The following is a 115,343-nucleotide window of genomic DNA, read 5'->3' as shown; positions in this document are numbered from 1 at the left end:
GGGCCGTTCGTCAAGAACGGGCAGTCCGTCGACGTCTGGAACGAGGACGGCGGCACGTCCAGCGAGCAGGCGTACAAGAACGTGCCGCTCTACCTGACCAGCAAGGGGTACGGCGTCTTCGTGGCGCACCCGGAGCGGGTGTCGCTCGAGGTCGCGTCCGAGGTGAACACGCGCGTCCAGTTCTCGGTGGAGGGCCAGTCGCTCGAGTACTACGTCATCGCCGGCCCGACGCCGAAGGACGTGCTGCGCCGCTACACCGCGCTCACCGGGCGGCCGGCGCGCGTGCCGGCCTGGTCGTACGGCACGTGGCTCTCGACGTCGTTCACCACCGACTACGACGAGGCCACGGTCACGAGCTTCGTGGACGGGATGGCCGAGCGCGGTCTCCCGCTCAGCGTGTTCCACTTCGACTGCTTCTGGATGCGCGAGTACCAGTGGTGCGACTTCGAGTGGGACCCGCGCGTCTTCCCCGACCCGGAGGGCATGCTCGCCCGCCTGCACGACCGGGGCCTGAAGGTGAGCGTCTGGATCAACCCCTACATCGGGCAGCGCTCGCCGCTGTTCGAGGAGGGCCGCGCCAAGGGCTACCTGCTGCGCACCACGGACGGCGGGGTGTGGCAGTGGGACCTGTGGCAGGCGGGCATGGCGCTGGTCGACTTCACCAACCCCGAGGCCGCGGACTGGTACCTCGGCCACCTGGAGCGCCTGCTCGACCAGGGCGTGGACGCGTTCAAGACCGACTTCGGCGAGCGGGTGCCCACCGAGGACGTGGTCTGGCACGACGGCTCGGACCCGCGCAAGATGCACAACTACTACGCCGAGCTGTACAACGAGCTGGTCTTCCGCCTGCTCGAGCGGCGCCGGGGGCGCGGCGACGCCGTCGTCTTCGCGCGGTCGGCCACGGCGGGCGGCCAGCAGTTCCCGGTGCACTGGGGCGGCGACTGCGACTCGACCTACGCGTCGATGGGGGAGTCCCTGCGGGGCGGGCTGTCGCTCGCGCTGTCGGGCTTCGGCTACTGGAGCCACGACATCGGCGGCTTCGAGGGCACCCCCGACGCCGGGGTGTTCAAGCGCTGGCTCGCGTTCGGCCTGCTGTCGAGCCACTCGCGCTTCCACGGCTCGTCGTCGTACCGCGTGCCGTGGGCCTTCGACGAGGAGGCGGTCGACGTCGCGCGCCGCTTCGCGCACCTGAAGATGTCGCTCATGCCCTACCTCGCGCAGGCCGGGGAGGAGGCGCACGCCGCGGGCACGCCGATCATGCGGCCGATGGTGCTGGAGTTCCCCCGCGACCGGGCCACGTTCGGCGTCGACATGCAGTACATGCTGGGTGGGTCGCTGCTCGTGGCCCCGGTCTTCCGGGCCGACGGCACGGTCGAGTACTACGTGCCCGAGGGCACGTGGACGCGGCTGCTCGACGGCGCGGACGGCGGGCACGCCGAGACGGTCACGGGCCCGCGGTGGGTCACCGAGACCCACGGCTTCGACTCCCTGCCGGTGCTGGTGCGCCCGGGCACCGTGCTGCCCGTGGGGGCGCGGACCGACCGGCCCGACTACGCGTGGGCCGACGGCGTGGAGCTGCGCTGCGTCGAGCTCCCGGACGGCTACGACGCCGTCACCCCCGTGCCGATGGGCGGGCCCGGCGGAGAGACGGCGCACTTCCACGTCCGCCGCGCGGGCGACGAGGTCGCCGTCACGAGCGACGACGCCCCCGGCGCCTGGACCGTCCGGGCGGGCACCCGCACGGCCACGGGCGACGGCCCCGGGACCGTCACCCTGACCGTCTGAGCCGCTCTCGAGCACGCGGCCCGTCGCGCCACCCAGTGGCATGACGCGACGGGCCGCACGCTCGACCGCGACGCCCTTCGGGTCCGGCCCGTTCCCGTGACCTACACTGACAGGAGTGTGGAAGCGCTCCCACACTCCTCTGCCACCCGCCATGACCTCCAGGATCGAGGACCGAGAACCATGACCAGCACGTCCACGGCCACCGCGACCGAGACGGTCGGCGAGGCGACCGCCGCCCGCACGTTCCCCGCCGACTTCCTGTGGGGCACCGCGACCGCGGCGTACCAGATCGAGGGCGCCGCCTCCGAGGGCGGTCGCGGGCCCTCCATCTGGGACACGTACTCCCACACCCCCGGGCGCACCCGCGACGGCGACACCGGCGACGTCGCGTGCGACCACTACCACCGCTGGGCCGAGGACGTGGACCACCTCGACCGGCTCGGCGTCGGCGCCTACCGCCTGTCGATCTCGTGGTCGCGCGTGCAGCCCGGCGGGAGCGGCCCCTTCAACCCCGAGGGCGTCGCGTTCTACCGCGACCTGCTGGACGCGCTGCGCGAGCGCGGCATCCGGCCGTTCGTCACCCTCTACCACTGGGACCTGCCGCAGGAGCTCGAGGACGCCGGCGGCTGGGCGAACCGGGACACGTCGTACGCCTTCGCCGAGTACGCCCGGCACATGGCCGCCGAGCTCGGCGACCGCGTCGAGGCCTGGACCACCCTCAACGAGCCGTGGTGCTCCGCCTACCTGGGGTACGGCTCCGGCGTCCACGCGCCCGGCCGTACCGAGCCCGCCGCGGCGCTCGCGGCCGTCCACCACCTCAACCTGGCGCACGGGCTCGCCGCGCAGGCGATCCGCGAGGTGCTGCCGGGCGCGCAGGTGTCGATCACCCTGAACCTGCACGCCATCCGGCCGGCGGACGCGACGTCCGGGGGCGACGCCGACGCCGTCCGGAAGATCGATGCGCTCGCCAACCGCGCGTTCCTCGGTCCGATCCTCGACGGCGCGTACCCCGACGACCTGCTCGCCGACACCGCCCACGTCTCCGACTGGTCCTTCGTGCACGACGGCGACCTGGAGCAGATCCGCCAGCCCCTGGACGTCCTCGGCGTCAACTACTACTCCACCGTCACCGTGCGGAAGTTCGCGGGCGACGGCGAGCGGTCGGAGAACGACGGGCACGGCGCGTCCAGCCACAGCCCGTGGATCGGCGTCACCGACGTCGAGTTCGCCGAGCAGCCGGGCCCGTACACCGCGATGGGATGGAACATCGAGCCCTCGGGGCTCACCGACCTGCTGCTGCGGCTGCACCGGACGTACCCCGGCCTGCCGCTGGCCGTCACCGAGAACGGGGCCGCCTTCGACGACGAGCTCGTGGTGGACGACGGGGAGCGCCGCGTGCACGACGACCGCCGCGTGGCCTACCTGCACGACCACGTCGAGGCCGTGGCCGCCGCCCGCGACGCGGGCGCGGACGTGCGCGGGTACTTCGCCTGGTCGCTCATGGACAACTTCGAGTGGGGCTACGGCTACTCCAAGCGCTTCGGCATCCTGCACGTCGACTATCCGACGGGCGAGCGCACCTGGAAGGACTCCGCCCACTGGTACCGCCGGCTGGTCACCTCAGGCGAGGTGCCGCCCGTCACCGCCGCCGCCCCCTGACGGGCACCCGGCCCCGCCTGTTCGGCACTACCGTGCGGGCATGACCGCCGCGCGTCCCGACCTGCCGCCCACCACCACGCCGGACGAGGCCGCCCGGTTCGACGCCGCGCTCCGTACGCGGTGCCGGGAGCGGCGGGTGCCGGCCCTGTCCGCCGCGGTGGGGCGCGCCGGCGAGGTGGCGTGGACCGGCACGGCCGGCTGGGCGCCGTCCGGCCCGGGCACGGCGTTCCGGATCGGGTCGATCTCCAAGCCCATGACGGCCGTGGCCGTGCTGCGGCTGGTGGCCGCCGGGCGGCTCGGCCTGAACGACCCCGTGGGCCGGCGTCTCGCGGACGCCCCCGCCCCGGACGCCACGGTCGCCCAGCTGCTCACGCACACCGCGGGCCTGCCGGCCGAGCCGCCGGGGCCGTGGTGGGAGCGGCACGGCGCGGGGTCGTGGGACGGCCTCGTCGCGTCCGGCGTCGAGCCGCTGTGGGAGCCGGGGGAGCGGCACCACTACTCGAACGTGGGCTTCGCGGTGCTGGGGCGGCTTCTCGAGGAGGCGCACGGCCGGTCGTGGGACGCCGTCCTGCGCGACGAGGTCTGGACGCCGCTGGGGATGACGAGCACCGGGCGGACACCGTCCGGGGACCCCGCCGTCGGATACGCCGTGCACCCCGACGCCGACGCCGTCCTCGTCGAGCCCGTGGCCGCCTACGGCGCGATGGGGCCGGCGGGGGAGGTGTGGTCGACCCCGTCGGACCTGGTGCGGTTCGGGTCGTGGCTGGTGGACGCGGGCGGCGCCGCCGGTGACGAGGTGCTCCCGCTCGCGTGGCGGCGCCGGATGGCGGTGCCACGGGCGGTGGTCGACGACGACGTGCCGTTCACGTCCGCGTGGGGGCTGGGCGTGTCCGTGCACCACGCGCCGGGCGACCTGGGACGCCCCGACCGGCGCACGGTGGGCCACGGCGGCTCGGTGCCGGGGTTCACCGCGACACTGCGCGCGGACCCCGCGACGGGCGACGTCGTCGCCGTCTGCGGCAGCTCGACCGCCGGGTTCGGCGACGCGTCCTTCCTGCTCGACCTCCTGGACGGGCCGGCTCCCGTCCCTGTCCCCGCCCCTGCCGGCGCCGACGCCGCCGACCCCCGCGCCCTGGCGCTGGCCGGGACCTGGTACTGGGGCCCGATGGCGTACACGCTGTCCGTGCGCCCCGACGGCTGCCTTGACCTGAGCGCGTCGGACGGCCGGAGCACGGTGTTCGGGCCCGCGCCCGACGGCGGCTGGGTCGGCGTGGCGGGCGGCTACTGGCGGGGGGAGCGGCTGCGGCCCGTCGCGACCGGCACGCCCGCGGAGGCCCTCGACGTCGGCACCTTCCACTTCACCCGCACGCCGTACGACCCGGCGACGGCGGTGCCGGGCGGCGTCGACCCCGCGGGGTGGCGCGCCGTCGACTGACGGGTCGCGCGCGGGTGTGCGACACACCACCGCGCGCGACACGCCGATGACGTCGACGAGTTTTCGGCCGGTTCCGCGCCGGGAATGTCCGATCTGCCGGGCGCTGCCCGGACGGGAGCTCGAGGGCCGGCCGGACCGCGGCCCCGCCGCGCGGGGGCGCGTCGTCGCGCACACGCTGTGGACGCCCGTCGCCCACCGCCTGTGGACATCTGGTCGAGATCCGCACGGTGCTGCGGAAGGTCGACCCGAGGCGGTGTTGACGGCGCCCCGTACGCCCTGTGGACGAGGACTGTCGGACCCCCGTGGGACGCTGTGAGAGAGGGTGCGAGGCGAGGGGTGTTCGACGAATGACAGTCGTGTCAACCACAAGATGTCGGCCCCGCGCGCGCCCCGACCACTAGGTGTAGTGTTTGGAGCACGCGGGGCGCACAGCCCTTCGAACAAAGCACACCGGCGTAGTTCCACGGGCGTCATCCCTGGTCCGGGCCCTTTCGAGGCCCGTCGAGGGGACCGGCTCGCAGGGTCGCGACACCGGTCGGACGAAGCCCCCCGGCGGGGAGCGCAGAGAGGGAGAGACACATGAGCATCACGGTCTACAGCAAGCCGGCCTGCGTGCAGTGCGATGCGACCTACCGCGCCCTCGACCGGAAGGGTGTCGAGTACTCGGTGGTCGACATCACCCAGGACGCCGAGGCGCTCGAGATGGTCCGCGGGCTCGGCTACCTGCAGGCCCCCGTCGTCGTCGCCGGTGACACCCACTGGTCGGGCTTCCGCCCGGACCAGATCGCCGCGGTCGCGGCGCAGCAGGCCGTCTCGGCCTGACGCGCACCTCCGCACAGACTCGACAGGACGCGGGGCGCGCAGGCCGCGGCCCCGCACCCCACGAACGGCCGGCGCCCCGGGCTTCGACACCCGACCCGGGGCGCCGTGCGTGTTCCTCGACGCAGCGCGTCGGCCTGGTAGCAGCATCCGGGGGGAGGCTGAGCATGAGTTCTCTCGTCTACTTCTCCAGCGTGTCGGAGAACACCCACCGGTTCGTCGAGCGTCTCGGGCTCGAGGAGCTCGGCATGTCCGTGCACCGGATCCCGGTGCGCAAGCATGACGGCTTCCTCACGGTGACCGAGCCCTACGTGCTCATGGTCCCGACCTACGGCGGGGGCAACGAGGGCGGCGCGGTGCCACGGCGCGTGCGCGAGTTCCTCAACGACCCGCACAACCGGTCGCTCGCCCGCGGCGTCATCGCCGCGGGGAACACCAACTTCGGCGCTGCCTACTGCATCGCCGGCGACATCATCTCCGCGAAGTGCCAGGTGCCCTACCTGTACGCCTTCGAACTCCTGGGGACGGCTGAGGACGCCACGCGCGTCCGTGACGGATTGGGACGATTTTGGCAACGACAGTCACTGATCTCGGCGTGAGCTCGACGACGGACCCGGAGCTCGCGGGGGCCACCCCCGTGCCGCTGCAGGGCGTGCAGCTCGACTACCACGCGCTGAACGCGATGCTGAACCTGTACGGCGACGACGGCAGGATCCAGTTCGACAAGGACCGCGAGGCCACCACGGCCTACTTCGAGCAGCACGTGGTGCCGAACACCATCCAGTTCGAGACGCTCGACGCGAAGCTCGACCACCTCCTCGAGAACAAGTACTACGACCCGGCGGTCCTCGAGAAGTACTCGCGCACCTTCGTCAAGGAGCTGTTCCGGCTCGCGTACTCGAAGGACTTCCAGTTCGAGTCGTTCCTCGGCGCGTTCAAGTACTACACGTCGTACACGCTGAAGACGTTCGACGGGAAGAAGTACCTCGAGCGCTTCGAGGACCGCGTCTCGATGGTCGCCCTCGGCCTGGCCGACGGGGACGAGCAGGTCGCGCGCGACATCGTCGAGGAGGTCGTCTCGGGCCGGTTCCAGCCGGCGACGCCGACGTTCCTCAACGTGGGCAAGGCGCAGCGGGGCGAGCCCGTGTCCTGCTTCCTGCTGCGCATCGAGGACAACATGGAGTCCATCGCGCGCGGCATCAACTCCGCCCTGCAGCTCTCCAAGCGCGGCGGCGGCGTGGCGTTGCTGCTCAGCAACGTCCGGGAGCACGGCGCGCCGATCAAGCACATCCAGAACCAGTCGTCCGGCGTCATCCCCGTGATGAAGCTGCTCGAGGACTCCTTCTCGTACGCCAACCAGCTCGGGGCGCGCCAGGGCGCCGGCGCGGTGTACCTGCACGCGCACCACCCCGACATCATGCGGTTCCTCGACACCAAGCGGGAGAACGCGGACGAGAAGATCCGCATCAAGACGCTCTCCCTCGGCGTCGTCATCCCCGACGTCACGTTCGAGCTGGCGAAGACGAACGCGGACATGCACCTGTTCAGCCCGTACGACGTCGAGCGCGTCTACGGCAAGCCGTTCGCCGACATCTCGATCTCGGAGAAGTACGACGAGCTCGTCGCCGACGACCGCATCACGAAGACGACGATCAAGGCGCGCGACTTCTTCCAGACGATCGCGGAGCTGCAGTTCGAGTCCGGCTACCCGTACGTGATGTTCGAGGACACCGTGAACGCGGCGAACCCGATCAAGGGCCGCATCACCCACTCGAACCTGTGCTCGGAGATCCTGCAGGTGTCGACGCCGTCGACGTTCCACGAGGACCTCTCCTACGACCACGTGGGCCGGGACATCTCCTGCAACCTCGGCTCGCTGAACATCGCGAAGACGATGGACTCGCCGGACTTCGCGAAGACGATCGACACCGCGATCCGCGCGCTCACGGCCGTCTCCGACCAGACGAGCATCGAGTCGGTCCCGTCGATCCGCCGCGCCAACGAGCTCGGCCACGCCATCGGCCTCGGGCAGATGAACCTGCACGGCTACCTCGCCCGCGAGCGGATCTACTACGGCTCCGACGAGGGCGTCGACTTCACGAACCTCTACTTCTACACGGTCGCGTATCACGCGATCGCCGCGTCGAACCGCCTCGCGATCGAGCGCGGCAAGGCGTTCGGCGGGTTCGAGGACTCCAAGTACGCCACCGGCGAGTACTTCGACAAGTACACCGACGGCGAGTGGAAGCCGGCGACCGAGCGCGTCGCGCGGCTCTTCGCGGAGGCCGGCGTCGCCATCCCGACGCAGGACGACTGGCGCGCGCTCAAGGCCTCGGTCATGGTGCACGGCATCTACAACCAGAACCTGCAGGCGGTGCCGCCCACCGGGTCGATCAGCTACATCAACAACTCGACGTCGTCGATCCACCCGGTGCCCGCCAAGATCGAGATCCGCAAGGAGGGCAAGCTCGGTCGCGTGTACTACCCGGCGCCGTACATGACGAACGACAACCTGGACTACTACCAGGACGCGTACGAGATCGGCTACGAGAAGATCATCGACACCTACGCCGCCGCGACGCAGCACGTGGACCAGGGTCTGTCGTTGACGCTGTTCTTCCCCGACACGGTGACGACGCGCGACGTCAACCGCGCGCAGATCTACGCCTGGCGCAAGGGGATCAAGACGCTGTACTACATCCGTCTCCGTCAGATGGCCCTCGAGGGGACGGAGATCGAGGGCTGCGTCAGCTGCATGCTGTAATTGCGTCGGGCAACTATCGAGAATTCGGGGAAGAGAAGACAATGGCGCCCACGGGGAAGCTCAAGCTCATCGATCGCGTGAGTGCGATCAACTGGAACCGGCTGCAGGACGAGAAGGACCTCGAGGTCTGGGACCGCCTGGTCGGCAACTTCTGGCTGCCGGAGAAGGTACCGGTGTCCAACGACATCCAGTCGTGGCACACGCTCAGCGACGCGGAGCGGCTCATGACGACCCGCGTGTTCACCGGCCTCACGCTGCTGGACACGATCCAGGGCACGGTCGGCGCGGTGTCGCTCATCCCCGACGCGCTGACCCCGCACGAGGAGGCGGTGTACACCAACATCGCGTTCATGGAGTCGGTGCACGCCAAGAGCTACTCGTCGATCTTCTCGACGCTGATCTCGACGCGGGAGATCGACGAGGCGTTCGCCTGGTCGGAGCAGAACCCGCACCTGCAGCGCAAGGCCGAGATCGTGCTCGACTACTACCGGGGCGACGACCCGCTGAAGCGCAAGGTCGCCTCGACGATGCTCGAGTCGTTCCTGTTCTACTCCGGCTTCTACGCGCCGATGTACTGGTCCAGCCGCGCCAAGCTCACGAACACGGCCGACCTCATTCGCCTCATCATCCGCGACGAGGCCGTGCACGGGTACTACATCGGCTACAAGTACCAGAAGGGGCTGGCGCAGGTCAGCCAGACCGAGCAGGACGAGCTCAAGGCCTACACCTTCGAGCTGCTCTTCGAGCTGTACGAGAACGAGGTCGAGTACACCGACGCGCTGTACGGCGAGCTCGGCCTCACCGAGGACGTCAAGGCGTTCCTGCGGTACAACGCCAACAAGGCCCTCATGAACCTGGGCTACGAGGCGCTGTTCCCCAAGGAGGACACGGCCGTGAACCCGGCCATCCTCGCCGCGCTGTCGCCGAACGCCGACGAGAACCACGACTTCTTCTCCGGGTCGGGCTCGTCGTACGTCATCGGCAAGGCCGTGGCCACCGAGGACGACGACTGGGACTTCTGACCCCTGCCGAGGGAGGACGAGAGGGCGGACCGCATCACGTGCGGTCCGTCCTCTCGTACTACCTCGGCAGATCTCGTACTACCTCGGCAGATCTCGTACTACCTCGGCGGTCGAGGGCGGCGTCGACGACGAGGGTGAGGGTGGGGCGCGGGTCGGTCGGGTCGTGGCGGGCGATCGCGTGCAGCAGCAGGCCCTCGTAGGCGCCGGAGACGGCGATCATCGCCGCGCGCGGGTCGGCCGCGCCGAGCCGGCCGACCATCCGCTCGCCCCAGTCGAGGAGCGCCTCGCGACCGCGGTTGACGCGCCCGCGCAGGTCGGGGTCGTGGCTCGCCTCGAGGAAGAGGACCAGGCGGGCGGTCGTGGTGGCGCGGTCGGGGCCGGTCGCCTGCGCGAAGCCGGCGCACAGCATGTCGACGAAGTCGGCCGCCGACCGGGGCTCCGGCGCGGCGGACAGGCCCGCCAGGTCGCGGGCGGCGAGCTCGTCGGAGACACCTGCCAGTAGGGCGGCGCGGGTGCGGAAGTAGTTCGACGTCGAGCCGCGGGGGAGCCCGGCGCGCTCGTCGACGCGGCCGTGGGTGAGGGCGCGGAGCCCCTCGGTGCCGAGCAGGTCCACGGCCGCGTCGAGCGCGCGGCGTCGGGGCGGGAGTGCGGTGGTCACGACGGCACCCTAACCCGGGTACTACGTCCATAGTGACACGACACTATGAACGTAGTAACGTCGAGGGATGGACGAGAACAAGGTGGGCGAGGGGCGGGCCGTCTCGGCGCGGCCCGAGGCGACGGTCGACGTGCCGATGCCGGAGCTCGCCGGGGTCACCCACCGATGGGTCGACGTCGACGGGCTCGCGATGCACGTCGTCGAGCAGGGGACCGGTGACCCGGTGCTGCTGCTCCACGGGTTCCCGGAGCACTGGTGGGAATGGCGCGGGACGATCGGCCCGTTCGCCGCCGACCACCACGTCGTGTGCCCCGACCTGCGCGGGTTCGGCTGGACCGACGCTCCGCCGGACGGCTACACGCGCGACCGCCTCCTGGCCGACGTCGTCGGCCTGCTCGACGCGCTGGGCCTCGACCGGGTGCACGTCGTCGCCCACGACTGGGGCGCGCTGGTCGGATTCCACCTCTGCCTCGGGCACCCCGACCGCGCTGCCTCGCTGCTGAGCATGGGCGTGCCCCACCTGTGGCTGCGGTTCGACCCGCGGCTGCTGCTGATGCTGCGGCACACGTGGTTCCAGGTGGTCATCGCCTCGCGGCTGACCGGCCCGCGCGCGCTGGCGCGGGGCCGGCAACGGCTGCCGCGCCACCTGCTCCAGGAGTACGGCAGCGACGCGCCCGTGATGACGGACGCCGACGTCGAGGCCTACCTCGCGCCGCTGCGGCAGCCCGCGGGCGCGCGCGCCGGGTCTGCGCTCTGCCGCGACTTCGTCCGTCGCGAGCTGTGGGCGGTGCTGCGCGGTGCCTACAGCGACCAGCACCTGACGACGCCGACCGTCGCGCTCCTGGGCGAGAACGACATCCTCAGCGACCCCGCGCTGCTCGGCGGGCACGAGGAGCACGCCGACGACCTCGCCGTCGACGTGCTCCCCGGGGTCTCGCACTTCATGGTCGACGAGCGTCCGGACCTCGTCGTCGAACGCGCGCGCGAGCTGTTCGCCCGCGCGGCGTGACGGAGCTCAGACGTCGGCCGAGTGCGCGCCCGTCACCGGGGGCTCGGCCGACCACGGGAACGTGATCCACAGGTCGGTGTCCCGCCAGGAGTAGTCGGGCCGGATGATCGTGCGGGGCTTGGTGTAGAGCACCACCGACCGGGCCTCGGCGCCCTGCTTCGCGAGCATGTCCATGACGAGCGCGAGCGTGCGGCCGGAGTCGGCGACGTCGTCCACCACGAGCACCTTGGAGCCCGGCAGCTCGGACGTGTCCATGAGCGGAGGGAGCACGCGCGGGTCGTCCAGCGTCTTGCCGATGTCGGTGTAGAACTCGACGTTCATCGTGCCCACGCCCTTGGTGCCCAGGGCGTACGCCATCGCGCCGCCGGGCACGAGGCCGCCGCGCGCGACGGCGATCACGACGTCGGGCAGGAAGCCGCTGTCGACGACCTGCTGCGCGAGCTCGCGGATCGCGACGGGGAGCAGGGTCCAGGTGAGGACCTCGCGCTCGGGGACGGCGCCGGCGTCGGCGGGCACGGGCGGCTCGGCGGGGGTGGGCTCTGCGCTCATGGCACCCGAGACTACGCGCGACGGCGGGCCCCCGGTGAACGGGAGCCCGCCGTCGTGGTGGGGCTGACGTGCTGCTGACCTGCGGCCGGCCAGCACGGCCGTCGTCGTGACGTGCGGGACGTCACGACGACGAGGGATCACTGCGCGTCGAGGATGTCCACGACGAAGACGAGCGGCTGCCCGGCGAGCTCGTTGTCGTCGCTCTTCTCGGCGCCGTACGCCTGGTCGGCGGGGATGACGAGCAGCACCTGGCTGCCGACGGTCTGGCCGGCGAGGCCGTCCGTCCAGCCCGGGATGACCTGCTGGAGCGAGAACGAGCTCGGCGTGCCGCGGTCCCACGAGGAGTCGAACGACTTGCCGTCGAGCGTCCACCCCGTGTACTGCGCGGTGACGGTCTGGTCCTTCTTGACCTTGGCGCCGTCGCCCTTGATGAGGGTCTGCGCGACGAGGTCCTTGGGCGCCTCGTAGCCGTCGGGGATCTTCACCGAGGGCTTGCCGGAGTCGTCCAGCGTGACCGTCGGCAGGCCCTTCTCGGGCTCGACGGCCGTGCCCTCGGCGCGCGTCGGGATCTTCGTCGCGTCGGTGATCTCGACGAGGTTGACCATCGTGGCCGTCGAGCCGTCCTGGCCCTGCACGGGGTTGGCCACGAGGAGGCGCGTCCCGACCTTCTGCCCGGTCAGCGGCTCGGTGAGCACGCCGTAGTTCGCGTCGCCGAGGATGAAGCTCTGCGGGGTCTTCTGCTCCCAGGTCGACCCCTGGGTGGAGCCGTCGGTGCCGAGGAAGGCGACGGTGTCCATGGTGATCTTCATGCCCTCGGCGAGGTCGGCGCCGTCGCCCTCGTCGATCACGCGCGACGTGGGCACCGAGACCTCGAGCGGCGTCTTGAACGTCACCTTGGGCTCTGCACCGGCCTTGCCCTCGACCTTCACGGACTCGAGCGCGGCGACGTCCTCCTTCGTCGGCTCGGGAGCCTCGGTGGCCGGTGACGACGACGCGGAGGCCGACGGCGTGGCGCCGTCGCCGGTGGAGTCGTCTGCGCAGGCGGTCAGGGTCAGGGCCGCGGCCAGCGCCAGCGTTGCAGCGGCGGCGGACGTGCGGAGCTTCACGGGGAGTCCTTCGGTCGGCGGGGACGAACCGGGCCACTGTAACGGCCCGACCTGACCGCGCCGTCCATGGTCCGCCGGGGCACCCGGGCGGGCGGACCGGTCCGGCCCGCGTCGCGCGACAATGGGTGCCATGCCGTCCCGCCGACCCTCCCGCAAGCGCCCCTGGGGGGCGGAACCCCCGCCCCTCGACCTCGACCGCGCCCTCGGCGGCGTCCGGCGGGAGAGCGCGGCGGACGGCGAGTGGACGGTGCGCCGGTTGCGCGGCGGCGACAAGGCGTACCGCTGCCCCGCCTGCCGCCAGGAGATCCCGGCCGGCACGCCGCACGTCGTCGCCTGGCAGCGCGACGTCGTCGGCGGCGAGGTCGCGGGCCTCGAGGACCGTCGGCACTGGCACTCGTCGTGCTGGGAGCGCCGGGCCCGGCTGCGCTGAACGGCGCCGCAGGACCGGCCAGGAGCGCCCGGCCGAACTACGCTGGACGCGATGAACGACGACACCATGGACGACGCAGCGGGCCGTGACGCCGGACAGGACACCGGCCACCAGATCCGCTCCCTCACGATGCTCCCCGCCCGCCGTGAGGACGTCGAGCTGCACACCGCGGACGGGCTCACGCTCGTCGGCGAGCTCGCCCTCCCGGCCGACCGGGACCCGGTCGCGACCCTCCTCACGTTCCACCCGCTGCCCACGCACGGCGGTTACATGGACTCGCACGTCTACCGGAAGGCGGCCTGGCGCCTCCCCGCGCTCGCGGACCTCGCCGTCCTGCGCTTCAACACCCGCGGCACGTCGTCGCCGCGCGGCACGTCGGACGGCGCGTTCGACGGCGGCGAGGCGGAGCGGTACGACGTGGCCGCCGCGATCGAGCTCGCCGAGTTCCGCGAGCTGCCGCGCCCGTGGCTCGTCGGGTGGTCGTTCGGCACCGAGCTGGTGCTCAAGCACGGCACCGACCCGGCCGTCGAGGGCGCGATCCTGCTCTCCCCGCCGCTGCACCGCGCCACGGACGCCGACCTGGACGCCTGGGCCGCCTTCGGCCGCCCGCTGGTGGTCCTCGTGCCGGAGCACGACGACTACCTGCAGCCGGAGGAGGCGCGGCGCCGGTTCGCGCGGGTGCCGCAGGCCGAGGTGATCGGCGTCGACGGCGCGAAGCACCTGTGGGTCGGGGAGCCGGCGGTGCGCCGGGTCCTCGACGAGATCGTCGGGCACGTGCTGCCCGGCCACGCCTCTCTGCCCACGCACTACGACGGCGAGGTGCGGACGGCCGAGACGGTGCCGCGATGAGGTTGTCCTGATGACAAGGCGATGACGAGGAGTCGACGATGACCACCACCTCTGCGCTCCTGGCGACCTACCCGCTCCACGACGGGGCGGGCACGCCGGTCGTGCTGCTGCACGGTTTCCCGCTGGACCACCGCATGTGGGCGGCCGCGGCGCAGGCCCTGCCCGAAGGGGTGCGCGCCATCGGCGTGGACCTGCCCGGCCAGGGGCACTCCGACCTCGGCGGCATCCCGCCGCGGCTCGAGGACGTCGCCGACGCCGTGCACCACACCATGCGGGAGCAGGGCGAGGGCAACGCGGTCGTGGTCGGCCTGTCGATGGGCGGCTACGTGGCGCTCGCCCTGGCGGAGCGGCACCCGGGGTTCGTCGTCGGTCTCGGGCTCGTCGACACCAAGTCGACCGCCGACCTCGACGCCGCGCGCGCCAACCGGCTGCGGATCGCGGCCGCCGTCACGGAGGGCCAGACGCTCGACCCGGTCCTCAGCATGCCCGGCACGCTGCTCGGGCCGACGAGCGTGGAGAAGCGGCGGAACCTCTTCCCCCTGCTCGAGTCATGGATCCGCGCGCAGTCGCCCTCGGGCGTCGCCTGGGCGCAGCGCGCGATGGCGGCCCGCCCGGACCGTACCGACGTGCTGCGGACCTTCGACGGCCCCGTCTCCGTGGTGGTCGGGGCGGAGGACCAGGTGACCCCGCTGGTCGAGGCCGAGCACATGGTGCACGCCGCGAGGGACGGCGCGCTGACCGTCGTCCCCGCGGCCGGCCACATGAGCGCCGTCGAGGACCCGGCGACCGTCGCCGCCGCCATCGGGCTGCTGCACCGGCGCGTCGCCGAGCGCACCAACCCGCCCCGCTGGCCCTGGCAGTACCGCCCGGCCCCGACCAGCTGACGCAGCCGACCGACGAGACGCCGCGGGCCCGCCACCGGACGGTGGCGGGCCCGCGGCGTCAGCGCGCGTCGCTCAGGCCTTGGCCTTGGCCTTGGCCTTGGGCGGGGCCGGGGTCTCGTTCTCGGCGTCCGCCTCCACGGGCTCGTCCGCGGCGTCCTCGGGCTCGGCGACCTCCCCGGAGTCCTGGTCGGAGGAGGCGTCCTCGGGCTGCCCGGCGGCGTCCGGCTGCTCGTCGGCCTCGGGCTCGACGTCGGTGTGCTCGGCGACCTTCTCCGCCTGCGGCGCCGGGGGAGCCGGGACGGGCGCCTGCAGGACGGTGACGGGCTGGCCCTGGCCGGCCGGGGTCTCGGCCTTCTCGGCACCGAGCAGGCCGCGCAGCTCCTCGAGGTAGGAGTTGATCGAGTCGTGCCGGCGGGTGAGGTCCTCGAGCTGGCGGGCGGCCGTGGATCGGTGGTTCTCCGCCTCGACGCGCGCGTCGTTGACCATCGTCTCGGTGAACTCCCGCGCCTCGGCGACGATCCCGTCCGCGGTGCGGCGGGCGTCCGCGACGAGGGCCTTCACGTAGGTGTCCGACTCCGCGCGGACCTTCTCCGCCTGCTGCAGGGCCATGGCGACCCGCTGCTCCGCCTCCGCCGCGTGCTCCTCGGCGGCCCGGACGAGCAGGTCCGTCTCCTGGCGGGCGGTCTCGTGCCGCGCGGCGGCCTCGTGCTCCACCTGCTCGCGGCGCTGCGCGATCTCCAGCTCGGCGTCGGCCAGCGCGGCACGAGCCTGCTCGCGCAGCTGCTCGAGCTCGGTCGTCACGGCGTCGGACGCCTCGGCCGCCTGGTGCTTGGCCTCGGCGATGATGCGGGCGGCCTCCCGGCGGGTGCGCTCCAGGAGGTCGGTCGACTCGCGGTCCGCCTCCTCCCGCTGCGCGGCGGCCTCGGCGGCCGCCTGCGCCCGCTGCTGCGCGGTGTCGCGCTCGGCGGCGACGCGCAGCTCGGTGGTCTCGCGCTCCGCGGTGGAGCGCTGGACGCCGATCTCGCGCTCGAGGGTGGCGCGGCGCTCGCTCTCCTCCGCGGACAGCGTGCTGGTGATGAGGGCGGCCTCGCGCTCGGCGGAGCCGACGAGCTCCTCGGCGCGGCGCTGGGCGGCGAGCAGCGTGCCCTCCGCCTCGGCGGCCGTGGTGGACCGGATCTCCTCGGCCTCGCGGCGCGCGCTGCCGAGCAGCTCGGAGGCCTCGGACTCCGCGCGGGCGCGGACCTGGCCCGCGGACAGCTTGGCCCGCGCCATGATGTCGGCGGCCTGCTGGTTCGCCTGCGTGAGCACCTCGGTGGACTGCTCCTCCGCGGACCGCAGGAGCCGCTCGACGCGCGAGCCGAGCCCGGCGTACGAGGGCTTCTCGTTCTCCCGGAGCTGGCGCTGCACCAGCGCGAGCTCCGAGGAGATCTGCATGGCGCGCGCGTCGGTGCTCTCGACGTTCCGGCGGGCCTCCTCGAGCGCCTGCTCGAGTCGGGCGATGTGACCGTCCACCTGCGCGCGGTCGTAACCGCGCATGGTGATCGGGAAGAGCGTGCGCTCGTCGGACACGTGCAGACCTCCGTACATGGTGGGTGCCCCGGCGTCGCCAGGATAGTGGCGGGGGCAGGGCGCCGATACTCGGGACATTCTTGCCCTCGCGGGACGAGTCGGACATCCTCCCACGCCGGGTCGGTGCGGCGCGACGGCGTCGCCCCGGCAGTGTTCCACGGGTCGTGACGACGCGCAGGAGCCAGGGCGCGGCCGTCGTACGCGAGTCGTGAAGGGTTCGTGAACCGCACCCTGCCAGGGCGGTCACGTGGACGGAGCCCTCCGCGCCGTCCCTATGCTGGACTGTCCACGTCGAAGGGAAAGCTCGGTGCTGCAACGCATTCTGGGCGGTGTCCTGGTCCTGGTCGGACTGGCTGCCGCCGCGCTCGGTGTCGCCTCGGCCACGGTCTGGCGCGACACCGACACGGTGGTCGCCACGGCCAAGCCGACCGGTGACGGCACGTTCGTCGTCACCGACCCCGGTGTCCTCGGGCTCGTCGGTGGCGACGTCACCGTGAGCGCGTCCGTCCCCGAGGGGCAGAAGGTCACCCTCGCCGTCGGTCGGGACGTCGACGTCGCGGGGTGGGTCGGCAACGACCCGTACTCGCGCGTGACGGGCCTGAGCGACTGGGAGAACCTCTCCGTCGCGGCGGGCGAGCCCGCCGACCCCGACGCCGAGACCGAGGAGGCGCCGAAGTCCGGCTCCGACCCGGCCGGGTCGGACATGTGGGTGGCAGAGGCCTCCGACGAGAACAGCGTCACGCTGCGCTGGAGCGACCGCCCCGGCCGCTGGACGCTCCTCGCCGCCGGTGTCGGCGAGGGCGCGCAGGCGCCGACCCTGGAGCTCAGCTGGCCGCGCGCCGTCACCACGCCCTACCTGTGGCCCGGCGTCGGGGTGGGCGTCGTGCTGGTGCTCGGCGGGGTCCTGCTGCTCGTGCTGGGCGGGCGCCGTGCCCGCGCCCACCGGGCCGACCTCGCCGAGCAGGGGGCGGGCGACGAGACCGCCACCGACCTCCACGACGACGGCCCGCCGGCCGGCGGCCTCGGGGCCCCGTTCGCCCCGGTGCGCCCGACGACCGCGACCGCGGGCCCCTGGGCGCCGTCGACGCTCGCCGAGCCTGCGGCGGACGACGCCCAGGCCGCCCCCGCCGAGCCGGCGACGGGTACCGAGGGCGAGGACGACTCCCCGGAGGACGGCACCGCGCGCGACTCGGCCGCCGGCACCGCCGAGGTGCCGCTCGCCGGCAGGCTCCTGCGCCGGTCGCGCCGCCGCCAGCGCGACGAGGCCGCCGACGCGCCGGCCGTGCCGTCGGCCGACCCGGCGCCGACCGCCGCCGACACGGCCGCCCCTGGGCCGTTCGGCAGCCTGCCCGTCCCCGGCCCCGCGGTGCCGGCCGAGCCGACCGTGCACGAGCCCGTGCCGGCCGAGCCGACCACCGCCACCGGTGCCCTGCGCATGACACGGCGGGAGCTGCGCGCCCAGGAGGAGGCCCGGCGGGCGGCGGAGCAGGGCGGGATGACCCGCATGCTGCGCGCCATCACCGGCTCGATCCCCGCGGTGCGCCCCGCACAGCCCGACGGGGCGTCCGAGGAGGGCGCCACCCGACCCGACACCTCCACGCCCGCGGGCCGCGCCGCCGCCTGGCGCGCGACCTGGGGCTTCGGCGACACCTCCCGGACCGGGCAGCCCGCCGACCCCACGACCGACAACGACGGGGAGAACCGATGAACCGCCGTACCACCCGCGGCCTGGCCGTGGCGAGCGCCCTCGTCGTGTCGTCGACGCTGCTCGCCGGCTGCGCCGACGAGCTGCCCCAGCCCCAGGCCGGCGAGGCGTTCAGCGGGCCCGTGCTGACCGAGGAGCAGGACACCCAGGTGTTCACCGCGGTCGCCGACACCGTGGCGAAGGCCGACAAGGCGCTCAAGAGCGACGCGCTCAAGCCGCGCGTGAGCGGGCCTGCGTACGAGGTGCGCAAGAGCCAGCTCGCCGTCGCCAAGAAGCGGGACAACGCGGAGTTCGTGACGGACATCCCGAGCGAGTCCCAGCAGATGATCATCCCGACCACCGAGGGATGGCCGCGCACCAGCTTCTCCATCACGTCCAGCACCGAGGACCTCGAGACGCCGCGCCTCGTGGCGTTCGAGCAGGCGTCCGCACGCTCGGACTACAAGATGTGGGCGTGGGTGCAGCTCATCCCCGGGCAGAGCATGCCGTACTTCGCCGACTCGGCCGTGGGATCGGACGCCGTCGCGGGGGACGACGACTCCCTGGCGGCCTCACCCGTCGACGCCCTCGCGCAGTACGCGGACATCGTCACCCTCGGTGCCAAGAAGTCGTCCTTCACGAAGGGCTTCGAGCTGCCCGAGGGCGACCTGGTCGCGGCCGTCGCGGCCGACGCGGCGGCGTGGAAGGAGGTCGAGGGCTTCGAGGAGTCCGGGACCAAGTACACGCAGAAGTACCAGGCGCGCAAGGACGAGGTCCGCGCGGTCCGCACGGCCGACGGCGGGGCGCTCGTCATGGGCGTCCTCGACGGCAAGACCACGGTCGAGGCGGAGGAGGACGCCAAGGTGCCGGCCCTCTCCGAGACGCAGAAGGCGCTCCTCGGTGACGCCGCGCAGACGAACGTGCTGAACACCCGGTACACGGACATGGTCGCGCTGTACGTCCCGGCGAAGGGCTCCGACGAGAAGATCCGGCCGCTCGGCTACTCGCACGTGGCGACGGCGGCCTCGAACTGACGCTCCGCTCGTAGGATGGCGCCCATGACCAACCCCACGCCCGACCCGACCTTCAGCACGCGTGGCGCCGTCGACCTGTCGGCGCTGAACCGCCCGCAGTCGCCGCCCCCGGGGGAGCCCGGCGGCGCGCCGTCGGCGGGCGGCTACGTGCTGGACGTCACGGACGCGAACTTCCAGCAGGTGGTGCAGGACTCGACCACGTACCCCGTGGTCATGCTGCTGTGGATCCCCACCGACAAGGCCAACGCCGATCTCGGCGAGCTGCTGGGCCGGCTCGCGGAGGAGTACGCCGGCCGGTTCCTGCTCGGCCGCCTCGACGCGCAGGCCTACCCGCAGGTGGCGGCCGCCTTCCAGGTGCAGGGCGTGCCGACCGTCGTCGCGGTGCTGCAGGGCCAGCCCCTCCCGCTGTTCCAGGGGGCGGCGCCCGAGGAGCAGGTGCGCGGCGTGCTCGACCAGGTGCTGGCCGCGGCCGAGCAGAACGGTGTCACGGGACGCGCCCCCGCCCAGGGCGCCGAGGGCGAGGAGCCCGCGGAGGCCGTCGACCAGGAGCCGGTCGAGGAGCCGCTGCCGCCGCTGCACCAGGAGGCGTACGACGCCATCGAGCGCGACGACCTCGACACCGCCGTCGCGGCCTACGAGAAGGCGATCAAGCAGGACCCGAAGGACGCCCTCGCGGTGGCCGGCCTGGCGCAGGTGCGCCTGCTGCAGCGCACCCGCGGCGCCGACCTGCAGGCGGCCCGGACCGCGGCGGCCGACGCCCCGGCGGACGTCGAGGCGCAGCTCGCCGTGGCCGACATGGACATGCTCGGCGGCAAGGTGGACGACGCCTTCGCCCGCCTGCTCGAGCTGCTCCCCGGCGCCGACGCGGACGCGAAGGAGAAGCTCCGCGTGCGGCTCGTCGAGTACTTCGAGATCGTCGGGCCCACCGACCCGCGCGTGATCAAGGCCCGCCAGCGCCTGGCGATCAGCCTGTACTGACGCCCACGCCCGATGCGTCCCCGGGTCAGTCCGCGGGGCGCAGCACCAGCACGCCGAGCGGCGGCACCCGCAGTGTGGCGGAGTGCCGCCGCCCCTTCCAGGGCACGTCCTGGGCGTGCACGCGCCCGAGGTTGCCGACGCCGGAGCCGCCGTAGACCTCGGCGTCCGTGTTGAGGACCTCGTCCCAGGCGCCGCCGTCGGGCAGCGCGAGGCGGTACCCCTCGTGCGGCACGCCCGCGAAGTTCACGACCACGACGGCGGGGTCGCCGTCGGCGGACCGGCGCACCCACGAGAGCGTGTCGTGGTCGGCGTCGTCGGCGTCGAGCCACTCGAACCCGGCGGTGTCGAAGTCCCGCTCCCAGAGGGCGGGCGTGACCCGGTAGAGGGCGTTGAGGTCGCGGACCAGGCGCTGCACGCCGGCGTGGCCGGGAGTCTCGAGCAGCCACCAGTCGAGGCCGGAGCCCTCGTCCCACTCGGCGTCCTGCGCGAACTCCTGGCCCATGAACAGCAGCTGCTTGCCGGGGTGCGTCCACTGGTAGGCGAGGAAGGCGCGCACGCCCGCGAGCTGCTTCCACCGGTCGCCCGGCATGCGGCGCAGCAGGGAGCCCTTGCCGTGCACCACCTCGTCGTGGCTGACCGGCAGCACGTACTGCTCCGAGAACGCGTAGACCAGTGAGAACGTCAGCTCGTGGTGGTGGTAGCGCCGGTACATCGGGTCGTGCGCGACGTATCGCAGCCCGTCGTTCATCCAGCCCATGTTCCACTTCAGCCCGAAGCCGAGCCCGTCAGCGTCGGTGGGCCGGGTGACGCCGGGGAAGGCCGTCGACTCCTCGGCGATCATCATCACGCCGGGGGAGCGGCGGTAGGCGGTGGCGTTGGCCTCCTGCAGGAACGCGATGGCCTCGAGGTTCTCCCGCCCGCCGCGCACGTTCGGCTCCCACTCGCCGGGCTTGCGCGAGTAGTCGAGGTAGAGCATCGACGCGACGGCGTCGACGCGCAGGCCGTCGGCGTGGAACTCCTCGAACCAGTACGTGGCGTTGGCGACGAGGAAGTTCCGCACCTCGCGGCGACCGAAGTCGAAGACGAGCGTGCCCCAGTCGGGCTGCTCCCCGCGGCGGGGGTCCGGGTGCTCGTACAGCGGGCCGCCGTCGAACCGTGCGAGGGCGAACTCGTCGCGGGGGAAGTGACCGGGCACCCAGTCGAGGATGACGCCGACGCCGGCCTGGTGCAGGCGGTCCACGAGGTACCGGAAGTCGTCGGGGTGCCCGAACCGTGCGGTCGGCGCGTAGTAGCCGGTCACCTGGTAGCCCCACGACCCGCCGAACGGGTGCTCCGCCACGGGCAGCAGCTCGACGTGCGTGAAGCCCTGCTCGACGACGTAGGCGGTCAGCTCCTCCGCGAGCTCGCGGTAGCCGAGCCCTGGCCGCCAGGAGCCCAGGTGCACCTCGTAGACGCTCACCGGCCCCGCGTGCGGGTCGGACGCCGCGCGGCGCGCCATCCACTCGCCGTCCGCCCACTCGTACGCCGAGTCGACGACGACCGACGCCGTGGCGGGCGGCACCTGGGTGCCCTTGGCGAGCGGGTCCGCCTTGGCCCGCCACACGCGGTCGGCACCCAGCACCTCGAACTTGTACCGGGTGCCCTCTCCCACGCCGGGCACGAACAGCTCCCACACGCCGCTCGCGCCGAGCGAGCGCATCGGGTGCACCGTGGTCCAGCGGTTGTGGTCGCCCACGAGGCGCACGCCCCGGGCGTTCGGCGCCCAGACGGCGAACGCCGTCCCGTCGACGTCGCCCAGCGCGCTCGGGAAGCGGCGGGGGTTGGCGCCGAGCGCCCGCCACAGCTCCTCGTGGCGGCCCTCGGCGATCAGGTGCAGGTCCACCTCGCCCAGGGTGGGCAGGAAGCGGTACGGGTCGTCGACGGTCTGGACGTCGTCGTCGTAGCGGGTCCGCACGCGGTAGTCCGGGGCGTGGCGCCCGCCGGCGGCGTCCACGCCCGCCGGCACCACCGACTCCCACACGCCCGCCGCCACGTGCCGGGCTGGGTGCTCGCCGTCCCCGGTCACGACCGTCACCTCGTCGGCCAGCGGCCGCAGCACCCGCACGACGGCCCAGGCCCGGTCGGCCGGCGCGCCGTCGTCGTCCAGCAGGTGCGGCCCGAGCACGGCGTGCGGGTCGTGCAGCGTGCCCTGGGCCAGGGCGGTCAGCACCTCGGGGTCGACGGGCGGTGGCGACGGCGTCATGCGCCCACGATTCCACGGACGTATGTCGGGCGCGTTCCGACGCGCGGCCCGGCCCCGGGCGCGGGCAGCGGCCCGGCGAGGCATACCATCCTGCTCGGGAAGGAGAGCGGATGGCTCGGATCACGATCGCGGACATCGCCCGGCGGGCCGGTGTGTCCACGGGGGCGGTGTCCTACGCCCTCAACGACCGCCCGGGCGTCTCCGACGAGACCAGGGCGCGGATCCTCGGGGTCGCGGCGGAGCTCGGGTGGGTGCCGAGCCAGGCGGCCCGGGCGCTGTCCGGCGCGCGGGTGGAGACGATCGGCCTGGTGCTCGCCCGCGCCCCGGAGACCCTGGGCTTCGAGTCGTTCTACATGCAGTTCATCGCGGGCATCGAGCAGGTGCTCACGGAGCGTTCGTACGGGCTGCTGCTGCAGGTCGTGCCCGACATGGACGCCGAGACCCAGGCGCACCGGCGCTGGCACGCCGCCCGCCGCGTCGACGGCGTGATCGTGGTCGACCCCCGCAAGGACGACCCCCGGATCGCGGCGCTGTCGGAGCGCGACGCCCTGCCCGCCGTCGTCGTGGGGGACCCCGAGTTCGCGGGGAACCTGCCCGCGGTGTACACCGACGACGCCACGGCCCTCCGCGAGTGCGTGCGCTACCTCGCCGGGCTGGGGCACCGCAGGATCGGCCGCGTGTCCGGCACGGAGGGCTTCGGGCACACGACCATCCGTGACCTGGCGTTCGACGACGAGGCGACGCGCGCGGGCGTGGTCGCCCGGGTGGCGCGGGCGGACTTCACGCCGGACTCCGGTGCGGCCGCCACCCGCTCCCTGCTGGAGACGGACGACCCCGTGACGGCCGTGATCTACGACAACGACGTCATGGCGTTCGCCGGCCTCGGGGTCGCGCACGGGCTCGGGGCGCGCGTGCCCGAGGACGTCTCACTGGTGGCCTGGGACGACTCGCCGCTGTGCCAGGCGGCGTACCCCCAGCTCACGGCGCTCAGCCACGACGTGACGAGCTACGGGGCGCACGTGGCCCGGCGGCTGTTCGAGCGGATGGCCGGGGCCGAGGCGCGGGCGTACCGCGACTCGACCCCGACCCTCACGGTGCGGGGGAGCACCGGCCCGCCTGCCTAGGCCGGAGCGAGGTGCAGCACGATCGCCTGGACGGGCCACAGCGTCGGCAGCTGCAGCCCGACCTCGGCGAGCACCCGGCCGGGGAGGATGACCGGTCCGTCGCCGAGCCAGCCCGGCGTGACCCAGCCCCAGCGTGACTCCCCGATCTCGTCCCGCAGCCGCACGGTGTACCGCCGCTCCGGGTCGAGACCGTCGATCCGCAGCCGCTCCGCGAGCGCCTCCTCGGGCGACGCGACGGTCGCGACGGTGACGACGGCCTCCGACCGGTCCTCGGCGACCACGGTGCGCGCCCGCAGGGCGGGGTCGGCGGTGTCGGGGTGCCGCACGGTGCCCGAGTGCAGGAGGCCGCGGAGCTCCTTGTAGAGCGCCGCGAACGCGGTGATCCGGGCGGTCTCCTCCGGGGTGCAGCCGAGGATGTCCCACTCGAACCCGGCGGAGCCCTGCAGCGACGTGGCGATCCGGTACGACAGGTCGGTGGCACGCCCGGAGGAGTGCGCGGGCGAGGGCCCGACGTGCGCGCCGACCAGCTCGGGGGGCAGCACCAGCTCGGTCCAGCGCTGGACGTCCTGCCGCTCCACCGGGTCGTTGGAGTCGGAGGCCCAGACCCTGTCGGTGCGGGCGAGGATGCCGAGGTCGGTGCGCGCCCCGCCGGAGGAGCACGACTCGATCTCCAGTGCGGGGTGGTCCTCCCGGAGCCGGTCCAGGAGCCGGTACGTGGCCAGCGTCTGGGCGTGCGTGCCGGGCGCGCCGTCGTGGACGGGCTCGACCAGGTCCCGGTTGTGGTCCCACTTGACGAAGTCGATGCCGAGGTCCGTCACGAGCGCGGACAACTGCCCCCGGACGTGCTCCCACGCGTCGGGGTTCGCCAGGTCGAGCACGTACTGGGTGCGGAACGACAGGCCGTCGGGCGACGGCACGGAGGCGGGGTTGGCCAGGATCCAGTCGGGATGCCGGCGCGCGAGGTCCGAGTCGAGGTTGACCATCTCCGGCTCGAACCACAGGCCGAGCTGCATCCCCAGGCCGTGCACCAGCTCGGCGAGCGGCTCGAGGCCGTCGGGCCACACGCCTCGGTCGACCACCCAGTCGCCGAGACCCCTGGTGTCGTCCCGGCGCGCGGGGAACCAGCCGTCGTCGAGGACGAAGCGCTCGACCCCCACCTCCGCCGCCCGCCGGGCGAGCGCGAAGAGGCGCTCGGGGTCGTGGTCGAAGTACACCGCCTCCCAGGTGTTGAGCACGAGCGGCCGGGGCGAGCGCGGGTGCTGGGGGCGGGCGCGCAGCCAGGTGTGGAACCGTGCCGCGACGCCGTCGAGGCCGCCGTCCGACCAGGCGAAGTACGCCGTCGGCGCGCGGTACGACTCGCCGGGCGCCAGGACGAGCTCGCCGGGTCGCAGGAGCTCTCCCGCGCCGAGCAGCGAGACGTGCTCGGTGACCCGGTCGACGCGGTGGCGCACGTCGGCGCTCCACCCCAGGTGGGCGGCCCACACCCGGCCGTCCCCGGCGCGGGGCGCGCCCTCGGAGGCGAGGGTCACCCAGGGGGCGTCGTGGCCGCCGCGGCCCCGGCGGGACTCGCGCACGGTGGTCCCCCGTGGCATCGGGGTCGTGAGCGGGGACTTCTCGCGCGTCCACCGGCCGCCGAACGTGGTGAGGTGGTCGGCCGTCTTCGGCACGGGCAGGGTCGCCTCGAGCCAGGCGACCTCGAGCCGGTCGGCGCCGTCGTTGACGAGCTCGTGGTCGAGCACGACGAGGCCGCCGGGGCCGACCTCCACGCGGGTGCGCAGGGTGAGGTCGCCGGTGGCGTCGGTGGCGGTGATGATCGCGGTCGCCTCGTCCGGGCGGCCCACGGAGGACTCCCACCGGGGGTACACGGGCCGGCCGGCACGCGTGACGAGGAGGCCGGGCCGGCCGGACCAGCCGTCGGACTCCTGCGGCAGGAGCGGCAGGCGCCAGGCGGCGTCGAGGGTGCCGGGCGGCGTCTGGCGGCTGGTCGCCCGGAGGAGGGCGTCGGCGGCGTCGTCGTCGAGCGGACCGAGGTCCGCACCCCAGTGCACGACGGCGGGCAGGCCGTGCGTCGGCAGATGGAGGACGAGGGCGGTCCCGTCGCGGTGCAGGACGTGGTGGGCGGTGTTCACAGGGCTCCGATCGTGGCGGGCTGGTCGGGTTCGGGGTCGGGCGTGAGGTCGGTCGACGGTCGGGGTCGGGCACGCCCCAGCGGCAGGCCCGGGTCGGGCGCGCCGCGCAGCACCGTGAGAGCGCCGCCGACGGCGGCGGCCGTGGCGACCTGTCCGGAGAGCGCCACCCGGGGCGGGCTGAGGGTGCGGCTGAGGGCGTGCTCGGACAGCGCGGCGCCGACGACGCGGCGGTACAGGGGGCCGGCCGTCGCGAACGCCGGGCCGGCGAGCAGCACGGTGTCCACGTCGAAGAGGTTGACGAGGACGGTGGCCGCCTGGCCGACCCGGCGGGCGGACCGGGTGAGCAGGTCGGTGGCGGCGGCGTCGCCGTCGCGCGCGGCGCGGGCCACGCGCTCGAAGTCGGCGAGCGTGTCCTCGGCGGGTCCCCGCACGCCCCAGCGCTCGGCGACGTCGCCGCGGGCCAGTGCCTGGGTGACGACGGCCGCCGGGCCCGCCTCCGCCTGCGTGCACCCGCGGTTGCCGCAGACGCAGGCGGAGCGTGCGTCCGGGAGCGGGACGTGGCCGATCTCGACAGCGTTCGAGGCACGCCCGCGGTAGGCGACGCCGTCCACGACGACGGCCCCGCCGATCCCCGAGGCCATGTAGACGAGCCCGAACGTCTCGGTGTCGAGGTCCCGCGTCCACAGCTCGCCCACGGCCGCCGCGGTCGCGTCGTTCTCGAGCAGCACGGGCAGGCCCAGCCCGGCGGCGAGGCGCGCCGTCAGCGGGAACCTCTCCCACGCGGGCGTGGGCTGCGCGGTGAGGAGCATGCCCCGCTCCCGGTCCTGCGGGCCGTGGGTCACGAGGCCCACGCCGAGCACACGGTCGCGGGGGACGCCGGCGCTCGCGAGCAGGTCGCCCACGTGGTCGACGAGCGTCCCCACGGTCCGGTCGGGCGACCGCCGTCCGGAGCCCCGCAGCCCGGCGCTCGCGACCGTCGCGCCGGCGAAGTCGACGACCACCGCCGTCGTGGTCGTCAGGTCGACCTGGATGCCCACGGCGTACCCGGCGTCCGCCGTGACGCTCAGCAGGCGGCGCGGCTGGCCGCGGCCGCGCTGCTGGACCCCGGTCTCGTGCACCAGACCGAGGTCCAGCAGCCCCCGGACGACGTGCGTGACGGTGGGGGAGGTGAGGCCGGAGAGCCGGGCCAGCTCCACCCGGCTGATCGACCCGCGGGTCCGCACGAGATCGAGCAGACGGCGCGACGAGACGACCTGCGCGACGCCGTCCAGCAGCATCTACCGCCTCCTTGCGTGAGTGACCTACAGCACTTGACCGCTTAAGTTAACCATGGCAAGAATACCCACGAGCGCCGACGACGGCGCCGCTGGAGCCGGCTCTGGTGCCGGCACGAGAAAGGACCGCAGATGTTCCTCAGGACAGGAATCCGTCGGCGCGGCGCGGTGCTCGCCGGTGTCGCGGCCCTCGGTCTCGCCCTCGCGGCGTGCTCCGGGGGCGGCTCGGCCGGCAGCTCGGGCGGCTCGGGCGGGGGCGCGGACAGCACGCTCGTCGCGTACACCGGCCAGGCCGGCGACTACCAGATCAACTTCAACCCGTTCTCGCCCTCGAAGATCGGCGGCCTCGGGACCATCTACGAGCCCCTGTTCTTCTACAACAAGGCCGAGGTGCGGGACCCGGTGCCGCTGCTGGGCACCGAGCAGGTGTGGAACGACGACGGCACGGAGCTGTCCGTCACGCTGCGCGAGGGCGTCACCTGGAGCGACGGCGAGCCCTTCACCGCGAAGGACGTGGAGTTCACCTTCACCCTCCTCAAGGACAACCCCTCGATCAACAGCGGCGGCTTCGACGGGACGGCGAAGGCGGTCGACGACACCCACGTGACGTTCACGTTCGAGCAGCCCGCGTTCGTCAAAGGCCCGGACGTGATGAACACGCCGATCGTGCCCGAGCACCTGTGGAAGGACATCAACCCCGTCGAGGACGTCATCGAGAACCCCGTGGGCACGGGGGCCTACCTGCTCGACAGCTTCAAGCCGCAGGCGTTCACGTACAAGGCGAACCCCGACTACTGGGGCGGTGAGCCCGCCGTCACGAACATCCGCTTCCTGTCGCTGTCGGGCAACCAGGCCGGCGCCGACGCGATCGCGGCGGGCACGGTCGACTGGCAGACCGGCCCCATCCCGGACATCCAGAACACCCACCAGAACTTCCCGAGCTACGACGCGTACACGCAGTGGCAGAACCAGATGGTGCTGTCCACCTGCTCGAGCGCGGAGATGGGCTGCACGGGTCCGCAGACCGACCCCGCCGTCCGCAAGGCGCTGTACTACGCGATGGACCGCACCCAGCTCAACAAGCTGGCGTTCATGGAGACGGCGAACGAGATGTCCCCGGTCTTCACGCTGACCCCCAGCCAGGACGAGTTCGTCTCGGACGCGGTGACCGAGAAGACCGCCCCGATGACGGCCGACCCCGACAAGGCGGCGCAGCTGCTCGAGGACGCCGGCTGGGCGAAGGGCTCGGACGGCATCTACGCCAAGGACGGCGAGAAGCTCACGCTCACGGTCGAGGTCGTGACCGGGTGGACGGACTACATCACCGCCCTGGACACGATGGCCTCCCAGGCGAAGGCGGCCGGCATCGACCTCCAGACCGCTCAGTCGTCGTGGAACGAGTGGACGGAGAAGAAGGGGTCGGGCAAGTTCGAGCTCGCGATCGACTCCCTGTGGCAGGGGCCCGCTCCCGACCCGTTCTACCTCTACAACTACTTCTTCGACTCGGGCTCCGGCGCGAAGGTCGGCAAGTCCGCGGGGAACAACTACTCGCGGTACTCCAACCCCGAGGTCGACAAGGCGCTCGACGAGCTGGCGAAGCTCCCGCTCGACGACGCGGCGGCGCGCCAGCCGTACTTCGACACGATCCAGGAGCAGATCCTCGAGGACATGCCGTACGTGCCGATCCTCACCGGCGGCACGACGAGCGTGTGGAACACGGCGAAGTTCAGCGGCTGGCCGTCCGACGACGACCTCTACGCGTTCCCGGCCGTGTGGTCCGCGATGGACGCCGCCGAGATCTTCAAGAAGATCCAGCCGGCCGGCTGACATGACCCGAGACGTCGTCCCCGAGGAAAGCACCCTGCCGTGAACTACTTCCTGCGCAAGATGGGCTTCTACGTCGTGGCGCTGTGGGCCGCGCTGACGTTGAACTTCGCGATCCCCCGGCTCCTCCCGGGCAACCCGGTCGACATCCTGCTCGCCAAGCTGCAGCAGCGCGGCGGGACGGTGACGCCCGAGACCCGGGAGGCGTACGCCCTCCTCCTCGGGGGCGACGACTCCCAACCGTTGTGGAACCAGTACGTCGACTACCTGAACAACCTCGTCCACGGTGACCTGGGCGTGTCCGTCAGCTACTACCCGGCGCAGGTCACGGACGTCATCGCGCAGTCGCTCCCGTGGACGGTGGTCCTGGTGGGCATCGCCACCGTGATGGCCGCCGTCCTGGGCGTGACGCTCGGGGCGTTCGTCGGGTGGAAGCCCGGCACCTGGCTGGACTCGCTGATCCCGGCGACCACCCTCCTGGCGGCGGTGCCGTACTTCTGGCTGGCGCTGATCCTGGCGTACGTCCTGGCCCGCGTGCTCGGCTGGTTCCCGCTGCAGGGCGGCTACGACGTCGTCCTCGACCCCGGCTGGAACGCGGAGTTCATCCTCTCCGCGATCCACTACGGCGCCCTGCCGGCGCTGACGATCGTGCTCGCCTCCGTCGGGGGCTGGCTGCTCGGGATGCGCAACATGATGGTCTCCACGCTGTCCGAGGACTACGTGCTCACCGCCGAGGCCAAGGGGCTGTCCCCGCGCACGGTGCTGCGCTCCTACGCCTCGCGCAACGCCGTGCTGCCGTCGGTCGCCGGTTTCGCGATCTCGCTCGGGTTCGTCGTCTCGGGGTCGGTGATCACCGAGCAGGTGTTCTCGTACCCCGGCATCGGCGGACGCCTGCTCGGGGCCGTGACCAACAACGACTACGCGCTCATGCAGGGGCTGTTCCTCGTCATCACGCTCGCCGTGCTCGGCGCGAACCTCGTGGTCGACCTGCTGTACGGCCTGATCGACCCGCGCACCCGAGCCCGGTCCTGAGAGGAGGCACCGTCATGACGAACCTGAGTCCTGCGAACGAACCGTCCCTCGTGGACGAGGCCGAGGCCGAGGAGGTGGCGCGCGACCGCGCCGGCGGCGCGCCGCGCTCGGGCTGGCGCATGCTCCTGCCCACGATGACGCCCTGGCTGGCCGTCGGCCTGGTGCTGGTCGGCGTCATTACGCTCTTCGGCATCTTCGGCCCGTACCTGGTCGGCGACCCTCGGCAGATCCGCGACATCGGGCTGACCCCGCCGTCGGCCGACTTCCTGCTCGGCACCACGCAGACCGGCCAGGACGTGCTCGCCCAGCTGGCGTACGCGACCCGCGGCTCGCTGCAGATCGGCCTGCTGGTCGGCGTGCTGGCCACCGCCCTGTCCGCGTTCTTCGGCATCTACGGCGCCTACCGCGGCGGCTTCGCCGACGAGGCGTTCTCGCTGCTCTCGAACGTCTTCCTGGTGATCCCCGGGCTGCCCCTCGTGATCGTCATCTCCGGCTTCGTGCCGCGCGAGAGCCGTGGCCTGTGGACCATCGCCGTCGTGCTGGCGGTGACGAGCTGGGCCGCGTCGGCGCGGGTGCTGAGAGCCCAGACCCTGTCCGTGCGCAACCGTGACTACGTCGCGGCGTCGAAGGTCTCGGGCGAGAAGCCGTGGCGCGTCATCGTCGTCGAGATCCTGCCGAACCTCCTGCCGGTGATCGCGTCGCAGTTCGTCTTCGCGGTCATCGCGGCGATCCTCGGCGAGGCCGGCCTGTCGTTCATCGGCCTCGGGGCGTCGAACTCCGCGACGCTCGGCACGATGCTCTTCTACGCGCAGAACGGCTTCGCCCTTTCCCTCGGGGCCTGGTGGTGGTTCGTGCCGCCGGGCCTGGTGATCGCGCTGTTCGGCATGGGCCTGTCGCTCATCAACTTCTCGATCGACGAGATCATCAACCCCAAGCTCAAGAACCTGCGCCAGCACCGCAGGCGGGCCCGCAAGGCCGCCCGCCTCGAGCGCGAGCTGGCCCGCGCGCACCGCCGGTCGCGCCCGCAGGAGCCGGACGCGGTCCGCGAGGCGGACGGCGCGAAGGAGGTGTCCGCGCGATGACGACGACCCTGGTGCAGGACGAAGGGACCGCCGCCCGCGGCGGTCGGACGGAACCGGTCCTCACGGTCTCGGACCTCACGGTGGTCTACGAGGTGGAGCAGCCGGTCACGGCGGTGAAGGACGCGAGCCTCACGCTGCACCGCGGGGAGATCCTCGGCCTCGCCGGCGAGTCCGGCTGCGGCAAGACGACGCTCGCCTACGCGGTCAACCGGCTGCACCGGCCCCCGGCGCGGATCGCGTCCGGGAGCATCACCTTCCACGACCGCGACGGCGCGGACGTCGACGTGCTCGCCCTGGAGGACTCCGCGCTGCGCGCGTTCCGCTGGGACAAGCTGTCGATGGTCTTCCAGGGCGCGATGAACGCCCTCAACCCGGTGACCACCGTGCGGGCACAGCTGCGGGACACGCTGCTGGCCCACCGGCCGGGCACGCCGCGGGCCGAGGTGCGCCGCCGGTCGGAGGAGGTGCTGACCCGCGTCGGCGTGGACCCGCGGCGCCTCGGGTCGTACGCGCACGAGCTGTCCGGCGGCATGCGCCAGCGCGTCATGATCGCGATGGCGATGCTGCTGGAGCCCCAGATCATGATCATGGACGAGCCGACGACGGCGCTCGACGTCGTCGTGCAGCGCGACATCCTGCGCGAGATCGTGCGGCTGCGCGACGAGCTCGACTTCGCGGTCGTGTTCATCACCCACGACCTGCCCCTGCTGCTCGAGATCAGCGACCGCATCGCGGTCATGCTGGCGGGCGAGATCGTCGAGCTCGACACCGCCCAGCGGCTGTACCGCGAGGCGCGCCACCCGTACACCCGCAAGCTCCTCGGCTCGTTCCCGAGCCTGTCGGGGGAGCGGGGCGGCTTCATCCGCAGCGGCGTCGACGACTTCGCCGACGCCGGCACACCCGTGCAGAACGGTCAGGAGGACCGAGCATGACCCGCGTCCACGTGTCCGACCTGGTCAAGGACTACTCGATCCGCACGGGGCTGCGCCGGTCGCTGCTGCGCGCCGTCGACCACGTGAGCCTCGACCTGGTCCCCGGGCGCACCGTGGCCCTGGTGGGGGAGTCGGGCTCCGGCAAGTCGACCATCGCGAAGATCCTCACGCGCATGGAGAAGCCGACGTCGGGGACGGTCGACGTGCGCCTCGACGACGACACCCCGGTCCAGGGTTCGCTGTACCGGCGCCAGGTGCAGATGGTCTTCCAGGACCCGTTCGCGTCGCTCAACCCGTTCCACTCGATCGAGCACCACGTCGCCCGACCGCTGCGGATCCACCAGCGCACCCGCACGGCGCAGGAGACGCACGAGCGGGTGGTCGAGATGCTCGAACGGGTCAACCTCACGCCCGCCGAGGACATCGCCCCGCGCCGGCCGCACGAGCTGTCCGGCGGCCAGCGGCAGCGCGTCGCCATCGCCCGTGCCCTCGCCCCGGGCGCCCAGGTGCTCATCGCCGACGAGCCCGTGTCGATGCTCGACGTGTCGATCCGGCTCGGCGTCCTCAACCTGCTCGGCCGCCTGCAGCGCGAGGACCGCCTCGCCGTCCTGTACATCACGCACGACCTGGCGACCGCCCGGCACTTCTCCGACGAGATCGTGGTGCTGTACCGGGGGCGGGTCGTGGAGCGAGGACCGGCGGACGCGGTGATCCTCGACCCGCACCACGACTACACCAAGCTCCTCGCGACGGCGGCACCGGACCCCGAGCGGGTCGACCGCGTGACCCTCACCCAGGAGGGCACGGACCGCGGCGCCATCGACAACAGCGTCTGCTACGACCACTTCGCGGGCGAGTGGCAGGAGGCCGGCGTGCCCGCGGCGCAGGCGCGCGGCGGGGCGGCCGCCCGGAGCACGTCGTGACGGCGGCGCCCCCCGCCGGGACGCGCTGGCCGACCGACGGCCTGTCCTACGGCGGCGACTACAACCCCGAGCAGTGGCCGCGGGAGGTGTGGGACGAGGACGTGCGTCTCATGCGCGAGGCGGGCGTCAACATCGTGACCCTCGGCGTCTTCGCCTGGGGGACCGTGGAGACCGCCGACGGCGTGCGGGACTGGTCGTGGCTGGACGACGCGATCGAGCTGCTGCACGCCCACGGGATCGCCGTGGACCTGGCCACCCCCACCGCGGCGCCGCCGAGCTGGCTCCTCACCGCGCACCCCGGCATCGCCCCGGTGCTCGCCGACGGGTACCGCGAGCCCGCCGGGGGACGCAACGCGTGGTGCCCGGAGTCGGCGGTCTACCGCCGGTACGCGCTGCGCCACGTCGAGGCCCTCGCCCGCCGCTACGGGAACCACCCGGCCGTGCGCCTGTGGCACGTGGGGAACGAGCTCGGCGGCGGCAACGCCCGCTGCTACTGCGACGACTCCGCGGCGGGGTTCCGCCGGTGGCTGCGCGACAGGCACGGCAGCCTCGAGGGGGTCGACGCCGCGTGGGGCACCGCCCAGTGGGGGCACCGGTACGGCGAGTGGGACGAGATCATGCCGCCGCGCGGCCGGCACGGCGCCCCCAACCCCGGGCTCTACCTCGACTACGAGCGCTACTCGTCGGACGCGCTGCTGGCGCACTACCTGGCGGAGAAGGAGGTCCTCGAGCGGCACTCCGCCGCGCCCGTCACGACCAACCTCATGGTCGGCGCCGGCGCCCAGGTGGTCGACTACGCGTCGTGGGCGCCGCACACGGCCGTCGTCGCCAACGACCACTACACGCTGGTCGGCGACCTTCCGGCGGGCGACCGCGAGCACGACCTCGCCTTTGCCGCCGACCGGGTGCGCGGGATGTCCCCGGGGCGGCCGTGGCTGCTGATGGAGAGCTCGACCGGAGCCCCGAGCTGGCAGCGCCGCAACCGCGCCAAGGACCCCGGGGAGATCGTGCGGCACTCGCTCGGTCACGTGGCCCGGGGGTCGGACGGCGCGATGTTCTTCCAGTGGCGCGCCTCGCGCGCCGGCGCCGAGCAGTTCCACTCGGCGATGCTCCCGCACAGCGGCACCCGGTCGCGGGTGTGGCAGGAGGTCGTCGAGCTGGGCGGCCACCTGCGCTCGCTGGCGGAGGTCGCCGGGACGGCCGTCGAGGCCGCCCGGGCCGCGATGGTGGTCGACGACCCCGCCGGGTGGGCCCTCCAGCACGGACTCATGCCGCACCGCGAGCTGTCCTACGGCCGGGAGCTGCGGGCCTGGCACCGGGCCCTGTGGGACCGGCAGGTGCTGTGCGACGTCGTGCCGCCCGGTGCGCCGCTCGACGGCTACGACCTCGTCGTCGTGCCGACGCTCCTGGTCGTCGACGACGACACGGCGGCGCGGATCGCCGCCGTCGCCGCCCGCGGGGGCACTGTGCTGGTCACGTACCTGTCCGGGGTCTGCGACGCGCACGGGCAGGTGCGCACCGGCGGCTTCCCCGGAGCGTTCACCGGCCTGCTCGGCGCGTGGAGCGACGAGTTCTACCCCCTCCAGGAGGGACAGGTCGTGCGCCTGGACGACGGCGGCGAGGTGGCGGACTGGACGGAGCGGGTGCACCTCGACGGTGCGGAGGCCGTGGTCCGGTACGTCTCGAGCTCGCTCGCGGGCGGGCCCGCCATCACCCGGCGCCAGGTGGGCGACGGCGCCGCCTGGTACGTCTCCGCGGCGCTCGGCGCCGACGACGCGGGGCGGCTCGTCGACCGGCTCCTCGCGGACGGCGGCGTGTCGCGCGTCCTCGACGCGGCGCCCGGGCTCGAGGCGGTGCGCCGCCGGGGTGACGACCGCTCCTACCTCTTCCTCCTCAACCACACCGGCGACGAGCAGAAGGTCGCCGCCGCCGGACACGACCTGCTGTCCGGGGCGGAGGTCGGGCCGCTGACCACCGTGCCCGCCGGCGGCGTGCGCGTCCTGCGCGAGCCGCGCCGTCCGGCGTCCGTCTGAGCCACCTGCGACCCTGACCGGGTCGGCACCCAGCGAACTCCCTGCGAACCACGAAGGACTCCGCCATGACGCACCTCCCCACGACCTTCCGCGCCCTGCACCAGGGGTGGAGCCTGACCGCCGCGGAGCTCGCGGCCGACGCGCCCGACGGCGTGGCGCCGGCGCTCGCGGACGGGATCCCCGCCGTGGTGCCGGGCGAGGCGCACCTCGACCTCCACCGCGAAGGGCTGGTCGACGAGCCCTTCGACGGCGACAACGAGGCGGCGCAGCAGTGGATCGGCGACACGGCGTGGCGGTACGCGACGACGTTCGCGTGGCGGCCGGGCGACGCGGCGCGGCACGACGTCGTCGCGCTCGGCCTCGACACCGTGGCGACGGTGGAGCTCAACGGGGTGGAGCTCGGGCGGACCGAGAACATGTTCCGGTCCTTCCGCTGGGACGCCCGCGACGCGCTGCGCGAGGGCGACAACTCCCTCGTCGTCACGTTCGCCGCGCCCGTGCCCGAGGCGCTGGCCCGGGCCGAGCGCGACGGGGTGCTGCCGTCGACCAACCATCACGAGTACAACCAGCTGCGGAAGATGGCCTGCTCGTTCGGCTGGGACTGGGGGATCGACGTCGCCGGTGCCGGCATCTGGAAGCCGATCGGCCTCGACTCCTGGTCCGGGGTACGCATCGCCGCGGTGCGGCCGCTGGTCGACGTCGTGGCGGGGCCCGACGGCGCGCACGACGGCGTCCTGGTCGCGCACGTCGAGATCGAGCGCGACGGGGAGGCGGCCGACGGCGAGGTCCCGCTGCGCGTGACCCTCACCGGGCCGGACGGCGAGCGGCTCGTGGCCACGGGCAGCGTGCCCGCGGGGCAGGCGCAGGGCGCGGTGACCGTCGAGGTGCCCGGCGTGCGCCGGTGGTGGCCGGTCGGCCACGGGGACCAGCCGCTGTACGACGTCGAGGTCACGGCCGACGGCGCCCGCTGGGCGGGGCGCGTCGGGTTCCGCACGGTGGAGCTGGACACCACGCCCGACGAGGCCGGCGCGCCGTTCCTGCTCAAGGTCAACGGCGAGACGGTGCTCGTCCGTGGGGCGAACTGGATCCCCGACCACGCGTTCCTCACGGAGATCGACCGCGACCGGTACGCGCGCCGGGTCGACGACGCCCTCGAGGCGAACATCAACCTGCTCCGGGTGTGGGGCGGCGGCATCTACGAGTCCGACGACCTGTACGACCTCGCCGACGAGAGCGGCCTGCTCGTGTGGCAGGACTTCCCGTTCGCCTGCGCCGCGTACAGCGAGGACGAGCCGATGCGCGCCGAGGTGGAGGCCGAGGCCCGCGAGAACGTCACGCGGCTCAGCCCGCACCCGTCGCTCGTCATCTGGAACGGCAACAACGAGAACACGTGGGGCTCGGTCGACTGGGGCTGGGCCGGCCGGCTGGGCGGCCGCCCGTGGGGCGACCTGTACTACCGCGAGCTGCTGCCGGGCGTGCTCGCCGAGCTGGACCCCACGCGCCCGTACTCGCCGGCGAGCCCGTACTCGTTCGGCGACTACCGCCACCCGAACGACGAGCGCTACGGCACCATGCACATCTGGGACGTGTGGAACCGGGAGGACTACTCCGTGTACGCCCGCTACCGGCCGCGGTTCCTGTCGGAGTTCGGCTTCCAGGGCCCGCCCGCCTGGTCGACGCTCACGCGCGTGGTCCACGACGAGCCGCTCGACCCGTTCGGGCACCAGATGCTCGTGCACCAGAAGGCGCACCTGGGCAACGCCAAGCTCGAGCGCGGCTGGCAGGGGCACCTGCCCGACCCGGCGACGATCGAGGACTGGCACTGGACGACGCAGCTCAACCAGGCGCACGCCGTGCGCTTCGGCATCGAGCACGTACGGTCGCTGACGCCCCACAACACCGGCGCCATCGTGTGGCAGCTCAACGACAACTGGCCCGTGGTGTCGTGGGCGGCGGTCGACCACGACGAGCACCGCAAGCCGCTGTGGCACGCCCTGCGCGCCGCGTACGCGCCGCGGCTGGCCACCTTGCAGCCGCGCGCGTCGGACGAGGCGAGGGCCGCCGCGTGGGAGGGGCTGGAGCCGGCGCCCGACACCGTCGCGCTCGTCGTCGTCAACGACACCGGCGAGCGTCTGGCCGGGACCTGGACGGTCACGCGCGAGGCGCTGGACGGGTCGGTCCTGGCCAAGGCGACCGTCGACGTCGACGCGCCCGCCCGCGGCGCGGCGACGGTGACCGTGCCCACCGAGGTCGCCACGTTCGACGACGTGGCCGCCGAGGTGGTCGTGGCGACGGCCGACGACCCCGAGTCAGGCGTGGCGGCCGCGCTGCGGTACGGGGCCGAGGTCGTGGACCAGCGGCTCGACCCGAGCCCGGTGCGGATCGAGGCGTCACCCGTCCCCGGGGGCTGCGAGCTGCGGCTGACCGCGACCTCGCTCGCCCGCGACATCTTCTGCCCGGTCGACGTGGTGGACCCGGAGGCGCGCGTCGACGCCGGGCTCGTCACGCTGCGTGCGGGCCAGAGCGTGACGCTCCGGATCACCTCGCCCGGGGGCGACCCGGAGGCGTTCGCCGCCGCGGTGCGCACGGCGAACGACCTGCTCGGCGGGGTCAGCGCGGCCGGGTGAGCACGCGGTCGACGGCCGACAGGGGGATGTGCACCCACGTCGGCCGTTGCCGCGTCTCGTAGACCACCTCGTAGAGCGCCTTGTCCAGCACGAGGGCGGCGAGGACGGCGTCGGCGGTGGGCGGGTCGAGCTCGGGCGGCCGGCGGGTGGTGAGCCCGCTGACGGCCGCGGACGTGTCGGCGGACCGTCGGTAGCGGGCGAGGAAGGCGTGCACGGACTCCGCCTCCCACCACGGGTCGGGCGCTCCGCCGACGGCAGCCGCGTACGCGAACGAGCGGACCATCCCCGCGACGTCGCGCAGGGGGAGGTCGGGAGCCGTGCGCTCGGCGGCGGGCCGCTGCGGCTCGCCCTCGAAGTCGAGCAGCTTCCACCCGGTCTCGCCGTGCAGCGCCTGGCCGAGGTGCAGGTCGCCGTGCACGGTCTGCAGGCGCAGCCGGGGCAGGCGGCCCTGCAGGTCGTCGAGCAGCGCGTCGATCGCGGGGGCCCGGGCCGCCAGCCCGGGCGCCTCGGCGACGGCGAGCGCCGCCCGGTCGCGCAGGCCCCCGACGAACGTCGCCGGGTCGAGGAGCGGGCCGGGCGGCATCGCCTGGCGCAGCACCGCGTGCAGCTCCGCCACGACGCGCCCGAGGTCGGCCGCGAGGTGCGCGAACGACTCGCTGCGGCCGGCGTGCTCGCAGGCGAGCTCGAAGCCGTCGCGGGCCCGCGGCACCAGCTCGCTGAGGACGGCCAGGGCGGTGGACGTGCCGGGCGCGGTGGCCACCTGGAGGGCGCCGAGGAAGCGCGGCACGCCGTCCCAGCCGGCGCGGGTCAGGGCGCGCGGGACGACGACGTCGGGGTGCGGCCCGGGCGTCACGGTACGCAGGATCTTGAGCATCCCGCCGGTGCCGTCCGGCGACGGCACGCCCGGCAGCAGGACGCTCGTGTTCGACTGCTCGCCCGCCACGACCTGGCCGCCCGCGACGAGCGCCTCGCCCGGCACACCGTCGCCGACGCCGGCCGCCCGCAGCAGGGCGAGCCAGCAGGCGGGGTGCGCGCCGCCGTCGTGCACGGCGACGTCGCCCGCGGCGGTGCGGACCTCGGCGACGAACCCGGGGCCGCGCGCGGCGGGGTCCGTGAGCACCAGCGGCACCTGCGCGATGACCTCGCCCCCTGGCACGCCCGCGCCGCGCAGGCGCACGAGGAGGACGACGACGTCGGCGCCGTCGGGCCCGCCGCCCGGGTCGCCGTCGTCGAACGTGACCGCGAGCCACGGCTCGACGTGCACCGTGGCGGCGCTCGCGCCGCCCGCGGGGAACCACCGCCGGCCGGGCAGCCAGGCGGCGAGCAGCTCCCCGACGCTCGGGTCGGGGACGCCCGCGGCCGGCCGCACCGCGGTCATGCCGGCTCGCCTCCGGTCGACGGCGCGGAGGTGTCGCCGGCGCCGGGCCCCGGCGGGGTCAGCAGCAGCCAGTAGAAGTCGCGCGACCCCCAGGTCATCGTCACGGTGCCGTCCGCGCCGACGTCGGGGAAGCGGGCGCCGCCGAACAGGTCGGTGAGCGACCAGCCCGCCCGCCCGGGCAGCCGCACGACGGACGACCGCGCCGTCGCGGACAGGTTGGCCGCCACGAGCAGCGTCTCGTCCGCCGAGCTGCGGGTGAACGCGATCACGGCGTCGTCGTCGGCCGCCAGGGGTGCGAACGCCCCCGTGCCGAACGCGGGGTGCAGCCGCCGCACGGCGAGCATGCCGTGCACCCAGTGCAGCAGCGAGGACGGCTGCGCGAGCTGGGCCTCGACGTTGACGTGCTGGTAGTGGTGCACCAGCGACTGCACGAGCGGCAGGTAGAGCTGGCCGGGGTCGGCGGTGGAGAAGCCGGAGTTGCGGTCGGGCGTCCACTGCATGGGTGTGCGCACCGCATCCCGGTCGGGCAGCCAGATGTTGTCGCCCATGCCGATCTCGTCGCCGTAGTACAGGCACGGGCTGCCCGGCAGGCTGAGCAGCAGCGCGTGGGCGAGCTCCACCTCCTTGCGGGAGTTGTCGAGCAGCGGGGCGAGGCGGCGGCGGATGCCGATGTTGGCGCGCATGCGCGGGTCGGGCGCGAACCACCCGTACATCGCCGCGCGCTCCTCGGTGGAGACCATCTCGAGGGTGAGCTCGTCGTGGTTGCGCAGGAACGTCGACCACTGCCCGCCCGGCGCGGGGACGTCCGGGGTGTCGGCGAGGATGTCGAGCAGGGGCCGGGCGCGCTGGTCGCGCATCGCGTAGTAGACGCGAGGCATCACGGGGAAGTGGAAGCACATGTGGCACTCCGGCTCGTCCGCCGTGCCGAAGTAGTCCACCACGTCCTGCGGCCACTGGTTCGCCTCGGCCAGCATGATGCGGCCCGGGAACTCGTCGTCGATCATGCGACGCACCCGGCGGAGGAACGCGTGCGTCTCCGGCAGGTTCTCGCAGTTGGTGCCCTCGGCCTCGAACAGGTACGGGACGGCGTCGAGGCGGAAGCCGTCCACGCCGACCCCGAGCCAGAACCGCGCCACGTCGAGCATCGCGTCCACCACGCGGGGGTTCTCGAAGTTGAGGTCGGGCTGGTGGTGGAAGAACCGGTGCCAGAAGTACTGCCGCCGCACCGGGTCGAACGTCCAGTTCGACGTCTCCGTGTCCACGAAGATGATGCGCGCGTCCTCGTAGCGCGTGTCGTCGTCGGACCACACGTAGAAGTCGCCGTACGGGCCCTCCGGGTCGGACCGCGACGCCTGGAACCACGGGTGCTGGTCGCTGGTGTGGTTCATCACGAGGTCCACCACCACGCGGATGCCGCGCGCGTGCGCCGCCTCGATGAGCTCGGTGAAGTCCCCGATGGTGCCGTACTGGCTCGCGACCGACGTGTAGTCGGCGATGTCGTAGCCGCCGTCCCGCAGCGGCGACGGGTAGAACGGAGGCAGCCACAGGCAGTCCACGCCCAGCCACTGCAGGTAGTCCAGCCGTTCCGTGACCCCCCGCAGGTCGCCCGTGCCCGCGCCGCCGGTGTCCGAGAAGGCCCGCACGATGACCTCGTAGAACACGGCCGTGCGGTACCACTCCGGGTCCTCGGACAGGCCGGGCTTGTCCAGGGGCGGCAGTGCGGGCTGCGGCCGCGTGGGCAGCGCCTGCACCGGCACCTGGCGCGTGACGGGGCGGGGCACCTGGGGCGTCATCGGGGCCCTCTCATGCGCGCCCGCTCATGTCGGCACCGTCATGCCAGCCCGATCGTCAGGACGTGCGCCACCTGCTCGCGCGGGTCGAGCCGGACGTACGGGTGGGCGCCCCACGGGTAGGTGGCGCCCGACAGCTCGTCGTGGGCGACGAAGAACGGCTGGTCCTCGACCCCGTCCGGCCGCGTGAGCCCGAGCGCCTCCAGGTCGAGGAACAGCGTGGTCTCCTGCGTCGTCCACGGGTCGAGGTTGACCACGACCAGCACGACGTCGTCCTGCGTGGCGCCCGGCCGGCCCGCGCCGGGCAGGTGCTCGGCGCGCACCCGCCGCGAGAACGCGACGACCTGGTCGTTCGTCGTCGGGTGCACCGTGAGGTCGCGCAGCTGCTGCAGGGCCGGGTGGGCCCGCCGGATCTCGTTGAGGCGGCGCAGCAGCGTGGAGACGCCGACGACGTCGGCCTGCGACCAGTCGCGCGGCTTGTACTCGTACTTCTCGTTGTCGATCTGCTCCTCGACGCCCGGGCGCGGCACGTTCTCCACCAGCTCGTATCCCGAGTAGACGCCCCACGTGGGGCTGCCGAGGGCCGCCAGCACGGCGCGGACGGCGAAGCCCGCCACCCCGCCGTGCTGCAGGTACGGGGGCAGGATGTCGTGCGTCGTGGGCCAGAACGACGGGCGGAGCACGGAGCCCTGCGGCCCCGAGACCTCCTGCAGGTACTCCTCGACCTCCTCCTTGGTGTTGCGCCAGGTGAAGTACGTGTACGACTGGTGGAAGCCGATCCGCGCCAGCGTCTGCATCATCGCCGGCCGGGTGAACGCCTCGGACAGGAAGATCACCTCGGGGTGCGCCGCGTGCACCCGCGCGAGCAGCCACTCCCAGAAGTCCAGCGGCTTGGTGTGCGGGTTGTCGACGCGGAACGCCGTCACCCCGCGACCGATCCACAGCTCGACGATCCGCAGGATCTCCGCCGAGAGGCCCTGGGGGTCGCGGTCGAAGTTCAGCGGGTAGATGTCCTGGTACTTCTTCGGCGGGTTCTCGGCGTACGCGATGGTGCCGTCCGCGCGCACCGAGAACCACTCCGGGTGCTCCGTGACCCACGGGTGGTCGGGGGAGCACTGCAGGGCCAGGTCGAGCGCGACCTCGAGGCCTTCCTTGCGGGCGGCGGCGGTGAACGCCCGGAAGTCCTTCTCGGTGCCCAGCTCCGGGTGGATCGCGTCGTGCCCGCCGTCCGGCGAGCCGATCGCGTACGGGCTGCCGGGGTCGCCCGGCTGCGGGTCCAGGGTGTTGTTGCGACCCTTGCGGAACGTCGTGCCGATGGGGTGCACGGGCGTGAGGTAGACGACGTCGAACCCCATCGCCGCGATCGCGGGCAGCCGCTTCGCCGCCGTGGCGAACGTGCCCGAGCGCCAGGTGCCGTCCTTGCGGCGTTTCGCGCCCTCCGAGCGGGGGAACATCTCGTACCAGCTTGCGGCCAGCGCCAGCGGGCGGCTCACGCGCAGCGGGTAGGCGGCGCTCGCGGTCACCAGGTCGCGCAGCGGCGCGCGGCGCAGCGCGGCCTTCACCGCGGCCGTCATCGCCATCGCGAGCCGGGCCTCGGGCGGGCGGGTCGTGTCGGCCAGCTCGCGGGCCGCGGCCTCCAGCACGGCGGCGTCGTCGGCGGAGCGGGCCGCCTGCAGCTCCGGAGCGACGATGCGCTCGAACAGCAGCCGCCCCTCCGCGAGCACCAGGTCGACGTCCTGCCCGGCGTCGAACTTGATCACCGCGTCGTGGCACCACGTGCCGTACGGGTCGGACCACGCCTCGACGCGGAACGACCAGTCACCCTCCGCGTCGGGCTGCAGGAAGCCGCGGAACCGGTCCAACCCCGGCGCGACGTCGGCCATCGGCGCGGTGGAGTGCACCGTGCCGTCCGGCGCGAGCAGGACGGCGGTGGCCCCGACGGCGTCGTGCCCCTCCCGGAACACCGTGGCCTCGACGGGCACCACCTCGCCGATCGCCGCCTTCGCCGGCCAGCGCCCTCCCTCGACGACGGGGGAGAGCTGCAGGACGGGGATCCGTCCGATGGGCGCGTGCGGCGTGGGCTGCGGAGACGTCACGGCCTCCACGCTAGCCAGACGGTCAGCCCGGCGCGCGCCCAGGTCGAGGCAAGGGCTCGAGGTCGATGTCCCGGACCTCGATCTCGGACGCTTCACCTCGACCTGGCGACACGCAGGGCGTGCTCGACCCTCGCGACGAGGCGGCGGACGTCCCGCAGGTCGGCGAACGTGACCCGCAGGATCGTCCACCCGGCCTCGACGAGGGCGTCGTGCCGGCGCTTCTCCGCCAGGAGCACCTGCTGCGGGTCGCCCGCCCTTCCGTCGTACTTGACCGCGCCGTCGACCTCGAGCGCGACCTTGAGGTCGGGCCAGGCGAGATCGACCCAGAACGTGCCGGCCCAGGTGCCGACCGGGATCGCGTGCACGGGACGCGGCAGCCCCGCGGCGAGCAGGTGCCAGCGGACGAGCGACTCCAGGGGCGACTCCGACGCCCCGTCCGCCGCGGCGAGCACGCGCCGCGCACGTCGTACGCCGCGCGCGCCGCGGGACCGGTCGAGCCGTCCCGTGAGCTCGTCCGGGTCGACGCCCAGCGCGAGAGCGGAATCTGCCACGACGATGGACGACGGCTCCGCGAGCGTGCGCGCGCAGTCGACGACCGTGCGGCCCAGCGACGTCACGGGAACGCCGTCGAGGAAGCCGCGATCCTCGTCGGGCACGGGCGAGACATGGCGCCGGAGGACGTCGTCGGCCGGCCCGGGCGCGGGCCGGGTCAGCTGGGTCACGTGCACCTGGGGCCCGAGGTGCCAGGTCCAGCACCCCCACGCGACCGCGGCACTCGCATGACTGAACCAGAACGTCGTGGTCAGACGCTCGGCCACGGCAGTCATGTGGGCCAGCAGCTGCGCTCGGCGGCGTACTGCGGCGGTGAGCGACGGGTCGACGGTCGGCAGGTAGATGCCGCGCCGGAGCCGTACCAGGTCGTCGTCCCGGGTTCGTTCCCGCAGCTCCGCCCTCCGCTCGGGGTCGTACCGCACGGCGGCCGGCAGCTGTGGGCGGTCGGGGGTCGGTGCGCCTGGCCGGCGCGTCGCGGTCCTGGACATGGGTCGATCGTGGTTCCCGACGGCACCCGAGTGGGACCACGACCGCCGATCTGTGGACGACGGTGCCGCGAGGTCGAGGCGAGCGCTCGGCCGGTGGTGCGGCCGGTGTGCAGGCACCCGCCGAGGAAGGTGCCCTCCAGGGCGCGGTGGCCGTGCACGCCGCCGCCGCCGAACCCGGCCGCCTCGCCCACGGCCCACAGCCCGTCCAGCACGGACCCGTCGGGCTGCAGCACGCGGCCGGACGGGTCGCACCACAGGCCGCCGAGGGTCTTGCGGGTCAGCACGGACAGCCGGACGGCGAGCAGCGGGCCGTCCTTCGGCGTCGTCAGGGGGCGCGGCTTGGCGACCCGGATGAGCTTGTCCACGCGGTAGTCGCGGGCGGCGCGCGTCGCCACCACCTGCGGGTCCTTGCCCAGGCCGGAGGCGACCTGGGCGTCGCGGGCCGCGACGACGGCCGCGAGCGCCCCCGCGTCCACGTGGCCCTTCGAGCCCGGGGTGGCCTCGACCAGCGCGTTCATCTTCGCGGCGAGCTCGTCGGTGGTGTCGGCCCAGAGGAACTCGGGCGACTCGGCGGCGAACTTCGCGACCGGCCCGACGGCGCGCGGCAGCACCCGCTGCGCGAGGAGCTTGACGTCCTTGCCGGTGAGGTCCGGGTTCTGCTCCGAGCCGGACAGGGCGAACTCCGACTCCATGATGGCCTTGTTGAGCACGAACCAGGAGTGGTCGTCGCCGCGCCGCGTCACGTGCTGCAGCGCGCCGAGCGCGTCGAAGCCGGGGAACAGCGGGGCAGGCAGCCGGCCGCCGTCGGCGTCGAGCCACAGCGACGACGGACCGGGCAGGATGCGGATGCCGTGGTCCGTCCAGACCGGCGAGTGGTTGGCGATGCCCTCCGGGTAGTGCCACATGCGGTCCTCGTGCACCAGCGCGGCGCCGGCGTCGGCCGCGATGCCGAGCATGAGCCCGTCGGTCGAGTCCGGGACGCCGGACAGCATCCGCTCGGGCAGGGTGCCGGCCTCGGGGTCCCAGTGCGCGCGGGCCAGGTCGTGGTTCGCGCCGATGCCGCCGGTCGCGACGACGACGGCACCCGCCGTGATCTCCTCGGCGCCCACCACGTCGCGGTTCGACGGCGTACCCCGGCCGCCGAACGGCAGTCCGGTGAGCGGCTGGTCGGCGAGCACGTCCGCGCGCACCCCGGTGACCCGACCGTCCGTAATGACGAGCCCGGTGACCCGGCGGCGGAACCGCAGGTCGAGCAGGCCGGCGTCGCGGGCGGCGAGCGCCGCCTCCACGAAGGGCCGGACGATCCCGGGGCCGGTGCCCCAGGTGACGTGGAAGCGGGGCACGGAGTTGCCGTGCTCGGTGCGGCCGTCGTCGTGCCCCACGGTGTACCCGCCGCGCTCGGCCCACTGCACCAGCGGGAACCAGCGGACGCCCTTGGCGTGCAGCCAGGACCGCAGGTCGCCGGCCGCGAACTCCACGAAGCGGCGGGCCCACGCGTACCCGTGCCGGTCGGGGCCCTCGCCTCGCTCGGCCCCAGGAGCGAACTGCGCGGAGCCCAGCCAGTCCGACCACGCCAGGTCCGCGGTGTCGTGCACGCCCATCGCGCGCTGCTCGGGTGACCCCACGAGGAACAGGCCGCCGAACGACCACCACGCCTGGCCGCCGAACGACGCCTCCGGCTCCTGGTCGAGCAGCACCACCCGACGGCCGGCGGCCGTGAGCTCCGTGGCCGTGACAAGCCCCGACAGGCCCCCACCGATGACGACGACGTCAGCATCCATGCGGGCAGTCTGGCAGAGGTGGGGCACCGCGTGAACAGGGTGAGCGGGTGGTGCGCTCGCGGGCGTACGGGGACCGCCGGCGCCCCTCGACGCCGTGCGGGACGCGCAGATCTACGCGGCGACGGCCGGCGAGGACGATCCGGACGATCTTGCCGGCATAGTGCGCCGGGTGGAGAAGAACTCGAGCTGGGACCACCTCGGCTGATGCGCCCGATCCACATCGTCCACCTGGAGAAGTCGCACCCGGCGGTCGTCCTCACCCGTCCGGGGTGCGCGATCGCGTGTCGCACCTGACCGTCGCGCCGATCACCAGCACGGTGCGGGGGCTCTCGGTCGAGGTCCCGGTAGGCCCGCGGGACGGGATCGACCACCCGTGCGTCATCAACTGCGACAGCATCGAGACGGTTCACGTCGACCGGATCGGCCGGCAGGTCGGCTTCCTCCTGGACGACCAGGAGGAGGACCTGGCCCGCGCGATCTCGACGGCGTTCGACCTGGAGGTCTTCGGGCTCCTGCGACTACCGACCGAGGAACACCTCGACGCTGAGCGACTCGAGCACGACGTCCTCTGCCTCGTCGTCGGGCGCCTCGGGCCGGTCCCACGCGGAGCTCCACACCCGCTCCCAGGCGCCGCCGCCGGGGGCGCCGGGGAGGGTGACCTCCGCGTCGTCGAGCCCGCCGTTGAACACGAGCAGAACGTGCGCGTCGCCGTCGTCGGGCCCGGGCCGCAGCATCTGCACCACGCGGCGCCCGGCGACCGCCCAGGCGTCGCGGTCCATGGGCGCGCCGTCGGCGGCGAACCACAGCAGGTCGGTCTCGTCCTCGCCGGGGCGGGGCGTGCCGAGGAAGAACGAGTCCGCGCGCAGGGCCGCGTGCTCGCGCCGCAGCCCCACCAGGAAGCGCGTGGTGTCCAGCAGGTCGCGGGCGGCGTCCTCGAGGTCCCACCCGACCCACGAGATCGCGCTGTCCTGGGCGTACGCGTTGTTGTTGCCGCGCTGGGTGCGGCCCAGCTCGTCGCCGGCGGTGAGCATGGGCGTGCCCGCGGACAGCAGGAGCGTCGCGAGCAGGTTGCGCTGGGAGCGCCGCCGCAGCGGCACGACGGCGGACCACGGCTCGGTGCCGGTGTCGCCCGCGCCCTCCCCGTCCTCGGCGCCGGGCGCGTGCCCCTCCACGCCGTGGTTCCACGACAGGTTGTGGTCCGAGCCGTCCCGGTTGTCCTCGCCGTTCGCCTCGTTGTGCTTGTGGTCGAAGGCCACGAGGTCGGCGAGCGTGAACCCGTCGTGGGCGGTGACGTAGTTGACCGACGCCACCGGCCCGCGCGCCAGCGGCGGGTCCGAGTGCCCGAACAGGTCGGCCGAGCCCGCGAGGCGGGTGGTCAGCTCCCGCAGGCCGTGCATGGGCCGGCCGCGGCTGCCCTCGCGGGCGGCGTCGAGCCAGAACCCGCGCGCGGCGTCGCGGAAGCGGTCGTTCCACTCGGCCATCGGCGGCGGGAAGTTGCCGGTCTGCCACCCGCCCGGGCCGACGTCCCACGGCTCCGCGACCAGCTTGAGGTTGTTGAGCACCGGGTCGGTCTGCAGCGCCACGAGGAACGGGTGGTCGGCGGAGAAGCCGTGGCCGCCCCGGCCCAGGGTGACCGCGAGGTCGAAGCGGAACCCGTCCACGCCCACGACCTCGGCCCAGTAGCGCAGCGAGTCCAGGGCGAGCTGCACCACGCGTGGGCGGCGGAAGTCGAGCGAGTTGCCGGTGCCGGTGACGTCGGCGAGCGCGGCCGGCGACGCGCCGTCGTGCAGGTAGTAGCCCGCGTTGTCCAGGCCGCGCCAGCTCACGTGCAGCGCGTCGTCGCCGCCCTCGCACGTGTGGTTGTAGACGACGTCGAGCAGCACCTCGATGCCTGCGTCGTGCAGCAGGTGCACCATGCCGCGCACCTCGTCGAGGACGGCCGCCGGGCCCGCCTCGCGCGCCGCCCGCGTCGCGTACGCCGCGTGCGGGGCGAAGAACCCGAGCGTCTGGTAGCCCCAGTAGTTGGTCAGCCCGCGGGCGACGAGGTGCGGCTCGCTGGCGAACGCCTGGATCGGGAGCAGCTCGAGCGTCGTGACGCCGAGGCTGGTCAGGTGCGCGATCGTGGCCGGGTGCGCGACGCCCGCATACGTGCCCCGCAGCTCCGGCGGGACGTCCGGGTGCGTCGCCGTCAGGCCCTTGACGTGCGCCTCGTAGACCACCGTGTCCGCCCAGGGCACGCGCGGTCGGCTCAGCGGCGGCGGGCCGGGGTGGGACGCGACGACGACGGAGTGCGGCACGAAGGCGAGCGAGTCGCGGTCGTCGGCGGCGCCGTACCGTTCGGCCACCCACGACCGACCTTCCGGTGAGTCGGGGGAATCCGGGTCGACCACCGCGCCCACGGCGCCGAGCGTCTCCGGGCCGTACGTGAGGTCACCCACCAGCCCGCGGGCGTACGGGTCGACGAGCAGCTTGGCCGGGTTGTGCCGGTGCCCGGCCTCCGGGTCCCAGGCGCCGTACGTCCGGAATCCGTACCGCTGGCCGGGCCGCACGTGGGGCACGTGGGCGTGCCACACGCCGTACACCGGCCCGTCGAGCGGGACCCTCCGCTCCACGTACCGCGCCGGGTCGTGCGCGTCGCGGTGCGGCTCGGCGACGTCGATCAGGCAGAGCTCCACCGCGTCCGCGTGCGCCGCCGCCACGGCGACGTCCACCCCGCCGTCCGGCGTCGGGTGCACCCCGAGCGGAGGCACGTGGCTGCGGCGTGCCGTCGGGCGCGTCAGCGGCGTGACCTTGGGGCGGGACTCCATGGGGACCTCCATGGGGGACATCGTGCCCGGGACGGCCGACAGCCGCGCGCGGCGGTGTGGACGCGGCGGCTGCCCCGGCGGTGCCGCGGGTAGGCTCGGCACCGTCGGTCGCAGCGCGTGCGGCCGCCGTCACCACCGTGAGCTGGAGGTCGCGCCCGTGCGCATCGTCGTCGCCGTGAAGTACGTGCCGGACATCAACGCGGACCGACGTTTCGTGGACTGTCGCGTGGACCGCGACCCGGGCGTCGGCACCCTCAACGAGCTGGACGAGAACGCCCTCGAGGCGGCGCTGCGGATCCTCGACGCCCTGCCTGAGGACGAGCGCGCGGCGAGCGAGGTCGTCGCCCTCACGGTCGCCCCCGCCGACGGCGACGTGGCGCTGCGCAAGTCGTTCCAGATGGGCGTGGACCGCGCGGTCCGCGTCACGGACGACGCCCTGGCCGGCTCGGACTACTTCGGCACCGCCGCGGCGCTCGCGGCCGGGGTGCGGAGGCTGGAGGCCGACGGCGCTCCCGTCGACCTCGTGATCACCGGCATGGCCGCGCTCGACGGCCTGGGCTCCGTGGTCCCGGCGCTCGTCGCGGCCGAGCTCGGCCGCCCGGCGCTCACGCTGGCGAAGAAGGTGGACGTCGCGGACGGCACCCTGACCGTCACGCGCGAGACCGACGAGGCCACCGAGACGCTCGCCGCGCCCCTGCCGGCCGTCCTGTCCGTCGCGGACACCGCGAACACGCCGCGCATGCCGAACTTCAAGCTGATCATGGCGGCCCGCACCAAGCAGATCGAGGCGTGGTCGGCCGCCGACCTCGGCCTCGACCCCGCCGCCGTCGGCACCGCCGGGGCGCGCACCGAGGCGGTCTCCGCCGCCCCGCGCCCCGCCCGTCCCGAGGTCGAGCTGGTCGTCGACAAGGGCGAGGGCGGCACCGCGCTGGCCGAGTACCTCATCCGCAACGAGCTGGTCTGAGAGGACGCGAGATGTCTGAGCCCACCCGCAACCGCACCGTCCTCGTCCTCCTGGACCCCGCCACCGAGGTGCGCTCCGGCGCGCTCGAGCTGCTCACCATCGCGCGCCGGCTCGGCCGCGTCGAGGCCGTGACACTGGAGGCGCCGACCGTCGAGGCGCTCGCCCAGCTCGGCGCGTACGGCGTCGAGACGGTGCACCAGGCCGAGGTGCCCACCGACGCGCTCGCCGCCGCCGGGGGCGACGGCGCCCGCCACCTGCCCTCCGTCGTGGCCGCGACGCTCGCCGCGGCCGTGCGTCGCACCGACGCCGACGTCGTCCTGGCACCCGCCACGTTCGCCGCGAAGGAGGCCGCCGCCCTGGCCGCCCACGCGCTCGGCGCCGGGCTGGTCATCGACGCCGCCGCCGTGGGGGAGGACGCCGACGGCCGGATCGTGGCCGGCAAGCGCGTCTTCGCCGGCGCCTGGGACACCCGCTGCGTGGTCATCGCCGACGTCGCTGTGCTCACGGTGCGCGCGAACGCCGTCGTGCCCGAGCCCGCCGAGGCGGCGGTCGCGACCGAGGTCGACGCGCTGCCGGTCGCGCCTGTCGGCACCGCCGGCGTCGTCGTCACGTCCCGCGAGGTCAAGGAGCGCGCCCCGGGTCGGCCGACCCTCGAGGAGGCGGCGGTCGTCGTCGCCGGCGGGCGCGGAACCGGTGGCGACTTCGGCCCGGTCGAGGAGTTCGCCGACGCCGTCGGCGCCGCGATCGGCGCGTCGCGCGACGCCGTCTTCGAGGGCTGGTTCGACCGCTACATCGGCCAGACCGGCGTCACCATCGCACCGCGCCTCTACGTGGGGGCGGGGATCTCCGGCGCCCCGCACCACCGCGGAGGGATGCAGGCGGCGCAGGTGATCGTGGCGGTGAACTCCGACCCGGAGGCGCCGATCTTCGAGATCTGCGACTTCGCCGTCGTCGGCGACCTCACCGACGTGCTGCCGCAGGCCGCGGCCGCCATCCGCGCCCACCGCGAGGGCTGACGGCTCGATCCGAACCCGAGGTCAGCCGCCCGCGAACGGCGGCAGCAGGTCGAGGCTCGCGCCGGCCGGCACGACGTCGGACGGCGCGGCCCGGCGGCCGTCGACCAGCACGCTGCAGCGGGCGAGCACGGGCCCGGCCGCGGGTGATGCGGCGGCCAGGCGGGCGACGACGTCGGCGACGGTCGCGCCCGGCGGGACGGCGAGCGTCTCCTCCGAGCGGCCGAGCGCGGCACGTGCGGCGGCGAAGTAGCGCAGCGCCACCGTCTGCTCGAGGGCCGGCGCCGCGTCCGTCGACCGGCCCGGCACCGTCGTCTCCTGAGTCATTCGTGTCATCCTCCGATGGCGCTCATGGTGCGCTCCGGCTGCGTGAACCCCGAGCTGTCCAGGTCGGTGCCGGAGCCGGTGTCGCTCATGCCGTGCCCGGCCTGCTTGGCCCACATGGCGGCGCGCCACAGGTCGGCCAGCACGGCGTCGTCGGCGCCCGCGCGCAGCGGCCCGAGCAGGTCCGTCTCGGTGTGCGCGAACAGGCAGTCGCGCACGCCGCCCTCCGCGGTGAGGCGGGTGCGTCGGCAGTCGTCGCAGAACGGCTCCGTGACCGACGCGATGATGCCCACCCGGCCCAGGCGGTCGCCGCGCGCGCCCCGCACGACGAACCGCTCCGCCGGGGCGCCGTCGCGCGGCTCCTCGTCGGGCTCGAGCGCGAACCGGGTGCCGAGCTGCTCGCGCACCTCGGCCGCGGTGACCATCGCGGCGCGGTCCCACGCGTGGTCGGCGTCCAGCGGCATCTGCTCGATGAACCGCAGCTCGAAGCCGCGCTCCAGGCACCAGGCGAGCAGCTCGGCCGCGTGGTCGAGGTTGACGCCGCGCACCAGGACCGCGTTGATCTTCACGAGGTCGAACTGCCGCGCCGCGGCGTCGATCCCCGCGAGCGTGCGCTCGAGGAACGGGCGCCGGGCGAGCGTGGCGAACGTGTCGGGGTCGAGGGTGTCGAGGGAGACGTTGACGCGGTCCAGCCCGGCCTCGCGCAGCGCGGCGGCGCGGGAGTCGAGGCCGACGGCGTTGGTCGTGAGGCTCAGCTCGGGCCGGTGCGGCAGCGCGGCGCACTCGCGCACGATGTCGACCAGGTCGCGGCGCAGCAGCGGCTCGCCGCCGGTGAACCGCACCTGACGCACGCCCAGGTCGCGCGTCGCGATCCCGACGAGCCGCACGATCTCCTCGCGCGTCATCACCGAGTCCTTCGGCAGGGTCGGCAGCCCCTCGGCCGGCATGCAGTACGTGCAGCGCAGGTTGCAGCGGTCGGTGAGCGAGACGCGCAGGTCGGTCGCGACCCGGCCGAACGTGTCGACGAGCCCGCCGGTGGCCGGCCGGTCCGCGGGCAGCCGCACGTCGGGCACGCCCGCGCCGGGCAGGCGCGGCATCCCGAGGGAGACGGTCGTCATCCGATCAGCTCCCCGCCCCGGACGCGGCGCCGGCGGCCGGGGAGCCGGGGCCCGGGTCCTGCCAGGAGAGCGCCGACGACGTCGCGCGGTCGAGGGCGTCGGACGACTCGCCGCGCGCCGCGGCCAGCCCCTCCGCGTACCCGACCGCGTACGCGGTGACGGGCGCGGCGGGCCGCGCCACCTGGTGCGCGGCGTCGCGCGCGAGGTCGAGCACCGCACCGACGTCCACGCTGCGCGGCGGCAGCCCGAGCTCCGCCTCGAGGGCGTCCACCCACCGGTCCAGCACGCTGGAGCCGGGCTCCGCGCCGCGGGGGGTGGCGGGGGGCGTCTGGTCGGTCATCGGTGTCCTCCCGGGCGGTCGGTCGACGGTCGGTGCGTCGCGGGCTCCGTACCGGCGCGGGCCGCCACGACCGTGTGGCTTCCCGCGTGGCTTCCTGCGTGGCTTCCTGCGTGGGGTCCTACCGTAAGCCGTCGCAGGTCGTCCCAGGTGTCGACGTCCGCGCTCACGGCGTCGCGGTCGGGCACCTCCGCGCACGACAGCTCCGCGACGAGACGGCGCACCGGCACCCCGACGAGCCCGCCGGGTATCCCCGGCCCGGCGACGACGTCGAGTGCGCGGCGCAGCGCGTCGCGCCGGTACAGGCCCACCAGCCACTGCGCGTGGCCCTCGCGGACCAGGTACGCGCCGTCGAGGTCGCCGGCGGGCGGGTCGACGGCGGCGCGCAGCAGCGGCACGGCGTCGCCCGCGCGGGGCACGTCGACGGCGAGCACGAGCACCCACGGCGGCACGGCACGGCCCGGCGCCGCCACCGACACCGCGTCCAGGGTCCGCAGCCCGGCGTCGAGGCCGGCGACGGGGCCCCCGAACGGCGGGTCCTCGCGGGTGACGAGCACGTCGCGGCCGGGCGGCAGGACGGGGTCCGGGCCGACGACGACGGTGCGAGCGGCGTCGCGGGCCGCGGCGAGGGCGCGGTCGAGCAGCGTGGCGCCGTCGAGCACCACGGTCGGCTTGGGCACGCCGCCGAGGCGCGTGGCGCGACCGCCGGCGAGGATCACGGCGTCGTGCCGGACGGGCGTCGTCCTGTCGGGGGCCACGTCAGCCCCCGGCGCCGAGCGGCAGGTCGAGCGGCAGCACGTCGAGCCCGTCACCGGCCTCGACCTTCTCGACGTCCGGCGGGACGAGGGCGAGCGCGTCGGCGCCGAGCAGCGTCGACGTCGCGTGGCCGCCCGGGCGGTGGCCGGCGCCCGGCGCGGTGGCCCGCGCGACGGCGCCCGACGGCAACGTCCGCACCGGCACGACGTGGGTGCGTCCCGGCGGGCTCGGCCACGCCTCGGCGGCGGGGCGCCGCACCGGTCGCGGGGGCTCGCGGCCCGCGAGGGCGGCGAGCGCCGGGCGTACGAACAGCGCGAACGACACGAACGCGCTCACCGGGTTGCCGGGCAGCGCCACCCACGGCACGCCCCGCCAGCGCGCGAGCGCCTGCGGCCGCCCGGGCCGCAGCGCCACGGCGGCGACGTCCACGTCCGTGAGCCGCGCGTCGTCGTCGGCCAGCACCGCCCGCACGACGTCCGACGCCCCCGCCGACACCCCGCCGGTCGTGACGACCAGGTCGACGGCCGCGCCCACGACATGATCGAGCGCGGCGCGGAGGGCGTCGGCGTCGTCGGGGACGGCGCCGACGCGCACGACGTCGGCGCCCGCGGCGCGCGCGAGCGCCGTCAGCAGCAGCGAGTTGGAGTCGGGGATCAGCCCGTCGCCGGCGATGCCGCCACCCTCGGCCGGCACCAGCTCCGACCCCGTCGACAGCACGGCCACGCACGGCCGACGGCGCACCGGCAGCGCGGTCAGCCCGCCCGAGGCCGCGACGGCGACCAGCGCCGGGGTGACGGCGTCGCCCGCCCGGCCGAGCACGTCGCCGGGCCGCACGTCCTCGCCCCGGTGCCGCAGGTGGGCCCGGGGCTGCCGGGCGAGCGTGACCTCGCGCTCCGTCGTCGGGCCGCCCGCGACGAACCGGCCCGTCGACGTGCGCTCCACCGGCACGACGGCGTCGGCCCAGACGGGCACCGGCGCTCCGGTCATGATCCGCACCGCGCCCCCGTCGCGCTCACCACGGTCGGGGGGCGAGCCCGGGCGGAGGTCGCCGACGACGGGCAGGGTCACGGGGGAGCCGTCGGTGGGGAGGTCGGCGAGGCGCACCGCGTAGCCGTCCATCGCCGCGGCGTCGAACGGCGGCACGAGCGCAGCGGCGCGCACGTCGGCTCCGAGCACGCGGCCCGGGCCCTCGACGGCGAGGGCGTCCAGACCGACGTCCTGGACGGGCAGCGGCCCGACCCGCGCCAGCACGGCGGCGGCATGCTCCGCGAGGCTGCGCGAGGTGCTCATGGGGCCACGCTAGGCCGACGACGTGTCGCCCGTGCGGCGCGCGCCTCACGACCGACCGCGCCCGGGGGTGAGACGGCGGGGCGCGCCGTCATCCGGCGTTCGCCCGCACGCGCTTGCGCACCGGGCCGAGCGTGAACAGCAGGGTGAGCAGCGCCGTCAGCGCGAGCAGGCCGAACCCGATGCCGTAGTCGCCCCGCGCGCCGTAGACGGCGCCCATGATCAGCGGCGGGATGAAGCCGCCGAGGCCGCCCGCTGCGCCGACGACGCCGGTCACGGCGCCCACCGTCCCGGGCGGGGCCATCTTCGCCACGAGGGCGAAGGTCGCGCCGGAGGAGCCGCCGAGTGCCGCCGCCATCGCGAGGAACGCGATCGTCGCCACGGGGATCAGGCCGGGCTGGAAGATGATCACGGCGGCCCCGACGGTCACGACCGCATAGCACACCAGGTTCACCGCGACGCCGCCCACCTTGTCCGACAGGGTGCCGCCGATCGGCCGGCAGATCACCGCGAGCACGACGAAGCCGGCGGTGCGGAACGACGCGTCGCCGGCGCTCAGGTCGTACGCGTTCTGCAGGAAGGTCGGCAGGTAGACGGAGAACGCGACGAAGCCGCCGAACCCGATCGCGTACAGCCAGGACAGCTGCAGCGTGGCGGGGATCTTCAGGGTCGCCCAGGTGCGCGCCCACATGCCGCCGCCGGCGCCGGGCGACCAGGCCGGGGAGTCCTGCAGCAGGGCACGCGAGGCGAGGGCGAAGACCGCCAGGAACACCGCCACGATGATGAACGGGGCGCCGTCGCCCCACGCGTCCCGGATCGGCACGGTCGAGAACGACGCGATGGCCGTGCCGCCCATGCCGGCGCCGAAGATGCCGATCGCGGTGCCACGGCGGGCCGGCGGGTACCAGTTGTTCACGAACGGGACGCCGATGGCGAACGTCGTCCCGCCCAGGCCGAGGAAGAACCCGCCGATCAGCAGCCACACCAGGCTGTTCGCGACGAACCCGATGAACAGCACGGGGATGATCGTCAGCGCGGCGCACAGCGGGAACATCACCTTGGCGCCGAAGCGGTCGGTGAGCGCGCCGATCGGGATGCGCCCGAGGGACCCCACGATCACGGGGACGGCCACCAGCACGGAGACCTCGAAGTCGGACAGGTGGTACAGCTGCCCGTAGCTGTTGCCGAGCGGTCCGAGCAGCGCCCACGCCCAGAAGCAGATCGCGAAGCCGATCGTCGCGAGGGTGAGCTGGGTGACGTTGCCCTGCACGGCCGGGGCGGCCGGCGCGTCGGCCGGTCCCGGGGTGGCTGCCGAGGTCATGGTTCCTCCAGTCGTGACGGACGGTCGTGACGGACGGTCGGGATCAGCGGGGCGGCGTCGTCGTGGGGTCCCACCCGGGCCGCGGCGCCCGCGACGTCACGGACGCCTCCCGGGAGCGGTAGACCACGTAGGGCCGGAACGGGTACTGCACGGGGGCGGAGAACGCGTGCACCAGCCGTGTGAAGGGCCACAGCGCGAACAGGAGCATCGCCGCGACGATGTGCACCTGGAACGCCGCGGGCACGCCCTCCATGAGCGCGGGCTGCGGCTGGAGGTACCAGAGCGACCGGAACCAGGGCGAGATCGTCTCCCGGTAGTCGTACCCGTGCCCGCCCGCGAGGATCTGCGTCTGGACGGTGGCCCAGGCCCCCGACAGCAGGGACGCGGCGAGGAACACGTACATGGTCTTGTCCATGCGCGTGGTCGCGAGGAAGACCGGGCCGGTGGAACGGCGCCGGTAGACGAGGATCAGCAGGCCGGCGACCGCCACGAGTGCGGCGATGGACCCCATCGACGTCGCGATGAAGTGGTAGAACCCCTCGCTGACCCCGACGGCCTCGGTCCAGGTGTTCGGGATCACGAGCCCGAGGAAGTGCCCGAGCACGACGAACAGCAGCCCGAAGTGGAACAGGGGCGAGCCCCAGCGCAGCAGGCGCTTCTCGTAGAGCTCGCTGGAGCGCGTGGTCCAGCCGAACTTGTCGTACCGGTACCGCCAGATCGACCCCACGACCAGGACGGCGAAGGTCACGTAGGGCAGCACGACCCAGAGGATGATCTTGTCGGCGGAGGCGTCCGTCAGGCCCATGGCAGGTCCTTCCCGTCGTTCCCGTACCCGGCGTCCCCGTACCCGCTCAGCCCCACCAGCTCCGCGGGCGGGCCGGCCGCCACGAGGTCGGCGACGCGCTCGGCGGTGGCCGCGTCGACGGGTGGGAGGGTGAGGCTCACGGCCTCGACCGCCGCCGTCCAGGGCGAGCGCTGCGCGGCGAGCGCCGAGCGCAGCACCTCGATGCCGTCCCGGTGGGCCGTGAGCAGCGCGCCGGCGATCCGGGCGCCGTCGGGCCCGCCGCGGGCGGACAGCTCCAGGACGGTGGGCAGGTAGTCGGGCAGCTCGTCGCCGGTGGTCTCGAACCCGGCGGCGCGGTACGCCTCGACGAACCGCACGAGGGCGGCGCCGCGCTTCCGGGTGTCGCCTGCCGCGTAGTACGACAGGTACATGGCGCAGCGGCGCTTGAGGTCGAACGTCGCGACGTACCGGGCCTGCAGCGCGTCGGGGTCGCCGTCGAGCAGCGTCGTGGCGAGCCCGGAGAGGCGGTCCCGGACCGGGTCGGGCAGGCCGGCGACGGCGTCGCGCACCGTGGGCGCCGCCTCGAGCGTCGCGTCGTCCGGGTAGGCGAGCAGCACCGACGCGGCCATGTGCGCGACGGCGCGGTCCCCGTCGCCCAGCGGCACCGGCGCGAGCGGGTCGAGGCGCTTGGCGCGCACGCCCGGGCGGGGCAGGAAAGCGAGGCTCACGACCGCCCCTCCTCGCCCGCGCCGTCCTCGCCCGGCGGGAACAGGCCCGTGGGCCGGCCGTTGCCGTCCCAGTTGAGCAGGTTGACGCGCCCGGGGGTGGACGGCCCGTAGGGGGAGTCCGCCGTCTGCCGGGCGGAGAGCGCGTGGAAGTTCTCCACCGCGACGGGGGTGGGCTGGCCGGACGACGAGCCGAACGGGCCCGCGCCGCCCATGCCGGGGCCGCCCTCGAAGTCGAGCGAGCAGGCCATCTCCTCCAGCTCGCGCGCCACCTCGGTGTGCGCGGTGGGGATGACGTACCGCTCCTCGTACTTGGCGATGGCCAGCAGGCGGTACATCTCCTGGACCTGGTCGCCGGTCATGCCGACGGCCTCGGCGTTCTCCTCCGGGAACTCACGCCCCAGGTTCACCTCCCGCATCCCTGACCGCATGGCCGCGAGCCGGCGCAGCACCCGCTCGACGGGGCCGGTGTCGCCGGCGGTGAACAGGCCGGCGAGGTACTCCAGCGGGATGCGCAGCTGCGAGATGGCGGCGAACAGGGTGCGCCCGTCCTCGCCGTCGTTGCCGGAGCTGGCGACGACGTCGACCACGGGGGACAGCGGCGGGATGTACCAGACCATCGGCAGCGTCCGGTACTCCGGGTGCAGGGGGAGCGCGACCTCGTACTCCGAGATGAGCTTCCAGATCGGGGAGCGTTGCGCGGCCTCGATCCAGTCGTCGGGGATGCCCTCGCGGCGGGCGGCGGCCATGACCTCGGGGTCGTGCGGGTCCAGGAACACCTCGCGCTGTGCGGCGAGCAGGTCGTGCTCGTCCTCGATGGCGGCGGCCGCGCCGACCTTGTCCGCGTCGTAGAGGACGAGGCCGAGGTAGCGCAGGCGGCCGACGCAGGTCTCGGAGCACACGGTGGGCAGCCCGACCTCGAGGCGCGGGTAGCACAGCGTGCACTTCTCGGCCTTGCCGGTCTTGTGGTTGAAGTAGACCTTCTTGTACGGGCAGCCGGTGACGCACATGCGCCAGCCGCGGCACTGGTCCTGGTCGACGAGCACGATGCCGTCCTCGACCCGCTTGTACATCGCGCCCGACGGGCAGGAGGCGACGCACGACGGGTTGAGGCAGTGCTCGCAGATGCGCGGCAGGTAGAACATGAACGTCTGCTCGAGCTCCTCGGCGACGTGCTCGCTCATGTGCTTGAGGATCGGGTCGTCCTGCATCGTCGCGGTGGACCCGCCGAGGTCGTCGTCCCAGTTCGCCGACCACTGGATCGACATGTCCTCGCCGGTGAGCAGCGACTTCGGCTTCGCGACCGGGGTGTGCTCGCCCTGCGGGGCGCTGAGCAGCATGTCGTACTCGTACGTCCACGGCTCGTAGTAGTCGTGGATGGAGGGCAGCTTCGGGTTGGCGAAGATCGAGGCGAGCTTCTTGGCCCGCCCGCCGGCGCGGAGCTTGAGCTTGCCGCGCTTGGTGCGCACCCAGCCGCCCTGCCAGGTCTCCTGGTCCTCGTAGGTGCGGGGGTAGCCGAGACCCGGGCGGGTCTCGACGTTGTTGAACCACACGTACTCGGTGCCGGTGCGGTTCGTCCACGCCTGCTTGCACGTCACCGAGCAGGTGTGGCACCCGATGCACTTGTCGAGGTTCATCACCATCGACATCTGCGCCATGACCTTCACTGGTACCGCACCTCCTGGCTGCGACGCCGGATGACCGTGACCTCGTCCCGTTGGTTGCCCGTGGGGCCGAGGTAGTTGAACGCGTAGGTGAGCTGCCCGTAGCCGCCCGCAAGGTGCGTGGGTTTGAGCAGGATCCGGGTCAGGGAGTTGTGGATGCCGCCGCGACGGCCGGACGTCTCGGCGAGGGGCACGTCCACCGTGCGGTCCGTGGCGTGGTGCATGTAGACCGTGCCCTCGGGCATGCGGTGGGAGACGACGGCGCGCGCGACGACGACGCCGTTGCGGTTCACCGCCTCGATCCACTCGTTGTCCGCCACGCCGATCTTCGCGGCGTCCGCGGGGCTCATCCAGACGTTGGGGCCGCCGCGCGACAGCGACAGCATGAACAGGTTGTCCTGGTACTCCGAGTGGATGGACCACTTCGAGTGCGGTGTCAGGTAGCGCACCGCGACGGCGGCATGGCCGGTGCCGCTGCCGTCGGCGCCCCCGTCGTCGAACGCGCCGGGCGTGGGGGAGTCGCCGAACAGGCGGTGCAGGTCGAGCGGCGGCCGGTACACCGGCAGCTGCTCGCCCAGCTCGATCATCCAGTCGTGGTCGAGGTAGAAGTGCTGGCGCCCGGTGAGCGTGTGCCACGGCTTGAGCCGCTCGACGTTCACCGCGAACGCCGTGTACCGGCGCCCGCCGTGCTCCGACCCGGACCACTCGGGGGAGGTGATCACCGTCGTCGGGCGCGACTGCACGTCCGGGAAGGTCACGCGCTTGGCCTGGTCGTCGGCCGCCAGGTCCGCCAGCCGCTGGCCGGTGCGCTTCTCCAGGTGCTCGAACCCCTGCACCGCGAGGCGCCCGTTCGTGGTGCCGGACAGGGCCAGGATCGTCTCGCAGGCGTGGGTGTCGCGGTCCAGGCGCGGCCGACCGGCCGCGGGGCCGGACGCGACCAGGCCGTTGACCTGCCCGAGCCTGCGCACCTCCTCGTCCGGCATGAACGCGACGCCCTTGGTGGCCATGCCCTTGGAGTCGGTGAGCGGCCCGAGCGCGGCCATGCGCGCGGCGAACGCCGGGTAGTCGCGCTGCACCACCTGCAGCCGCGGCATCGTCACGCCCGGGACCAGCTCGCGCTCCGTGACCGGTGCGCCCGCGTCCGTGAGCGTGCCGTGCGGCACCGCGAGCTCGTCGGGGGAGTCGTGCAGCAGGGGCGTCGCGACCAGGTCCTCGCGCACGCCCAGGTGCTCCACCGACATCTGCGAGACCAGCCCCGCCAGCGTGTGGAACGTGTCGAAGTCGGTCTTGGTCTGCCACGGCGGGTTGATCGCCGGGTTGAACGAGTGCACGAACGGGTGCATGTCCGTGCTCGACAGGTCGTGCTTCTCGTACCAGGTGGCCGCGGGGAGCACGACGTCGGAGAACAGCGTGGTGCTCGTCATGCGGAAGTCCATCGTGACCAGCAGGTCGAGCTTGCCGCGCGGCGCCTCGTCGCGCCACGTCATCGACGCCGGACGGCGGCCCTCCGGGGCCTCGTCGGCCAGCACGGAGGCGTCCGTGTCGAGCAGGTGCTTGAGGAAGTACTCGTTGCCCTTGCCGGAGGAGCCGAGGATGTTGGCCCGCCAGATCGTCAGCACCCGGGGGAAGTTGGCCGGGTCGTCCGGGTCCTCGCAGGCGAACCGCAGGTTCCCGGCCTTGAGCTCGTCGACGACGTGCTGCTCGGGCTCCTTGCCCGCCGCGCGCGCCTCGTCCACGAGGTCCAGGGGGTTGCGGTCGAACGTCGGGTAGCTCGGCATCCAGCCGCGCTGCGCGGACTCCACCAGGGAGTCCGCCGTCGTGCGGCCCGCCAGGACCCCGGGCGCGAGGGGCGAGGCGAGCGCGTCGGCCGGCATCCCGTCGTAGCGCCACTGGTCCGTGGCCAGGTAGAACCAGCCGGTGCCGATCATCTGGCGCGGCGGGCGCACCCAGTCCAGGCCGCCCGCGTACTGCGCCCAGCCGGTGATCGGGCGGCACTTCTCCTGGCCCACGTAGTGCGCCCAGCCGCCGCCGTTGACGCCCTGGCAGCCGGTGATCGTGGTGAGCGTGAGGAAGGCGCGGTAGATCGTGTCCGAGTGGAACCAGTGGTTCGCGCCCGCGCCCATGATGATCATCGAGCGGCCGCCCGAGTCCTCGGCGTTCTGCGCGAACTCGCGGCCGATCTGCGCGGCGTCCGCCGCCCGGACGCCGGTGATCTCCTCCTGCCAGGCCGGGGTGCCCGGGGCGGTCGCGTCGTCGTAGCCGGTGGGCCACTCGCCCGGCAGGTCGAGGTCCGCCCGCTCGACGCCGTACTGCGCCAGCAGCAGGTCGAACACGGTCGTCACCAGGTGCCCGCCCACGCGCCGGGTCGGCACGCCGCGCGTCAGCACGCCCTTGCCGCCGAGGTGCGCCTGCTGCGCGCCGTCTCCCGCACCGCCGTCGTCACCGTCGGGGACGACGTCGAACCGGGGCAGCAGCACCGCCGCGGTGCCCCGCTCGCCGGACGCCGCGCCGTCGGCCACCGACAGCAGCGGGTCGACGTCGCCCAGGTCGAGGTTCCACCGCCCCTCGCCCGCCTCGCCGTACCGGTCGGCGAGGGTGCCGTTCGGCGCGACGACGGCGCCGTCGGCGCCCAGCAGCAGCGTCCGGAAGCTCGGGTTCGCCGCGGTCGACGCGCCCGGCAGGACGGCGTCGTCGACGTCCGCGGCGGTGAGGAACTTGCCCGGCACGTACGCGGTGCCGCCCGACTCCGTGGCCCGCTCGTCCAGCCGCACGAGGAACGGGGCGTCCGCGTACCTCTTGAGGTAGTCGACGAACGGCGCGGTGCGCTTCTCGACGAGGAACTCCCGCAGGATCACGTGCCCCATCGCCATCGCCAGGGCCCCGTCGGTGCCCGGCTGCGGCGCCAGCCACTGGTCGGCGAACTTCGTGTTGTCCGCGTAGTCGGGGGAGACCGACACGACCTTGGTGCCGCGGTAGCGCGCCTCGGCCATGAAGTGCGCGTCCGGGGTGCGGGTCACCGGGATGTTGGAGCCCCACATCATGAGGTAGGACGAGTTCCACCAGTCCGCGGACTCCGGCACGTCCGTCTGGTCGCCGAACACCTGCGGGGAGGCGACCGGCAGGTCCGCGTACCAGTCGTAGAACGACAGCATCGTGCCGCCCAGCATCTGCACGAACCGCGCCCCGACGCCGTGCGACACCATCGACATCGCCGGGATGGGGGAGAAGCCCGCGACGCGGTCCGGCCCGTGCGCCTTGATCGTGTGCACGTGCGCCGCCGCGACGATCTCCGCCGCCTCGTCCCACGTGGCCCGCACGAGGCCGCCCTTGCCGCGCGCGCTCTTGTACGCCCGCGCCGTCTCCGGGTCGGACGTCAGCCGCTCCCACGCGAGCACCGGGTCCCCTCCGACCGCGGCCTTCGCCTCGCGGTACGCCCGCAGCAGGACGCCGCGCACGTAGGGGTAGCGCACTCGCGTGGGCGAGTAGGTGTACCAGGAGAACGCGGCGCCGCGGGGGCAGCCGCGCGGCTCGTACTCGGGGGAGTCCGGGCCCACCGACGGGTAGTCGGTCTGCTGCGTCTCCCACGTGATGATGCCGTCCTTGACGTACACCTTCCACGAGCACGAGCCCGTGCAGTTCACGCCATGCGTCGAGCGCACCACCTTGTCGTGCGACCACCGGTCCCGGTAGAAGACGTCACCCTCGCGCCCGCCCTTGAGGAACAGCTGGCGCAGGTCCTCCGACACGTCCCCCTTGCGCAGGTGCTTGCCGAGCCGCAGCAGGGCGTCGGCGGCCCCGGTCGGCGGCGCCGCCCCGAGGTCAGCGGTGACGGGCGGGCGGGTGGTCGACATGCGCACTCCTGGGGCTGGGGAACCGTAGAGTCACTGCTTCGCATCATGGGCCCGGACCTGCGACAGCGCATGTCGGGCAGGGGAGCCGGCGGGAGCGCCCGTCGGCGGTGTCGGAGCCGGGTTCCGTCCGCTGCTCCGCGGACGACCGGGCACGCCGGGACCTCACAGGGCTGCCCCAGAGTCTGTGCGTTCGTGCTCACGCGCATTTCACGGCCCGACGCCGGGCGTCGAAACACCGCCTTCCTAGCGTCGGACCTACCGGCCCGACGACGCGCCGGTGGTTCCAGACCACCGCCCGGCGTCGTCGGGCCCGCGCACAGGAGGACACGCGATGGCCGCACCGACCACCGTGACAACGCCGGCCCGACCCGACGCGCGTCCGGGGGCGATCGACCGCCCCGGCCGCTGGATCGACCGGTGGGAGCCGGAGAACCCGGCGTTCTGGGCGGGCGGCGGCCGCCGCGTCGCGCGGCGCAACCTCGTGATCTCGGTGTTCGCCGAGTTCCTCGGGTTCTGCGTGTGGGCGCTCTGGTCGATCGTCGTGCCGCAGCTCCCGGCCGCCGGCTTCGCCTTCTCGACCGACCAGATGTTCTGGCTCATCGCGGTGCCGTCGCTCGTGGGCGCCACGCTCCGTATCCCGTACACCCTCGCGGTGCCGGTCTTCGGCGGGCGCAACTGGACGATGGTGTCGGCGGGGCTGCTGCTGATCCCGACCCTGACCATGGCGTTCGTCGTCCAGCGCCCGGACACCTCGTTCGGCGTCATGCTCGCCGTGGCCGCGCTCGCCGGGTTCGGCGGCGGCAACTTCGCCTCCTCGATGGCGAACATCTCCTTCTTCTTCCCCGAGAAGGAGAAGGGTGCGGCCCTCGGCTGGAACGCGGCGGGCGGGAACATCGGCACCGCGGCCGTGCAGCTCGCGGTGCCGCTGGTCATCACCGCGGGCGCCGGGGTCGCGCTTCAGCGGGCCGGGCTGATGTTCGTCCCGTTCGTGGTGCTGGCCGTGATCCTCGCCTGGCGGTTCATGGACAACCTGTCGGCCGCGAAGGCCGACCCGCGCACGTTCGTCGTCGCGGTGAAGGAGCCGCACACCTGGATCATCTCGTTCCTCTACATCGGCACGTTCGGGTCGTTCATCGGCTTCTCCGGCGCGTTCCCGACGCTGCTCGCGGGGCAGTTCCCCGAGGTGTCGCTGTCCCTGGCGTTCCTCGGCGCGCTCGTGGGGTCGGTCACCCGCCCCCTGGGCGGCATCCTGGCCGACCGTGTGGGCGGCGCCGTCGTGACGGTGTGCTGCTACGCCATGATGATCGTCGGGGCGCTCGGCGCGATCTCCGCGCTCGGCAGCCACAGCTTCGGCCTCTTCTTCGCCTCGTTCCTCGTGCTCTTCGTGGCCACGGGCGTGGGCAACGGGTCGGTGTACCGGATGATCCCGGCCGCCTTCCGGGTGGCGGGCGCCGGCCGTGACCTGGCGGCGACGGCGAAGGCCGCCGCCGGCTGCATCGGCATCGCGGGCGCGGTCGGCGCCTTCGGCGGGTTCCTCATCCCGCGGGGGTTCGCGATGTCGACGTCGATGACGGGCTCGCTGGTCGCCGCGCTGTGGGTGTTCGTGGGTGCGTACGCGGTGATGGCCGTCGTCACCTGGGCGGTGTACGCGCGGCGCGGCACCGCGATGCGGGCGGCGCGCGTATGACGCCGTCGGGGGCCGCGGTCGCCACCCACTGCCCGTACTGCGCCCTGCAGTGCGGCATGGAGCTCGCGCCCGCCGGCGCCCCCGGGCCCGCGGCGGAGGGTCGGGCGACGCTGCCCGTGACGGTGACGCCGCGGCAGTTCCCCACGAACGGCGGCGGGCTCTGCCAGAAGGGGTGGACCAGCGCGACGGTGCTGCGCGCGAGCGACCGGCTCACGACTCCGCTGGTCCGCGGGGCCGACGGCGCGCTCGCCCCCGCGTCGTGGGACGCCGCCCTCGACCTCGTCGCCGGGCGGCTCGCGGTGCTGGCCGCCGAGCACGGGCCGCAGGCCGTGGCGGTGTTCGGCGGCGGTGGGCTGACGAACGAGAAGGCGTACGCCCTCGGCAAGTTCGCCCGCACCGTGCTGCGCACGCCGTTCATCGACTACAACGGCCGGTTCTGCATGTCGTCCGCCGCCGCGGCGGGCAACCGGGCGTTCGGCCTGGACCGCGGGCTGCCGTTCCCGGTGACCGACCTGGCCGGGGCCGGCGCGATCCTGCTGCTGGGCTCCAACGTGGCCGAGACGATGCCGCCGTTCGTGCAGCACCTCGCCGGCGCGCGCGCCGCGGGCGGGCTCGTCGTCGTCGACCCGCGACGGTCCGCCACGGCGCGGCTCGCCGGGCCGGGCGAGGGCGTGCACCTGCAGCCCGTCCCGGGCACGGACCTCGTGGTGCTGCTGGCGCTGCTGCACGTGCTGGTGGCCGAGCGCCTCGTGGACCGGGAGTACGTGGCGGAGCGCACCGCGGGGTTCGACGACGTCGCGCGGTCGGCCGCAGCCTGGTGGCCGGAGCGCGCGGAGACGGTGTGCGGCGTCCCCGCCGAGGAGCTGCGCCGGGTGGCCCGCCTGCTGGCCGCGGCGTCGCCGTCGCGCGGGGGGCGCGGGGCGTACGTGCTCACCGGGCGTGGCGTCGAGCAGTCGGCGCAGGGCACAGCCACCGTGACGGCGGCGATCGACCTGGCCCTCGCGCTCGGGCTCGTGGGCCGGGCGGGGTCGGGGTACGGCTGCCTCACCGGGCAGGGCAACGGGCAGGGCGGGCGCGAGCACGGGCAGAAGTGCGACCAGCTGCCCGGCTACCGCAAGATCGACGACCCGGCCGCCCGCGCGCACGTCGCGGGCGTGTGGGGCGTGGACCCGGGGTCGCTGCCCGGGCCGGGCGTCCCCGCCGTCGAGCTGCTCACCTCGCTCGGCGCCCCCGGCGGGCCGCGCGCGCTGCTGGTGCACGGCTCGAACGTCGTCGTGTCGGCACCGAACTCCGACCGGGTGCGCGAAGGGCTCGCCGCCCTCGACCTGCTCGTGGTGTGCGACGTCGTGCCGTCCGAGACCGCGCTGCTCGCCGACGTCGTGCTGCCCACCACCCAGTGGGCGGAGGAGGAGGGCACGATGACGAACCTCGAGGGACGCGTGATCCGCCGACGGCGGGCCACCGACCCGCCGGGTGAGGCCCGGTCCGAGCTGTGGATCCTCGCGGAGCTGGCCCGACGCCTGGGCTCCGACGTCGCGTTCCCGACCGACCCCGCCGTCGTGTTCGACGAGCTGGCGCGCGCGTCGGCGGGTGGCGTCGCCGACTACTCCGGGCTCAGCCACGACCGGCTCGACGCGCACGAGGCCGCCGGCGGCGCGGGGCTGTACTGGCCCTGCCCCGCCGCTCCCTCTGACAACTCGACGGGGCAGCACCCCGGGACGCCGCGCGTGTTCCTCGACCGGTTCGCGACGCCGGACGGCCGGGCGCGGATGGTCGCGGTGGACCACGCCGGCCCGTCCGACGACGTGCGCCCCGACGCGCCGACGTACCTCGTCACGGGGCGGGTGCTGCAGCACTACCAGTCCGGCGCGCAGACGCACCGGGTGCCCGAGCTGGAGCGGCTGGTCCCCGAGCCGTACGTCGAGCTGCACCCCCTGCTCGGGCTGCGGGTCGGCGTGCCGGACGGCGGCCGGGCGCGGCTGGCCTCGGCCCGCGGCGTCGTCGAGGCGACGGCCCGCTGGACCGACGCCGTCCGCCCGGACACCGTCTTCATGCCCTTCCACTGGAGCGGCGCGGGCAGCGTCAACCGCCTCACCACCGACGCCGTCGACCCGGTCTCCGCGATGCCGGAGTTCAAGGTCTGCGCGGTGTCGGTGACGCCGGCCGTCCCCGCTCCGGCCGCGACGGCCGAGCACGTCGAGACCCTGGAGGTCCTCGCATGAGTCACGACCCGCAGCAGGGGCTGCGCGTGCCGCACCGCGTGGTCGTGATCGGTCACGGCATGGTGGGCGCGCGCCTGGCGGACGAGCTGTCCCGGCGCGACGGCGACGGCGCGCTCGACGTCACCGTGCTCGGGGCCGAGCCCTACGAGCCGTACAACCGGGTGCTGCTGTCCGACGTGGTCGCCGGGCGCACGGACGTCGCGGCGATCGGCATGCCCACGGTCGACGACGGCCGCACCCGCGTGCTGCGGGGCACGGCGGTGACGGCCGTCGACCGGGACGCCCGCGTGGTCCTCACCGACGAGGGGACCCGCCACCCCTACGACCACCTGGTCCTCGCCACCGGCGCCGCCGCGCGCCTGCCCGACGTGCCCGGCCTCGGCACGGACGCCACCGCCCTGCCCGCCGGGGTGCACGCGCTGCGCACGCTCGACGACGCCCGCGAGGTGGTCGCCGCCACCGTGAACGCCCCGCGCGCGGTGGTCGTCGGCGGCGGGGTGCTGGGCGTGGAGCTGGCGCTCGGCCTGGCCGGGCGCGGCCTGCCCACGACGCTCGTGCACGGCGCGGGGGCGCCGATGGACCGGCAGCTCGACGACCAGGCGGGCGCCGTGCTGCGCGCGAGCCTGGAGGCGGCGGGCGTGGCCGTGCGCACGGGGGTGCGGCCGCAGGAGGTGCTCGTCGTCGGCGGCCGGGCCGTCGGGGTGCGGCTCGACGGCGCGACGACCGAACCGGGGGAGACGCTCGGCGCGGGCCTGGTCGTCCTCGCGTGCGGCACCGCGCCGGAGACGGCGCTGGCCCGACGGTCCGGGCTCGCCGTCGAGCGGGGCGTCGTCGTGGGCCCGGACCTGGCGAGCGTGACCGACCCCCGGGTCTTCGCCGTCGGCGACTGTGCGCAGCCTCCGGAGGGGTCGCGCGGCCTCGTCGCGGAGGGCTGGGACCAGGCGCGGAGGCTCGCCGAGCACCTCGTGGGCCTCGCGGCGCGCCCGCGCCCGGCGGCGCGGGTCGAGGGCCCGCGCGAGCACCTGCGGCTGCCGGGCGACGGCGCGGGGCCGTCGATGGCGGTGCGCCTCGGCACCCTGCTGTCCTCGCGCGCGCCGGGGGCGCGGGCGGGCGGCGTCGATGCCCGCGGGACCGACGTCGTCAAGGTCAAGGCAGGGCCGCTGAGCGTGGTCGCGATGGGCCGCTGCGGTTCCGGGCGCGTCCCGGAACCGGGGGAGCGGGCCGTGCGCCTCGGCGATCCGGCCGCGGGGCGCTTCGTCGAGGCCGTGGTGGCGGGCGGCGTCCTGGTCGGCGCGACGTGCGTGGGCGACCCTCGCGTGGCCGCCGACCTCACCGCCGCCTACACCCGCCGCACCCCCGTGCCCGCCGACCCGGCGTTCCTGCTGCTCACGCCCGTCATGCCGGCTGCCGAGCCGGCGTCCAGCCCCGAGCACATGCCCGACGACGCCACCGTCTGCCGCTGCAACGGCGTCACCAAGCACGACATCGCGGCCTGCGTGGCCGACGGCGCGACGACGCAGGACGACGTCGCCCGCGCCACGCGCGCCACCACCGGCTGCGGCAGCTGCACCGAGGCCGTGTGCGGGTTGGTGGAGTGGCTGTCGACCGCGCGGCAGGCGCGGTCGGAGACGGAGGGGCAGGAGGCCGGGGAGGTCCACTCGAGCGTGTAGCGGAAGAACCGCCGCAGCCGACGTCGAGCACGCGGCGTCTCCGGCGCGGCAGGCGGCGCAGGATCCAGCCGTGGACGCGGTCGTTGTGGTTCCACGGATTCCGGTCGTTGAGCCGGCCGAGCCGTCGGCCGACGGAGCGGACCAGCGGGTTCGTCGTCGTACGCCGATCGAGCTGCGTCGTCGGCATCGTCCTCGGCATGGACAGCGAGGGTAGCGTCACGACCGTGCCGAACCTCGTCCTGCTGTGCGGCCCCGCCGGCGCGGGCAAGTCCACGCACGCCCGCCGCTACGCGGCCGACGGCTACGCGGTCGCGTCCGTCGACGAGCTCGCGTGGGCGGCCGGGCACCCGGCCGTGCACCCGCTGCCCGACGACGCCGCCCGCCGGGTGGCGGACGCGCTGCGGTCCCGGGTTGCGACGCTCCTCGAGGAGGGGCGCGACGTCGTCGTCGACTCGTCGTTCTGGTCCCGCGCGTCCCGGGACGAGTACCGCGCGCTCGGCGCGGCGCACGGCGCGGACACGCTGGTCGTCCACGTCGACACCCCGCGCGACGTCGCCCTCGCGCGCGTCGCCGCCCGGGCCGCCGCGCACCCGCACGACGTCGTCCTGACCCCCGAGGTCGCGGCGGCGTACCACGACGGCTTCGAGGTCCCGACGCCCGACGAGGGCCCGCTGGAGACCGTCCGCGGGATGTGACCTTCGAGCACGGGATCTGTACCGCGATGAGGTCCCATGGCGATACAGATCCCGTGCTCGACAGGGACAGGACGGTTCTCTCGCGCGGCATGTTTCGCGCGTGAGGCAGATGTTCCCGTGAGGTAACCGTGGCCTGACGGCCGCGACACGGCGGCTTCCTAGCGTCAGCGCCATGAACGAGACGCAGGGCACGCCCCCCAGCACCCGGCCGGACCCGCGGCACGTCGTCGTCGTGGGCGGCGGCATGGTCGCGCAGCGCTTCGTCGAGGCGCTGCGGGCGCGCGACGACGCCGGCGCCTGGCGCGTGACCGTCTTCGCGGAGGAGCCGCGCAAGCCGTACGACCGGGTCGGGCTCACGCGCTACTTCGAGGTGCGCGACGCCGAGGAGCTCACGCTCGGCGACCCGGCGCTGTGGGACGACCCGCTGGTCGACCTGCACCGGGACTGCGCCGTCGCGTCGATCGACCGTGCCGCGCAGACCGTGACCGACCGCCTCGGCCGCGTGCACGCCTACGACGAGCTGGTGCTCGCGACGGGCTCGAGCGCCGCGATGCCGCCCATCGACGGCAACGACCTGCCCGGCGTCTTCGTGTACCGCACCATCGACGACGTCGCGGCGCTGCGCGGCTGGGTCGAGTCCAAGCGCGAGGCGGGGCGCGTCGAGACGCGGGGCGGCGTGGTCGAGCGGCCGGTGCGCGGCGCGGTCGTCGGCGGCGGCCTGCTGGGGCTGGAGGCCGCGGGCGCGCTCAAGGCGCTCGGCGCGCAGGCCACGGTGATCCAGTTCGGCACGCACCTCATGGACGTGCAGATCGACCTGGGCGGCGGGCACGCGCTCAAGCGGCTCATCAACGACAAGGGCATCTCGGTCCGCACCGACACCGCGACCAAGGCGATCCGCCCGCACCGCCGTACCGGGCACGTGGGCCGCATGGACTTCGCCGACGGCGGCCGGCTCGACGTGGACGTCGTCGTGATGGCCACGGGCGTGCGGCCCCGCGACGAGCTCGCCCGCGCGGCAGGCCTGGAGGTCGGCGAGCGCGGCGGTGCCGTCGTCGACCTCACCTGCCGCACGGCCGACGCGCACGTCTGGGCGATCGGCGAGGTCGCCTGCATCGAGGGCCGCTGCCTCGGCCTGGTGGCACCGGGCAACACGATGGCGGAGGTCGTGGCCGACCGGCTGCTTGGGGGCGAGGCCACGTTCCCCGGCGCGGACACGGCGACCAAGCTCAAGCTCTCGGGCGTCGACGTCGCGAGCTTCGGCGACGCGCACGGCCGCACCGAGAAGTCGGTCGAGATCGTGTGGGCCGACCCGCTGCGCGGCGTCTACAGCAAGCTCGTGATGGCCGACGACGCGCGCACCCTGCTGGGCGGCGTCTTCGTCGGCGACGCCGGGCCGTACGCGTCGCTGCGCCCGATGCTCGGCGCGGAGCTGCCGGGAGACCCGTCGGCGTTCCTGCTCCCCGAGGGCGCGGTCGGCGCGCCCACGCTCGAGCTGCCCGACGACGCGAACGTCTGCTCCTGCAACAACGTCTCGGCGGGCACGATCCGCGGTGCGGTGACGGAGCACGACTGCACCGACGTCGCCGGCGTCAAGGCGTGCACGCGGGCCGGCACCACGTGCGGCGCCTGCCTGCCGCTGGTCACCAAGCTGACGAAGACGGAGCTGGCCAAGGCCGGCGTCGAGGTGAGCAACGCGCTGTGCGAGCACTTCGAGCTCTCCCGCGCCCAGCTCTTCGACGCCGTGCGCGTGGCCGACCTGCACACGTTCAGCGAGATCATCGCCCGGTTCGGGCGGGTGCCCGACGGCGCGAGCGACGCCGGCCGTGGCTGCGACATCTGCAAGCCGACCGTGGCCTCGATCCTGGCCAGCCTCGGCAACGGGCACATCCTCGCGGGCGAGCAGGCCACCCTGCAGGACACCAACGACCACATGCTCGCCAACATGCAGAAGGACGGGACGTACTCGGTCGTCCCGCGCATGCCGGGCGGCGAGGTGACGCCGGAGGGGCTGATCGTCGTGGGGCAGGTCGCGAAGGACTTCGGCCTCTACACGAAGATCACCGGCGGGCAGCGGATCGACATGTTCGGCGCCCGCGTCGAGCAGCTCCCGGAGATCTGGCGGCGGCTCGTGGACGCCGGCTTCGAGTCCGGGCACGCGTACGGCAAGTCGCTGCGCACCGTGAAGTCGTGCGTCGGGTCCACCTGGTGCCGGTACGGGGTGCAGGACTCCGTGGGCATGGCCGTCGAGCTCGAGCTGCGCTACCGCGGCCTGCGCTCTCCGCACAAGCTCAAGCTCGGCGTCTCCGGCTGCGCCCGCGAGTGCGCGGAGGCCCGCGGCAAGGACGTCGGGGTCATCGCCACCGACCAGGGGTGGAACGTCTACGTGGGCGGCAACGGTGGCCAGACGCCGAAGCACGCGCAGCTCCTCGCCGAGAACCTCTCGTCCGCCGAGCTGCTGCGCACCGTCGACCGCTTCCTCATGCTGTACATCCGCACCGCCGACCGGCTGCAGCGCACCGCGCCGTGGGTGGAGGAGTACGAGGGCGGGCTCGAGGCGATCCGCCAGGTGGTGATCGAGGACTCCCTCGGCATCGGCGCGGATCTCGACGCCGCGATGGCGCAGCACGTGGAGGGGTACGAGGACGAGTGGAAGGCCGTGCTCGACGACCCGGAGAAGCTGGCCCGGTTCGGCTCCTTCGTCAACGCCCCGACCACGCCCGACCCGGCGCTCGCGTACGTGCCCGAGCGCGGGCAGAAGCGCCCGGCCACCGCGGACGAGGTCGCCTCCGGCACCGCCGACCCCGACCTCGTCTCCGCCCTCACCAGCCCCGTCCTCGTCGCCGGCCCCACCCTGGAGGTGCGCGCATGACCGCCCTGACCCCGAGCCCCACCGCCACGACCCTCGTCGACGGCCCCGGCTGGACCGCCGTCTGCCCGCTGGGCGCGCTGGCCCCCGAGCGCGGCGCCGCCGCCCTGGTGACCGGCTCGGACGGCGAGGAGCTGCAGGTGGCGCTGTTCCGCCTGCTCGACGGCACGGTCTGCGCCGTGCAGCAGCTGGACCCGTACTCGGGCGCGAACGTCATGTCGCGCGGCATCGTCGGCACCCGCGGCGGCACGCCCACCGTGGCGTCCCCGGTGTACAAGCAGGTCTTCGAGCTGCACACGGGCCGCTGCCTCGACGCGGCGGGCAAGGAGCCCCGCGCGGGGCTGGCGGGGGACCTCGCGTCGTACCCGGTCGTCGTGTCCGGCGGCGTCGTGCACGTGGGGATCGGATGACGACGCGGGACGCGGCCCCAGGCCGCGTCACCCTGGTCGGCGCCGGCCCGGGCGCCGCAGACCTGCTCACGTACCGCGCGTGGCGCGCGCTGACCACGGCCGACGTCGTCGTCACCGACCGGCTGGTGCCGCGCGAGGTCCTCGACGACCTGGGCCCCGGCGTCGAGGTCGTCGACGTCGGCAAGACGCCGGGCCGGCACACGCTGCCGCAGGAGGAGATCGACGCGCTGATCGTGGCGCGCGCGCTCGCCGGCCAGCGCGTGGTGCGCCTCAAGGGCGGCGACCCGTTCGTCTTCGGCCGCGGCGGTGAGGAGGTCGCGGCCTGCCGTGCCGCCGGGGTACCGGTCGAGGTGGTGCCCGGGGTCTCGTCCGCGCTCGCCGCGCCCGCGCTGGCCGGGGTGCCGCTGACGCACCGCGGCACGACGACGGCGTTCCACGTCGTCACGGGCCACACCCGCGACGGCGCGGCGGGCGGCGACGTGCTCGACGACGTCTCCGTCGCGTGCGTGACCTCGCGGGCGGCGACGCTGGTCGTGCTCATGGGCGTGGCCGCCCTGCCCGGGATCGTCGCCCGCCTGCTGGACGCGGGCGCCGCGCCGGGGACGCCCGTCGCTATCGTGGAACGAGGTTCGCTGCCCGACCAGCGGGTCACGCGCGTCGCCCTCGACCTGGCCGCCAAGCGTGCCGAGGAGGTCGGGGTCCGCGCGCCGGCCGTGGTCGTGATCGGCGACGTGGCCCACGAGGAGCTGCTGGAGGTCGCGCGTGACGCAGGAGGAGCCGCAGGGCAGGTCGGTGGCTGATACCGCGCCGGGCCCCCGGCCGGCGCTGGGCCAGGTGATGGCGGGCTGCACGGTGCTGGTCACGGCCGACCGCCGCTCGGGCGAGCTGGCCGCCGCCCTGGAGCGCCGCGGCGCCTCGGTCCGGCACGCTCCGGCGCTGAGCATGATCCCGCACGTGGACGACGACGCCCTGATCGCGGCGACGCGCGCCCTCGTCGCCGACCCGCCGGACGTCGTCGTCGCGACCACCGGCGTCGGGTTCCGCGCGTGGATCGAGGCCGCCGACGCGCACGGGCTCGCCGACGACCTGCTCGCCGTCCTGGGCCGGTCGCGGATCGTCGCGCGCGGCCCCAAGGCGCGCGGCGCCATCCAGGCCGCGGGGCTGCAGGCCGACTGGGTCGCGGAGTCGGAGACGTCGGCCGAGGTCGCCGAGGTGCTGCTCAGCGAGGGCGTGGGCGGGCTGCACGTCGCCATCCAGCACCACGGGGCGGGCGCCGACGGGCTGGACGCCGTGTTCGAGAAGGCCGGCGCCCGGGTGTCCGCGCTGGTCGTGTACCGATGGGGACCGCCGCCCGACCCGGCCGCCGTCGAGGACTCCGTGCGCGCCGCCGCGGCGGGCGAGATCGACGCCGTCGCCTTCACGTCCGCGCCCGGCGCCGAGGCGTGGCTGCGCGCGGTCGAGACCCAGGGCCTGCGGGACGCGGTCGTGGCGCGGTTCGTCGACGGGTCGATGGTCGCCGCCGCCGTCGGGCCCGTCACCGCGCGCCCGCTGGAGTCGCGCGGCATCCCGACCCTGCAGCCCGAGCGCGGCCGGCTCGGCGCGCTCGTGCGGTCGATCGTCGGGCACTACGAGCACCTGGAATCGGTGGCCCTCGCCACCGTCGCCGGGCCGCTCGTCATCCGGGCGCGCGTCGCCGTCCTGGACCAGCAGGTGCTGCCCCTGTCGCCGACCGGCGTCGAGGTGCTGCGGCTGCTCGCCGCCGCCGGAGGCGACGTCGTGCCGCGCGAGCGTGTGCTCGACGTGCTGCCCGGCAGCTCCCGCGACCCGCACGCCGTCGAGGTCGCCGTCGCCCGCCTGCGCGACGCCACCGGCCGGCGCGAGCTGGTCAAGACCGTCGTCAAGCGCGGCTACCGGCTGGAGCTCGCGCACGACGACGCGCACTGGACGGCCACCGAGGGTCACGCCGGGTAGACGTCGACCTCCGCGGCCTTGACCGACAGCCACACCGGCGCGCCGGGCACGAGGGCGAGCTCGGCGGCGGACTGGGGCGTGACGTCGGCGGCGAGGCGGGCGGTGCGCACGCGCACCAGGTCGCCGCGCGGCTCGAGGGACCGCACCGTGGCGGGGAACGTGTTGCGCGGGGAGCCGTGCCGCTCGTCGAGGTACACGGCGACGGCGGCGGGTCGGAAGACGGCGGTCGTGGGTGTGCCCGCGGCGATCCCGTCGGCCGGGGTGCGGCCGTGCACCACCTCGCCCGCGGGGGTGCGCACGCCGTCGCCGGTCCACGACCCGGCCAGGAGGTTGAGCCCGGCGATCTTCGCCGCGAACGCGCTGCGCGGCCGGCTCAGCACCTGGGCGGTCGGGCCGCGTTCGACGACGCGCCCGCCCTCGACCACGGCCACCTCGTCGGCGAGCAGCAGCGCGTCGAGGACGTCGTGGGTGGTGATCACGGCCGTCTGCCCCTCGAGCAGGTGCCGGAGGGTCTGGCGCAGCTCGGGCGTGACGTCGACGTCGAGCGCGGCCATGGGCTCGTCGAGCAGCAGCAGCCGCGGCTCGGCCGCGAGCGCCCGCGCGACGGCGATGCGCTGCGCCTGCCCGCCCGACAGGGTCGACGGCGCACGGTCCGCCAGGTGCGCGAGCCCGACCTGCTCGAGCCGCCGGTCTGCCGCCGCGGCGGCCGTGCTCCGTCGGGCGCCCTGGGACCGCGGCCCGAACGCCACGTTCTGGCGCACGGACAGGTGCGGGAAGAGCAGCGGCTCCTGCGCGAGCAGCGCGACGTGCCGGTCGTGCGGCGGCACCCAGGTGCGGACGCGGCCGCCGGCGGCGCGCACGAGGGGGCGGCCGTCGAGCGCGATCTCGCCGTCGTGCGGGCGCAGCGTGCCCGCCGTGAGGCCGAGCGCCGTCGACTTGCCCGCCCCGTTGGGGCCGAGCAGGGCGAGGGTGCGGCCCTCGGGGACGTCGAGCTCGACGTCGAAGCCGCGGGCGGGCAGCGTGGCGGCGAACGTCAGCGTCACAGCGGGCTCCGGTCGCGCCGCGTGGCGGCGATGACGAGGACGGCGACGACGACGAGCAGCAGCGAGAGGGCCACGGCGGCGTCGGGGTCGGTCTCGCGCTGCAGGTAGATCTCCAGCGGCAGGGTGCGGGTGACGCCCTGCAGGCTGCCGGCGAACGTGATGGTGGCGCCGAACTCGCCGAGGGCGCGGGCGAACGACAGCACCGCCCCGGACAGCAGGCCCGGCCACACGAGGGGGAGGGTCACGCGGCGCAGCACCGTCGTCGGGCGCGCGCCGAGCGACGCCGCGACCGCCTCGTAGCGTGCGCCCGCCGTGCGCAGCGCGCCCTCGAGGCTCGTCACGAGGAACGGCAGCGCGACGAACGTCTGCGCCAGCACCACCGCCGTCGTCGAGAACGCGATCTGCACGCCCGCCACCTCCAGCGTCTCGCCGAGCAGGCCGCGGCGGCCGAACGTGTAGAGCAGCGCGATGCCGCCCACCACGGGCGGCAGCACCAGCGGCACCATGACCAGCGAGCGCAGCAGATCGATGCCGGGGAAGCGGCACCGCGCCAGCACGAGCGCCATCGGGACGCCGAGCACGAGGCACGCGACCGTGCTCGCGGCCGACGTCTGCAGGCTCAGCAGCAGCGCCGCCCGCGCCGACTCGCTGGTGATCAGCGACCAGTAGCTCGACCAGTCGACCCGCGTCGCCATCGCGACCAGCGGCAGCAGCACGAACAGCCCGCCCACCGCGGCGGGCACGAACGCCCATCGCGGCAGGCCGACGGCGGTCCCCCCGGTGGTCGAGCCCGGCGACACCCGCACGGGACGCCTACGGGGCCGCGAAGCCGAACCCGGCGAGGGTCCGCCGGCCGTCGTCCGACAGGACGAGGTCGACGAACTCCTGCGCGAGCTCCGCCTGCTCGGCGTCGGCGACGGGCGCGATCGGATACGTGTTGACGGCCTCGGACGCCTCGGGGAGCTCGACGCCCTCGACGTCGTCGCCCGCGGCGGCGACGTCCGTGACGTACACGAGCCCGGCGTCCGCCTCGCCCGCGATCACCTTGCCGAGGACGTCGGTCACGCTCTGCTCCTCGCTCACGGGTCGGAGGTCGAGGCCCGCGGCGTCGGCGACCTTCGCGGACGCGGCCCCGCACGGCACCTCGGGCGCGCACAGCACGAGCTTCACGTCCGGGGAGGCGAGGTCCTGGAGGGACTCGACGCCGGCCGGGTTGCCCGGCGGGACGGCGATCTCCAGCGTGTTGGTGGCGAAGTCCCGCGGGTCGGTCACCAGGTCGTCTCCGACGAGCTTGTCCATGTTCGCCGTGTCCGCGGAGGCGAAGACGTCGGCGGGCGCGCCCTGCTGGATCTGCGCCACCAGGTCGGACGACCCCGCGAAGCTGAGCTGGACGTCCACGCCGTCGTGCGCCGCCTCGAACTGCTCGGCGAGGTCCTCGAACGAGCCTTTCAGCGAGGCCGCCGCGAACACGGTGAGCGTCGTCGTGCCGCCGTCGTCGCCCGACGCCGGCGCGCCGCAGCCCGCCAGCGCCGTCACTGCGAGCGCCGCGGCCCCGGCGGCGATGTGCTTCCTCATGCGACACCCTTGTCCTCTGCCTCGATCACGACCGTCGTCGACTTGATGACCGCCACCGCCACGGAGCCGCGCTCGAGACCGAGGTCGCGCACGGCCTCGCTGCTCATGAGCGACACCACGCGGAACGGGCCGCACTGCAGCTCCACCTGCGACATGACCGGGTCGCTCTGGATGTCCGTGACGAGCCCGACGAAGCGGTTGCGCGCCGAGCTCTTCATCCCGCCGGGCAGGGCTGGGACGGTCGCGTGCTCGCGCGCCACCATCGCCACCTCGTACCCGTCGACGACCTTGCGGCCCGACGCGTCCGTCGTGGACCCGAGCAGCCCGCGGTCGATCCAGCGGCGCACCGTGTCGTCGCTGACGCCGAGGTACACGGACGCTTCCGAAACTCGCATGTGCGGCACGGGCAGCAGCATAGCCCCGCATCTGCGGGGAACGCTGCGGGTGCGGCTCCCGCCGGGGACCGTGGGCGGCGGGGGACATAGGCTGACGCCCGTGCATGACGACGTGACGCGGCGACGGTCGGTGGCCGACCACGCGGCCGCGGTGGCCGAGGCGGTCGAGCCCGCCCTGGCGGCGGCGCGCGGGCGGGCGTCCGCGCGGATCGACGTCGCGACCCTGCTGACGCAGGTGGGCGCCGGCGCCGGGCTGTCGCCCCGCGTGCTGGCGCGCGACGCGACGGCCGCCGCCGCGCTGCCCGGCTTCGACAACTCCCAGATGGACGGCTACGCGGTGCGTTCCGCGGACCTCGCCGGCGCGTCCGTCGGCGACCCGGTGGTGCTGCCCGTCGTCGCGCCCGTCCCCGCCGGGACCCAGCCGCCGACGCTGGAGCCGGGCACCGCGGCCCCCGTGATGACGGGTGCGCCCGTGCCCGCCGGGGCCGACGCCGTCGTCAGGATCGAGGACGCCGACCCGCCGCGCTTCCCGGACCCGGCCACGTCCGCGGAGGTCCGGTTCGCCGTTCCCGTCACGCGGGGCACGTTCGTGCGGACGGCGGGCTCCGACGTCGCGGCCGGCGACGTGCTGGTCCCCGCCGGGACGCCGCTCGGAGGCCCGCAGCTCGGGGCGCTCGTCGCCGCGGGCGTCACGACCGTCGAGGTCGCGGCCCCGCCGCACGTGCTGCTCGTGTCGACGGGCTCGGAGCTCGCCCCTGCTGGGGTGCCGCTCGGCCCGGCGCAGGTGCACGACGCCAACGGCGCCGCGCTCACCGCGGCGCTCGGGCAGGCAGGTGCCCGGGTCACGACCCGCGTCGCGCCGGACCGGCCCGACGCGCTGCTCCGGGTGCTCGCCGATGCGGCGGGCGACGTCGCCCTCGTCGTCACGACCGGCGGCGTGTCCGCCGGGGCGTACGAGGTGGTGCGACAGACCCTCACGGACGCCTGGTTCGGGCACGTCGCCGTCCAGCCGGGCGGGCCGCAGGGCCTCGGCACGGTCACCCTCGGGTCCGGGCGGGACGTGCCGCTCGTCGCGTTCCCCGGCAACCCGGTGAGCGCGTACGTGTCGTTCGAGCTGTTCCTGCGCCCGGTGCTCGCCGCGGCGACGGGCGCGTCGCCGGCCCGCCGCGCGACCGGCCGCGCGCCGCTCGCCGAGCCGCTCGACTCGCCGCCCGCGCTGCACCAGGTGCGGCGGGGCGCGCTCGACGCCGACGGCCGTGTGCGCATGACCGGCGGACCCGGCTCGCACCTGCTGACCCACCTCGCCGCCGCGACCGTCCTCGTGCACGTGCCGCCCGGCGTCGCGCACCTCGACGCCGGCGACCTCGTCGACTACCAGGAGCTCCGTTGACCGACCCGAACGACCCGACGCAGGGCCTGACCCACTACCGCGCCGACGGCGCTGCCCACATGGTCGACGTCTCCGCCAAGGACGTGACGAAGCGGCAGGCGACCGCGACGGGCGTGCTGCGCACGCGCGCGGACGTCGTCGAGCGGATCGCGTCCGGCGACCTGCCGAAGGGGGAGGCGATCGCCACGGCGCGCATCGCCGGGATCCTGGGCGCCAAGCGCACGCCCGACCTCGTGCCGCTGTGTCATCCGCTGCCGATCTCCGGCGTGGAGATCGACGTCGTGCCCGCCTCCGACGGGTCCGGCACCGTCGGGATCTCCGCCACCGTGCGCACCACCGGCCGCACCGGCGTCGAGATGGAGGCGCTCACCGCGGTCACCGTCGCCGGGCTGACGCTCTACGACATGATCAAGGCCGTCGACAAGGCCGCCGTGCTCACCGACGTGCAGGTGGTGGCGAAGTCGGGCGGCACGTCCGGCGACTGGGCGCGCGCGGCGTCCACCTCCGAGTCGGGCCGGGAGGACGCATGACCGGCACGCACGAGCACCACGCCGGCTCTCACGCACAGCGGCGCGTCGCCGTCGTCGTGGCCTCGGACCGCGCGGCGGCGGGGGAGTACGAGGACCGCTCGGGCCCGGCGGCCGTCGCGTGGTTCGCGGCCCGGGGCTGGCGCACGTCGCAGCCCGTCGTCGTGCCCGACGGCGAGCCGGTGCGCGAGGCGCTCGCCGCGCTGCTCGCACCGGGGGCGGGGGAGGCGCCGGACGACGTGCCGCACCTGATCGTCACCAGCGGCGGCACGGGGCTCGGCCCGCGCGACCGCACCCCGGAGGCGACCCGCGCCGTCCTGGACCGCGAGGTGCCGGGGATCGCGGAGCTCGTCCGTGCGCGCTCGACCGCGCCGACCGACCCCGCGAAGCGGGCCGTCCCGGCGGCGGCGCTGTCCCGCGGCGTCGCCGGGGTGGCCGGCCGCACGCTGGTGGTCAACCTGCCCGGCTCCGTCGGCGGCGTGACGGACGGCCTCGACGCGCTGGCCGACGTGCTGCCGCACGCCGTCGACCAGCTCGCGGGCGGCGACCACCCCGCGGGCCCCACGCCGCGAGGTCGAGCCTCAGCTGCCGAGGTCGAGCGCGCAGGTCTCGACCTGGACGCCTCCGGCTCGACCTCGGGGGAGCCGTCGGCGGTGGTGCTGCGCGCCGACGTCGTCGACTCGCCCCTGGACCCGCTGGTCGCGGAGCTCGGGGCGCTGGTGCGCGACGACGCGTGCGGCGCGGTGGCGACGTTCTCGGGCTACGTGCGCGACCACGACGGCGGGCGCGGGGTCCTGCGCCTGCACTACGAGGCGCACCCGGACGCGGCGACGGTGCTGCGGACGGTGGCGGAACGCGTCGCGCGCCGCACGGCCGCGGCGACGGGGGACCGCGTCCGCGTCGCCGTCGTGCACCGCACCGGCGACCTGACGATCGGCGACGTCGCGGTGGTGGCGGCCGTGGCGGCGGGGCACCGGCAGGCGGCGTTCACCGCGGCGTCGGACCTGGTCGAGGAGCTCAAGGCCGAGGTGCCGATCTGGAAGGAGCAGGGCTTCGACGACGGCACGTCGGAGTGGGTGGCCTCGCTCGGCTGAGGTCGGACGCGAGGCCGACTCCGAGGCCGACTCCGAGGCCGACCCCGAGGTCACCTGCTGTTCACCTGAGGGTCGGTGTCACGACGGCCGCCCGCCATCGGTGCTCCCTACGTTCGGGCACGTCACCCCCTGTCCCGACACTGCTTCACCCTCAGGAGTGCCCGATGACGATCGCCCCCGAGTCGCGCCCGCTGCTGGAGCTCGCGGCCGCGCCTCACAGCCCTCACTACGCGCGCGGCAAGCGCAGCCCGGTCACGTGCCGGCTCAAGTGCGCCGACGCGTGCTCGCACCCCGCGCCCAACGAGTCCGCCAACGAGTACTTCCGCGACGTCGCGGCGCGGGCGCTGTCCCGCCGCGTCATGCTCGGCGGCCTGGCCGCCGCGGCCGCCACCGTCGTCGTGGGCGCCCAGGTGGCGGGCGCGCCCGGAGCGAGCGCCGTCACGGCCGCGGGCCGTGGCCACGGTGCCGGCAAGGGCCTCGCCTTCGGCGCCATCGCGCCGCAGGACGCCGGCGTGGACGCGTTCGTCGTGCCCGAGGGGTACGAGTGGTCGCCGATCATCCGCTGGGGCGACCCGATCCTGCCCGGCGGCCGCGCGTTCGACGCCGCGCGCCAGACGCCGGAGCAGCAGGCCAAGCAGTTCGGCTACAACGTCGACTACCTCGACATCCTGCCCGCCGACCCGGACGCCGTCCGGCCCCGCGGGACGACGAAGCGCGGCACGCGCGGCCTGCTGGTGAGCAACCACGAGTACACCAACGCCGGGATCATGTTCGACGACTCGTACGACGCCGCCACGCGCCGCGCGATCGAGCGCGCCGCCTGGGGGCTGTCGGTGGTCGAGGTGCGTCGCGACCGCGAGGGCTCGCCGTGGACGTACTCGCGGATCAGCCGCTACAACCGCCGCATCACCGTGGACACGGAGTTCCACGTGGACGGCCCGGCCGCCGGCTCGTACCTCATGAAGACGGTCGAGGACCCGACCGGCACCCGCGTGCGTGGCACGCTCAACAACTGCGCGGGCGGTACGACGCCGTGGGGCACGGTCGTCTCCGGGGAGGAGAACTACAACGCGAACTTCCGCGTCAACGGCAAGGACCCGCGCGACGCGCGGTACGGCCTCAAGGACGCGGCGACGAGCTACGGCTGGGAGCTCGACGACCCGCGGTTCGACGGCCGCAACCCGGGCTACGAGTACGAGAGCCACCGGTTCGGCTGGATCGTCGAGGTGGACCCGTACGAGCCCGACGAGGCGCCCGTGAAGCACACGGCGATGGGTCGCTTCAAGCACGAGGGCGCCAACGTCATCCTGTCCCGCCGCGGCCACGCCGTCGCGTACATGGGCGACGACGAGCGCTTCGACTACGTGTACAAGTTCGTGTCGAAGAACCGCTTCCGCGACGGCAGCAGCCGCGGGGCGCGCCGCCACAACAAGACCCTGCTGTCCGAGGGCGACCTGTTCGTCGCGCGCTTCCGGGGCGACTCCCCGGCGTCGGAGATCGACGGCTCGGGCGCCGTCCCCTCCGACGGCGGCTTCGACGGCACCGGCGAGTGGGTCCCGCTCGTCAAGGACGGCGAGTCGCAGGTGCCGGGCATGACCACCGAGGAGGTGCTCGTCTTCACGCGGCTGGCCGCGGACGCCGTCGGCGCCACCAAGATGGACCGCCCGGAGGACGTGGAGCCGAACCCGCTCACCGGGCGCATCTACGTGGCGTGCACCAACAACACCGACCGCGGCAAGGACGGCAAGGAGGGCGCCACCGAGCCCAACCCCCGCACCACCAACCGCGACGGTCACGTCGTGGAGATCATCGAGGACCGCGGCGACCAGACCGCCACGACGTTCACGTGGAACCTGCTGCTCGTCGCGGGCGACCCGTCGGTGAACGACTCGACGTACTTCTCCGGCTTCCCCGCCGACCGGGTCTCGCCGATCTCGTGCCCCGACAACCTCGCGTTCGACGCCGAGGGCAACCTGTGGATCTCCACGGACGGCGCGCCGTCGACGATCCAGAAGTGCGACGGCCTGTTCAAGGTGACCCTCACGGGCCGCCAGCGGGGCCGTGTGGAGCAGTTCCTGTCCGTGCCGCGCGACGCCGAGACGTGCGGCCCGGTCGTCGACTCGCGCGACGCGATGGTCTACGTCAACGTCCAGCACCCGGGCGAGGACGGCACGTTCGCCGCGCCGAACTCCTACTTCCCGGACTACCTCGCCGAGGGCGAGCGGGCCCCCGCCGGTGCGTGGCGCGGGCCCCGCCCGTCCACGATCCAGGTCTACAGGACCGGCCGGGGCGAGCACCCCGGGAACGGCCACGGTCACGGGAACGGTCACGGGAACGGCAACGGGCACGGCAAGGGCGGCGACGGCTGGGACGGCCCCGGCCCGTTCCCGTGGCCGCGCCACCGCTGACCCCTGGACGCGAGATAGAGAACCCCGAGTCGCGAGATAGAGAGGCCGCGACGAGGCCGCAGCGCTAGCGGCCCCGTCGCAGCCTCTCTATCTCGCGACTCGGGGTTCTCTATCTCGCGGTGGCGGTGGGCGCCGGCGCAGTTCGTAGACTGGGGGACCGTGACCACCCCCGAGGCGCCCGCCGGCGCCTACCTCGACCACGCCGCCACGACCCCGATGTCGCGGGCGGCGCTCGAGGCGTACGTGGCGGAGGCCGGCCGGACCGGCAACGCGAGCTCGCTGCACTCCGCGGGGCGCGCGGCGCGACGGGCCGTCGAGGAGTCGCGCGAGTCCGTCGCCGCGTCGCTGGGCTCGCGGCCCAGCGAGGTGATCTTCACCGGCGGGGGCACGGAGTCCGACAACCTCGCCATCAAGGGGATCTTCTGGGGCCGGCGCCGCACGGACCCGCGCCGCACCCGCGTGCTCGTCTCCGCCGTCGAGCACCACGCGGTGCTCGACCCGGCGTTCTGGCTCGCGGGGCACGCGGGCGCGGAGATCGTGCTGCTCCCCGTGGACGGCGACGGCCGGCTCGACCTCGCGGCCCTGCGCGCCGAGCTGACGGAGCACGGCGACGAGGTCGCGCTCGTCTCGGTGATGTGGGCCAACAACGAGGTGGGCACGCTGCAGCCGGTGCGTGACGTCGTGCGGCTCGCGCACCAGCACGGCGTCCCCGTGCACACCGACGCGGTGCAGGCCGTGGGCCAGGTCGACGTCGACTTCGCGGCCTCGGGCGTCGACGCGATGACGGTGACGGCGCACAAGCTCGGCGGGCCGATCGGCGTGGGCGCGCTGCTCGCCCGCCGCGACCTGCCGCTCGAGGCCGTGCTGCACGGCGGCGGCCAGGAGCGCGGGGTGCGCTCCGGGACGCTCGACGTGCCCGCGATCCGGTCGTTCGCCGTCGCGCTCGCGGAGACCGTCGCCGCCCGGCCCGAGCGCGCCGCGGCCCTGGGCGCCCTGCGGGACCGGCTCGTCGCGGGCGTGCGCGCCGTCGACCCGGAGGCGGTGCTGCGCGGCCCCGACCCGGGCCGCACCGCGGGCGACGGCGCCGCCGCGCGGCTCCCGGCCAACGCGCACTTCACGTTCCCCGGCGCCGAGGGCGACTCGCTGCTCTACCTGCTGGACTCCGCGGGAGTGCAGGCCTCCACCGGGTCGGCGTGCCAGGCGGGCGTGCCGCAGCCGTCGCACGTGCTGCTCGCGATGGGCGTGCCGGAGCTCGAGGCCCGCGGCGCGCTGCGCTTCTCGCTCGGCGCGACGTCGACCGCCGCGGACGTCGACCGCCTCGTCGCCGCGCTGCCCCAGGTCGTCGAGCGGGCCCGCGCGGCGGGCCTCGTGTCCGCGCCGGCCGGTGCGGGGGGCACAGCATGAGGGTGCTGGCCGCCATGTCGGGCGGCGTGGACTCGGCCGTCGCCGCGGCGCTCGCCGTGGAGGCGGGGCACGACGTGGTCGGCGTGCACATGGCCCTGAGCCGCAACCGCGACCAGTTCCGCACCGGCTCGCGCGGCTGCTGCTCCATCGAGGACGCCGGCGACGCGCGCCGCGCCGCGGACGTGCTCGGCATCCCGTACTACGTCTGGGACCTCTCGGAGACGTTCGAGCAGACCGTCGTCGCCGACTTCCTGCGAGAGTATTCGGCCGGCCGCACCCCGAACCCGTGCGTGCGCTGCAACGAGCACATCAAGTTCGAGGCGCTCCTCGACAAGGCCACGGCCCTCGGGTTCGACGCCGTCGCCACCGGCCACTACGCGCAGGTCGTGACGCGCGAGGCCGCCGACGGCACCGCGACCCGCGAGCTGCACCGGTCGCCGAACGACGAGAAGGACCAGTCCTACGTGCTGGCCGTGATGGGCCCGGAGCGGCTGGCGCGCGCGATGTTCCCGCTCGGCGGCTTCGCCTCCAAGGCCGAGGTGCGCGCGGAGGCCGAGCGGCGCGGCCTGTCCGTGAGCGCCAAGCCGGACTCCTACGACATCTGCTTCGTGGCCGACGGCGACACCCGCGGCTTCCTGCGCGACCGGCTCGGATCGCGCCCGGGCGAGGTCGTGGACACCGACGGCGCCGTCGTCGGCGCGCACGACGGCGCGTACGCGTTCACGGTCGGCCAGCGCAAGGGCCTGGGCCTCGGCCACCCCGCCGCCGACGGGCGCGCCCGGTACGTGGTGGACGTGCAGACGTCGACCAACACCGTCGTGGTCGGGCCGGCCGAGCTGCTCAGCGTGGACCGGATCGAGGCGGGGAAGGCGGTGTGGCTCGCCGCCCCGGAAGGTGACGTTGGGAGCACGTGGCTCGACGACGTCGAGGTGCAGGTCCGCGCCCACGGCGCCCCCGTGCCCGCCCGCGTGCGGGCGACGACGGCGGACGGCGTCCCGGCGATGGAGGTGGAGCTCACCGGCCGCCCGCTGCGCGGCGTCGCGGCCGGGCAATCGCTGGTGGTGTACCGCGGCACGCGGGTGCTCGGCCAGGGCACCGTCGCGCGCGCCTGGCGCGGCTGACGCCGTCCCCGAACGGGTCCGGACGGGCTCAGCCCCGCGCGAGCCGCTGCCGGCGCGCCTCGTACAGCACGATCGACGCGGCGTTCGAGGCGTTGAGCGAGCTGGCCGAGCCGGCCATCGGGATCGCCACCGTGACGTCGGCCGCCTCGCGCCAGCCCCTCGACAGCCCGGCGGTCTCGTTGCCGACGGCGAGGAGAACCGGGCCGGTGAGATCGACGTCGGCGGGCGCGGCGTCGCCGTCCTCGTCGGTCGCGACGACGGTCACCGGGCGCCCGGCGGCACGGTGCGCGCCCACCCAGTCCATGACCTCGCCGTGCGAGGCCGCCCGGACGACGGGCAGCGCGAAGAGAGAGCCGGTGGTCGCGCGCACGGCCTTCGGGTCGTAGGGGTCGGCGGCGTGACCGGTGACGACGAGGCCGTCGGCGCCGAACGCGTCCGCGGACCGCACGACCGCGCCGACGTTGCCCGGTTGGGTGGGGCGGTCGAAGACGACGCCCAGGAACGACGGACCCACCGGGACGCGCGCCAGGTCGTCGGCGGGCATCGCGACCACGGCCAGCAGCTCGCTGGCGCCCTCGTCCTTCTCGGCGAGCTCGGCGAGCAGGTCGGGCGTCATCGCGATCGTCTCGGCGCCCGTGGCCTGCAGCATCTCCTGGGCCCACGACGACAGCCGGCGGTCCGTCTCGTGCAGCAGCGTGCGCACCTGCCAGCCCTGCTCGACCGCCATCGTGATCGGGCGGACGCCCTGCACCAGGAACTCCCCGGCGCGACCGCGCTTGGTGCGGTTCGTGAGCAGCGTCTGCAGCTGCTGGAAACGGGCGTTGCGCACGGTGATCCGCATGGGCGCAGTCTCCCACGGCGGCGGTGGCGCTCAGCGACGCAGCTCGTGCTCCCACCACACCTGGTCGCGCATGACCCAGTGCTCGGCCTCGAGCCCGTCGGCGACGCGCACCAGGTGCATCTCGCGCACGGTGAAGCGCCGGTGCGAGGGCGCGACGCCGAGGAAGAACCCCGAGTGCAGGGCGCTGAACGCGACGTGCAGCGACACCAGGTCGCCCTCGGTGACGGCGTGCAGCACCTCGACGCGCTGCTCGTCGAACGCGTCGTGGAACCAGTGCATCGTCGCCACGAGCGCGTCGGGGCCGCCGGCGCAGCCCGGCAGCACGTCGTGGTTGCGGAACCCGGGCGCGAGCTGGCGCCGCAGCACCGCCTCGGCGCCCGACGGCATGGCGTTGGCGTGCACGCGGGTGGCGACCGCCCGGGGGGTGGACAGCACGGTCGACGACCCGCCCGAGGGGTGCACGAGCGGTGACGTGGGGGCCCGGCCCGCGGGTGCCGCGGGCGCCTGGTCGAGGATGACGGACATCGGGACTCCTTCGTCGGACCGTTACCGTGCTCCTACCCTTCGAGAGCGGCGACCGGCCGTGCCATGACGGGGTGGGAGAGGTGACATCGGGTGACATCGGGCGACAGCGTGGTGGAGGTCGTGGGCGGGCGCCCGGCCGGAGCGAGGGCGGACGCGTGACGGCGGTCTCCGGCCACGGGCCGTGGCCCGGCGGCGCGCGCGACGAGCTCGTGGCGCAGCAGACCGTGCTCGACGACCTGGCGTCGCTGCCGACCGGCGTCGACCCGGTCCCGTTCCTCGCCCAGCTCACCGGTCGCGGGCCGGGGGCCGACGCCGTCGGCCGGACGGCGGCGCTGCTGGCGGAGATGCCGGTCGAGCTGGGCCCGCACGGCTGGAAGCTGACCGACCACCCCGGCGCCGACCTGCGCCGCGCGGAGTCCCTGCTGCGGGAGGACCTGTCCGCGCTGGCGGTGGCGGCCGTGGGGCACGACGGCCCGCTCGCCGTCGAGCTCACCGGCCCGTGGACCCTCGCCGCCCAGCTGTGGTCGGCGCGCGGCGACCGCGTCCTGGCCGACGCCGGCGCCCGCCGCGACCTGTCGCTCGCGCTGGCCGAGGCGGTCCGCCGCCACGTGGCGGACGTGCGCGCCCAGGTCCCCGGCGCGACGCCGGTCGTGCAGCTCACCGAGCCCCTGCTGGGCCAGGTGCACGCGGGCGTCCTGCCCAGCTTCTCCGGCTACTCCCGCCTGCGGGCGGTGCCCGGGCCCGACGTCGTCGAGGGGCTGCGACCCGTCGTCGACGCCGCGCACGAGGCCGGTTCCCGCGTCGTCGTGCACCTCGGCGCCACCTGGGTGGGCGTGCCGCCCGTCGCGCTGGCGGGGGCGGACGCCGTCGGGCTGGACCTCGCCGACGTCGGCGGCGCGGGGGAGACGGCGGGCTGGAACGAGCGCGCCTGGGAGCTGCTCGCCCGCGCGACCGAGCGGGGCATGGGCCTGTGGGCCGGGCTGCCGCCCGCCACCGTCTCGCAGTGCTCCGGGCCGCAGCTCGGCGCGCTGGTCCGCCTGGTCGCCGAGCCGTGGCGCCGCATCGGGCTGCCCGCGGCCGGGCTGGCCGACGTGACGCTGCTCGCCGCGTCGCGACGGAGCCTCGCCGACGTCGACACCCGTCGCGCCGAGCTGGCGAACCTCGGGCGGGTGGCGGAGGCGCTCGCGGAGCGGGCCGCCGCCTGACCGGAGCTGACCTGGCCTGAGCGGGACGGGACCGGGACGGTCGTGGGACCGATCCGCGAAGATCTCACCGAGGCGCGGCGCGTGCTCCCGGAGCGCCCCGGTGACTGCGTAGGCTGAACCCCGGCGTCGGCCCGCAGGGGGACGGTGCCCGCGACCCGACCCCGACCCGCGAAGGACGCCCGTGACCAGCCTCCGAGCCGTGCTGTTCGACCTCGACGGCGTGCTCACCCCGACCGCCGAGGTGCACATGCGGGCGTGGGAACGCCTGTTCGCGCCCTACTGCGAGGCCCGTGGCCTCGCGCCGTACACGTCCGCCGACTACTTCGCGCACATCGACGGCAAGCCGCGGTACGACGGCGTGGCGACGTTCCTCGCCTCGCGCGGCGTCGAGCTGCCGCGCGGCACCGCCGACGACGCGCCCGGCGAGGACACCGTGTGCGCGCTCGGCAACCGCAAGGACGCGATCGTCAACCGGATGTTCGACGAGGAGGGCATCGCGCCCTACCCGGGCTCGGTGCGCTTCCTCGACGCCGTGACGGCCGCGGGCGCGCAGGTCGCCGTGGTCTCGTCGTCGCGCAACACGCCCGCCGTGCTCGCCGCGGCCGGGCTGACCGAGCGGTTCGAGGTCGTCGTGGACGGCAACGTCGCGGCCCGCGAGCACCTGCCGGGCAAGCCCGCGCCGGACACGTACCTCCGGGCCGCCGAGCTGCTCGGCGTCCCGGCCGCCGAGGCGGTCGTCGTCGAGGACGCCCTGTCCGGCGTGCAGGCCGGCGCGGCGGGGCCCTTCGGCCTCGTCCTCGGCGTCGACCGCGGCGTCGGGGCGCAGGCGCTCGCCGCGCACGGTGCGGACCGCGTCGTCGCCGACCTGGGCGAGCTGGACGCGTCGATCCTGGACGAGCCCGCCGACCGGCAGGAGGGTCGGGCATGATCCGCCGCACCGCCGACGAGCAGCGGTCCGTGGACCGCCTGCGCTTCCCCGCCGAGCCGTGGCGCCTGGTGGAGGCCGAGTTCTCCGCGGAGGACCTCGGGGTCACCGAGTCCCTCTTCGCGGTGGGGAACGGCTACCTCGGGATGCGCGGCAACGTCGAGGAGGGGCGTGAGTCCCACTCGCACGGCACGTTCGTCAACGGCTTCCACGAGACGTGGCCCATCCGGCACGCCGAGGAGGCGTACGGCTTCGCCAAGGTCGGCCAGACCATCGTCAACGCCCCGGACACCAAGGTGATCCGGTTGTACGTGGACGACGAGCCGCTGCTGCTGCCGGTGGCCGACCTCATCGGCTACGAGCGCGCGCTCGACCTGCGCGACGGCGTCCTGCGCCGCGAGATCCTGTGGCGCACGCCGTCGGGCAAGCGGGTCAAGGTGGCCTCGGAGCGCATGGTGTCGTTCGTCGAGCGGCACCTGGGCGTCATGACGTTCGAGGTCACGCTGCTCGACGCCGACGGGCCGGTGGCGATCTCGTCGCAGATCCTCAACCGGCAGGACGGGCAGGACGAGTACCACGTGCCCGCCGCGTCGCTGGGCGAGGGCTTCGACCCCCGCAAGGCGGAGGCGTTCGCCGGCCGGGTGCTGCAGCCGCAGACCCGGTGGGGCGACGACGAGCGGCTCGTGCTGTCGTACCGCTGCACCAACTCCGGCATGACGCTCGCCGTGGCGGCCGATCACCGCCTGGAGACCGTGGACGAGTGGGACGTGCGCACGCAGGTCGACGACGACCTCGCCAAGCACGTGTTCCGCGTCGACGCGAAGGCGGGGCACACCATCCGCCTCACCAAGGTCGTCACCTACCACACGTCCCGCGGCGTCCCCACGCGCGAGCTCGTCGACCGCTGCCGCCGCACCCTGGACCGGGTGCGCGCCGGCGGCATCGAGGAGCAGTTCACGCACCAGCGCACCTGGCTGGACGACTACTGGGCGCGGTCGGACGTCGAGATCGAGGGGCGCCCGGAGATCCAGCAGGCGGTGCGCTGGAACCTGTTCCAGCTCGCCCAGGCGACCGCGCGGGCCGAGGGCTCCGGCGTCCCCGCCAAGGGCCTGACCGGCAGCGGCTACTCGGGCCACTACTTCTGGGACACGGAGATCTACGTGCTCCCGTTCCTCACGTACACGAGCCCGCGGTACGCCCGCAACGCCCTGCGGTTCCGCTACCAGATGCTCGACGCCGCGCGCCGGCGCGCCAAGGAGCTGTCGCAGAAGGGCGCGCTGTTCCCGTGGCGCACCATCAACGGCGAGGAGGCGTCCGCCTACTACGCGGCGGGCACCGCGCAGTACCACATCGACGCGGACATCAGCTTCGCCCTGGTGCAGTACGTGCGGGCCACGGGCGACACGGACTTCCTGCGCCGCGAGGCGGTGGACGTGCTCGTCGAGACGGCGCGCATGTGGGAGGACCTCGGCTTCTGGCGCGCCAACGGCGACGACAACTTCCACATCCACGGGGTGACCGGCCCCGACGAGTACACGACCGTGGTGAACGACAACCTGTTCACCAACGTCATGGCGCGGTTCAACCTGCGGGCCGCGGCGTTCGTCGTGGAGGCGATGCGCGAGGACTTCCCGGAGGACTACGAGCGCCTCGCGGACCGCCTGTCCCTGGGCGTGCACGAGACCACCGAGTGGACCCGGGCCGCCGACCACATGTCGATCCCGTACGCGGAGAGCATCGGCATCCACCCGCAGGACTCCCACTTCCTCGAGCGGGAGATCTGGGACCTGGCCGCGACGCCGGTGACCAAGCGCCCCCTGCTGCTGCACTACCACCCGCTGGTGATCTACCGGTACCAGGTGCTCAAGCAGGCGGACGTGGTGCTGGCGCTGTTCCTGCAGGGGCAGCACTTCTCGGCCGAGCAGAAGCTGGCCGACTTCGAGTACTACGACCCGCTGACCACCGGCGACTCGACGCTGTCCGGCGTCGTGCAGTCGATCGTCGCGGCCGAGGTCGGGTACCACGAGCTCGCGCTCGAGTACTTCGTGTCCTCGCTGCTCGTGGACCTGGCGAACCTGCACGACAACGCCGCCGACGGCGTCCACGTGGCGTCGGCGGGCGGAACCTGGTCGGCGCTCGCGTTCGGCTTCGGCGGCATGCGGGACCACGACGGGGTGCTGTCGTTCGACCCGCGCCTCCCGCAGGGCTGGGAGGCCCTGACCTTCCGCGTGCAGTGGCAGGGGTCGCGCCTGCGCGTCACGGTGCGGACGGACGAGCTCGAGCTCGTCGCCGAGACCGGCGAGGGCGCGACGGTCTTCGTGCGGGGCGAGCAGGTGACGGTCACCGCGGACGAGCCGGTCGTCGTCGCCCTCGACGGCCAGGGTCCGGTCAGGCCGGGGCGCCCCAGCCTGCGTGCCCTGTCCGGCAACCGCCGCGACGACGGCACCCTCATCACCGCGACGGTGCCGCACTCCTGAGCCGCCGGTCGAGCCCGCCGGGACCGCCGTCCCGGCGGGCTCGACCCGCAGGCCCCGCCGACACCCTTGCCGCCCCGGCGGCGCGTCGCTATGGTCGTCGACCAGTGCGCATCGATGCGCATCGATGACCTTCGCCGGGACCCGGCGACGTCCGCCGACGACGGGAGACGACGTGCCGAAGGGGCCGACCAGCGCTGACGTCGCGCGCGAGGCCGGGGTGTCGCAGTCGACGGTCTCCTACGTCATGAGCGGCAAGCGCCCGATCTCCCCGGAGACGCGGCGGCGCGTCCAGGACGCCATCGACCGCCTGACCTACGAGCCGCACGCCGGGGCGCGGGCCCTGGCGGGGCACCGCACCAGCACCGTCGCGGTCGTGGTGCCGGTCGACCCGGACTCCAGCGTGCAGCGTCTGATGGTGTTCGTCGAGGAGATCCTGCTGGCCGCGCGGCGGCGCGACCACGACGTGCTCCTCGTGACCGCCGACGAGGGCCCGTCCGGGTTGCGCCGGGTGGCGGGTCGCTCGCTGTGCGACGCCCTCGTCGTCATGGGGGTCGGCGCCGACGACGACCGCGTCGACGTGGCGCGGGAGCTGCCGCTGCCCGTCGTGTTCATCGGGATACCGGACGACGCCGAGGGGCTCGACTGCCTCGACTTCGACTTCGAGGCCGCGGGCGGGCTGCTCGTGGCCGAGCTCGCCGACCTGGGGCACCGGACGGTGGACGTGCTGGGCTGGGGGCCGGACGTCACCGCGCAGGGCGTCAACTTCGTGCCGCGGTTCGAGCGCGGCGCGCGCACGGCGGCCGCGGAGCGCGGCGTCGAGCTGCGCTGGCACGAGCCGGCCGGCGAGCCGGACGTGGGGCGGGTCGTCGACGGCGCCCTCGCGTCCGACGAGGTGCCCGGCCTCGTGCTCGCGACCGCGGTCCCCGCGACGTTCCGCGCGCTGGCAGACCGGGGTCGCCGGCCGGGTCGGGACGTCGACGTCGTCGGTCTGGCCCTCGACGCCGAGGCCGAGCCGCACGGCCTCACCGCCACGTCGCCGCGGCCGCGCGACGTCTCGCGGCGCGTGATGGAGCGCGTCTTCGCCCTGCTCGACGGCGACGCGCCGCCCGGCGGCGAGCGGGAGCTCGCGCCCGCGGTGCTGCTGCGGCGCAGGTCGACACGGACCACGCCGGCGGCCGGCTGACCCGGCCCGACCTGCCACCCACGGCCACGCACCGACCCGCCACCGCACCGACCCGGCACCGAGCGAAGGAGACATCATGACCGCACCGATCCGCGTCACCGTCTGGGGGGAGAACCGCCACGAGCAGCTCGAGCCGTCGGTCGCCGCCCGCTACCCCGACGGCATGCACGGCGCCGTCGCGCGGGGCATCGAGGAGAACCTCGGCGACGGCGTGCGCGTGCGCACCGCGACGCTCGACGACCCCGAGCACGGGCTCACCGAGGAGGTGCTGCGCGACACCGACGTGCTCACCTGGTGGGGCCACGCCGCGCACGGCGAGGTCGCCGACGCGGTGGTCGAGCGGGTGCACCGCCACGTGCTGGAGGGCATGGGCCTCGTCGTCCTGCACTCCGGGCACTGGTCGAAGATCTTCATGAAGCTCATGGGCACCACCTGCACCCTGCGCTGGCGTGCCGAGCACGACCGGGAGCTGGTGTGGACGGTCGACCCGACCCACCCGATCGCGCAGGGGATCCCGCACCCCATGATCATCGAGGAGGACGAGATGTACGGGGAGTTCTTCGACGTCCCCGCCCCGGACGAGACCGTCTTCCTCAGCACCTTCTCCGGCGGAGAGGTCTTCCGCTCCGGCATCACCTACCGGCGCGGCTTCGGCAAGATCTTCTACTTCCGCCCCGGCGACCAGGAGTACCCGACGTACTTCCACGACGGGGTTCGCAAGGTCATCTCCAACGCCGTCGGGTGGGCCGTGACCGTGCGTCCCGAGCGCACGACCCCCACGCTGCTGCGCTACGAGACCGAGGACTTCTACCGCGGCCAGGGCTACGGCGGCGCGCTGGACGACGAAGCCCGCGCCGCCGCCGCGGAGGCCGGGCGGTGAGCGTGCCGCTGGTCCTCGTCGGCGCCGGGGGGATGGGCCGGGCCTGGCTGTCCGCCATCCGGGCCGAGCCGGGGGCCGAGCTCGCCGGCGTCGTCGACCTCGACCTCGACGCCGCCCGCGGGGCGCTCGCCGACGCCGGGCTCGCGGACGTCCCGGTCGGGACGGACGCCGTCGCGCTCGCCCGGGAGACCGGTGCGCGCGCCGTCGTGAACGTCACCGTCCCGGCCGCGCACCACCCCGTCACCACGGCCGCGCTGTTCGCGGGGCTGCCCGTGCTCGGCGAGAAGCCCGTGGCCGAGTCGGTGCCGCGAGCGCTCTCGCTCGTCGCGGCCGCGGAGGTGACGGGGGAGCTCTTCGTGGTGAGCCAGTCGCGCCGCTACAACCGGCAGCTCTTCGCCTTCCGGGAGCAGGCGCGCACCCTGGGCGACCTGGGGGTGCTCACCACGGAGTTCTTCAAGGCGCCCCGCTTCGGCGGGTTCCGTGACGCGATGGCGCACCCGCTGCTGCTCGACATGGCGATCCACCCCTTCGACACCGCCCGGTTCCTGCTGGGTGCCGAGCCCGTCTCGGTGTACTGCGAGGAGTTCAACCCGTCGTGGAGCTGGTACGACGGCAACGCCGCGGCGACCGCGGTCTTCGAGATGACGGGCGGCGTCCGCTACTCCTACACGGGCAGCTGGTGCAGCCCCGGCCAGGAGACGTCGTGGAACGGGGCCTGGCGGCTGTCGGGCCGCGACGGCACCGCCCGCTGGGACGGCGACCACGAGCCGGTCGTCGAGGGGCCGCATGACGCGGCGGAGGGCGCGGACCCCGGCGACGGGATCGCCGGGTCGCTGGCGACCTTCCTCGCGGCGCTCGACGGCGGTCCCACGCCCATGGGCGAGGTGCACGAGAACGTGCTCAGCCTCGTCATGGTGGCGGCGGCGGTCGAGTCGGCCGCCACGGGCGCGAGGGTCCTCGTCGACGACCTGCTCGAGCGCGCCTACGCCGAGGCCCTCGCCACGGAGACGCGGGAGGACGTGCGCGTGCAGCTCGCGTCGTGGACGTCGGTGCGCGCGGCCCTCGGGCCGGCCTGACACCGGGGCCAGGCGGGTTGCCCGCCGGGGCCCGGCCGGTCAGGCGAGGCGCTCGCGCAGGAACGTCCAGGCCAGGGCGGACATGTGCGCGGCCTGCGCGTTGTTGGCCGCGCCGCCGTGGCCGCCCTCGACGTTCTCGTAGTACGTGACGTCCGCGCCGGGCCCGCCCGTGGCCAGCATGAGCGCCGCCATCTTGCGCGCGTGGCCCGGGTGCACGCGGTCGTCCTTGGTCGACGTCGTGAACAGGACCGGCGGGTAGGCGCGGTCGCCGTCGAGCAGGTGGTACGGCGAGAAGGTGCGGACGAACTCCCAGTCGTCGGTGTCGGGGTCGCCGTACTCCGCCACCCACGACGCGCCCGCGAGCAGGTGCGAGTACCGCTTCATGTCGAGCAGCGGCACCTGTACCACGACCGCGCCGAACAGGTCGGGGTACTGCGTGAGCATGTTCCCGGCCAGCAGCCCGCCGTTGGAGCCGCCCTGCGCGCCGAGGTGCTCGGGCGTCGTGATGCCGCGGGCCACGAGGTCGCGCGCGACGGCGGCGAAGTCCTCGTACGCCTTGTGCCGCCGCTCGCGCAGCGCGGCCTGGTGCCACGCGGGCCCGTACTCGCCGCCGCCGCGGATGTTCGCGACGACGTACACGCCGCCGCGGGCGAGCCACGCCCGCCCGACCGTGCCGGAGTAGCCCGGCAGCAGCGGGATCTCGAAGCCGCCGTACCCGTACAGCAGCGTCGGCGCGGTCCCCGGCGTCGTCGGGTCGGACGGGTCCACCAGGTCCTCGCGGCCCACGACGAAGTACGGGACGCGCGTGCCGTCGTCGGAGGCTGCGAAGTGCTGCACCGCGACCATGCCGTCGGCGTCGAAGTACGCCGGCGCGGCCTTGAGCGGCTCGGGCGCGCCGGGCTCCGCCCCGGGCCCCGCGACGGTCGCCAGCGCGAGGGTGGACGGCGTGAGGTAGCCGGTGGTCGTGACCCAGACGTCGTCGCTGTCGAGAGCGTCGACGGCGCGCACGCCGACGGTGAGCAGCCCGCCGCCGAGCGGGAGCTCCGAGCGGGTCCAGGGCGCGCCGGCCGCCGTGCCGGGGGACGTGCCGGCGGGCGGGGTGAGCACGTGGACGGCGTTCTTCACGTCGTCGAGCACGTTGACGACCAGGTGGTGGCGGGTCCATGTGGCGCCGACCAGCGACGTCGACGGCGTGGGCTCGAACAGGACGGTGAGGTCGCGCGAGCCGGCCAGGAACGCGTCCGCCGGCGCGGCCAGCAGCGAGCCGGCGGCGTAGGTGGTGCCCGCCGGCGCCCAGTCGTCGCGCAGCTCGACCAGCAGCCACTCGCGGTGAAGCCCGACCTCCGCGGACTCGGGCACGTCGATCTTCACCAGCCGCTGCTCGGGCGTCCCGACCGCCTCGACGAGGAAGGTCTCCGACCGGTAGAAGGCGATCGAGCGGCTCACGAGGTCGCGCTCGAAGCCCGGCGTGCGCGAGCGGCGCGCGGAGATGTACATGTCGTCGTCGGTGCCCTCGTAGACGACGACGGCGTCCTCGATCGGCGTGCCGCGGCGCCAGAGCTTCGCGATGCGCGGGTACCCCGACGGCGTCGTCGTGCCCGGGCCGAAGTCCGTGAAGGCGTACACCGTGTCCTCGTCGGCCCACGCCAGTCCGCCCTTGGCGCCGGTGCGGCCGTCGTCGCGCGCCGTGTCGCGCTCGAAGCCGCCCTCGGCGGCGGGGACGAACCGCTTGGCGACGAGGTCGAACTCGCGCGTGACGTCCGCGTCCGAGCCGCCGGGGGAGAGGTCGACCAGTGCCCGGCGCCAGGGCTCGCCCGCCGCGAGCTGCTCGGGCGTCGGGCGCAGCAGCGACGCGCCGTGCCACACCCAGCTCTCGCCCTCCGCCGCGGCGAGCGCGTCGAGGTCGAGCACGGTCTCCCACTCCGGCGCGTCGGTCCGGTAGGAGCCGAGGGTGGTGCGGCGCCACAGGCCGCGCTCGTGCGCGGCGTCGCGCCAGAAGTTGTACAGGTGGTCGCCGATCCGGGAGACGTCGGGGATGCGCTCGTCGGAGTCGAGCACCTCGCGGACCGCCGCCTCGGTCTCCGCGAACCCGGGGGCGGCACCCACGGTCGTGTGCGCGTGGTCGTTGCGGCCGCGCACCCACGCCAGCGCCTCGGTGCCCTCGACCTCCTCGAGCCACGCGAACGGGTCCGGCCGGGCCGGGTCGAGCGGGGACGGCGGCGCGGCGGGCGGGGCTGACGGTGCGGCGGTGTCGACGTGCTCGGCGGTCATGCTCGGCACCCTAGCCGCCGGGCGCGCCGAGGGGCGCGGGTGCCTTTCACCCGGGGGGTGCCCGTGGTAGAAACTCCTGGTCAGGGCATTGATCCCGCTATGGACGTTCCAAGGGTTTCGCGGAGAACGCCGCTTTCGGAGCGGCACGGTCACGTCCGCCGGGACCCGATCCTTCCACCCACGGGGGTGCGGTGAGCACGACGACCTCTGCCGGAGCGCGCGCGACGACGCGCGTGCCGGCCCAGCTCTGCGCGGCCGCGGCCGTCCTCTGCCTCGCGGCCGTGCCGCTGCTCGGCGACCGGCTGTCGCCCGCGGGCGCGGCGTCGCTGTCCTGCGCCGCCGCGCTGCTCGTCGTCGTCGCGGCCGTGGCGCTGTCCCGCGCCGTCGCGCGCGGCGACCGCGACCGGGCGGCGCTGCGGGCGGAGCGCGACGCGCTGGCGGCCGAGCTCGCGACGGCCGCCGGGGCGCTCGAGGACGCGACGACCGGGCTCGCGCGCACCCGCGAGGCATGCGACGACCAGCGCGCCGCCGTCGAGACCGCCGTCGTCGCCCTGGGGCGCAAGGTGCAGGCGTCGGCGCACCGCATCCAGGAGGAGGCGGCGCGCATGGTGCAGCGGCACGCGGCCGACCCCGACGTGCTGCAGACGTCCATGCGGATCGACCACGCCGCCGCGCAGCACGCCCGTCAGGCGCAGAACCTCGTCGCGCTCTGCGGCCGGCGTCCGGGGCAGGCGTGGGACGACCCGCTCGCCCTGCCCGACGTTGTGCGCGCAGCCGCCGGGCGGATCACGGCGTTCCAGCGCGTCGAGGTCTCCGGCGACCCGGGGCTGGCCGTCGTCGGGCGTGCGGTCGAGCCGGTCGTGCACGTCCTCGCCGAGCTGCTCGCCAACGCGACGCAGTGCTCGCCGCCCAGCACCCAGGTGCTCGTCGCGATCCGGCAGGTGCAGCGGGGCGCGGTCGTCGAGGTCGACGACTGCGGCGTCGGGATGGCCGCCCGCGAGCTCGAGCGGGTGCGCGCCGTCGCGTCCGGCGCGCGGCCCGTGGGCATCGCCGACCTGGGCGAGGTACCGCAGACCGGCCTCGCGGTCGTCGGGTCGTACGCCCGCGCCCTGGACCTGCGGGTGGATCTCACGGAGTCCGTGTACGGCGGCCTGCGCGCCGTGGTCATGGTGCCCGCCGAGCTCGTCACCGCGGCGGCCGCGGCTCCCGGCACGCTCGCCCCGAGCGTCGACGACCCGTGGCCCGGGCCCGCCCCCCAGGCCCCGGCCACGCCGGAGACGACGGCCGCCGAGGCCCACGGCACGACGCCGGGACCCGACGGCGCCCCGGCCCTGCCGCAGCGGCGCTCGCGCCGCGGCACCGCCACGGGGACCCAGCGCGCGGTGCCCGCCGCGCCCCCGTCCGCCCCGACCGCGGTTGTCCCGGCACAGACGGCGGAGGAGGCCGGCGCGTGGATCGGCGCGTTCTTCTCCGCCGACCGCGACGCCACCGCCGACGGCGCCCCGACCACCGACCATCCCAGCCAGCAGCCGTCCGCCGTGCCGGACGTGACCTCGGAGGACTCATGACGACCCCGACCACCGATGCGACGCCCGCGCCCGCGCACCCGGACAGCTGGATGCTCGACCTCGTCGCGGGGGTGCGCGGCGTGCGCCACGTCGTCGTGCTCAGCTCGGACGGCCTGGTGAAGGTCCGCACGGACGTGACGCCCCCGGACACGGCCGACAAGGTCGCCGCGGCGTGCGCCGGCCTCGTCGCGCTCGGCATGAGCATGGGGCGGGAGTTCGGCGCCGGCGACGCGCTGCGCCAGGTGCTCGTCGAGTTCGACGGCGGTTTCCTCTTCGTGCGCGGAGCGGGCGACGGCTCGCGGCTGGCGGTCGTCACCGACGCGGCGGTCGACCCGGGGCTCGTGGCCCAGCAGATGCAGGCCCAGGTGCTGATGATCGGCGAGCGGACGCTCGGCACGGACGTCCTGCGCCCCGCCGCCGTCCCCGCCCCCGTGCCCGCCGACGGGGAGGCGCGATGACGGACGGCTACCGCGACCACCCGGTGCGCTCGTACGTCCTCACGGGCGGGCGCGCGCACCCGAGCCGCAACACGCTGCGACCGGAGACGCTGCTGTGCGCGGTGGACGACGGCCGCGAGCTGCCCGTCGGCGCGGGCCGGCACGAGCGGGCCCTGCTCGAGACCTGCCGCGGCACGCTGGCCCTCGCCGAGCTCGCCGCGTACCTGCGCCTGCCCACCAGCCTGGTCGCGGTCCTCGCCTCCGACCTGCTCGACGCCGGCTACCTGGCGGTCCGGTCGCCGGCGACCCACGACCTGCCGGGCGTCGACCTGCTGGAGGAGGTCCTCGATGGTCTCCGCCGGTTCTGAGGCGCCACCCGTCGACCCGGCCTCCCTGCACCTCGCGTCCACCGTCGAGCGGTCGGTCAAGGTGCTCGTGGTGGGCGCGTACGGCGTCGGCAAGACGACGCTCATCGGCGCGGTGAGCGAGATCCCCGTGCTGAGCACGGAGGAGACGATCACGGCGGCCAGCCTGGGCGTCGACCCGCGGCTGGGGGAGAAGACCACGACGACGGTCGCGATGGACTTCGGGCGCGTCACCGTGGGCGGCACCACGGCCCTCTACCTGTTCGGCACGCCCGGGCAGAAGCGCTTCTGGGACCTGTGGGCGGGGCTGGCGGACGGCGCGGTGGGCGCCCTCGTGGTCGTGGACACGCGGCGGCTGGAGGACAGCTTCGAGGTGCTGGACCAGCTCGAGGAGCACACGGCGCTGCCGGTGACCATCGTGGTCAACGAGTTCCCGGACGCGCCGCGGCACACCACCGACGCGGTGCGCGCCGCGCTCGACCTGCCGGCGGACACCCCCGTCGTCGCGGGGGACCTGCGCGAGCGACGCCAGGCCGTGGAGGCGCTCCAGGCGCTCGTCGCGCACGCGGTGCGCCTCGCGCGCGCAGGCGACGCCGCATGAGCCTCACCGGGGCGGTGCGCGTGGTGCGGCTCGAGGACGTGGCCGACCGGCCGCTGCTCGCCGACCTGGCGGGCGCGCCCGACCCGGCGGCTCGGTACGAGGCGCTGCGTTCGCGCTGGGGCGCCCTCGCGCCCGTCGACCTGGAGCCGGGCGTGCCGGCGTGGCTCGCGCTCGGCCACGCCGAGGTCGCCGCCGTCCTGCGCAACGAGGCGATGTTCTCCCGCGACGCGCGCCACTGGCGGTACGAGGCGGAGGGCCTGGTCGGTCGGCGCTCGGCGACCCGCGCGCTCCTCGCGCCGCGCGACGGCGCCCACGACCGCGACGGCGCGGAGCACCGGCGGCTGCGCACGCCCCTGGCCGACGCGCTCGACGCCGTCGAGGACCGCCGCGTGCGGCGCACGACGGACGTCGCGTGCGCGTCGGCGCTGGACCGGCTGGCCGCCCGCGGCACGGCGGACATGGTCGCGGAGTACGCCGTCGACGTCCCGGTGCGGGTGCTGGCCGACCTGCTCGGCATGACGCTCGCGGACGCGCGCCGGATGCACGAGCTCACCGTCGCCCAGCGCTCCGGCGCGGACGACGCCCACCCGGCGTCCGTCGAGGCGGAGGACCTGCTCGCGGGCTTCGTCGCCGGGCGTCGCGCGGAACCGAGCGACGACCTCACGTCCGCGCTGCTCGCGCACCCCGCGCACGAGAACGACCTCGAGGTGATGGCCGCCGTCGGGCTCGTGTTCGCCACCGCGCACGACGCCGAGATCGCGTGGATCGCCACGACGCTGCAGCGGCTGCTCGCCGACCCGGCGTTCGCCGCCCGCCTGCACGGCGGCCGCCTCTCGCTCGACGACGCGCTGGACGAGGTGGCGCGCGACGCGCCCCCGCTGCCGCACCTGCGGCCGCGCTACGCCCTCGCGGACGGCGAGCTGGGCGGTCAGGCGATCGCCGCGGGCGACGCCGTCGTGCCGGCGGTGGCGGCCGCCAACGCCGACCGTGCGGTCCGCGCCGCTGACCCGTGGGAGCAGGTCGACGCGCGCTTCCACCTCACCTGGGGGACGGGCGCGCACGCGTGTCCGGCGCACCGGACGGCTCCGCTGATCACCCGGACCGTCGTGGGGCACTTCCTCGCCCGGGTCGCGGACATGGAGCTCACCGTCGCGCCGGCCGACGTCGAGCCGGTGCGCTCGGCGTGGGCGCGCTACCCGCAGGAGCTGCCCGTCCGATTCCGGTGACCGGCGGACCGGCGGACCCTGACGGGTCGGCCGATCCGCCCGCGGTCAGCCGATCCGTGCGCGCAGCCGGCCGGGCAGGTGCCGGTACGCCTTCGGGTCCACCGGCAGCAGCCACTGGCCGGCGCGGGTGGTCGCGGGCAGCTGCAGGTCGAGGTCCGTCAGCATCTCGTCGATCTGGTGCAGCGAGAACGGGATGACGTTGGTCCCGCGGGCGTGCTTGCCCTCCGTGCGCTTCTCCATCCATTCCACGCGGCTCGCGACGAGCTCGCGCCGCTCCTCGACGGGCGGCACGTCGACGGCGTCGGCGAGGTGGGCGGCGGTCCACAGCGCTGCGACCTCGGCCGACAGCGGGCTGAACAGCGACGAGTTGTACCCGGCGAAGGTCAGGTGCGGCACGTCGTGCGGCAGCACCTGCCGGTAGAGCTGGAAGTTGCCGCGGTCGTCGAGCAGGCGTGCCTGCAGGTCGTCGTCGAGGAACGGCACGCGCTGGTGGAAGCCGGTGCCGCACACCACGAGGTCGGCGCGGACCGTGGTGCCGTCGTCGAGCACGGCGACGGGGGCGCCGTCGTCGTCGACGGCGAGGCGCTCGATCTCGGACTCGCGGTGCACGTCGATCCTGCCCTCGGACACCTGCTCGAAGAAGCCGTCGGTGGCGAGCGAGACGGTGGAGCGGGCGATGTCGGCGAACTCGCCGCGCGGCACGAGCCCGAGCTTCTCCAGGTGGAACTGCTTGACCGACACCGCGCCGACGCTGGCGAGCATCGACTTCCGCACACGGTCGCCGGGGCCGTGCAGGAACTTCTCCATGCCGCCGGACAGCGTCTCGTAGCGGAACAGGCCCTCGCCCATCCGGGTGAGCAGGAGGTACTTGTAGTTGAGCGCGTTGCCGAGCCGCTTGGGCAGCTTCCACAGCAGGTGCCGCGCGACGACCTGGGTGCTCGCGGCGACCGGGGCGATCTCGGCGGCGACGTCGCACGCGGACTTGCCGTACCCGACGACGACGACGTGCTTGCCGCGCGCGTCCTCGAGGGACGTGAGCTGGCTCGAGGCGACGACCTTGCCGCCGGCGCGCAGCAGCTGCGCCAGGCCCTCGAAGCGCGGGATCACCGGGTCGGAGAAGATGCCGTTCGCGACCACGACGTGGTCGAAGCGCTCGGGCTCGCCGACCGGCTCGCCCGTGCGTCGCGCGGTGACGAACCAGCCGTCCTCCGCGGGGGTCAGCTCGGCGCGCACCACCTCGGTCGACAGCCGGAGCGAGCCGCGCAGGTCGTGGAGGTCGACGTACCGCTCGAGGTACGCCTGCACCTGCTGGCCGCTGGGCCACTCGGGGTAGTCCTTCGGCATGGGCAGGTCGGAGAAGGCGTACGAGCCCTTGTTGTTCTGCGTGGTGAGGCCCGAGTAGCGGCGGCTCGCGCTCCACACGCCGCCGACGTCGGGGGCCTTGTCGAGCACGGTGACGTCGTGCCCGAACTCGCGGAGCACCTTGGCGCTGGCCAGGCCGGCGAAGCCGGCGCCGACGACGGCGATCTTCATGGGCGTCCTTGCTGTCGGTCGAGAGGGGGCCAAAACGCCAGAATCGTAGCGGTTCGGACAGCATCGGGACAGGCCTTCTCGCAGGTCGGGCGGGTCGAGGTGCCCGACCCGGCCGGTGTCGGCGGCACGCGGCAAGATGGGCGCGTGACGGACACCGAGAACACCCTGCTCGACGAGGCCACCGCACAGCGCCGCTGGGCCGAGCTGGTCGCCCTCGTCGAGGAGGACCAGCGCGCCTACTACGAGGACGACGCCCCCCGGGTGTCCGACGCCGAGTACGACGCGCGGATGCACGAGCTGGAGGCGATCGAGGCCGCGCACCCGGCGCTGCAGACTCCCGAGTCGCCGACGCAGCGGGTGGGCGGCGCGGCCGCCGCCGGGTTCGCGACGGTCGAGCACGTCGAGCGCATGCTCAGCCTCGACAACGTGTTCTCCGTCGACGAGCTGCGGGCGTGGGACGCCCGCGTGGCCCGCGACCTGGGCGCCGAGCGCGTCGGCTACCTGTCCGAGGTGAAGATCGACGGCCTCGCGATCGCCCTGCTGTACGAGAAGGGCCGCCTGGTGCGCGCGGCGACGCGCGGCGACGGCCGCACCGGTGAGGACGTCACGCAGAACGCGCTCCGGATCGCCGACATCCCGCGACGGCTGGCGGGCGACGGCCACCCCGACCTCGTCGAGGTCCGCGGGGAGGTCTTCATCCCCGTCGCCTCGTTCGAGCGGCTGAACGCGCTGCAGGCGGAGCTGCGCGACCGCGTCGTCGCCGAGTCCCGCGCGCGGCACGACGGGCGCACGACGTCCGCCCGCCCGTTCGACGAGGAGCGCGCCCGGGTCGCCGCCCTCCGCCGCTTCCCGCAGTTCGCCAACCCGCGCAACGCGGCGGCCGGCGGGCTGCGCCAGCTGCTCGACAAGAAGGAGGGCATGGAGCTCGAGGCCGGGGTCGCCCGCGTGGAGTCCCTGCGCCTCTACGTGCACGGGATCGGCGCCCTGCAGTGGACGGCGGGGGAGCACACCGAGCTGGCCCGGCAGTCCGAGGCGTACGAGCACTTCGCGCGGTGGGGGCTGCCGGTCTCGCCGCACAACCGCGTCGTCGAGGGGATCGACGGCGTCGTCGAGATGATCGAGTGGTTCGGCGCCCACCGCCACGACATCGAGCACGAGCTGGACGGCATCGTCGTCAAGGTCGACGCGCTGGGCGACCAGCGGCGGCTCGGCGCGACGAGCCGCGCACCCCGGTGGGCCATCGCCTACAAGTACCCGCCGGAGGAGGTCACCACCCGCCTCGTGGCGATCCAGGTGGGCGTGGGCCGCACCGGCCGCGCGACGCCGTACGCCGTGATGGAGCCGGTCCTGGTGGCGGGGTCCACGGTGCGGCAGGCGACGCTGCACAACCAGGACGTCGTGAAGGCCAAGGGCGTGCGCATCGGCGACATGGTCGTGCTGCGCAAGGCGGGCGACGTCATCCCCGAGATCCTCGGGCCCGTCACCGCGCTGGCCGACGACGGCTACCCGCGCGAGGAGTTCGTCATGCCCGAGCGGTGCCCCGAGTGCGGCACCCCGCTGCGGGCGATGAAGGAGGGCGACGTCGACCTGCGCTGCCCCAACGCCGAGTCCTGCCCGGCGCAGGTGCGCGGCCGGGTGGAGCACATCGGCTCGCGCGGGGGCCTGGACGTCGAGGTGCTCGGCGAGGTGACGGCGTCCGCGCTCACCCAGCCCGAGGTGCCCGAGGTCCCGCCGCTGCGCACCGAGGCGGGCCTGTTCGACCTCACGCTGGACCAGCTGCTGCCCATCGAGGTCGTCGTGCGCGACGCCGAGACGGGGTTGCCCAAGCTCGACGACGACGGCGTGGCCCGGCGCAGGACGCCGTTCCGCAAGAAGGTCACCTACACCAAGGCCCGCCGCGCCGAGGCCGAGGCGGCGGGGGAGACCCTGCCCGAGCTCGAGCCGACGGCCGCGGCCACCAAGCTCCTCGACGAGCTCGAGCTCGCCAAGACGAAGGACCTGTGGCGCATCCTCGTCAGCCTCAACATCCGGCACGTCGGGCCCGTGGCGGCCCGGGCGCTCGCGGGCTGGTTCGGCTCGCTCGACGCGGTCCGCGCGGCGACGCGCGAGGAGCTGGCCGCCGTCGAGGGCGTGGGCCCGATCATCGCGGACGCGCTGCTGGCCTGGTTCGACGTCGAGTGGCACCGCGAGATCGTCGACCGCTGGCAGGCGGCCGGGGTGCGCACCTGGATCCCGGACCACCCGGGGCCGGAGGCGATGGCGGCGCAGGCGGACGAGGGGCCGACCGGACCGCTCGCCGGCCTGACGGTCGTGGTGACGGGCTCGCTCGAGGGGTACAGCCGCGACGGCGCCAAGGAGGCCGTCCTCGCCGCGGGCGGCAAGGCGGCGGGGTCGGTCTCGAAGAAGACGGACTACGTCGTCGTGGGCGAGAACGCCGGCTCGAAGGCGGCGAAGGCGGAGGAGCTCGGCCTGCCGATCCTCGACGAGGCCGCGTTCACCCGGCTGCTGGAGGGCGGACCCGCGGCGCTGGACGGCTGACGCCCGGGGCTACGATGCGCGGGTGCCGGACACCCTCGCCCCGAACCAGACCGCCCCGACCCCGAGCCTGCGCGGCGCCCACCTCGTGGGCTCCGTGAACCTGCCCTCCGCGCGGGACACCCTGCGCACCGTCGCGGCGCGGCTCGGCGCGCACGTCCGCCGGATCCCCGACGGCGAGGTGGGCGAGCGGTTCCACTGGATCCTGTTCCAGGGCTCGCGGTTCGAGGCGGTCGAGGGGCTGGTCCGCGTGGGCGACGAGCCCGTCGTCGTGGCGGGCTTCGACGTGCGGCCGCACGTGCTCGACGGCTCGGTGCCGGCGGACGGGCTGCGCTTCGGGCCGCTGGGCTACGCGGACGCGGCGCGCGCCTCGTACGCGGACTTCGTCGCCCTGCGCGCGGAGGGCGTGATCGCGCCCGGCACGCGGTTCCAGGTCTGCCTGCCCTCGCCGCTCGCGGCCGTGACGACGTTCGTCGCGCCCGCCGACCGCGCCGCCGTGCACCCGGTCTACGAGGCGGCGCTCGTGCGTGAGCTCGAGGAGATCCTCGCGGCGGTCCCGTCCGAGGACCTCGCCGTGCAGGTCGACCTCGCCACGGAGTTCGCCTTCGTCGAGGGCGCGAACCTCGGCGGCGGCGCCGCGCGGGCGTGGTTCGACGCCGGCGCCGGCGGGGACGAGGGCGTCGTCGAGGGGTGCGCGACCCGGGCGGCGCGGTTCGCGGCGCACGTGCCGGAGGGCGTCGAGCTCGGTTTCCACCTCTGCTACGGCGACGTGGCGGAGAAGCACTTCGTCGAGCCGGCGGACACCGGCCACCTGGTGGAGATGGCGAACGCGCTGGTCGCGGCGCTGCCGCGCCCGATCACCTGGGTGCACCTGCCCGTCCCGATCGACCGCGACGACGTGGCGTACGTCGCCGGGCTCGGCGACCTCGCGCTGGACCCGGCCACCGAGCTCTACCTCGGCGTCCTGCACCACGAGGACGGCGTCGAGGGCGCCGCTCGCCGCCTCGCCGCCGCCGCGCAGGTGCTGGGCGGCCGGACCGTCGGCGTCGCGACCGAGTGCGGCTTCGGTCGCGGCCCGAGCGAGCGCACGGCGGCGCTGCTGGACCTGCACGTCGCGGTGCTCGAGCGCGCGGCCTGACGACGGCGTCGTCGCCTGCACGACGACGCCGTCCGCGCCGGCGGACACGGCCGTGCCGACGAGGGCCTCCGGGCCGCCCAGGTCGACCGACCTGTCCTCGGCCCGGGCGGGGTGATCGGAGAGGCGAGGCGTCCGGTGGGCGCCGAGGTCGTGCCGCGCATCGTAGGGGCGGCGCGCTCAGGCCGTGAGCGCGTCCACGGCCTCGGGGGACAGCGCATGGTCGGCGGCCATGGCGGCGGCGCCGAGCACGCCGGCCTGCGCGCCGGTGCGCGCGACGGCGATGCGCAGGTGCTGGGTGGCCAGCGGCAGGGACCGCCGGTAGACGACCTCGCGGATCCCGGCGAGCAGGTGCTCGCCCGCCTCGGCGAGGATGCCGCCGAGCACGATGACGGACGGGTTGAGCAGGCTGACGGTCGCCGCGAGGACGCTGCCGATCTCGCGCCCGGCCTGGCGCACCGCGCGGCCCGCGGTCACGTCGCCGCCCCGGACCAGCGCGACGACGTCGGAGGGCCCGGACACGTCCAGGCCCTCGGTGCGGAGCCGGACCGCGAGGGCCTGCGCGCTCGCGATCGCCTCGAGGCAGCCGACGTTGCCGCAGCGGCAGACGATGTCCTCCGCCCCGGGCACGGCGATGTGCCCGACGTCGCCCGCGGCGCCCTGCGCGCCGCGCCGCAGCGCGCCGTCGGCGATGATGCCCGCGCCGATGCCGGTGGCGACCTTGACGAGGATGAGGTCGGGGACGTCGGGCCAGGCGATGCGGTGCTCGCCGAGCGCCATGATGTTCACGTCGTTGTCGACGAGCGCCGGCGCGTCGAAGTGGCCGCGGAGGATGCCGGGCACGTCCGCGTCGTCCCAGCCGGGCATGATCGGCGGGTTGTTCGGGTGCCCGGTCGCGTGCTCGACGGGGCCGGGCAGCCCGACGCCCACGCCGGCGAGGTCGCCCAGCGAGCGGCCCGCGGTCTCGAGCAGCTTGCGCCCGGTGTCCGCGACCCAGCCGAGCACGGGCTCCGGCCCGTCGGCGATGGCGAGGGGCGCGTCGAGCTCGGCGAGCACGGTGGACGCGAGGTCGGTCACGGCGAGCCGGGCATGGGTGGCGCCGAGGTCGACGCCCAGGACCACCTGCGACGACGGGTTGAACGCGAAGGTGGCGGGCGGGCGTCCCCCGGTCGAGGTGGCCTCGCCGGCGGGGGCGATGAGGCCCGCCGCCATGAGGGCGTCGATCCGCCCGGCGACGGTGGACCGGGCCTGCCCGGTGAGGGTCGCGAGCTCGGCTCGGGTGCGGGCCCGGCCGTCGCGCAGGAGCTGGAACATCTCGCCGGCCCCGGGGGTGCGAGGTCCGATCGCTGCGCCTTCCGTCATGACCGTAGTCAATCACGATCGAATAACACCCGTCTTTTGCTTGACGATCGACAGAAGTGCGGCCTAGGTTCGGACTCATGGTCGACGTGGACCGCGACGACGCGGCACCGCCGGAGGGCAGCGACGCCCCCGCCCCTCTGCTGCGCATGGAGGGCATCGTCAAGCACTTCCCGGGCGCCAAGGCGCTCGACGGGGTGGACCTCGACGTGCTGCCGGGCGAGGTGCACTGCCTGCTCGGTCAGAACGGCGCCGGGAAGTCCACGCTCATCAAGGTCCTCGCGGGGGCGCACCAGCCCACCGCCGGCCGGATCGTGCTGGACGGCGAGGAGGTCGTGATCCCGCACCCGGTCGCGGCCCTGCAGCGCGGGGTCGCGACGATCTACCAGGAGCTCGACGTCGTCGACGGTCTGACCGTCGCGGAGAACGTGTTCCTCGGCCACGAGCTCGACCGCGGCGGGTTCACCCAGCGGCGCGAGGTCGCCGCCCGCACGCGCGAGCTGCTGGCGCGGCTCGGCCACCCCGAGATCGCGCCCCACCGCGAGGTCGGCCAGCTCTCGGCCGCGGGCAAGCAGGTCGTGTCCATGGCGCGCGCCCTGTCCCACGACGCGCGCGTCATCGTCATGGACGAGCCGTCCGCCGTGCTCGACGCCGGGGAGGTGCGCAACCTCTTCCGCGTGGTCCGCGCGCTCACGGAGGAGGGCGTCGCGGTCGTGTACATCTCCCACCGCCTGGAGGAGATCCGCGAGATCGGTGACCGCATCACGGTCCTCAAGAACGGGCGCACGGTGGGCCGCGACCTCCCGGCGGCCACCACGCCCACCGCGGAGCTCATCCGCCTCATGACCGGGCGCAACGTCGAGTACGCGTTCCCGGAGCGCCCGGGCGTCCCCGACGACGCCCCGGTGGTGCTCGACGTCGAGGGGCTCGGCCTCGGGGGCACGTTCGACGACGTCTCGTTCCAGGTCCGGGCCGGGGAGATCGTGGGTCTGGCCGGCCTCGTCGGCGCGGGACGGTCGGAGATCCTCGAGACGCTCTACGGCGCGCGGCGGCGTACGGCGGGCAGCGTGGCGGTGAACGGCCGCACCCTCCGCGCAGGGTCGGTCGACGCCGCGGTGGCCGCCGGCATCGGCCTGTGCCCCGAGGAGCGCAAGAGCCAGGGCCTCGTCCTCGACGAGCCCGTCTACCGGAACGTCACCCTCTCCACGTTCGCCCGGTTCGCCCGAGGCGGCTGGCTCGACGAGCGCGCCGAGCGCGCGGCGGCGCGCGAGCAGGTCGCGGCCCTCGACCTGCGGCCCACGGACGTCGACCGCGCGGCCCGCACCCTGTCCGGCGGCAACCAGCAGAAGGCCCTGCTCGGCCGGTGGCTCGTCCACGGCTGCGACGTGCTGCTGCTCGACGAGCCCACCCGCGGCGTCGACGTCGGCGCGCGGTCGGAGCTCTACTCCCTCGTGCGCCGGCTCGCCGACGCCGGGACGGCGGTGGTCGTCGTCTCCAGCGAGATCCCCGAGGTCCTCGGCCTCGCCGACCACGTGCTCGTGGTCTCCGAAGGGCGCGTCGTGCACCGGGCACCCGCGCAGGACATCGACGAGCACGGCGTGCTCGACCTCGTCATGGAAGGAACCACCGCATGAGCACCCAGGTGGAGTCGCCGGCCGCCGGCACGTCGCGGCCCTCGTGGCTGTCGGGCCCGGCAGGCCGCACGATCGGGCTCGTCGTGGCCCTGGTCCTCGTCGCCGTGGTCGGCGTGATCACGGGCGGCGAGCGTTTCGCCAGCCTCGACAACGTCATGACCATCCTCCGGCTGGCATCGGTCACCGGGGTCCTCGCCATCGGGATGACCTTCGTCATCACGGCCGGCGGGATCGACCTCTCGGTGGGGTCCCTGACCGGGCTCGCCTCCGTGTGGGCCAGCACGCTCGCCACGCAGACGATGGCCGAGGACGTGCACTGGACCGTCATGGTGCTCACGGCGCTCGTGGTCGGCACCGCGGCGGGCGTCGTCAACGGGCTGATCATCGCGTACGGCAAGGTCGTGTCGTTCATCGCGACGCTGGCGATGATGATCGCCGCCCGCGGCCTCGCGGAGATGATCTCGGGACGCCAGACCCAGGTCGTCAGCGTGGACGGGTTCCTGGACTTCTTCCGCGCCGACGTCATCGGCGTGCCGGTGCTCGTGTGGATCTTCGCGGTGGTCGCCGTCGCCGGGTGGTTCCTGTTCAACCGCACCACCTTCGGACGGCGCACGGTGGCCGTGGGCGGCAACCTCGAGGCGTCGCGGCTCGCGGGCATCAAGGTGCAGCGGCACCTGCTGTACATCTACGCGCTGTCCGGGCTGACCGCCGGCATCGCGGGCGTGATGATGCTGGGCCGCACCACGGCGGGCACCTCCACGAACGGCCTGTACTACGAGCTCGAGGTGATCGCGGCCGTGGTCGTCGGCGGCACGCTGCTCATCGGCGGTCGCGGCACGATCGTCGGCACCGTGATCGGCGTCCTCATCTTCGCGATGCTGACCAACGTCTTCACGATCAACAACCTGTCGATCTCCGCCCAGAACGTCGCCAAGGGCGCGATCATCGTCGTCGCCGTCCTGCTCCAGCAGCGCTTCGCCCGGCGTTCCGCGTCCACCTGACGCGCCGCCGCCCTGTCCCTCCCCGCATGTCCCTGCAGCACCCCGCACCATCCCGCACCGGGCCACCCGCCCGGGTCGGCCGGACCGAATCGAGGATGATCACATGTCCGCACGCACCTTGCTGAACAGTCGCGCCCGGCGCAGCGCCGCGGTGGCCGCGGTGGCCGTGTCCGCCGTCCTGCTCGCCGCCGGCTGCACCAGCAACGAGCCGCCCGAGGACGAGGGCTCGGCCGCCCCGCAGGTCGCCGCCGAGGGCAACGACGAGCCGGGCGAGAAGGTCGTCATCGGCTTCTCCGCCCCCGCCGCCGACCACGGCTGGATGGGCGCCATCACCAAGTCGGCGGTCGACACCGCCGGGCAGTACTCGGACGTCGAGCTCCGGCAGGCCGAGGCGACCAACGACGTCAACGTCCAGATCAGCCAGATCGAGCAGTTCATCAACGACAAGGTCGACGCCATCGTGCTGCTGCCGTTCGACGGCGCCGCGCTCACCGAGGTCGCGACCAAGGCGATGGAGGCCGGCATCCCGGTCATCAACGTCGACCGCGAGTTCTCCAGCCCGTTCGCCGCGCGCGCCACGGTGCTCGGCGACAACTACGGCATGGGCGTGAGCGCCGGCACCTACATCTGCGAGCAGCTCGGCGACAACCCGGACGCGATCGTCGCCGAGATCCAGGGCATCGAGTCGCTCCCGCTCACCCAGGACCGCAGCAAGGGCTTCGAGGACGCGCTGTCCGACTGCGGGCTCGACGTCGACCGCCGGGTCGCCGCCGACTTCACGGTCCAGGGCGGGGAGACGGCGACGTCGAACCTGCTGCAGGCGGAGCCGAAGATCGACGCCATCTGGAACCACGACGACGACCAGGGCGTCGGCGTGCTCGCCGCGATCGAGAACGCCGGCCGCGACGAGTTCTTCATGGTCGGCGGCGCCGGCTCCCTCGACGTCATGGAGCACATCCAGGCGGACGACTCGGTGCTGAAGGCGACCGTCGTCTACCCGTCGACGCAGGCGGCCGACGGCATCAAGCTGGCCCGCCTGGTGGTGCACGACAAGAACATGGGCGACCTGGTCTCGGCCGGGGTCCCGCGCACCACCCAGCTGTTCGCCCCGGTGGTCACGGCGGACAACGTCGACCAGTACATGTCCATCGGGTTCCGGTCCTGAGGTCGGACGGGTCCCGCAGAGCACGCACGGACGCACGACAGCCGCACGAGGAAACGGAGGTCGCTCGATGAGCGAGCACGCCACGGCAGGGGGCACGCCGACGCTGGGCGTCGGGATGGTCGGGTACGCGTTCATGGGGGCCGCGCACTCGCACGCGTGGCGGACGGCGCCGCGGTTCTTCGACCTCCCGCTCGCCCTGCGGATGCGGGTCGTGGCGGGCCGCAGCGCCGACGGGGTGCGGGCGGCCGCCGACCGGCTCGGCTGGGACGACGCCGTCACCGACTGGCGCGAGCTCCTGACGCGCGACGACGTCGACCTCGTCGACGTGTGCACGCCGGGCGACACGCACGCCGAGATCGCCGTCGCGGCGCTCGAGGCGGGCAAGCACGTGCTGTGCGAGAAGCCGCTCGCGAACTCGGTGGCCGAGGCGGAGGAGATGGTCCGGGCGGCCGACGCCGCGGCCGCGCGCGGGGTGTACGCGGCGGTGGGGTTCACCTACCGCCGCGTCCCGGCGATCCAGCTCGCGCGCCGCCTGGTCGAGCAGGGGCGGATCGGCGAGGTGCGGCAGGTGCGCGCGCAGTACCTGCAGGACTGGCTGTCCGACCCGGCCACGCCGCTGTCGTGGCGGCTCGACAAGGCGAAGGCCGGCTCCGGGGCGCTCGGCGACATCGGCGCGCACGTCGTCGACCTGGCGCAGTTCGTCACGGGGGAGCGGCTGGTCGGCGTGGCGGGCATGCTCGAGACGTTCGTGCGCGAGCGGCCGGTCCCGGCGTCGTTCTCCGGCCTGTCCGGGGAGGCGGGGGAGGGCACGGGCCCCGTCACCGTCGACGACGCGGCGATCTTCTTCGGGCGGCTGTCGGGCGGAGGGACGGCGACCTTCGAGGCCACGCGGTACGCGTGGGGGCGCAAAAACGCCATCCGGCTCGAGGTCAGCGGCACCCGTGGCTCGCTCGCCTTCGACTTCGAGGACATGAACCTCCTGCACTACTTCGACGCGGAGGACGACGCGGAGGTGGCGGGCTTCCGCCGCATCGTCGTCACCGAGCCGGAGCACCCCTACGGCGGTCACTGGTGGCCCGCCGGGCACGGGCTCGGCTACGAGCACGCGTTCACCCATCAGGTCGTGGACCTCGTCGGGGACCTGGCGGCGGGGAAGCAGCCGACGCCGTCGTTCGCCGACGGCCTCGCCGTGCAGCGCGTGCTCGACGCCGTCGAGCGCAGCTCCGACGCCGGCCACACCTGGGTCGACCTGCCCGGCTGACCACGCCCCGCCCGACGCCTGCACCTGCACCGCCGATCTCGACGAGGAGAACCGCACCATGGCACGACCGATCACCCTGTTCACGGGCCAGTGGGCCGACCTGCCCCTGGAGGAGGTGGCCCGGCTCGCCTCGGGCTGGGGCTACGACGGCCTCGAGCTCGCCTGCTGGGGCGACCACCTGGACCCGTGGCGGTGGGACGACGACGCGTACGTGCAGTCCCGCCTCGATCTGCTGGAGCGGCACGGGCTGAAGGTGTACGCCATCTCCAACCACCTCAAGGGCCAGGCCGTCTGCGACGACCCGATCGACGAGCGGCACCGCGACATCCTGCCGGACGTCGTGTGGGGCGACGGCGACCCGGAGGGGGTGCGGCAGCGCGCGGCGGAGGAGATGAAGCACACCGCGCGCCTGGCGGCGCGGCTCGGCGTGGACACCGTCGTCGGGTTCACGGGGTCGTCGATCTGGAAGTACGTGGCGATGTTCCCGCCGGCCACGGAGGCGATGGTCGAGGCGGGCTACCAGGACTTCGCCGACCGGTGGAACCCGATCCTCGACGTCTTCGACGAGGTGGGCGTGCGGTTCGCGCACGAGGTGCACCCGAGCGAGATCGCCTACGACTACTGGACCACCGTGCGCACGCTGGAGGCGATCGGGCACCGCGAGGCGTTCGGCCTCAACTGGGACCCGTCGCACATGGTGTGGCAGGACCTCGACCCGGTGAGCTTCCTCTGGGACTTCAAGGACCGGATCTACCACGTGGACTGCAAGGACACGAAGAAGCGGATGGGCAACGGCCGCAACGGGCGCCTGTCGTCCCACCTGCCGTGGGCGGACCCGCGGCGCGGGTGGGACTTCATCTCCACGGGCCACGGCGACGTGCCGTGGGAGGACGCGTTCCGGATGCTCAACACGATCGGGTACGCGGGGCCGATCTCGATCGAGTGGGAGGACGCCGGCATGGACCGCCTGGTCGGCGCCCCCGAGGCACTGGAGCTGGTGCGTCGGCTCGCGTTCGACGCCCCGGAGGCCGCCTTCGACGCGGCGTTCTCGCAGCGCTGAGACCGACCTCCCGCAGCTCGTGACGGCTCGCGGCGGCGTGGCGCCGGGTGGTCCGGCGTCCTGATCGAAGGGGATCAGCATGACCGGTCGTACCGAGCTCGACCGCCGGACGTTCCTGCGCCTGGCGGGCTCCACCGTCGCGGTGGGTGCCGCGACCGTCACGTCCGTGGGCCTGGGCGCGGCGACGGCCTCGTCGGCGCTCGCGGCCGGCGGAGGACGCCGGCTCGTCCCGCCGGGCAAGCTGGGGATCCAGCTGTACTCGATCCGGGACAAGGTCAACGCGCTCGGGTTCCGGGCGGTCTTCGAGCGGCTCTCGACGCTCGGCTACCGGGAGGTGGAGTTCGCCGGGTACACGCAGGGCGCGGTCGGGGCGATCACGCCGGCCGAGATCCGCACGCTGCTGGACGACAACGGCCTCGTCGCCGTGGGGTCGCACCGAGGCATCACCGACTTCGCCCGGAACATGGAGGCCGAGCTCGACATCGCCGAGACCCTCGGCACGGGGCACGTCGGCACGGCGAACGCGCCGACGAGCGACCGCACCGTGGGCGGCTACCTCGACGCCGCGGAGCAGTTCAACGGGTTCGGCGCGGCGGCCGCGGCGCGCGGGCTGAAGTTCTACCAGCACAACCACCAGCACGAGTTCGGCTTCGCGACCGACGACCCTGCGACGCGGCTGTACGACGTCTTCCTGGAGAACACGGACCCGGCGGCCGTCTTCCTCGAGATGGACGTGTTCTGGGCGTTCGTCGGCCGACACCTCTACCCGGGGTTCGAGCCGGTGGAGTACGTGCTGGCCCACCGGGACCGCTACCCGATGTTCCACCTCAAGGACGGGCGCGTGAACCCGCAGTCGTCGAACGGCTACGACATCGTCGAGTTCGGGGTGGGCGACCTCGACTACCAGGCGTTCCTCGGCGCGCTGAACGGGTCCGGACGCCAGCACGGCATCTGGGAGCAGGACAACGCGTCGACGGTCGCCGAGCCGCCGTTCCCCGTCGACTCCTTCGGCAACGCGGAGCGCAGCGCCGACGCGATCCTCGCGCTGCGGGGCTGAGGACGGTGGGAGCGCGGCCGGCGGGAGGGCGCACGAGTCGCCCCGCCCGCCGTGTCGCGCGCGGTCAGGCCGGTCGACGGATCATGACGACGTCGTCGTGCCGCACGCCGCCGACGTCGTAGGTCCGCGTGCCGGCGACCTCGAAGCCGTGCTTGCGGTAGAAGGACTGCGCCCGGGCGTTCTGCGCGTTGGTGCCCAGCCACACGGGCGCGTCGCCGCCGAGCTCTGTGGCGGCCGAGACGGCCGCGTCGAGCAGCCGCGCCGCGACCCCGCTGCCGAGCGCGTCCGGGTGCACGTAGATCTTGGAGAGCTCGACGTACGGGGCGGGCCCGACGACGGAGCGGAGCACGCGCTGCTCCTCGTCGCCGGAGGGCTCGCCGAGGGACACGAGCGCGTAGCCGAGGGGAGCCGTCGGACCGTCGGCGCGCGCGTCGAGCTCCTCGTCGACGGCGACCAGGAGAGCGTGCGCGTCGGACCGGACCCAGCCGCGGACGGCGGAAGGGGACAGGTGGGTGGCCACGTGAGCGGCCATCGTGGCCACGGAGGTCCCGGGCGGGCACGCCAGCGGGAACGTGACCGCGGCGAGCCACGCGACGTGGGCGCTCTCGTCGGCACGTGCGGGCCGGACGACGACGGACGCCGGGGGCTGAGGGGCGGTCTGCAGGGTGCTCACGGCACGATTCTGGACCCGGTCCCCAGCCCTCGTCCGAGGGCGGGGTGGGGTGTGCCCCGCGTCACCGCGGACGGAGTTGGCCGCGCGCTCCGGAGCGTGTAATGTTCTACGACGTCAGCCCGACAGGGAGACGGACACCAAGGAGCACGATCCGGGAGACCGGAGCTCAGGTGGCCGACCGGGGCTGGAACTCACATCGAGGATCAGGTCGCATTCGTGCGCCCCGAGCACCGGTGTGGGGGCTTTCCGACGATGTCGGGCAGTTCGATCGGCTGGAAACAGGCGGTCGGAGCGGCCGAAAAAGTCTGGTAAGTTTGAGGGGTTGCCCCGGCGGGGTCGGAACTGAGAGTGGTTCTGGTTCTGCGGTGTGCGTCGGTTGT

At 74.4% G+C, this 115,343-nt stretch carries 89 protein-coding genes and 2 pseudogenes (1 of these 91 running past the window's edge); 58 read left to right on the top strand and 33 right to left on the bottom strand.

Going from position 1 to position 115,343, the window contains the following annotated elements:
* The 7 genes from yicI to nrdF all read left to right on the top strand — a co-directional run.
* A protein-coding gene (yicI, locus tag ACQP6G_RS20045) for an alpha-xylosidase (protein ID WP_429766986.1) crosses the window boundary here: on the top strand, window positions 1-1,785 show its 3' portion. Its footprint begins 522 nt before the window's first position; only the last 1,785 of its 2,307 coding nucleotides appear in the window; the start codon falls outside the window, past its left edge; its stop codon occupies window positions 1,783-1,785.
* Window positions 1,786-1,965: 180 nt separating this feature from the next.
* The gene (locus ACQP6G_RS20040; protein ID WP_429766984.1) at window positions 1,966-3,444 is read left to right on the top strand and encodes a GH1 family beta-glucosidase; all 1,479 of its coding nucleotides are present in this window, start codon (window positions 1,966-1,968) and stop codon (window positions 3,442-3,444) included.
* A gap of 40 nt (window positions 3,445-3,484) precedes the next feature.
* Window positions 3,485-4,879: a serine hydrolase domain-containing protein gene (locus tag ACQP6G_RS20035; protein WP_429766983.1), complete on the top strand. Its 1,395-nt coding sequence runs from the start codon at window positions 3,485-3,487 to the stop codon at window positions 4,877-4,879.
* Window positions 4,880-5,458: 579 nt separating this feature from the next.
* Window positions 5,459-5,701: a glutaredoxin-like protein NrdH gene (gene nrdH, locus ACQP6G_RS20030; protein WP_416345666.1), complete on the top strand. Its 243-nt coding sequence runs from the start codon at window positions 5,459-5,461 to the stop codon at window positions 5,699-5,701.
* Window positions 5,702-5,865: 164 nt separating this feature from the next.
* Complete coding sequence (gene nrdI / locus ACQP6G_RS20025; protein WP_429766981.1) at window positions 5,866-6,297, top strand: class Ib ribonucleoside-diphosphate reductase assembly flavoprotein NrdI; 432 nt, start codon at window positions 5,866-5,868, stop codon at window positions 6,295-6,297.
* 38 nt (window positions 6,298-6,335) lie between these two features.
* Window positions 6,336-8,462 (top strand): class 1b ribonucleoside-diphosphate reductase subunit alpha, encoded by a 2,127-nt coding sequence (gene nrdE / locus ACQP6G_RS20020; RefSeq protein ID WP_429767126.1) that lies wholly within the window; start codon window positions 6,336-6,338, stop codon window positions 8,460-8,462.
* 41 nt (window positions 8,463-8,503) lie between these two features.
* The gene (gene nrdF / locus ACQP6G_RS20015; protein WP_429766980.1) at window positions 8,504-9,484 is read left to right on the top strand and encodes a class 1b ribonucleoside-diphosphate reductase subunit beta; all 981 of its coding nucleotides are present in this window, start codon (window positions 8,504-8,506) and stop codon (window positions 9,482-9,484) included.
* 58 nt (window positions 9,485-9,542) lie between these two features.
* Here the strand turns inward: nrdF and ACQP6G_RS20010 are convergent, their stop codons facing one another.
* A complete protein-coding gene (locus ACQP6G_RS20010) occupies window positions 9,543-10,142 on the bottom strand; it encodes a TetR/AcrR family transcriptional regulator (RefSeq protein WP_429766978.1) in 600 nt (199 codons plus the stop codon).
* 67 nt (window positions 10,143-10,209) lie between these two features.
* On the opposite strand from ACQP6G_RS20010, the gene ACQP6G_RS20005 reads away from it, so the two are divergent.
* On the top strand, window positions 10,210-11,151 hold the full coding sequence (locus ACQP6G_RS20005) for an alpha/beta fold hydrolase (RefSeq protein WP_429766977.1): 942 nt from the start codon (window positions 10,210-10,212) through the stop codon (window positions 11,149-11,151).
* Between the two features lie 6 nt (window positions 11,152-11,157).
* On the opposite strand, the gene ACQP6G_RS20000 is transcribed toward ACQP6G_RS20005, so the two are convergent.
* The gene (locus ACQP6G_RS20000; protein WP_429766975.1) at window positions 11,158-11,700 is read right to left on the bottom strand and encodes a phosphoribosyltransferase; all 543 of its coding nucleotides are present in this window, start codon (window positions 11,698-11,700) and stop codon (window positions 11,158-11,160) included.
* A 137-nt stretch (window positions 11,701-11,837) separates the two neighbouring features.
* Window positions 11,838-12,806, bottom strand: coding sequence for an FKBP-type peptidyl-prolyl cis-trans isomerase (locus ACQP6G_RS19995; RefSeq protein WP_429766973.1), 969 nt, complete (start codon window positions 12,804-12,806; stop codon window positions 11,838-11,840).
* Between the two features lie 130 nt (window positions 12,807-12,936).
* Here ACQP6G_RS19995 and ACQP6G_RS19990 point away from each other — a divergent pair, with 130 nt between their 5' ends.
* From ACQP6G_RS19990 to ACQP6G_RS19980, 3 genes are read left to right on the top strand one after another with little or no spacing between them, the layout of a single operon-like run.
* The gene (locus ACQP6G_RS19990) at window positions 12,937-13,236 is read left to right on the top strand and encodes a hypothetical protein (RefSeq protein WP_429766970.1); all 300 of its coding nucleotides are present in this window, start codon (window positions 12,937-12,939) and stop codon (window positions 13,234-13,236) included.
* A gap of 51 nt (window positions 13,237-13,287) precedes the next feature.
* Complete coding sequence (locus ACQP6G_RS19985; RefSeq protein WP_429766968.1) at window positions 13,288-14,085, top strand: alpha/beta hydrolase; 798 nt, start codon at window positions 13,288-13,290, stop codon at window positions 14,083-14,085.
* A 38-nt stretch (window positions 14,086-14,123) separates the two neighbouring features.
* Window positions 14,124-14,969 carry an alpha/beta fold hydrolase gene (locus ACQP6G_RS19980; RefSeq protein ID WP_429766967.1) on the top strand — a complete coding sequence of 282 codons (846 nt, stop codon included), beginning with the start codon at window positions 14,124-14,126 and terminating at the stop codon, window positions 14,967-14,969.
* A gap of 72 nt (window positions 14,970-15,041) precedes the next feature.
* Here the strand turns inward: ACQP6G_RS19980 and ACQP6G_RS19975 are convergent, their stop codons facing one another.
* Window positions 15,042-16,538 carry a coiled-coil domain-containing protein gene (locus ACQP6G_RS19975; protein ID WP_429766965.1) on the bottom strand — a complete coding sequence of 499 codons (1,497 nt, stop codon included), beginning with the start codon at window positions 16,536-16,538 and terminating at the stop codon, window positions 15,042-15,044.
* A gap of 307 nt (window positions 16,539-16,845) precedes the next feature.
* On the opposite strand from ACQP6G_RS19975, the gene ACQP6G_RS19970 reads away from it, so the two are divergent.
* The 3 genes from ACQP6G_RS19970 to ACQP6G_RS19960 are packed head-to-tail and all read left to right on the top strand — an operon-like array spanning window position 16,846 to window position 20,234.
* Window positions 16,846-18,246, top strand: a complete 1,401-nt coding sequence (locus ACQP6G_RS19970; protein ID WP_429766964.1) for a hypothetical protein — start codon at window positions 16,846-16,848, stop codon at window positions 18,244-18,246.
* Entirely contained in the window at window positions 18,243-19,256 is a 1,014-nt protein-coding gene (locus tag ACQP6G_RS19965; RefSeq protein WP_429766962.1) for a DUF8094 domain-containing protein, read from the top strand. The genes ACQP6G_RS19970 and ACQP6G_RS19965 overlap by 4 nt, the downstream gene beginning before the upstream one ends.
* A gap of 24 nt (window positions 19,257-19,280) precedes the next feature.
* The gene (locus tag ACQP6G_RS19960; protein WP_429766960.1) at window positions 19,281-20,234 is read left to right on the top strand and encodes a tetratricopeptide repeat protein; all 954 of its coding nucleotides are present in this window, start codon (window positions 19,281-19,283) and stop codon (window positions 20,232-20,234) included.
* 25 nt (window positions 20,235-20,259) lie between these two features.
* On the opposite strand, the gene glgB is transcribed toward ACQP6G_RS19960, so the two are convergent.
* Window positions 20,260-22,476 (bottom strand): 1,4-alpha-glucan branching protein GlgB, encoded by a 2,217-nt coding sequence (glgB, locus tag ACQP6G_RS19955; protein ID WP_429766958.1) that lies wholly within the window; start codon window positions 22,474-22,476, stop codon window positions 20,260-20,262.
* Window positions 22,477-22,586: 110 nt separating this feature from the next.
* Here glgB and ACQP6G_RS19950 point away from each other — a divergent pair, with 110 nt between their 5' ends.
* Entirely contained in the window at window positions 22,587-23,600 is a 1,014-nt protein-coding gene (locus ACQP6G_RS19950; protein ID WP_429766956.1) for a LacI family DNA-binding transcriptional regulator, read from the top strand.
* Here ACQP6G_RS19950 and ACQP6G_RS19945 read toward each other — a convergent pair.
* Both ACQP6G_RS19945 and ACQP6G_RS19940 read right to left on the bottom strand, forming a co-directional pair.
* Window positions 23,597-25,729: an alpha-galactosidase gene (locus tag ACQP6G_RS19945; protein ID WP_429766955.1), complete on the bottom strand. Its 2,133-nt coding sequence runs from the start codon at window positions 25,727-25,729 to the stop codon at window positions 23,597-23,599. The two genes, ACQP6G_RS19950 and ACQP6G_RS19945, sit on opposite strands and share 4 nt — an antisense overlap.
* Entirely contained in the window at window positions 25,726-27,006 is a 1,281-nt protein-coding gene (locus ACQP6G_RS19940) for an ROK family protein (protein WP_429766953.1), read from the bottom strand. Before ACQP6G_RS19940 ends, ACQP6G_RS19945 begins: the two co-directional genes overlap by 4 nt.
* Window positions 27,007-27,135: 129 nt before the next feature.
* Here ACQP6G_RS19940 and ACQP6G_RS19935 point away from each other — a divergent pair, with 129 nt between their 5' ends.
* The 7 genes from ACQP6G_RS19935 (at window position 27,136) to ACQP6G_RS19905 (ending at window position 37,456) form a co-directional block, all read left to right on the top strand.
* A complete protein-coding gene (locus ACQP6G_RS19935; protein ID WP_429766951.1) occupies window positions 27,136-28,830 on the top strand; it encodes an ABC transporter substrate-binding protein in 1,695 nt (564 codons plus the stop codon).
* A gap of 39 nt (window positions 28,831-28,869) precedes the next feature.
* Window positions 28,870-29,859, top strand: a complete 990-nt coding sequence (locus ACQP6G_RS19930) for an ABC transporter permease (protein WP_429766949.1) — start codon at window positions 28,870-28,872, stop codon at window positions 29,857-29,859.
* Window positions 29,860-29,873: 14 nt separating this feature from the next.
* Entirely contained in the window at window positions 29,874-30,941 is a 1,068-nt protein-coding gene (locus ACQP6G_RS19925) for an ABC transporter permease (RefSeq protein ID WP_429766947.1), read from the top strand.
* Window positions 30,938-31,873, top strand: a complete 936-nt coding sequence (locus ACQP6G_RS19920; RefSeq protein WP_429766946.1) for an ABC transporter ATP-binding protein — start codon at window positions 30,938-30,940, stop codon at window positions 31,871-31,873. The genes ACQP6G_RS19925 and ACQP6G_RS19920 overlap by 4 nt, the downstream gene beginning before the upstream one ends.
* On the top strand, window positions 31,870-32,796 hold the full coding sequence (locus tag ACQP6G_RS19915; RefSeq protein WP_429766944.1) for an ABC transporter ATP-binding protein: 927 nt from the start codon (window positions 31,870-31,872) through the stop codon (window positions 32,794-32,796). Before ACQP6G_RS19920 ends, ACQP6G_RS19915 begins: the two co-directional genes overlap by 4 nt.
* A complete protein-coding gene (locus tag ACQP6G_RS19910; protein WP_429766942.1) occupies window positions 32,793-34,829 on the top strand; it encodes a beta-galactosidase in 2,037 nt (678 codons plus the stop codon). Before ACQP6G_RS19915 ends, ACQP6G_RS19910 begins: the two co-directional genes overlap by 4 nt.
* A gap of 65 nt (window positions 34,830-34,894) precedes the next feature.
* Window positions 34,895-37,456, top strand: coding sequence for a glycoside hydrolase family 2 protein (locus ACQP6G_RS19905; RefSeq protein WP_429766940.1), 2,562 nt, complete (start codon window positions 34,895-34,897; stop codon window positions 37,454-37,456).
* Here the strand turns inward: ACQP6G_RS19905 and ACQP6G_RS19900 are convergent.
* The 5 genes and pseudogenes from ACQP6G_RS19900 to ACQP6G_RS19880 all read right to left on the bottom strand — a co-directional run.
* On the bottom strand, window positions 37,440-38,834 hold the full coding sequence (locus tag ACQP6G_RS19900; protein ID WP_429766938.1) for an aminoglycoside phosphotransferase: 1,395 nt from the start codon (window positions 38,832-38,834) through the stop codon (window positions 37,440-37,442). The genes ACQP6G_RS19905 and ACQP6G_RS19900 overlap by 17 nt on opposite strands.
* Window positions 38,831-40,627 carry a maltose alpha-D-glucosyltransferase gene (gene treS, locus ACQP6G_RS19895; RefSeq protein ID WP_429766936.1) on the bottom strand — a complete coding sequence of 599 codons (1,797 nt, stop codon included), beginning with the start codon at window positions 40,625-40,627 and terminating at the stop codon, window positions 38,831-38,833. Before treS ends, ACQP6G_RS19900 begins: the two co-directional genes overlap by 4 nt.
* Before the next feature lie 38 nt (window positions 40,628-40,665).
* Window positions 40,666-42,729, bottom strand: coding sequence for an alpha-1,4-glucan--maltose-1-phosphate maltosyltransferase (locus tag ACQP6G_RS19890; protein WP_429766934.1), 2,064 nt, complete (start codon window positions 42,727-42,729; stop codon window positions 40,666-40,668).
* An 83-nt stretch (window positions 42,730-42,812) separates the two neighbouring features.
* Window positions 42,813-43,547, bottom strand: a complete 735-nt coding sequence (locus ACQP6G_RS19885) for a hypothetical protein (protein ID WP_429766932.1) — start codon at window positions 43,545-43,547, stop codon at window positions 42,813-42,815.
* Between the two features lie 287 nt (window positions 43,548-43,834).
* Window positions 43,835-45,541, bottom strand: a pseudogene (locus ACQP6G_RS19880) (FAD-binding dehydrogenase); the annotation flags it as partial.
* Window positions 45,542-45,810: 269 nt separating this feature from the next.
* On the opposite strand from ACQP6G_RS19880, the pseudogene ACQP6G_RS19875 reads away from it, so the two are divergent.
* Window positions 45,811-45,966, top strand: a pseudogene (locus ACQP6G_RS19875) (type II toxin-antitoxin system PemK/MazF family toxin); the annotation flags it as partial.
* Window positions 45,967-46,059: 93 nt separating this feature from the next.
* On the opposite strand, the gene glgX reads toward ACQP6G_RS19875, so the two are convergent.
* The gene (glgX, locus tag ACQP6G_RS19870; protein ID WP_429766930.1) at window positions 46,060-48,360 is read right to left on the bottom strand and encodes a glycogen debranching protein GlgX; all 2,301 of its coding nucleotides are present in this window, start codon (window positions 48,358-48,360) and stop codon (window positions 46,060-46,062) included.
* Window positions 48,361-48,505: 145 nt separating this feature from the next.
* Here glgX and ACQP6G_RS19865 point away from each other — a divergent pair, with 145 nt between their 5' ends.
* Entirely contained in the window at window positions 48,506-49,312 is an 807-nt protein-coding gene (locus ACQP6G_RS19865) for an electron transfer flavoprotein subunit beta/FixA family protein (protein WP_429766929.1), read from the top strand.
* Window positions 49,313-49,323: 11 nt separating this feature from the next.
* Window positions 49,324-50,328 (top strand): electron transfer flavoprotein subunit alpha/FixB family protein, encoded by a 1,005-nt coding sequence (locus ACQP6G_RS19860; RefSeq protein WP_429766928.1) that lies wholly within the window; start codon window positions 49,324-49,326, stop codon window positions 50,326-50,328.
* A 21-nt stretch (window positions 50,329-50,349) separates the two neighbouring features.
* Here the strand turns inward: ACQP6G_RS19860 and ACQP6G_RS19855 are convergent, their stop codons facing one another.
* From ACQP6G_RS19855 to ACQP6G_RS19810, 10 genes are all read right to left on the bottom strand, one after another.
* Window positions 50,350-50,652, bottom strand: coding sequence for a MoaD/ThiS family protein (locus ACQP6G_RS19855; RefSeq protein WP_429766926.1), 303 nt, complete (start codon window positions 50,650-50,652; stop codon window positions 50,350-50,352).
* 5 nt (window positions 50,653-50,657) lie between these two features.
* The gene (gene moaA, locus ACQP6G_RS19850) at window positions 50,658-51,767 is read right to left on the bottom strand and encodes a GTP 3',8-cyclase MoaA (protein ID WP_429766924.1); all 1,110 of its coding nucleotides are present in this window, start codon (window positions 51,765-51,767) and stop codon (window positions 50,658-50,660) included.
* Window positions 51,768-51,771: 4 nt separating this feature from the next.
* Entirely contained in the window at window positions 51,772-52,107 is a 336-nt protein-coding gene (locus tag ACQP6G_RS19845) for a DUF6457 domain-containing protein (protein ID WP_429766922.1), read from the bottom strand.
* Window positions 52,104-52,862, bottom strand: coding sequence for a molybdenum cofactor guanylyltransferase (gene mobA / locus ACQP6G_RS19840; RefSeq protein ID WP_429766920.1), 759 nt, complete (start codon window positions 52,860-52,862; stop codon window positions 52,104-52,106). Before mobA ends, ACQP6G_RS19845 begins: the two co-directional genes overlap by 4 nt.
* Before the next feature lies 1 nt (window position 52,863).
* The gene (locus tag ACQP6G_RS19835; RefSeq protein WP_429766918.1) at window positions 52,864-54,150 is read right to left on the bottom strand and encodes a molybdopterin molybdotransferase MoeA; all 1,287 of its coding nucleotides are present in this window, start codon (window positions 54,148-54,150) and stop codon (window positions 52,864-52,866) included.
* An 88-nt stretch (window positions 54,151-54,238) separates the two neighbouring features.
* Window positions 54,239-55,468: an MFS transporter gene (locus ACQP6G_RS19830; RefSeq protein ID WP_429766916.1), complete on the bottom strand. Its 1,230-nt coding sequence runs from the start codon at window positions 55,466-55,468 to the stop codon at window positions 54,239-54,241.
* A gap of 43 nt (window positions 55,469-55,511) precedes the next feature.
* Window positions 55,512-56,273, bottom strand: coding sequence for a respiratory nitrate reductase subunit gamma (gene narI, locus ACQP6G_RS19825; protein WP_429766914.1), 762 nt, complete (start codon window positions 56,271-56,273; stop codon window positions 55,512-55,514).
* Entirely contained in the window at window positions 56,264-56,980 is a 717-nt protein-coding gene (gene narJ / locus ACQP6G_RS19820; protein WP_429766912.1) for a nitrate reductase molybdenum cofactor assembly chaperone, read from the bottom strand. Before narJ ends, narI begins: the two co-directional genes overlap by 10 nt.
* Complete coding sequence (gene narH / locus ACQP6G_RS19815) at window positions 56,977-58,644, bottom strand: nitrate reductase subunit beta (protein WP_429766910.1); 1,668 nt, start codon at window positions 58,642-58,644, stop codon at window positions 56,977-56,979. The genes narJ and narH overlap by 4 nt, the downstream gene beginning before the upstream one ends.
* Complete coding sequence (locus tag ACQP6G_RS19810; RefSeq protein ID WP_429766908.1) at window positions 58,641-62,492, bottom strand: nitrate reductase subunit alpha; 3,852 nt, start codon at window positions 62,490-62,492, stop codon at window positions 58,641-58,643. Before ACQP6G_RS19810 ends, narH begins: the two co-directional genes overlap by 4 nt.
* A gap of 331 nt (window positions 62,493-62,823) precedes the next feature.
* Here ACQP6G_RS19810 and ACQP6G_RS19805 point away from each other — a divergent pair, with 331 nt between their 5' ends.
* The 8 genes from ACQP6G_RS19805 to ACQP6G_RS19770 all read left to right on the top strand — a co-directional run bounded on the left by ACQP6G_RS19805 (window position 62,824) and on the right by ACQP6G_RS19770 (window position 74,013).
* Window positions 62,824-64,179 carry an MFS transporter gene (locus ACQP6G_RS19805; protein ID WP_429766907.1) on the top strand — a complete coding sequence of 452 codons (1,356 nt, stop codon included), beginning with the start codon at window positions 62,824-62,826 and terminating at the stop codon, window positions 64,177-64,179.
* Entirely contained in the window at window positions 64,176-66,401 is a 2,226-nt protein-coding gene (locus tag ACQP6G_RS19800) for a molybdopterin oxidoreductase family protein (RefSeq protein WP_429766905.1), read from the top strand. The genes ACQP6G_RS19805 and ACQP6G_RS19800 overlap by 4 nt, the downstream gene beginning before the upstream one ends.
* Window positions 66,398-68,071, top strand: a complete 1,674-nt coding sequence (locus ACQP6G_RS19795; protein WP_429766903.1) for an FAD-dependent oxidoreductase — start codon at window positions 66,398-66,400, stop codon at window positions 68,069-68,071. Before ACQP6G_RS19800 ends, ACQP6G_RS19795 begins: the two co-directional genes overlap by 4 nt.
* Before the next feature lie 197 nt (window positions 68,072-68,268).
* Entirely contained in the window at window positions 68,269-68,766 is a 498-nt protein-coding gene (locus ACQP6G_RS19790; RefSeq protein WP_429766901.1) for a P-loop nucleotide/nucleoside kinase family protein, read from the top strand.
* A 172-nt stretch (window positions 68,767-68,938) separates the two neighbouring features.
* The gene (nirB, locus tag ACQP6G_RS19785; RefSeq protein WP_429766900.1) at window positions 68,939-71,635 is read left to right on the top strand and encodes a nitrite reductase large subunit NirB; all 2,697 of its coding nucleotides are present in this window, start codon (window positions 68,939-68,941) and stop codon (window positions 71,633-71,635) included.
* The gene (locus tag ACQP6G_RS19780; protein ID WP_429766898.1) at window positions 71,632-72,042 is read left to right on the top strand and encodes a nitrite reductase (NAD(P)H) small subunit; all 411 of its coding nucleotides are present in this window, start codon (window positions 71,632-71,634) and stop codon (window positions 72,040-72,042) included. The genes nirB and ACQP6G_RS19780 overlap by 4 nt, the downstream gene beginning before the upstream one ends.
* Window positions 72,039-72,842: a uroporphyrinogen-III C-methyltransferase gene (cobA, locus tag ACQP6G_RS19775; protein WP_429766896.1), complete on the top strand. Its 804-nt coding sequence runs from the start codon at window positions 72,039-72,041 to the stop codon at window positions 72,840-72,842. The genes ACQP6G_RS19780 and cobA overlap by 4 nt, the downstream gene beginning before the upstream one ends.
* A gap of 37 nt (window positions 72,843-72,879) precedes the next feature.
* Window positions 72,880-74,013 (top strand): uroporphyrinogen-III synthase, encoded by a 1,134-nt coding sequence (locus ACQP6G_RS19770; RefSeq protein WP_429767124.1) that lies wholly within the window; start codon window positions 72,880-72,882, stop codon window positions 74,011-74,013.
* Here the strand turns inward: ACQP6G_RS19770 and ACQP6G_RS19765 are convergent.
* From ACQP6G_RS19765 to ACQP6G_RS19750, 4 genes are read right to left on the bottom strand one after another with little or no spacing between them, the layout of a single operon-like run.
* Window positions 74,001-75,056, bottom strand: a complete 1,056-nt coding sequence (locus ACQP6G_RS19765; protein ID WP_429766894.1) for a sulfate/molybdate ABC transporter ATP-binding protein — start codon at window positions 75,054-75,056, stop codon at window positions 74,001-74,003. The two genes, ACQP6G_RS19770 and ACQP6G_RS19765, sit on opposite strands and share 13 nt — an antisense overlap.
* Window positions 75,053-75,862, bottom strand: a complete 810-nt coding sequence (locus ACQP6G_RS19760; protein WP_429766892.1) for an ABC transporter permease — start codon at window positions 75,860-75,862, stop codon at window positions 75,053-75,055. Before ACQP6G_RS19760 ends, ACQP6G_RS19765 begins: the two co-directional genes overlap by 4 nt.
* A gap of 7 nt (window positions 75,863-75,869) precedes the next feature.
* On the bottom strand, window positions 75,870-76,631 hold the full coding sequence (gene modA, locus ACQP6G_RS19755) for a molybdate ABC transporter substrate-binding protein (protein ID WP_429766890.1): 762 nt from the start codon (window positions 76,629-76,631) through the stop codon (window positions 75,870-75,872).
* Window positions 76,628-77,035: a TOBE domain-containing protein gene (locus tag ACQP6G_RS19750; RefSeq protein WP_429767122.1), complete on the bottom strand. Its 408-nt coding sequence runs from the start codon at window positions 77,033-77,035 to the stop codon at window positions 76,628-76,630. Before ACQP6G_RS19750 ends, modA begins: the two co-directional genes overlap by 4 nt.
* Window positions 77,036-77,126: 91 nt before the next feature.
* Here ACQP6G_RS19750 and ACQP6G_RS19745 point away from each other — a divergent pair, with 91 nt between their 5' ends.
* The 6 genes from ACQP6G_RS19745 to mnmA all read left to right on the top strand — a co-directional run bounded on the left by ACQP6G_RS19745 (window position 77,127) and on the right by mnmA (window position 84,970).
* A complete protein-coding gene (locus ACQP6G_RS19745) occupies window positions 77,127-78,416 on the top strand; it encodes a molybdopterin molybdotransferase MoeA (protein WP_429766888.1) in 1,290 nt (429 codons plus the stop codon).
* Window positions 78,413-78,946: a cyclic pyranopterin monophosphate synthase MoaC gene (moaC, locus tag ACQP6G_RS19740; RefSeq protein WP_429766887.1), complete on the top strand. Its 534-nt coding sequence runs from the start codon at window positions 78,413-78,415 to the stop codon at window positions 78,944-78,946. The genes ACQP6G_RS19745 and moaC overlap by 4 nt, the downstream gene beginning before the upstream one ends.
* Window positions 78,943-80,037 (top strand): molybdenum cofactor biosynthesis protein MoaE, encoded by a 1,095-nt coding sequence (locus ACQP6G_RS19735; protein WP_429766886.1) that lies wholly within the window; start codon window positions 78,943-78,945, stop codon window positions 80,035-80,037. The genes moaC and ACQP6G_RS19735 overlap by 4 nt, the downstream gene beginning before the upstream one ends.
* 164 nt (window positions 80,038-80,201) lie before the next feature.
* A complete protein-coding gene (locus ACQP6G_RS19730; protein WP_429766885.1) occupies window positions 80,202-82,445 on the top strand; it encodes a PhoX family protein in 2,244 nt (747 codons plus the stop codon).
* 216 nt (window positions 82,446-82,661) lie between these two features.
* A complete protein-coding gene (locus ACQP6G_RS19725; RefSeq protein WP_429767121.1) occupies window positions 82,662-83,849 on the top strand; it encodes a cysteine desulfurase family protein in 1,188 nt (395 codons plus the stop codon).
* Window positions 83,846-84,970: a tRNA 2-thiouridine(34) synthase MnmA gene (mnmA, locus tag ACQP6G_RS19720; RefSeq protein WP_429766883.1), complete on the top strand. Its 1,125-nt coding sequence runs from the start codon at window positions 83,846-83,848 to the stop codon at window positions 84,968-84,970. Before ACQP6G_RS19725 ends, mnmA begins: the two co-directional genes overlap by 4 nt.
* A gap of 28 nt (window positions 84,971-84,998) precedes the next feature.
* Here mnmA and ACQP6G_RS19715 read toward each other — a convergent pair whose 3' ends face one another.
* Together ACQP6G_RS19715 and ACQP6G_RS19710 are read right to left on the bottom strand one after the other, a co-directional pair.
* Entirely contained in the window at window positions 84,999-85,811 is an 813-nt protein-coding gene (locus ACQP6G_RS19715; protein ID WP_429766881.1) for a TrmH family RNA methyltransferase, read from the bottom strand.
* Between the two features lie 30 nt (window positions 85,812-85,841).
* Window positions 85,842-86,336, bottom strand: coding sequence for an ester cyclase (locus ACQP6G_RS19710; RefSeq protein ID WP_429766880.1), 495 nt, complete (start codon window positions 86,334-86,336; stop codon window positions 85,842-85,844).
* A 155-nt stretch (window positions 86,337-86,491) separates the two neighbouring features.
* Here ACQP6G_RS19710 and ACQP6G_RS19705 point away from each other — a divergent pair, with 155 nt between their 5' ends.
* The 6 genes from ACQP6G_RS19705 (at window position 86,492) to ACQP6G_RS19680 (ending at window position 94,082) form a co-directional block, all read left to right on the top strand.
* Complete coding sequence (locus tag ACQP6G_RS19705) at window positions 86,492-87,541, top strand: uroporphyrinogen decarboxylase/cobalamine-independent methonine synthase family protein (protein WP_429766878.1); 1,050 nt, start codon at window positions 86,492-86,494, stop codon at window positions 87,539-87,541.
* Window positions 87,542-87,722: 181 nt separating this feature from the next.
* On the top strand, window positions 87,723-88,469 hold the full coding sequence (locus ACQP6G_RS19700; RefSeq protein WP_429766876.1) for an HAD family hydrolase: 747 nt from the start codon (window positions 87,723-87,725) through the stop codon (window positions 88,467-88,469).
* Window positions 88,466-90,943, top strand: coding sequence for a glycoside hydrolase family 65 protein (locus ACQP6G_RS19695; RefSeq protein WP_429766875.1), 2,478 nt, complete (start codon window positions 88,466-88,468; stop codon window positions 90,941-90,943). The genes ACQP6G_RS19700 and ACQP6G_RS19695 overlap by 4 nt, the downstream gene beginning before the upstream one ends.
* A gap of 124 nt (window positions 90,944-91,067) precedes the next feature.
* A complete protein-coding gene (locus tag ACQP6G_RS19690) occupies window positions 91,068-92,126 on the top strand; it encodes a LacI family DNA-binding transcriptional regulator (RefSeq protein ID WP_429766874.1) in 1,059 nt (352 codons plus the stop codon).
* 76 nt (window positions 92,127-92,202) lie between these two features.
* On the top strand, window positions 92,203-93,006 hold the full coding sequence (locus ACQP6G_RS19685; RefSeq protein ID WP_429766872.1) for a ThuA domain-containing protein: 804 nt from the start codon (window positions 92,203-92,205) through the stop codon (window positions 93,004-93,006).
* Window positions 93,003-94,082 carry a Gfo/Idh/MocA family protein gene (locus ACQP6G_RS19680; RefSeq protein ID WP_429766870.1) on the top strand — a complete coding sequence of 360 codons (1,080 nt, stop codon included), beginning with the start codon at window positions 93,003-93,005 and terminating at the stop codon, window positions 94,080-94,082. Before ACQP6G_RS19685 ends, ACQP6G_RS19680 begins: the two co-directional genes overlap by 4 nt.
* A gap of 39 nt (window positions 94,083-94,121) precedes the next feature.
* On the opposite strand, the gene ACQP6G_RS19675 is transcribed toward ACQP6G_RS19680, so the two are convergent.
* Window positions 94,122-96,353 carry a prolyl oligopeptidase family serine peptidase gene (locus ACQP6G_RS19675; RefSeq protein WP_429766868.1) on the bottom strand — a complete coding sequence of 744 codons (2,232 nt, stop codon included), beginning with the start codon at window positions 96,351-96,353 and terminating at the stop codon, window positions 94,122-94,124.
* 191 nt (window positions 96,354-96,544) lie between these two features.
* On the opposite strand from ACQP6G_RS19675, the gene ACQP6G_RS19670 reads away from it, so the two are divergent.
* The 5 genes from ACQP6G_RS19670 to ACQP6G_RS19650 are packed head-to-tail and all read left to right on the top strand — an operon-like array spanning window position 96,545 to window position 100,550.
* A complete protein-coding gene (locus tag ACQP6G_RS19670; RefSeq protein WP_429766866.1) occupies window positions 96,545-97,921 on the top strand; it encodes an ATP-binding protein in 1,377 nt (458 codons plus the stop codon).
* Window positions 97,918-98,379 (top strand): roadblock/LC7 domain-containing protein, encoded by a 462-nt coding sequence (locus ACQP6G_RS19665; RefSeq protein ID WP_429766864.1) that lies wholly within the window; start codon window positions 97,918-97,920, stop codon window positions 98,377-98,379. The genes ACQP6G_RS19670 and ACQP6G_RS19665 overlap by 4 nt, the downstream gene beginning before the upstream one ends.
* Window positions 98,376-98,726, top strand: coding sequence for a DUF742 domain-containing protein (locus ACQP6G_RS19660; RefSeq protein WP_429766862.1), 351 nt, complete (start codon window positions 98,376-98,378; stop codon window positions 98,724-98,726). Before ACQP6G_RS19665 ends, ACQP6G_RS19660 begins: the two co-directional genes overlap by 4 nt.
* Window positions 98,707-99,324, top strand: a complete 618-nt coding sequence (locus ACQP6G_RS19655; RefSeq protein ID WP_429766861.1) for a GTP-binding protein — start codon at window positions 98,707-98,709, stop codon at window positions 99,322-99,324. The genes ACQP6G_RS19660 and ACQP6G_RS19655 overlap by 20 nt, the downstream gene beginning before the upstream one ends.
* The gene (locus ACQP6G_RS19650; protein ID WP_429766859.1) at window positions 99,321-100,550 is read left to right on the top strand and encodes a cytochrome P450 family protein; all 1,230 of its coding nucleotides are present in this window, start codon (window positions 99,321-99,323) and stop codon (window positions 100,548-100,550) included. Before ACQP6G_RS19655 ends, ACQP6G_RS19650 begins: the two co-directional genes overlap by 4 nt.
* Window positions 100,551-100,595: 45 nt before the next feature.
* Here ACQP6G_RS19650 and ACQP6G_RS19645 read toward each other — a convergent pair whose 3' ends face one another.
* A complete protein-coding gene (locus ACQP6G_RS19645; protein WP_429766857.1) occupies window positions 100,596-102,083 on the bottom strand; it encodes a flavin-containing monooxygenase in 1,488 nt (495 codons plus the stop codon).
* A gap of 144 nt (window positions 102,084-102,227) precedes the next feature.
* Between ACQP6G_RS19645 and ligA the strand changes: the two genes are divergently transcribed.
* Both ligA and ACQP6G_RS19635 read left to right on the top strand, forming a co-directional pair.
* Window positions 102,228-104,621, top strand: coding sequence for an NAD-dependent DNA ligase LigA (gene ligA, locus ACQP6G_RS19640; protein ID WP_429766856.1), 2,394 nt, complete (start codon window positions 102,228-102,230; stop codon window positions 104,619-104,621).
* 22 nt (window positions 104,622-104,643) lie between these two features.
* Window positions 104,644-105,756 (top strand): hypothetical protein, encoded by a 1,113-nt coding sequence (locus ACQP6G_RS19635; protein ID WP_429766854.1) that lies wholly within the window; start codon window positions 104,644-104,646, stop codon window positions 105,754-105,756.
* A gap of 177 nt (window positions 105,757-105,933) precedes the next feature.
* Here ACQP6G_RS19635 and ACQP6G_RS19630 read toward each other — a convergent pair whose 3' ends face one another.
* Window positions 105,934-107,115, bottom strand: coding sequence for an ROK family transcriptional regulator (locus ACQP6G_RS19630; protein ID WP_429766852.1), 1,182 nt, complete (start codon window positions 107,113-107,115; stop codon window positions 105,934-105,936).
* Window positions 107,116-107,192: 77 nt separating this feature from the next.
* Here ACQP6G_RS19630 and ACQP6G_RS19625 point away from each other — a divergent pair, with 77 nt between their 5' ends.
* The 6 genes from ACQP6G_RS19625 to ACQP6G_RS19600 all read left to right on the top strand — a co-directional run bounded on the left by ACQP6G_RS19625 (window position 107,193) and on the right by ACQP6G_RS19600 (window position 114,290).
* The gene (locus tag ACQP6G_RS19625) at window positions 107,193-108,746 is read left to right on the top strand and encodes a sugar ABC transporter ATP-binding protein (RefSeq protein ID WP_429766851.1); all 1,554 of its coding nucleotides are present in this window, start codon (window positions 107,193-107,195) and stop codon (window positions 108,744-108,746) included.
* Window positions 108,743-109,747 (top strand): ABC transporter permease, encoded by a 1,005-nt coding sequence (locus ACQP6G_RS19620; RefSeq protein ID WP_429766850.1) that lies wholly within the window; start codon window positions 108,743-108,745, stop codon window positions 109,745-109,747. The genes ACQP6G_RS19625 and ACQP6G_RS19620 overlap by 4 nt, the downstream gene beginning before the upstream one ends.
* Window positions 109,748-109,850: 103 nt before the next feature.
* Window positions 109,851-110,912, top strand: coding sequence for a substrate-binding domain-containing protein (locus ACQP6G_RS19615; protein WP_429766848.1), 1,062 nt, complete (start codon window positions 109,851-109,853; stop codon window positions 110,910-110,912).
* Between the two features lie 67 nt (window positions 110,913-110,979).
* Window positions 110,980-112,173 carry a Gfo/Idh/MocA family protein gene (locus tag ACQP6G_RS19610; RefSeq protein WP_429766847.1) on the top strand — a complete coding sequence of 398 codons (1,194 nt, stop codon included), beginning with the start codon at window positions 110,980-110,982 and terminating at the stop codon, window positions 112,171-112,173.
* A gap of 58 nt (window positions 112,174-112,231) precedes the next feature.
* On the top strand, window positions 112,232-113,233 hold the full coding sequence (locus tag ACQP6G_RS19605) for a sugar phosphate isomerase/epimerase family protein (RefSeq protein WP_429766845.1): 1,002 nt from the start codon (window positions 112,232-112,234) through the stop codon (window positions 113,231-113,233).
* Between the two features lie 79 nt (window positions 113,234-113,312).
* Complete coding sequence (locus ACQP6G_RS19600) at window positions 113,313-114,290, top strand: sugar phosphate isomerase/epimerase family protein (protein ID WP_429766843.1); 978 nt, start codon at window positions 113,313-113,315, stop codon at window positions 114,288-114,290.
* A 64-nt stretch (window positions 114,291-114,354) separates the two neighbouring features.
* Here ACQP6G_RS19600 and ACQP6G_RS19595 read toward each other — a convergent pair whose 3' ends face one another.
* On the bottom strand, window positions 114,355-114,963 hold the full coding sequence (locus tag ACQP6G_RS19595; protein WP_429766841.1) for a GNAT family N-acetyltransferase: 609 nt from the start codon (window positions 114,961-114,963) through the stop codon (window positions 114,355-114,357).
* Window positions 114,964-115,343: the final 380 nt, after the last annotated feature.

This window comes from Isoptericola nanjingensis (assembly GCF_050311635.1).
In the GTDB taxonomy this organism is placed as follows: Bacteria; Actinomycetota; Actinomycetes; order Actinomycetales; family Cellulomonadaceae; genus Isoptericola; species Isoptericola nanjingensis.
The sequence above is the reverse complement of the archived record's forward strand: the minus strand, read 5'-3'. Positions and strand labels throughout refer to the sequence as shown.

Excerpts from the sequence above, each read along its gene's own strand:
- ACQP6G_RS19685 (WP_429766872.1), top strand. The coding sequence starts at position 92,203 with ATGACCGCACCGATCCGCGTCACCGTCTGGGGGGAGAACCGCCACGAG.
- ACQP6G_RS19770 (WP_429767124.1), top strand. The coding sequence starts at position 72,880 with ATGGCGGGCTGCACGGTGCTGGTCACGGCCGACCGCCGCTCGGGCGAG.
- ACQP6G_RS19675 (WP_429766868.1), bottom strand. The coding sequence starts at position 96,353 with ATGACCGCCGAGCACGTCGACACCGCCGCACCGTCAGCCCCGCCCGCC.
- ACQP6G_RS19735 (WP_429766886.1), top strand. The coding sequence starts at position 78,943 with ATGACCGGCACGCACGAGCACCACGCCGGCTCTCACGCACAGCGGCGC.
- ACQP6G_RS19630 (WP_429766852.1), bottom strand. The coding sequence starts at position 107,115 with ATGACGGAAGGCGCAGCGATCGGACCTCGCACCCCCGGGGCCGGCGAG.
- ACQP6G_RS19940 (WP_429766953.1), bottom strand. The coding sequence starts at position 27,006 with ATGCTGCTGGACGGCGTCGCGCAGGTCGTCTCGTCGCGCCGTCTGCTC.
- nrdH (WP_416345666.1), top strand. The coding sequence starts at position 5,459 with ATGAGCATCACGGTCTACAGCAAGCCGGCCTGCGTGCAGTGCGATGCG.
- ACQP6G_RS19790 (WP_429766901.1), top strand. The coding sequence starts at position 68,269 with ATGGACAGCGAGGGTAGCGTCACGACCGTGCCGAACCTCGTCCTGCTG.
- ACQP6G_RS19620 (WP_429766850.1), top strand. The coding sequence starts at position 108,743 with ATGAGCACCCAGGTGGAGTCGCCGGCCGCCGGCACGTCGCGGCCCTCG.
- ACQP6G_RS19805 (WP_429766907.1), top strand. The coding sequence starts at position 62,824 with ATGGCCGCACCGACCACCGTGACAACGCCGGCCCGACCCGACGCGCGT.
- nrdF (WP_429766980.1), top strand. The coding sequence starts at position 8,504 with ATGGCGCCCACGGGGAAGCTCAAGCTCATCGATCGCGTGAGTGCGATC.
- cobA (WP_429766896.1), top strand. The coding sequence starts at position 72,039 with ATGACGACGCGGGACGCGGCCCCAGGCCGCGTCACCCTGGTCGGCGCC.
- ACQP6G_RS19855 (WP_429766926.1), bottom strand. The coding sequence starts at position 50,652 with ATGACTCAGGAGACGACGGTGCCGGGCCGGTCGACGGACGCGGCGCCG.
- ACQP6G_RS19650 (WP_429766859.1), top strand. The coding sequence starts at position 99,321 with ATGAGCCTCACCGGGGCGGTGCGCGTGGTGCGGCTCGAGGACGTGGCC.
- ACQP6G_RS19715 (WP_429766881.1), bottom strand. The coding sequence starts at position 85,811 with ATGCGGATCACCGTGCGCAACGCCCGTTTCCAGCAGCTGCAGACGCTG.
- ACQP6G_RS20040 (WP_429766984.1), top strand. The coding sequence starts at position 1,966 with ATGACCAGCACGTCCACGGCCACCGCGACCGAGACGGTCGGCGAGGCG.
- ACQP6G_RS19605 (WP_429766845.1), top strand. The coding sequence starts at position 112,232 with ATGGCACGACCGATCACCCTGTTCACGGGCCAGTGGGCCGACCTGCCC.
- nrdI (WP_429766981.1), top strand. The coding sequence starts at position 5,866 with ATGAGTTCTCTCGTCTACTTCTCCAGCGTGTCGGAGAACACCCACCGG.
- ACQP6G_RS19645 (WP_429766857.1), bottom strand. The coding sequence starts at position 102,083 with ATGAAGATCGCCGTCGTCGGCGCCGGCTTCGCCGGCCTGGCCAGCGCC.
- ACQP6G_RS19925 (WP_429766947.1), top strand. The coding sequence starts at position 29,874 with ATGACGAACCTGAGTCCTGCGAACGAACCGTCCCTCGTGGACGAGGCC.
- ACQP6G_RS19950 (WP_429766956.1), top strand. The coding sequence starts at position 22,587 with ATGGCTCGGATCACGATCGCGGACATCGCCCGGCGGGCCGGTGTGTCC.
- ACQP6G_RS19610 (WP_429766847.1), top strand. The coding sequence starts at position 110,980 with ATGAGCGAGCACGCCACGGCAGGGGGCACGCCGACGCTGGGCGTCGGG.
- moaA (WP_429766924.1), bottom strand. The coding sequence starts at position 51,767 with ATGACGACCGTCTCCCTCGGGATGCCGCGCCTGCCCGGCGCGGGCGTG.
- ACQP6G_RS19920 (WP_429766946.1), top strand. The coding sequence starts at position 30,938 with ATGACGACGACCCTGGTGCAGGACGAAGGGACCGCCGCCCGCGGCGGT.
- ACQP6G_RS19690 (WP_429766874.1), top strand. The coding sequence starts at position 91,068 with ATGACCTTCGCCGGGACCCGGCGACGTCCGCCGACGACGGGAGACGAC.
- ACQP6G_RS20000 (WP_429766975.1), bottom strand. The coding sequence starts at position 11,700 with ATGAGCGCAGAGCCCACCCCCGCCGAGCCGCCCGTGCCCGCCGACGCC.
- ACQP6G_RS19710 (WP_429766880.1), bottom strand. The coding sequence starts at position 86,336 with ATGTCCGTCATCCTCGACCAGGCGCCCGCGGCACCCGCGGGCCGGGCC.
- ACQP6G_RS19960 (WP_429766960.1), top strand. The coding sequence starts at position 19,281 with ATGACCAACCCCACGCCCGACCCGACCTTCAGCACGCGTGGCGCCGTC.
- narI (WP_429766914.1), bottom strand. The coding sequence starts at position 56,273 with ATGGGCCTGACGGACGCCTCCGCCGACAAGATCATCCTCTGGGTCGTG.
- mnmA (WP_429766883.1), top strand. The coding sequence starts at position 83,846 with ATGAGGGTGCTGGCCGCCATGTCGGGCGGCGTGGACTCGGCCGTCGCC.
- ACQP6G_RS19625 (WP_429766851.1), top strand. The coding sequence starts at position 107,193 with ATGGTCGACGTGGACCGCGACGACGCGGCACCGCCGGAGGGCAGCGAC.
- ACQP6G_RS19660 (WP_429766862.1), top strand. The coding sequence starts at position 98,376 with ATGACGGACGGCTACCGCGACCACCCGGTGCGCTCGTACGTCCTCACG.
- ACQP6G_RS19810 (WP_429766908.1), bottom strand. The coding sequence starts at position 62,492 with ATGTCGACCACCCGCCCGCCCGTCACCGCTGACCTCGGGGCGGCGCCG.
- ACQP6G_RS19905 (WP_429766940.1), top strand. The coding sequence starts at position 34,895 with ATGACGCACCTCCCCACGACCTTCCGCGCCCTGCACCAGGGGTGGAGC.
- ACQP6G_RS19845 (WP_429766922.1), bottom strand. The coding sequence starts at position 52,107 with ATGACCGACCAGACGCCCCCCGCCACCCCCCGCGGCGCGGAGCCCGGC.
- ACQP6G_RS19985 (WP_429766968.1), top strand. The coding sequence starts at position 13,288 with ATGAACGACGACACCATGGACGACGCAGCGGGCCGTGACGCCGGACAG.
- ACQP6G_RS19990 (WP_429766970.1), top strand. The coding sequence starts at position 12,937 with ATGCCGTCCCGCCGACCCTCCCGCAAGCGCCCCTGGGGGGCGGAACCC.
- ACQP6G_RS19885 (WP_429766932.1), bottom strand. The coding sequence starts at position 43,547 with ATGACTGCCGTGGCCGAGCGTCTGACCACGACGTTCTGGTTCAGTCAT.
- ACQP6G_RS19725 (WP_429767121.1), top strand. The coding sequence starts at position 82,662 with ATGTCGCGGGCGGCGCTCGAGGCGTACGTGGCGGAGGCCGGCCGGACC.
- ACQP6G_RS19915 (WP_429766944.1), top strand. The coding sequence starts at position 31,870 with ATGACCCGCGTCCACGTGTCCGACCTGGTCAAGGACTACTCGATCCGC.
- ACQP6G_RS19800 (WP_429766905.1), top strand. The coding sequence starts at position 64,176 with ATGACGCCGTCGGGGGCCGCGGTCGCCACCCACTGCCCGTACTGCGCC.
- ACQP6G_RS19795 (WP_429766903.1), top strand. The coding sequence starts at position 66,398 with ATGAGTCACGACCCGCAGCAGGGGCTGCGCGTGCCGCACCGCGTGGTC.
- ACQP6G_RS19615 (WP_429766848.1), top strand. The coding sequence starts at position 109,851 with ATGTCCGCACGCACCTTGCTGAACAGTCGCGCCCGGCGCAGCGCCGCG.
- ACQP6G_RS19655 (WP_429766861.1), top strand. The coding sequence starts at position 98,707 with ATGGTCTCCGCCGGTTCTGAGGCGCCACCCGTCGACCCGGCCTCCCTG.
- ACQP6G_RS19730 (WP_429766885.1), top strand. The coding sequence starts at position 80,202 with ATGACGATCGCCCCCGAGTCGCGCCCGCTGCTGGAGCTCGCGGCCGCG.
- treS (WP_429766936.1), bottom strand. The coding sequence starts at position 40,627 with ATGACGCCCCAGGTGCCCCGCCCCGTCACGCGCCAGGTGCCGGTGCAG.
- ACQP6G_RS19900 (WP_429766938.1), bottom strand. The coding sequence starts at position 38,834 with ATGACCGCGGTGCGGCCGGCCGCGGGCGTCCCCGACCCGAGCGTCGGG.
- ACQP6G_RS19860 (WP_429766928.1), top strand. The coding sequence starts at position 49,324 with ATGTCTGAGCCCACCCGCAACCGCACCGTCCTCGTCCTCCTGGACCCC.
- glgX (WP_429766930.1), bottom strand. The coding sequence starts at position 48,360 with ATGGAGGTCCCCATGGAGTCCCGCCCCAAGGTCACGCCGCTGACGCGC.
- ACQP6G_RS19835 (WP_429766918.1), bottom strand. The coding sequence starts at position 54,150 with ATGAGCACCTCGCGCAGCCTCGCGGAGCATGCCGCCGCCGTGCTGGCG.
- ACQP6G_RS20035 (WP_429766983.1), top strand. The coding sequence starts at position 3,485 with ATGACCGCCGCGCGTCCCGACCTGCCGCCCACCACCACGCCGGACGAG.
- ACQP6G_RS20005 (WP_429766977.1), top strand. The coding sequence starts at position 10,210 with ATGGACGAGAACAAGGTGGGCGAGGGGCGGGCCGTCTCGGCGCGGCCC.
- ACQP6G_RS19665 (WP_429766864.1), top strand. The coding sequence starts at position 97,918 with ATGACGACCCCGACCACCGATGCGACGCCCGCGCCCGCGCACCCGGAC.
- ACQP6G_RS19600 (WP_429766843.1), top strand. The coding sequence starts at position 113,313 with ATGACCGGTCGTACCGAGCTCGACCGCCGGACGTTCCTGCGCCTGGCG.
- glgB (WP_429766958.1), bottom strand. The coding sequence starts at position 22,476 with ATGACGCCGTCGCCACCGCCCGTCGACCCCGAGGTGCTGACCGCCCTG.
- ACQP6G_RS19830 (WP_429766916.1), bottom strand. The coding sequence starts at position 55,468 with ATGACCTCGGCAGCCACCCCGGGACCGGCCGACGCGCCGGCCGCCCCG.
- ACQP6G_RS19695 (WP_429766875.1), top strand. The coding sequence starts at position 88,466 with ATGATCCGCCGCACCGCCGACGAGCAGCGGTCCGTGGACCGCCTGCGC.
- ACQP6G_RS19980 (WP_429766967.1), top strand. The coding sequence starts at position 14,124 with ATGACCACCACCTCTGCGCTCCTGGCGACCTACCCGCTCCACGACGGG.
- nirB (WP_429766900.1), top strand. The coding sequence starts at position 68,939 with ATGAACGAGACGCAGGGCACGCCCCCCAGCACCCGGCCGGACCCGCGG.
- ACQP6G_RS19780 (WP_429766898.1), top strand. The coding sequence starts at position 71,632 with ATGACCGCCCTGACCCCGAGCCCCACCGCCACGACCCTCGTCGACGGC.
- ACQP6G_RS19935 (WP_429766951.1), top strand. The coding sequence starts at position 27,136 with ATGTTCCTCAGGACAGGAATCCGTCGGCGCGGCGCGGTGCTCGCCGGT.
- modA (WP_429766890.1), bottom strand. The coding sequence starts at position 76,631 with ATGAGGAAGCACATCGCCGCCGGGGCCGCGGCGCTCGCAGTGACGGCG.
- ACQP6G_RS19965 (WP_429766962.1), top strand. The coding sequence starts at position 18,243 with ATGAACCGCCGTACCACCCGCGGCCTGGCCGTGGCGAGCGCCCTCGTC.